84 protein-coding genes and 1 pseudogene (2 of these 85 running past the window's edge) are annotated in these 115,343 nt (G+C 72.6%); 35 read left to right on the forward strand and 50 right to left on the reverse strand.

Translation table 11 applies throughout. The annotated features are described in order from the left end of the window. Nucleotides 1-457, forward strand: partial view of a hypothetical protein gene (locus PZB77_RS05620; protein WP_275491436.1) — the 3' portion only. Its footprint begins 185 nt before the window's first position; the window shows 457 of its 642 coding nt (coding positions 186-642); its start codon lies beyond the left edge, outside the window; its stop codon occupies nt 455-457. A 23-nt stretch (nt 458-480) separates the two neighbouring features. Here the strand turns inward: PZB77_RS05620 and PZB77_RS05625 are convergent, their stop codons facing one another. After that, nucleotides 481-765 (reverse strand): nucleotide pyrophosphohydrolase, encoded by a 285-nt coding sequence (locus PZB77_RS05625; RefSeq protein WP_275491437.1) that lies wholly within the window; start codon nt 763-765, stop codon nt 481-483. Nucleotides 766-1,174: 409 nt separating this feature from the next. Between PZB77_RS05625 and PZB77_RS05630 the strand changes: the two genes are divergently transcribed. Beyond that, the gene (locus PZB77_RS05630; RefSeq protein ID WP_275491438.1) at nt 1,175-2,704 is read left to right on the forward strand and encodes a UDP-N-acetylglucosamine 1-carboxyvinyltransferase; all 1,530 of its coding nucleotides are present in this window, start codon (nt 1,175-1,177) and stop codon (nt 2,702-2,704) included. A 145-nt stretch (nt 2,705-2,849) separates the two neighbouring features. Here the strand turns inward: PZB77_RS05630 and PZB77_RS05635 are convergent, their stop codons facing one another. Then, a complete protein-coding gene (locus PZB77_RS05635) occupies nt 2,850-4,976 on the reverse strand; it encodes a cellulose binding domain-containing protein (RefSeq protein ID WP_275491439.1) in 2,127 nt (708 codons plus the stop codon). A gap of 1,058 nt (nt 4,977-6,034) precedes the next feature. Between PZB77_RS05635 and PZB77_RS05640 the strand changes: the two genes are divergently transcribed. Continuing rightward, nucleotides 6,035-8,452 (forward strand): glycoside hydrolase family 9 protein, encoded by a 2,418-nt coding sequence (locus PZB77_RS05640; protein WP_275491441.1) that lies wholly within the window; start codon nt 6,035-6,037, stop codon nt 8,450-8,452. A gap of 126 nt (nt 8,453-8,578) precedes the next feature. Here the strand turns inward: PZB77_RS05640 and PZB77_RS05645 are convergent, their stop codons facing one another. The 6 genes from PZB77_RS05645 to PZB77_RS05670 all read right to left on the reverse strand — a co-directional run bounded on the left by PZB77_RS05645 (nt 8,579) and on the right by PZB77_RS05670 (nt 14,733). Continuing rightward, nucleotides 8,579-9,256 (reverse strand): DNA methyltransferase, encoded by a 678-nt coding sequence (locus tag PZB77_RS05645; RefSeq protein WP_275491442.1) that lies wholly within the window; start codon nt 9,254-9,256, stop codon nt 8,579-8,581. Between the two features lie 111 nt (nt 9,257-9,367). After that, on the reverse strand, nt 9,368-10,618 hold the full coding sequence (locus PZB77_RS05650) for an MFS transporter (protein ID WP_275491444.1): 1,251 nt from the start codon (nt 10,616-10,618) through the stop codon (nt 9,368-9,370). Next, on the reverse strand, nt 10,615-11,889 hold the full coding sequence (locus PZB77_RS05655) for a hypothetical protein (RefSeq protein WP_275491445.1): 1,275 nt from the start codon (nt 11,887-11,889) through the stop codon (nt 10,615-10,617). Before PZB77_RS05655 ends, PZB77_RS05650 begins: the two co-directional genes overlap by 4 nt. Then, entirely contained in the window at nt 11,886-13,187 is a 1,302-nt protein-coding gene (locus PZB77_RS05660) for an ATP-grasp domain-containing protein (protein WP_275491446.1), read from the reverse strand. The genes PZB77_RS05655 and PZB77_RS05660 overlap by 4 nt, the downstream gene beginning before the upstream one ends. After that, nucleotides 13,184-13,783 carry a serine O-acetyltransferase EpsC gene (gene epsC / locus PZB77_RS05665; RefSeq protein WP_275491447.1) on the reverse strand — a complete coding sequence of 200 codons (600 nt, stop codon included), beginning with the start codon at nt 13,781-13,783 and terminating at the stop codon, nt 13,184-13,186. The genes PZB77_RS05660 and epsC overlap by 4 nt, the downstream gene beginning before the upstream one ends. Next, nucleotides 13,780-14,733: a cysteine synthase family protein gene (locus PZB77_RS05670; protein WP_275491448.1), complete on the reverse strand. Its 954-nt coding sequence runs from the start codon at nt 14,731-14,733 to the stop codon at nt 13,780-13,782. The genes epsC and PZB77_RS05670 overlap by 4 nt, the downstream gene beginning before the upstream one ends. 890 nt (nt 14,734-15,623) lie before the next feature. Here PZB77_RS05670 and PZB77_RS05675 point away from each other — a divergent pair. Beyond that, on the forward strand, nt 15,624-19,511 hold the full coding sequence (locus PZB77_RS05675; protein ID WP_275491449.1) for an amino acid adenylation domain-containing protein: 3,888 nt from the start codon (nt 15,624-15,626) through the stop codon (nt 19,509-19,511). After that, entirely contained in the window at nt 19,499-19,723 is a 225-nt protein-coding gene (locus PZB77_RS05680) for a tautomerase family protein (RefSeq protein ID WP_275491450.1), read from the forward strand. The genes PZB77_RS05675 and PZB77_RS05680 overlap by 13 nt, the downstream gene beginning before the upstream one ends. 105 nt (nt 19,724-19,828) lie before the next feature. On the opposite strand, the gene PZB77_RS05685 is transcribed toward PZB77_RS05680, so the two are convergent. The 6 genes from PZB77_RS05685 to PZB77_RS05710 form a co-directional block, all read right to left on the reverse strand. Next, nucleotides 19,829-21,187 carry a dihydrolipoamide acetyltransferase family protein gene (locus PZB77_RS05685; protein ID WP_275495927.1) on the reverse strand — a complete coding sequence of 453 codons (1,359 nt, stop codon included), beginning with the start codon at nt 21,185-21,187 and terminating at the stop codon, nt 19,829-19,831. Between the two features lie 114 nt (nt 21,188-21,301). Continuing rightward, nucleotides 21,302-22,288 (reverse strand): alpha-ketoacid dehydrogenase subunit beta, encoded by a 987-nt coding sequence (locus PZB77_RS05690; RefSeq protein ID WP_275491451.1) that lies wholly within the window; start codon nt 22,286-22,288, stop codon nt 21,302-21,304. Further along, complete coding sequence (gene pdhA, locus PZB77_RS05695; protein ID WP_275491452.1) at nt 22,285-23,703, reverse strand: pyruvate dehydrogenase (acetyl-transferring) E1 component subunit alpha; 1,419 nt, start codon at nt 23,701-23,703, stop codon at nt 22,285-22,287. Before pdhA ends, PZB77_RS05690 begins: the two co-directional genes overlap by 4 nt. Nucleotides 23,704-23,965: 262 nt before the next feature. Then, nucleotides 23,966-25,471, reverse strand: a complete 1,506-nt coding sequence (locus tag PZB77_RS05700; RefSeq protein WP_275491453.1) for an MFS transporter — start codon at nt 25,469-25,471, stop codon at nt 23,966-23,968. A gap of 18 nt (nt 25,472-25,489) precedes the next feature. Continuing rightward, nucleotides 25,490-25,714: a phosphopantetheine-binding protein gene (locus PZB77_RS05705; protein ID WP_275491454.1), complete on the reverse strand. Its 225-nt coding sequence runs from the start codon at nt 25,712-25,714 to the stop codon at nt 25,490-25,492. Next, nucleotides 25,711-27,654 (reverse strand): HAD-IIIC family phosphatase, encoded by a 1,944-nt coding sequence (locus PZB77_RS05710; RefSeq protein ID WP_275491455.1) that lies wholly within the window; start codon nt 27,652-27,654, stop codon nt 25,711-25,713. The genes PZB77_RS05705 and PZB77_RS05710 overlap by 4 nt, the downstream gene beginning before the upstream one ends. A 235-nt stretch (nt 27,655-27,889) precedes the next feature. On the opposite strand from PZB77_RS05710, the gene PZB77_RS05715 reads away from it, so the two are divergent. Together PZB77_RS05715 and PZB77_RS05720 are read left to right on the forward strand one after the other, a co-directional pair. Beyond that, nucleotides 27,890-28,696 (forward strand): AfsR/SARP family transcriptional regulator, encoded by an 807-nt coding sequence (locus tag PZB77_RS05715; protein WP_275491456.1) that lies wholly within the window; start codon nt 27,890-27,892, stop codon nt 28,694-28,696. Nucleotides 28,697-28,805: 109 nt separating this feature from the next. Further along, nucleotides 28,806-29,144, forward strand: a complete 339-nt coding sequence (locus tag PZB77_RS05720; RefSeq protein WP_275491458.1) for a YrdB family protein — start codon at nt 28,806-28,808, stop codon at nt 29,142-29,144. A gap of 81 nt (nt 29,145-29,225) precedes the next feature. On the opposite strand, the gene PZB77_RS05725 is transcribed toward PZB77_RS05720, so the two are convergent. The 14 genes from PZB77_RS05725 to PZB77_RS05790 form a co-directional block, all read right to left on the reverse strand. After that, the gene (locus PZB77_RS05725) at nt 29,226-30,263 is read right to left on the reverse strand and encodes a ketoacyl-ACP synthase III family protein (RefSeq protein WP_275491459.1); all 1,038 of its coding nucleotides are present in this window, start codon (nt 30,261-30,263) and stop codon (nt 29,226-29,228) included. A 15-nt stretch (nt 30,264-30,278) separates the two neighbouring features. Next, nucleotides 30,279-31,070, reverse strand: coding sequence for an alpha/beta fold hydrolase (locus PZB77_RS05730; RefSeq protein ID WP_275491461.1), 792 nt, complete (start codon nt 31,068-31,070; stop codon nt 30,279-30,281). Beyond that, a complete protein-coding gene (locus PZB77_RS05735; protein WP_275491462.1) occupies nt 31,067-33,460 on the reverse strand; it encodes a type I polyketide synthase in 2,394 nt (797 codons plus the stop codon). The genes PZB77_RS05730 and PZB77_RS05735 overlap by 4 nt, the downstream gene beginning before the upstream one ends. A gap of 1 nt (nt 33,461) precedes the next feature. Next, entirely contained in the window at nt 33,462-42,551 is a 9,090-nt protein-coding gene (locus PZB77_RS05740; protein WP_275491463.1) for a type I polyketide synthase, read from the reverse strand. 72 nt (nt 42,552-42,623) lie between these two features. Further along, a complete protein-coding gene (locus PZB77_RS05745; RefSeq protein WP_275491464.1) occupies nt 42,624-48,860 on the reverse strand; it encodes a type I polyketide synthase in 6,237 nt (2,078 codons plus the stop codon). Then, nucleotides 48,853-50,175, reverse strand: coding sequence for an FAD-dependent monooxygenase (locus tag PZB77_RS05750; RefSeq protein ID WP_275491465.1), 1,323 nt, complete (start codon nt 50,173-50,175; stop codon nt 48,853-48,855). The genes PZB77_RS05745 and PZB77_RS05750 overlap by 8 nt, the downstream gene beginning before the upstream one ends. Next, the gene (locus tag PZB77_RS05755; RefSeq protein ID WP_275491467.1) at nt 50,172-50,924 is read right to left on the reverse strand and encodes a 2-oxo acid dehydrogenase subunit E2; all 753 of its coding nucleotides are present in this window, start codon (nt 50,922-50,924) and stop codon (nt 50,172-50,174) included. Before PZB77_RS05755 ends, PZB77_RS05750 begins: the two co-directional genes overlap by 4 nt. Then, the gene (locus tag PZB77_RS05760; protein WP_275491468.1) at nt 50,921-51,208 is read right to left on the reverse strand and encodes an acyl carrier protein; all 288 of its coding nucleotides are present in this window, start codon (nt 51,206-51,208) and stop codon (nt 50,921-50,923) included. Before PZB77_RS05760 ends, PZB77_RS05755 begins: the two co-directional genes overlap by 4 nt. Further along, nucleotides 51,198-53,120 (reverse strand): HAD-IIIC family phosphatase, encoded by a 1,923-nt coding sequence (locus PZB77_RS05765; RefSeq protein ID WP_275491470.1) that lies wholly within the window; start codon nt 53,118-53,120, stop codon nt 51,198-51,200. The genes PZB77_RS05760 and PZB77_RS05765 overlap by 11 nt, the downstream gene beginning before the upstream one ends. Continuing rightward, on the reverse strand, nt 53,117-54,175 hold the full coding sequence (locus PZB77_RS05770; RefSeq protein WP_275491471.1) for a 3-oxoacyl-ACP synthase III family protein: 1,059 nt from the start codon (nt 54,173-54,175) through the stop codon (nt 53,117-53,119). Before PZB77_RS05770 ends, PZB77_RS05765 begins: the two co-directional genes overlap by 4 nt. Beyond that, a complete protein-coding gene (locus PZB77_RS05775) occupies nt 54,172-54,432 on the reverse strand; it encodes an acyl carrier protein (RefSeq protein ID WP_275491472.1) in 261 nt (86 codons plus the stop codon). The genes PZB77_RS05770 and PZB77_RS05775 overlap by 4 nt, the downstream gene beginning before the upstream one ends. A 171-nt stretch (nt 54,433-54,603) precedes the next feature. Then, nucleotides 54,604-55,464: a 4'-phosphopantetheinyl transferase superfamily protein gene (locus PZB77_RS05780; protein WP_275491473.1), complete on the reverse strand. Its 861-nt coding sequence runs from the start codon at nt 55,462-55,464 to the stop codon at nt 54,604-54,606. Beyond that, nucleotides 55,461-57,242: an acyl-CoA dehydrogenase gene (locus PZB77_RS05785; protein ID WP_275491474.1), complete on the reverse strand. Its 1,782-nt coding sequence runs from the start codon at nt 57,240-57,242 to the stop codon at nt 55,461-55,463. The genes PZB77_RS05780 and PZB77_RS05785 overlap by 4 nt, the downstream gene beginning before the upstream one ends. 105 nt (nt 57,243-57,347) lie before the next feature. After that, nucleotides 57,348-58,046, reverse strand: a complete 699-nt coding sequence (locus PZB77_RS05790) for a hypothetical protein (protein ID WP_275491475.1) — start codon at nt 58,044-58,046, stop codon at nt 57,348-57,350. Nucleotides 58,047-58,338: 292 nt separating this feature from the next. Here PZB77_RS05790 and PZB77_RS05795 point away from each other — a divergent pair, with 292 nt between their 5' ends. Further along, nucleotides 58,339-58,596: a DUF6059 family protein gene (locus PZB77_RS05795; protein ID WP_275491476.1), complete on the forward strand. Its 258-nt coding sequence runs from the start codon at nt 58,339-58,341 to the stop codon at nt 58,594-58,596. Between the two features lie 39 nt (nt 58,597-58,635). Here PZB77_RS05795 and PZB77_RS05800 read toward each other — a convergent pair whose 3' ends face one another. Further along, nucleotides 58,636-59,907, reverse strand: a complete 1,272-nt coding sequence (locus tag PZB77_RS05800; RefSeq protein WP_275491477.1) for a histidine kinase — start codon at nt 59,905-59,907, stop codon at nt 58,636-58,638. 379 nt (nt 59,908-60,286) lie between these two features. On the opposite strand from PZB77_RS05800, the gene PZB77_RS05805 reads away from it, so the two are divergent. The 12 genes and pseudogenes from PZB77_RS05805 (at nt 60,287) to PZB77_RS05860 (ending at nt 71,247) form a co-directional block, all read left to right on the forward strand. Then, on the forward strand, nt 60,287-60,598 hold the full coding sequence (locus PZB77_RS05805) for a hypothetical protein (protein ID WP_275491478.1): 312 nt from the start codon (nt 60,287-60,289) through the stop codon (nt 60,596-60,598). Between the two features lie 26 nt (nt 60,599-60,624). After that, nucleotides 60,625-62,823 (forward strand): TOMM precursor leader peptide-binding protein, encoded by a 2,199-nt coding sequence (locus PZB77_RS05810; protein WP_275491479.1) that lies wholly within the window; start codon nt 60,625-60,627, stop codon nt 62,821-62,823. 125 nt (nt 62,824-62,948) lie between these two features. Then, nucleotides 62,949-63,554: a response regulator transcription factor gene (locus PZB77_RS05815; protein ID WP_275491480.1), complete on the forward strand. Its 606-nt coding sequence runs from the start codon at nt 62,949-62,951 to the stop codon at nt 63,552-63,554. 205 nt (nt 63,555-63,759) lie between these two features. Then, nucleotides 63,760-64,530, forward strand: coding sequence for an AfsR/SARP family transcriptional regulator (locus PZB77_RS05820; RefSeq protein ID WP_275491481.1), 771 nt, complete (start codon nt 63,760-63,762; stop codon nt 64,528-64,530). Between the two features lie 754 nt (nt 64,531-65,284). Further along, complete coding sequence (locus PZB77_RS05825) at nt 65,285-65,539, forward strand: acyl-CoA carboxylase epsilon subunit (protein WP_275491482.1); 255 nt, start codon at nt 65,285-65,287, stop codon at nt 65,537-65,539. Between the two features lie 352 nt (nt 65,540-65,891). Then, nucleotides 65,892-67,448: a hypothetical protein gene (locus PZB77_RS05830; protein WP_275491483.1), complete on the forward strand. Its 1,557-nt coding sequence runs from the start codon at nt 65,892-65,894 to the stop codon at nt 67,446-67,448. A 151-nt stretch (nt 67,449-67,599) separates the two neighbouring features. Further along, nucleotides 67,600-68,109 (forward strand): DinB family protein, encoded by a 510-nt coding sequence (locus PZB77_RS05835; RefSeq protein ID WP_275491484.1) that lies wholly within the window; start codon nt 67,600-67,602, stop codon nt 68,107-68,109. An 85-nt stretch (nt 68,110-68,194) separates the two neighbouring features. After that, nucleotides 68,195-68,375 (forward strand): annotated as a pseudogene (locus tag PZB77_RS05840) (IS982 family transposase); the annotation flags it as partial. Nucleotides 68,376-68,641: 266 nt separating this feature from the next. After that, nucleotides 68,642-69,052, forward strand: coding sequence for an STAS domain-containing protein (locus tag PZB77_RS05845; protein ID WP_275491485.1), 411 nt, complete (start codon nt 68,642-68,644; stop codon nt 69,050-69,052). Between the two features lie 37 nt (nt 69,053-69,089). Further along, entirely contained in the window at nt 69,090-69,746 is a 657-nt protein-coding gene (locus PZB77_RS05850; protein ID WP_275491486.1) for a response regulator transcription factor, read from the forward strand. Next, a complete protein-coding gene (locus tag PZB77_RS05855; RefSeq protein WP_275491487.1) occupies nt 69,743-70,846 on the forward strand; it encodes a PAS domain S-box protein in 1,104 nt (367 codons plus the stop codon). The genes PZB77_RS05850 and PZB77_RS05855 overlap by 4 nt, the downstream gene beginning before the upstream one ends. Beyond that, nucleotides 70,843-71,247 carry a response regulator transcription factor gene (locus PZB77_RS05860; protein ID WP_275491488.1) on the forward strand — a complete coding sequence of 135 codons (405 nt, stop codon included), beginning with the start codon at nt 70,843-70,845 and terminating at the stop codon, nt 71,245-71,247. The genes PZB77_RS05855 and PZB77_RS05860 overlap by 4 nt, the downstream gene beginning before the upstream one ends. A 71-nt stretch (nt 71,248-71,318) precedes the next feature. Here PZB77_RS05860 and PZB77_RS05865 read toward each other — a convergent pair whose 3' ends face one another. From PZB77_RS05865 to PZB77_RS05880, 4 genes are all read right to left on the reverse strand, one after another. After that, nucleotides 71,319-72,272 (reverse strand): sensor histidine kinase, encoded by a 954-nt coding sequence (locus PZB77_RS05865; RefSeq protein WP_275491489.1) that lies wholly within the window; start codon nt 72,270-72,272, stop codon nt 71,319-71,321. After that, entirely contained in the window at nt 72,269-73,144 is an 876-nt protein-coding gene (locus PZB77_RS05870; RefSeq protein WP_275491491.1) for an MEDS domain-containing protein, read from the reverse strand. Before PZB77_RS05870 ends, PZB77_RS05865 begins: the two co-directional genes overlap by 4 nt. A gap of 427 nt (nt 73,145-73,571) precedes the next feature. After that, a complete protein-coding gene (locus PZB77_RS05875) occupies nt 73,572-74,630 on the reverse strand; it encodes a vWA domain-containing protein (protein ID WP_275491492.1) in 1,059 nt (352 codons plus the stop codon). A 160-nt stretch (nt 74,631-74,790) separates the two neighbouring features. After that, nucleotides 74,791-75,999, reverse strand: coding sequence for an SGNH/GDSL hydrolase family protein (locus PZB77_RS05880; RefSeq protein WP_275491493.1), 1,209 nt, complete (start codon nt 75,997-75,999; stop codon nt 74,791-74,793). 275 nt (nt 76,000-76,274) lie between these two features. On the opposite strand from PZB77_RS05880, the gene PZB77_RS05885 reads away from it, so the two are divergent. Beyond that, nucleotides 76,275-77,693, forward strand: a complete 1,419-nt coding sequence (locus tag PZB77_RS05885) for a cation:proton antiporter (protein WP_275491494.1) — start codon at nt 76,275-76,277, stop codon at nt 77,691-77,693. A gap of 180 nt (nt 77,694-77,873) precedes the next feature. Here the strand turns inward: PZB77_RS05885 and PZB77_RS05890 are convergent, their stop codons facing one another. Beyond that, entirely contained in the window at nt 77,874-78,146 is a 273-nt protein-coding gene (locus tag PZB77_RS05890) for a hypothetical protein (RefSeq protein WP_275491495.1), read from the reverse strand. Nucleotides 78,147-78,208: 62 nt separating this feature from the next. Further along, nucleotides 78,209-78,712 carry a GNAT family N-acetyltransferase gene (locus tag PZB77_RS05895; protein ID WP_275491496.1) on the reverse strand — a complete coding sequence of 168 codons (504 nt, stop codon included), beginning with the start codon at nt 78,710-78,712 and terminating at the stop codon, nt 78,209-78,211. 194 nt (nt 78,713-78,906) lie between these two features. On the opposite strand from PZB77_RS05895, the gene PZB77_RS05900 reads away from it, so the two are divergent. Then, nucleotides 78,907-79,284: a VOC family protein gene (locus tag PZB77_RS05900; protein ID WP_275491497.1), complete on the forward strand. Its 378-nt coding sequence runs from the start codon at nt 78,907-78,909 to the stop codon at nt 79,282-79,284. 142 nt (nt 79,285-79,426) lie between these two features. Here PZB77_RS05900 and PZB77_RS05905 read toward each other — a convergent pair whose 3' ends face one another. After that, on the reverse strand, nt 79,427-80,455 hold the full coding sequence (locus PZB77_RS05905) for a LacI family DNA-binding transcriptional regulator (protein ID WP_275491499.1): 1,029 nt from the start codon (nt 80,453-80,455) through the stop codon (nt 79,427-79,429). 141 nt (nt 80,456-80,596) lie between these two features. Between PZB77_RS05905 and PZB77_RS05910 the strand changes: the two genes are divergently transcribed. The 4 genes from PZB77_RS05910 to PZB77_RS05925 are packed head-to-tail and all read left to right on the forward strand — an operon-like array spanning nt 80,597 to nt 86,096. Further along, complete coding sequence (locus tag PZB77_RS05910) at nt 80,597-81,898, forward strand: extracellular solute-binding protein (protein ID WP_275491500.1); 1,302 nt, start codon at nt 80,597-80,599, stop codon at nt 81,896-81,898. A 33-nt stretch (nt 81,899-81,931) separates the two neighbouring features. Then, nucleotides 81,932-82,882 (forward strand): sugar ABC transporter permease, encoded by a 951-nt coding sequence (locus tag PZB77_RS05915; protein WP_275491501.1) that lies wholly within the window; start codon nt 81,932-81,934, stop codon nt 82,880-82,882. Then, nucleotides 82,879-83,700 (forward strand): carbohydrate ABC transporter permease, encoded by an 822-nt coding sequence (locus PZB77_RS05920; RefSeq protein ID WP_275491502.1) that lies wholly within the window; start codon nt 82,879-82,881, stop codon nt 83,698-83,700. Before PZB77_RS05915 ends, PZB77_RS05920 begins: the two co-directional genes overlap by 4 nt. Then, nucleotides 83,697-86,096 (forward strand): glycoside hydrolase family 3 N-terminal domain-containing protein, encoded by a 2,400-nt coding sequence (locus PZB77_RS05925; protein WP_275491503.1) that lies wholly within the window; start codon nt 83,697-83,699, stop codon nt 86,094-86,096. Before PZB77_RS05920 ends, PZB77_RS05925 begins: the two co-directional genes overlap by 4 nt. A gap of 726 nt (nt 86,097-86,822) precedes the next feature. Here the strand turns inward: PZB77_RS05925 and PZB77_RS05930 are convergent. Together PZB77_RS05930 and PZB77_RS05935 are read right to left on the reverse strand one after the other, a co-directional pair. After that, nucleotides 86,823-88,241: an endo-1,4-beta-xylanase gene (locus tag PZB77_RS05930; RefSeq protein ID WP_275491504.1), complete on the reverse strand. Its 1,419-nt coding sequence runs from the start codon at nt 88,239-88,241 to the stop codon at nt 86,823-86,825. Nucleotides 88,242-88,401: 160 nt separating this feature from the next. Next, nucleotides 88,402-89,493: an endo-1,4-beta-xylanase gene (locus PZB77_RS05935; protein ID WP_275491505.1), complete on the reverse strand. Its 1,092-nt coding sequence runs from the start codon at nt 89,491-89,493 to the stop codon at nt 88,402-88,404. A gap of 807 nt (nt 89,494-90,300) precedes the next feature. Between PZB77_RS05935 and PZB77_RS05940 the strand changes: the two genes are divergently transcribed. Then, nucleotides 90,301-91,812, forward strand: a complete 1,512-nt coding sequence (locus PZB77_RS05940; protein WP_275491506.1) for an exopolysaccharide biosynthesis polyprenyl glycosylphosphotransferase — start codon at nt 90,301-90,303, stop codon at nt 91,810-91,812. Nucleotides 91,813-91,881: 69 nt separating this feature from the next. Here the strand turns inward: PZB77_RS05940 and PZB77_RS05945 are convergent, their stop codons facing one another. Next, nucleotides 91,882-92,877, reverse strand: coding sequence for a GDP-L-fucose synthase (locus PZB77_RS05945; protein WP_275491507.1), 996 nt, complete (start codon nt 92,875-92,877; stop codon nt 91,882-91,884). A gap of 115 nt (nt 92,878-92,992) precedes the next feature. Here PZB77_RS05945 and gmd point away from each other — a divergent pair, with 115 nt between their 5' ends. The 5 genes from gmd to PZB77_RS05970 are packed head-to-tail and all read left to right on the forward strand — an operon-like array spanning nt 92,993 to nt 100,614. Further along, the gene (gmd, locus tag PZB77_RS05950; protein ID WP_275491508.1) at nt 92,993-94,006 is read left to right on the forward strand and encodes a GDP-mannose 4,6-dehydratase; all 1,014 of its coding nucleotides are present in this window, start codon (nt 92,993-92,995) and stop codon (nt 94,004-94,006) included. Beyond that, nucleotides 94,003-96,801, forward strand: a complete 2,799-nt coding sequence (locus PZB77_RS05955) for a LamG-like jellyroll fold domain-containing protein (protein WP_275491509.1) — start codon at nt 94,003-94,005, stop codon at nt 96,799-96,801. Before gmd ends, PZB77_RS05955 begins: the two co-directional genes overlap by 4 nt. Next, entirely contained in the window at nt 96,798-99,050 is a 2,253-nt protein-coding gene (locus PZB77_RS05960; protein ID WP_275491510.1) for a LamG domain-containing protein, read from the forward strand. The genes PZB77_RS05955 and PZB77_RS05960 overlap by 4 nt, the downstream gene beginning before the upstream one ends. After that, nucleotides 99,050-99,790, forward strand: coding sequence for a hypothetical protein (locus PZB77_RS05965; RefSeq protein WP_275491511.1), 741 nt, complete (start codon nt 99,050-99,052; stop codon nt 99,788-99,790). Before PZB77_RS05960 ends, PZB77_RS05965 begins: the two co-directional genes overlap by 1 nt. After that, nucleotides 99,787-100,614 (forward strand): glycosyltransferase family 2 protein, encoded by an 828-nt coding sequence (locus PZB77_RS05970; RefSeq protein WP_275491512.1) that lies wholly within the window; start codon nt 99,787-99,789, stop codon nt 100,612-100,614. Before PZB77_RS05965 ends, PZB77_RS05970 begins: the two co-directional genes overlap by 4 nt. A gap of 81 nt (nt 100,615-100,695) precedes the next feature. Here the strand turns inward: PZB77_RS05970 and PZB77_RS05975 are convergent, their stop codons facing one another. Beyond that, the gene (locus PZB77_RS05975) at nt 100,696-101,856 is read right to left on the reverse strand and encodes a glycosyltransferase (RefSeq protein ID WP_275491513.1); all 1,161 of its coding nucleotides are present in this window, start codon (nt 101,854-101,856) and stop codon (nt 100,696-100,698) included. A 429-nt stretch (nt 101,857-102,285) separates the two neighbouring features. Between PZB77_RS05975 and PZB77_RS05980 the strand changes: the two genes are divergently transcribed. Together PZB77_RS05980 and PZB77_RS05985 are read left to right on the forward strand one after the other, a co-directional pair. Continuing rightward, a complete protein-coding gene (locus tag PZB77_RS05980) occupies nt 102,286-102,792 on the forward strand; it encodes a hypothetical protein (protein WP_275491514.1) in 507 nt (168 codons plus the stop codon). A gap of 204 nt (nt 102,793-102,996) precedes the next feature. Beyond that, on the forward strand, nt 102,997-104,517 hold the full coding sequence (locus PZB77_RS05985) for a hypothetical protein (RefSeq protein ID WP_275491515.1): 1,521 nt from the start codon (nt 102,997-102,999) through the stop codon (nt 104,515-104,517). On the opposite strand, the gene PZB77_RS05990 is transcribed toward PZB77_RS05985, so the two are convergent. Genes PZB77_RS05990 through PZB77_RS06000 form a run of 3 tightly spaced genes read right to left on the reverse strand, consistent with a single transcriptional unit; the run spans nt 104,486 to nt 108,677 of the window. Beyond that, on the reverse strand, nt 104,486-105,727 hold the full coding sequence (locus PZB77_RS05990; RefSeq protein ID WP_275491516.1) for a hypothetical protein: 1,242 nt from the start codon (nt 105,725-105,727) through the stop codon (nt 104,486-104,488). The genes PZB77_RS05985 and PZB77_RS05990 overlap by 32 nt on opposite strands. Continuing rightward, entirely contained in the window at nt 105,724-107,418 is a 1,695-nt protein-coding gene (locus PZB77_RS05995; protein ID WP_275491517.1) for a lipopolysaccharide biosynthesis protein, read from the reverse strand. The genes PZB77_RS05990 and PZB77_RS05995 overlap by 4 nt, the downstream gene beginning before the upstream one ends. After that, complete coding sequence (locus PZB77_RS06000; protein ID WP_275491518.1) at nt 107,415-108,677, reverse strand: glycosyltransferase; 1,263 nt, start codon at nt 108,675-108,677, stop codon at nt 107,415-107,417. The genes PZB77_RS05995 and PZB77_RS06000 overlap by 4 nt, the downstream gene beginning before the upstream one ends. 150 nt (nt 108,678-108,827) lie before the next feature. Between PZB77_RS06000 and PZB77_RS06005 the strand changes: the two genes are divergently transcribed. Next, complete coding sequence (locus PZB77_RS06005; RefSeq protein ID WP_275491519.1) at nt 108,828-109,277, forward strand: adenylyltransferase/cytidyltransferase family protein; 450 nt, start codon at nt 108,828-108,830, stop codon at nt 109,275-109,277. Here PZB77_RS06005 and PZB77_RS06010 read toward each other — a convergent pair. The 7 genes from PZB77_RS06010 to PZB77_RS06040 all read right to left on the reverse strand — a co-directional run. Next, nucleotides 109,246-109,989, reverse strand: a complete 744-nt coding sequence (locus PZB77_RS06010; RefSeq protein WP_275491520.1) for a CDP-alcohol phosphatidyltransferase family protein — start codon at nt 109,987-109,989, stop codon at nt 109,246-109,248. The two genes, PZB77_RS06005 and PZB77_RS06010, sit on opposite strands and share 32 nt — an antisense overlap. Nucleotides 109,990-110,092: 103 nt before the next feature. After that, a complete protein-coding gene (gene mnhG, locus PZB77_RS06015; RefSeq protein ID WP_275491521.1) occupies nt 110,093-110,446 on the reverse strand; it encodes a monovalent cation/H(+) antiporter subunit G in 354 nt (117 codons plus the stop codon). After that, the gene (locus PZB77_RS06020) at nt 110,443-110,778 is read right to left on the reverse strand and encodes a monovalent cation/H+ antiporter complex subunit F (RefSeq protein WP_275491522.1); all 336 of its coding nucleotides are present in this window, start codon (nt 110,776-110,778) and stop codon (nt 110,443-110,445) included. The genes mnhG and PZB77_RS06020 overlap by 4 nt, the downstream gene beginning before the upstream one ends. After that, on the reverse strand, nt 110,775-111,344 hold the full coding sequence (locus tag PZB77_RS06025) for a Na+/H+ antiporter subunit E (RefSeq protein ID WP_275495928.1): 570 nt from the start codon (nt 111,342-111,344) through the stop codon (nt 110,775-110,777). Before PZB77_RS06025 ends, PZB77_RS06020 begins: the two co-directional genes overlap by 4 nt. 47 nt (nt 111,345-111,391) lie before the next feature. After that, complete coding sequence (locus PZB77_RS06030) at nt 111,392-113,047, reverse strand: Na+/H+ antiporter subunit D (RefSeq protein ID WP_275491523.1); 1,656 nt, start codon at nt 113,045-113,047, stop codon at nt 111,392-111,394. Next, complete coding sequence (locus tag PZB77_RS06035) at nt 113,044-113,667, reverse strand: Na(+)/H(+) antiporter subunit C (protein ID WP_275491524.1); 624 nt, start codon at nt 113,665-113,667, stop codon at nt 113,044-113,046. The genes PZB77_RS06030 and PZB77_RS06035 overlap by 4 nt, the downstream gene beginning before the upstream one ends. After that, a protein-coding gene (locus tag PZB77_RS06040; RefSeq protein ID WP_275491525.1) for a Na+/H+ antiporter subunit A crosses the window boundary here: on the reverse strand, nt 113,664-115,343 show its 3' portion. The gene runs 1,302 nt beyond the window's last position; 1,680 of the gene's 2,982 nt are visible here — the last part of the coding sequence; its start codon lies beyond the right edge, outside the window; its stop codon occupies nt 113,664-113,666. The genes PZB77_RS06035 and PZB77_RS06040 overlap by 4 nt, the downstream gene beginning before the upstream one ends.

The following is a 115,343-nucleotide window of genomic DNA, read 5'->3' on the forward strand; positions in this document are numbered from 1 at the left end:
GGGCGCGGCCACCGGTCTCCGGCGCGTCCAGGACCTGCTGGACTGCGATCTCGTCATCGCGCCGGGCGGCCTCCTCCTGCGGGACACCACGACCGGCGTCGCCCTCGCTCCCGGGTGCTGTTTCGGCCTGGAGAACTGGCGCGACTGGCTCGACCTCGCACACGGCGAAGAGATCTGGCTCGGCCACGACGGCGCCCCACGCCTGGAACACCGGGGGACGCTCATCAGGATGTGGCCCGGCACGGGCCCCCACGCACAACTCCCCGTCGAGTTCCATCGAGCCGAGCTGCTGGGCCTCCTCCGTACCGTGCACGAGAAGCTCAACGGCTTCCTCGTCCTGGCCGGACAGTGGGCTTCCCCCTACGCCCCCGCCCTGGCCACCGCGCTGATGACGCGGCTCGGGGAAGATCTGCACATCACCGCCCCGCTGGAGACCAGCCTCGTCGCCGACGCGTGAACAGCGGTCCCGACCGAGACCGTCTACTCTGATGTCCGGTCGTGGATCGCCGCCGCCCCCGCCGACGGGGCCGTCTCCGGCTCGGTCATCCTTCGGGCGCACGCCGGCCCGAGGTCGATGCCGTAGAGGCGGGCCCGGACGAGGACGGACCCCAGGCAGTCCGGGAGTTCGTGCGCGAGGGCACCGGGCGCGGCGCCGGAATACTGGCGGGCACCCTCCTCCGCCATGACGGTCCTGGTGAGGTCGCCCACGTCGCCGACGGACCCGAGCGTGAACTCCTCCTGGTTCCACGTGCGGCCGCGGGCCACCAGAGCGAGCCGGTCGTCAGCGTGAGGATTCGCATCACGCGCTCCGCGAGGGGCTCCGGTCCCTCAGGTTCCTGGTCCACGTACGGGTTCTACCCGAAGTGGGCGGCGCCGCAACTCGGCACGGGGCCCGCGAGTCCCCCAAGTGGGCACGCGCGGTGACGGGACACGGACCGCGGAACCGCCGGCATCCCCGCGCGGAGCGGGTTGCCATGCGTTCATGGAGCGATCGTGCAACCCTGACGCCGGGTCACTGTCGCTCCCGGGTGACCGTACGCAGGCGGCGGGGAGGCGGAATTCCCGGCGCGCCCGCCCCGGTGCCACGGACGGCCCTGCGGCGCCCCCGCCGGCTTTTCACCCGAACGCCCCGCCCGAACGCACGCACATCTCATATGTGAGATAGCCTGCCGGTATGTCAGACGACTACCTCGTACGCATCGGCAAGCTCATCCGTGACGCCCGTCAGCACCGGGGCTGGACACAGACACAGTTGGCCGAGGCACTCGCGACCAGCCAGAGCGCCGTCAACCGCATCGAGCGCGGCAACCAGAACATCAGCCTTGAGATGATCGCCCGCATCGGCGAGGCCCTCGACAGCGAGATCGTGTCGCTCGGGTACGCCGGCCCCATGCATCTGCGGGTCGTCGGCGGGCGGCGCCTCTCGGGCGCCATCGACGTCAAGACGAGCAAGAACGCCTGCGTCGCCCTGCTCTGCGGCTCGCTCCTCAACAAGGGCCGCACGGTACTGCGCCGCGTCGCCCGCATCGAAGAGGTCTTCCGCCTCCTGGAGGTCCTCAACTCCATCGGTGTACGCACCCGCTGGATCAACGAGGGTGTGGACCTTGAGATCGTGCCGCCGGCGCAGCTGGACATGGAGGCGATCGACGCCGACGCCGCGCGCCGCACCCGCTCGATCATCATGTTCCTGGGCCCGCTGCTGCATCGCATGGACCAGTTCAAGCTCCCGTACGCGGGCGGCTGCGACCTCGGTACACGGACGATCGAGCCGCACATGATCGCGCTGCGCCGCTTCGGCCTGGAGATCGCCGCGACGGACGGTCTCTACCACGCGCAGATCGACCACTCCGTCTCCCCCGGCCGGCCCATCGTGCTGACCGAACGCGGTGACACCGTGACCGAGAACGCGCTGCTCGCGGCCGCCCGGCACGACGGCACCACCGTCATCCGCAACGCCTCGTCCAACTACATGGTCCAGGACCTCTGCTTCTTCCTGGAGACCCTGGGCGTACGGGTGGACGGCGTCGGCACCACCACGCTGACCGTCCACGGCGTGCCGCAGATCGACGTGGATGTGGACTACTCCCCCTCCGAGGACCCGGTCGAGGCGATGAGCCTGCTGGCCGCGGCCGTGGTGACGGAGTCGGAACTCACGATCCGCCGGGTGCCGATCGAGTTCCTGGAGATCGAGCTCGCCGTGCTGGAGGAGATGGGCGTCGACTGCGCCCGTACCCCCGAGTACGCGGCGGACAACGGCCGTACCCGGCTGGTGGACCTCACCGTGCGCCCCTCCAAACTGGAGGCGCCGATCGACAAGATCCACCCGATGCCGTTCCCCGGTCTGAACATCGACAACGTGCCGTTCTTCGCGGCCATCGCCGCCTCCGCGCACGGCCAGACCCTGATCCACGACTGGGTCTACGACAACCGGGCGATCTACCTGACCGACCTCAACCGCCTCGGCGGCCGCCTCCAGTTGCTCGACCCGCACCGCGTCCTCGTCGAGGGCCCGACCCGCTGGCGCGCAGCCGAGATGATGTGCCCGCCGGCGCTCCGCCCGGCCGTCGTCGTGCTGCTCGCGATGATGGCGGCCGAGGGGACCTCCGTACTCCGCAACGTGTACGTGATCAACCGCGGTTACGAGGACCTCGCGGAGCGGCTCAACTCGGTGGGCGCGCAGATCGAGATCTTCCGGGACATCTGAGGAGGAGCCGGCCCGTCCGGGCGGCGGCGTCCTGTCGCCGCCCGGTCCGGGTGCCGCGCGTGGTAACGGAACCCCCGCCCACCCCTCCCGGGGGGTTCTCCCGGGAGGGCTGGGCCTGCGGTCCTGGTCCCGGAGGGACCGGGCGTCAGCCGCTCGAGCAGACGGTGCCGTTGAGGCGGAAGGCCGTCGGGTCCGGGTTGGGCCCGTCGTTGGCGCCGACGAATCCGAAGGAGGCCGTCGAGCCGCCGCCCGGAGCCAGCGGCCCCGCGCCGTCGGGGGCGGTCACCCGTACGTGTGAGCCGGTCTGGTGGAACGTGGCGTTCCAGCCGGAGGACACCGTCTGGGTCCCGGTCGGCCAGTCCCAGTCGACGGTCCAGCCGGTGATCGGCGTGTCGGAGAGGTTGCGGACCGTGACTGTGGATACGAAACCGTTGCCCCAGCTCGTGTCCCGGTGGTAGGTCACCGCGCAGGCCGCGTCCGACGGAATGCCGGTGGTGAAGGTCAGCGGGGAGGACGGGGCGGAGAGCCGCCCCGAGGCGTCGGCCGCCAGCACGTTGACCGTGTGGGTGCTGCCCGGAGGCAGGTTCCGCAGGGTGACGGACGTGCCGGTGGCCTCGCCGACCAAGCGGGTGTGCGTGCCGTCGCGCTCCTGGACGAGGTAGCGGGCCGCGCCCGTCGCGCCCGTCCAGGACAGGCGCGCGGTGGTGGCGCTCACCCCGTCCAGTTTCGGGGTGCCCGGGGTTCCGGCGGCCGAGGTGGCCGGTCCGGTGCCGGCTCGCGGTTCGAGGGTGAGGGTGAGCAGTGCGTACGGCGGCACGGTGACCCGGGAGGCGGACGCCTCCCCGGCGGCGAGCGCGGTGATGTCGCTGTCGCCCCGTGCGTAGCGGCTGGCCCCGGGCGCGGTGGCGGACGGCGTGAAGCCCGCGTACGCGAGGTCCACGGTCCGGGCGGCGTCCGGGTTCTTGTTGACGAGCATGACGCTCAGCCGCCCGTCGCGCCGGAGCACCGCGTGTGCCGAGACGTCCTGCGCGGAGGACGCGGCGGCGACCATGGTGTCGCCCTCCGTGCCCAGTTCGCTGGTCATCTTCATGCCGTAGTAGGGGTGGAACGGCGTGTTCGGCGCCGGCTCGCACACGTCACCGGCGCAAGCGCCGCTGGAGAGCATGCCCATGTCACCGTAGTCCGTCTCACCGTCGACGGTCGTGATCTTGTCGATGCCGTTGTGGGTGTTCCACCAGTCGACGTTGAACACGCCGTTCTCCAGAGCCGTCATGAACGCGTCGGCCGCGAAGAGTCCGTTGGGACGTGCGGTGAGCCGGGCGCCACCCGTGTTGGTGTTGATCTCGGTGAGGGCGATGCCGATGCGCGGTGAGTCGGCGCCCGCGTACCGGTCGAGCTGGCTGCGCACCTCCCGCAGTTCGCCGGGCAGCCGGGCCAGCCTGGCCGAGGCGTCCGCGGCGGTGGTGTCGGATCCGCCCGCGTACCAGTGGACGCTCACGAAGTCGACGACGTCGGCCACTTCGGGGAGCACGGTGTTGTTCCAGTCACCGGGATCTCCCTCGCCCACCACGCCGTCCGGCCATTCGCCCGGAGAGGTGAGGACTGCGCCGATCTTGACGGTCGGGTCGACGGCCTTCATGGCTGCGGCGTAGGCACGCACCTGGCGCGCGTACTCCCGAGGGCTCTTGTCCGGGTGGTCGTCGTGCTCCCACCCGCTGCCGTAGTGGCCGTTGCCGTAGATCTCGTTGCCGATCTCCCAGTACTTCGCGCCGTACTTCTTGGTGATGTTCGCGTACCTGACCCAGCCGGCCGCCTCCTCGGGCGTGCCCGATCCGTAGTTGGCGATCAGGATCGGCTGTGCGCCGGTGGCGCGGACGGTGCCCATGAAGGAGTCGAAGCCGGTACCCGGGGCGACATAGCCCCCGGGCGCCGTGTGCGTCTCCCAGTGGTAGATGTCCGCGTACGACCCACCGGGGTAGCGCATCGCACCCACGTCGGCCGCCCTCATCAGGCCGGCCACCTCGGGATCGTTCATGTGCGAGTCCCACACGGCGGCGTTGACACCGCGGGCGGTGTCGGACAGCCGGCCCAACGACGCCTGGGCGTTGACCTGCACATCCACGTCAGCGACGTCGGTCGTCGGGGTCGCGGCGGGCGCGACGCCGACCAGCGACGTCAGCAGGGCTGTGGCCACGGCCAGAACGGCCGCGCCCCGCGCGAGGGGGCGTAGGCCGGTGGTGGCCGGGCGGCCGGGTCCGTGCGGTGCTGGCATGGGAGTCCTCACTGGGTGGTCCGTCGTCACGAGCGGGTCGGTGGATGTCGGGCCGTGCCGCTGAGCAGGCGAATGACCGGAGTGGCAGGCGAAGCGCCGGCCGGGCAGCGGAACGTTCCGCGCGGGCCGGCGCGGAAGGCGAGACGTGAGCGCGTTTTCGCGGGCGAGGCACGAACGGGCCGGCGGTGGGGTCCGACATGTGGGAGCGCTCCCATAGTGGGAGCGGCGTGACGTGGTGTCAACGCCCGTGCACCAAAGCGATGTCGGACGCACTGCGACGACCCGGCCGGCGCCCACGAGCCCCGGTCCACACCTCCCCGGCCGCCCTCGCGCGCCCGCCTCGGGAGGCCGACGAATTCGGGCGGCCGGGCGCGACCGCCCCGGGGCGACCGCAGGGCGCCGGGGAGAGGAAGGGCACAGGCGGTACCGACCCGGCCCGCCGGCGTCCCGCCCGTGCGGCGCGTCCGGGGGGCCTACCCGGCGAGCGCACAGTTTCAGCCACCCGGCGCAGATGTGGCGCGTTCGCACATTGCCGCTTCGTTTCACAGCGCGGCAGTCTGAAGCGCGGGAGCGCTCCCATCACGTTGCACGCCGCCGCGCCCACGGCCGACGCTCCCCACGGAAAGAAGACATCATGGCTTGTCAGGTGCACGTAATGCTGCGGATCGCGCGCCCATGGCGCGGTCCCACGCTCGGCCGGAGCGCGGTCGGCCCCGTCCTGTTCAGCGCGGATCGCGCGCCCGCGGCGCGGTCCGGCGCCCGCCCTGAGCGCTGTCGTCGCCGTCCTGCCCGGCCCGGTCTCCCGGAGCGGTGCGGTTGCCGTGCCAGGACTCGCCCGGGGACCGGACGCGCCTCCTGCGCGGCGACGTGAGCTTCGGCTGACCCCGCTGCCCGACCGGCCGCCCCACCCGGCTCCGAAACCGTCCCGCGGGACACGCTCGCGTCCGCCCGCACGGTGCGGTTCCGCCGGAAAGCCCGCGCCGTCGGCCGCACCGCTCGTACACCGCTCCGCCACCAAGACCCCGCCGCACGCCGCCCACCCACGGAAAGACGATCCGTTGCGTCTGCCAGCCTTCTCGCACCTGCCCCGCACCCACCTCCCACCTTCTTCCCCCGGCCCTCTCCCCCGCGTCCGCCGTTCCCGCTGGGGCGTCGCCCTCGCCGGTGTGACCGCCCTGCTCGCCGTCACCCTCACACCGCTCGCCGCCACCCCGGCCGAGGCCGCCCCCGCGTTCGCCTACGGCGAGGCGCTGCAGAAGTCGCTCTTCTTCTACGAGGCCCAGCGCTCCGGCCGTCTGCCCGACGACAACCGGGTCTCCTGGCGCGGCGACTCGGGTCTGGACGACGGCAAGGACGTCGGTCTGGACCTGACCGGCGGCTGGTACGACGCCGGCGACCACGTGAAGTTCGGCCTCCCCATGGCGTACAGCGCCACTGTCCTGGCCTGGGGCGGCGTGGAGCAGAAGGCCGCGTACGCCGCGTCGGGGCAGCTGAAGTACCTCAAGGACAACCTGCGCTTCGTCAACGACTACTTCGTCAGGGCGCACCCGTCTCCCAACGTGCTGTACGGCCAGGTGGGCAACGGCGCCGACGACCACAAGTGGTGGGGTCCGGCCGAGGTGATGCCGATGGTCCGGCCCGCCTACCGGATCGACGCCTCCTGCCCCGGGACGGACCTCGCAGGGCAGACGGCCGCCGCGATGGCCGCCTCGTCGATGCTGTTCTCCGACGACGACCCGGCCTACGCGGCGAAGCTGGTCACCCACGCGAAGCAGTTGTACACGTTCGCCGACACCTACCGGGGCAAGTACAGCGACTGCATCACCGACGCGAAGGCGTACTACAACTCCTGGAGCGGGTACCAGGACGAGCTGGTGTGGGGCGCCGTCTGGCTCTACCGGGCCACCGGTGACGCCGCCTATCTCGCCAAGGCCGAGCAGTACTACGACGGCCTCTCCACCGAGCCGCAGACCACCACCCGCTCCTACCGGTGGACGCTCTCCTGGGACGACACCTCCTACGGCTCCTACGTGCTGCTCGCCAAGCTCACCGGAAAGCAGAAGTACATCGACGACACCAACCGATGGCTGGACTGGTGGACGTCCGGGGTGAACGGCGCGAAGGTCCGCTACTCCCCCGGCGGCGAGGCCGTGCTGGACTCGTGGGGCTCCCTGCGGTACGCGGCCAACACCGCGTTCGCCGCGCTCTCCTACAGCGACTGGCTGACGGGCGACGCGACCCGCAAGGCGCGTTACCACGACTTCGCGGTGCGCCAGATCGACTACGCGCTCGGCGACAACCCGCGCAAGGCGAGCTACGTGGTCGGCTTCGGCAACACGCCTCCCACCAAACCGCACCACCGCACCTCGCACGGCTCGTGGACCGACCAGATCACCAGCCCCGCCGAGAGCCGCCACACCCTCTACGGCGCCCTCGTCGGCGGTCCGAGCGCACCCGACGACGCCTACAGCGACGACCGGCAGAACTACACCAACAACGAGGTCGCCACCGACTACAACGCCGCGTTCACCGGCGCCCTCGCCCGCCTCTACGCCGAGTACGGGGGCGCCCCGCTCGCCGCCTTCCCGCCGACCGAGCAGCCGGACGGGCCGCAGGTGCTGGCGCAGGCGTCGGTGAACGCCTCCGGGAGCAACTTCACCGAGATCAAGGCGTACCTGGTGAACAAGTCGGCCTGGCCCGCCCGGTCGCTGACGAAGGCCTCCCTGCGGTACTACTTCACGCTGGAACCGGGAGTATCGCCGGCGGACATCACGGTCACCACCAACTACAACCAGTGCGGCACCGCGAGCGGCCCCACGCGGTACGCGGGCGACGTGTACTACGTGAGCGTGGACTGCTCGAACACGGTGATCGCCCCGGCCGGGCAGTCGGCGTACCGCAAGGAGGTCCAGTTCCGCATCAGCTCCGCGGGCGCCTGGGACCCGTCCGACGACTGGTCCGTCCAGGGCCTGCCCAGCACGCCGGGCGCCACCCCGGCGGACGCGCCGAACCTGGTGCTGCTGGACGGGGGCGTACGTCAGTGGGGAGCGCTGCCGGACGGATCAGGTCCGACACCCACCCCGACACCCACTCCCACCCCGACTCCTACGCCGACGCCCACCCCGACTCCTACGCCCACTCCGACCCCGACGCCCCTTCCGGGCGCCGCCTGCTCCGTCGCCTACAAGGTCGGCTCCTCCTGGGGCAGTGGCTTCACCGCCGACGTCACCGTCCGCAACACCGGTACCACCGCGGTGAACGGTTGGCGCCTGACCTGGAGCTTCTCCGGCGGCGAGAAGGTCACCAGCGCGTGGAACGCGACCGCCACCCAGACCGGCGCGGCCGTGACCGCCACCGACGGCGGCCACAACAAGGCGATCCCCCTGGGCGGTTCGACGTCCTTCGGATTCCAGGGTTCCGGCGTGCCCGGCGCAGCCCCCTCCGGCTTCGCCCTGAACGGCGTTCCCTGCACCTAGAGGAGAGGGACACCTCCAGGGGCACGCCCCCGCCCCCGGCTCGACAGAGCCGGGGGCGGGGGCGTGCCGGTGCGGGGGCTGCGCCCCGACGCCCGGCCGCACGGGTCCGTGCGGCCGGACATCGGGTCATGCGGTGGGCTTCACGGCCATCAGCAGGTACTCGTGCGAGCGGTTCGACAGCATCGGATCGTCGCCGCCCGCCGGCCGCTCGTAGAGGTGGATGCGCTCGTCGCCCAGCGTCAGATGGCGGCCGAGCACGCGTGAGGCGTCCCAGGCGAGCGGCACGAAGGATCCCGCCACCCGGCGGTTCTGCACGGCGATCACCGCGTACGCGCCCGGTCGCATCACGTCGGCGATGGCGGCGAAGGTCTCGTCGAGGGCGCTCAGGTAGTCGTCGTAGTCGCGCAGCGCGTACATCTGGCCGGTCCCCGCCGCGTCGACGTCCAGGTCGGTGCCGAAGTAGGGGAGATCGCACAGGACCAGGTCCGCCGAGCCGGGGTCCAGCGGCGGTTTGCGGGCGTCCCCGCACAGCATCCGTTGCCCGGGGTAGGGCTCCAGCCGTCGGCGGGCCTCCTCCGCACGGGACTCGTTGATCTCCAGCCCGACGCCCAGCCGGCCCTCGGCCGCGCAGGCAACCAGCGTCGTACCCCATCCGGCGAAGGGGTCGAACACCAGGTCACCGGGGTTGCTCAACTCGACGATCAACGGCCGCAACTGGCTGACCAGACCGCTCTGCCCGGCCGCCCCGGCGAGGGCGTACTCCGGGTCCTCGCCCCCCAGCACCAGCCAACTGGAAACCCCCATCAGGATCACGCAACCCTTCTGCGACGTCGCCGCCGGCGGCACGGTGCCGGGGCGGCCTTCGGAACTGGACACACGGAACGGGACACGTCTCGGTACGGGCCCCGGGCCGGTTCAGGAACCCACCGAGCGCGGTTCACCGGCCGGCTCGGTCTTCGGCCGCGGATGCACCGCCGCCTCGGGAAGGCGCCGTTCCAGGCGGAGCACGCCCAGCGCGGAACAGGTCACGCCGGCCGCGAGCAGCAGCCACATGCCGGTCGCGGACACCGACAGCAGGGCGGTCAGCACCGCCGGAGCCAGTGCGATGGGGACCGCCCAGGAGAGCTGGTAGACCGCCAGATGACGGCCGCGGGTCGCCTCCGGGGCCGCGTGCGCCACCAGGGCGGACGCCGTGGCCCCGTGGAACAGCTCCCCCACGGTGAAGGCCAGCGTGGCGGCGAAGACACCGATGACCACGGCGGTCCCCGCCGGGAAGGCGCCCAGCACCGCGAAGGCGACGAAGGAGGCGGCGAAGACCGCCGTTCCCAGCACCATGGCCCGCGTCCTGCGGTACGCGCCGAGCATCCGGGTGACCGGTATCTGCAGGAGCGCGATGCCCACCGTGTTCACCGCGTACAAGACCCCCACCAGGGAGTTGGGCGCGCCCAGCTCCTGGGTGAGATAGACCGGGAGGCTCACCGAGAGCACCATGTACCCGAAGGCGGTCGGCACGTTCAGCAGGGACAGGATCAGGAAGGGACGGTTGCGCGCCACCAGCCGGTAGCCGCCCTTGCGGGAGACCCGGCCGCCGGGCGGCGGGGCCGCCCGGTCGGTGGGGATCGTCCGGATGAGCGCGGCGGCCGCCAGGTAACCGACCGCCACGGAGATCACGATCAGGTGGTAGGCGGAGTCGTTGCCCAGCGCCAGCGCGGCACCCGCGACCAGTCCGCCCAGTCCCATGCCGGCGTTGCGCAGGCTGCGCTGCGCGGCGAGCAGTTTGTCCCGGTCGGTGCCGTGCACGATCTCGGCCACGAAGGACTGGATGGCCGGGGGGAAGGACATGTCTCCCAGCGCGACGGGCAGCACCACGGCGAACATGACCACCCCGTTGTCCACGAACGGGTAAGCGCAGAACCCCGCGGCGCGCAGCACGTAGCCGGCGACGACGACGGTGCGGGCGCCGAACCGGTCGATGAGCACACCGGCGACGGGGTTGCTCACCAGGCCGATCACCGCGGCGGTGGTCATGATGACGCCGATCCGGGTGATCGGCAGCCCGGTGACGTAGTGGAAGTACAGCAGGGAGAGCGGGAGGTACATGCCGCTGCCGGTGGCGTCGACCACCATCCCGGCCATGTACCTGACCTGGTTCGACGGCTTCTTCACGGTGCTCCCACGATCTCCGTCTGGGCCTGTACCCGCGCGCCGAGTTCGCGCAGTCTTCGCTCGCACTCGGCCCGGGTCGGGGCGGTGGCCACGGCCGCGGTGAGGAAGTCCGCCGATCCCGAGGCGGGGGCGATCACCTGGCCCGGCGCGGCGAAGAGCCAGAAGCCCTCCACCCAGGGGTCGTCGGGCACCTCGGGCAGCGAGCGCACCAGCCCCGGCCGCTTCATCGTCAGCACCTGACCGGACATGCACCGGGGCCGCAGCGGCGCCCGCTCGACCGCGCCGTCCTCGAAGCCGGGAAGCGGCAGACCCGCTTCCGCGCGGGTCGCGTACGCGCCGAGGTGGATGCCGAAGAGCGCCCGGAACACCTCCCGGATCTTCGCGCCGCCCGGCCGGCAGGCGATCTCGCACAGGACGAGCCGCCCGTCCGGCGTGTGGAAGACCTCGGCGTGGAAGGCGTGGGTCCGCAGCCGGGAGTCCTGCGGTTTCAGCGCCGCGAGCACCTGGTCGACCAGCTCCAGCAGTCGCGGGGTCAGCGGGTCGTCCGTGTCCAGCGTCAGGTCGACGCGCGGCCCCGGATCGGCGGCGAACGAGGAGAGGTCGTACTGGTACTGGGAGGGCCAGGCCGCCACGGTCCGGCCGTCGACCACCAGCCCGTCGACGTGGCACATGCGGCCGGGAACGAACGCCTCCAGCAGCACGTCGTCACGCGGCGGTCCGGGGAACGCGCTCTCGACGCAGCTCTCCAGTTCGTCCTCGTCCCGCAGGATCCGCAGGCCGACGGAGTTCCATCCGGCCCGCTCCTTGAACACCACCGGGAAGCCGTGCACTCCGGCGAACTCGCGTGCCTCGTCGGCGGTCCGCACCACGATCCCCGGGGCGACCTCGACGCCGGCCTGCCGCGCGAGCCGCTTCATCAGGGCCTTGTCCCGGAACGGCCGGACGTCGGCGGCCCAGGCCCCGTCGAGGCCGAGGCGCTGACGGAGCTCGGCGGCCCGGGCCACGTCCGCCTCGTGCAGGGCGACGACGTGGGTGACGCGGAACTCCTCGGCCAGCTCCAGCGCCCGGTCGATGACCGCCTCGTCGTCGAAGTCGTCGAATATCTCCAGGCGGGTGAACCCGAGCTCGTCCTCGCGGCCCTCGGGCACCTCCTCGCCGGCGAGTTCGATCTTGTCGCGGGCCGCGAGGACGACGACGTCGTCCCGGCCGGCCAGCCACTCCCCGTAGGGGAAGGGCTCGAACGGGTTGCGGTGCAGGACGAGGACGCTCATGCGGACTCCACCGTCCACTCCGTCACCGGGGCCGCTTCGGCGAGAAGCGGCCGGCCGTCGGCACCCAGCACCCGCACCTTGATCGTGTCGCGGATGACCTCCGCCCCCCGCCGGACGGCCGCCGTCGTGTCGGGGCCCGCCACGGCCACCAGGCCGAGCCGGTCCCAGTTGTCCCGCACGGCGCGGACGTCGTCACCGGGTTTGGCACTGATCCGTACGTCGAGCACGCCCTCCTGGCGCAGCGCCTCCGCCACGCCTTCGACGGACTCCACGCGGCCGCCGGGTTCGCCCACCAGGACCCGCACGCTCGCACCGGCGTGCGCCACGGGCCGGTCGGGCAATTCCTCGACCAGCCGGAACGGCCAGCCGAGGGCGAGGGTCATCAGGTCGATGCCGTACGCGCTGCGGACGAGTTCCGGAATGGCGTCGCCGGCGACCCGGTTGTGGCTCTCGATCACCCTCGGACCGTCCTTGCCGATCCGTATCTCGGTGTGGGAGACGCCGTCCCGGTAGCCGATCAGATCGAGGAAGCGGCCCACGCTCTGCCGTACCTGCTCCTGTGCACCGGACGGCAGCCGGGCGGGTACCGCGTGGCCCAGTTCGGCGCAGTGGGCGGGGTCGGTGAACTTCTCGGTGATCGCCGCGACGACGTGGCGGCCCGCGAAACTGAAGGCCTCCACGCTGTACTCGGGGCCGTCCAGGTACTCCTCCATCAGGAAGTCCTGGAGGATGAAGAGCGTCGAGATCCGGTCGGTCCGCGTGCCGACCAGCCGCTGTACCTCGTCCCACACCCCCTCGACGTCGGCGGGGCCGTCGACGCGGCGCACCCCGATGCTCGCGGTGGCGTCGGTCGGCTTGACGATGAACGGGTAGCCGTGGCGGCTGCCGAACGCGTCCAGGTCCGCCCGGGCGCGCAGCGGTGCGGCCTGGACCGCGTCGGGGTCGACCGCGGCGAAGTGACGGCGCATCACTCCCTTGTCCCGGAACCGCAGGGCGACCTCGTGGCCGGTGCCGCCGAGACCGAACAGGTCGTTGATGGACGCGGCCGCTTCGAGTCCCGGCTCGGTCAGCGAGAGCGCGGCGGCGAACCCGGGGACCTCGTGCAGTTCGCGGGCGATGGGCTCCACGGCGTCCCACCGCGTGAAGTCCACGACGCGGACGAGGTCGACGAGGCGCTCCTGCTCCGGGGTGATTTTAGTGGGGTGCTGGAGCAGCAGGACGTGCAGGCCGAGTGCCTCGGCCTTGATCAGGGTCTCGTCGGTGGCGCCGACGAGCAGCAGTGTGCGCTCGGGGTTCATCGGTCCGTTCCGTTCTCGGGGGTGGGCGTCGGGGGGTGCGTGACGGTGGAGGTCCGGGCCCCCGACATCCGTACGTGTGCCCCCTTGGGTACGTCGTCCAGGACGAGGGACATCGCACCGATCAGGGCGTCGTCACCTATGGTGATCGGGCCCAGCAGGGTGGCCCCGGCGCCCACCGTCACGCCGTTGCCGAGCCGCGGGTGCCGTCTGGCGTCGCCCGCCGGGTGTCGCTCGCGCTCCTGCCACCAGCCGGTGGAGCCGATCGTGACCTGGTGGAACAGGGAGACGTCGTCGCCGATGACGGCGGTCTCGCCGATCACGACGCCGCAGCCGTGGTCGATGAAGAACCGCCGGCCGATCTGCGCGCCCGGGTGGATGTCGACACCGCCGGTGAGCGCCTTGGTCACCAGGGAGACGATCCGTGCCGAACGGTGATGACGGTGCCGGTACAGGTAGTTGCCCGCACGGTGCCCGGCCAGCGACATCAGGGTGGGGTGGAGCAGCGCCTCGCTCCGGGAACGGATGGAGGGATCGCGGGCGACGACGACGTCCAGCGTCTCCCGCAACCGCCGGCGCACTCCTCGTCCGCCGCTCATCCGGCCGGCTCGGCCTCGGTGGGCCACCAGCTGAGGTAGCGCTCGCCGGTGTCGGGGAAGACGGTCACGACGGTGGCGCCCGACAGGTCGTGGCGACGGGCCAGTTCGACGCAGCCGTGTGCCGCGGCGCCCGAGGAGACGCCGACGAGCAGGCCGCTGGTGGTGGCGATGGCCCGTGTCGCGGCCGCCGCGTCCTTGTCGGAGACAGCGATCACCTCGTCGATGAGGGTGGTGTCGGTGACGGGGCTGATGAAGCCGCCGTTGAGTCCGGGTATGCGGTGCGGACCGGGCGGGCCGCCCGACAGCAGCGCGGAGCCCTCCGGTTCGACGGCGACGACGTGGAGGTCCGGGTTGCGCTCGCGCAGGAAGCGGGCGATGCCGGTGAGGGTGCCGCCGGTGCCCACCGTGCAGACGAGGTGGTCGACGCGGCCGCCGGTGTCCCGCCAGATCTCGGGTCCGGTGGACTCGTAGTGGGCCCGCACGTTGTCGGGGTTCTCGTGCTGGCGCGCGTACCAGGAGTCCGGTGTCCGCGCGTGCAGCTGTTCGGCCCGCTCCACACATCCGGCGAAGCCCAGGGTGTGGTCGGTGAACTCGACTTCGGCCCCCAGCATCCGCAGCGTCAGGACACGTTCGCGGGAGGCGTTGTCGGGCAGCACGATCCGGCACGGGTAGCCGCGCACGGTGGCCAGCGAAGCGAGCGCGATCCCGGTGTTGCCCGACGTCGACTCGATGACGGTCGCGCCGGGACGCAGTGCACCGGACTTCTCGGCAGCCCTCATCATGAAGAGGGCGGCCCGGTCCTTGATGCTGGAGAGGGGGTTGGCCGCCTCCAGCTTGGCCAGTACCCGCGTGGCGGCGGGCAGCCCGTCGAGGCGGAGCTTCAGCAGCGGGGTGTCGCCGATGAGGTCCTCGGACGAGTCGGCGACGTTGACGGCGATCGGGTTCGCCACGGTTCCTCCGGGTCGGTTCGGGGCGACGTGGATCAGCGGGTGTCGTGCACGGGCTGTCCCGCGATGCGTGGTGGATCGGTGCGCTGCGTCACATGCGGTGCGCCGCGTCACATGCGGTGCGCCGCGTCACATGCGGTGCGCCGCGTCACATGCGGTGCGCCGCGTCACATGCGGTGCGCCGCGCGGTGAAGGGGCGTCCGGGCGCGGGACGTGCGGGGGCGCTGCGACGACGCGGCGAGGGCCTTTGGCCGACGCCGCGCATCCACCGGGAAGTGCGGGACGGCGCGTACGGGTGCCACATGGTCCTCGGACAAGGGGGACAGGCCCCCGTTCCCCTTGCCGGCGGCCGGCCAAAAGCCGTGCTCGCGGCTGACGGGGGATTCCCGGCGGGCTGCGAGGGCCACGCGGCGCGGCCGCATCACGGGCACTTCGTTCTTTCGCTCGGGAGGGTTGAATTTCGCTTGCTTTCCGATCCGGTCCCGCGGCTCCCGGGAAAGCGGATCGCCGGTGACATCACGTCGTGCCCACGGACCTTCCCCGGTCATTTCTGATGCCGGTTCTCTTTCCAGCATGTTTCGGCCCTCCCCCCGATGCACCACTCCGCGGATTGTGCCGGGCGATCCCGCGACTCCGCCATGACGTCCATGCCTCGGGTCACCGCACTGCACACTTTCCAGGGGTTGATGCAGACTGACAAATCACCCTATGTAGGGGTAGCGAGCGCGCGGGGAGGGCTGATTGCGCCGCGCGCCGCCCCGGTTGCCCGAACGCGGTCGCCCATCCTGCGAAAGGCCGGGCCCGCACACCCCCACTTGCCAATCACAACGAGCCGATCGCATACTGCCCAGAATTCCGGCGACGGGACGACGCATGACAACGGGGGGGATACGATGGGAAGTCCTGGTGTCACCGATAAATGCCTGACGGACCTGCTGATCGAGCAGGCGAAGACGCGCCCCGACGACATCGCCGTCCGGCACGGGAGCGACACGCTGACCTACGGCGAACTGGTCGCCGACAGCCTTGACCTGGCCCGTCACCTTCGACACCTCGGGGTTTCGACGGACAGCCGGGTGGGCGTCCTGGTCGATCCCTCGCTCGATCTCATGGTCGGCACGTGGGGCGTGCTCTTCGCCGGCGGCGCTTATCTTCCCCTCTCGCCCGATTATCCGGACGAGCGTCTCCGCTACATGCTGGAGGACGCCCGGGTCACGGTCGCATTCTGCCAGGAATCACTGCGGAGCCGACTGGAGGAAATCGCGCCTCCGCATGTGGTGATCACCACATCAAAAGACGTGAAGGAATACCTGAAGTCGGCGTCCGGCGACATTCCGGGGGCCCTCGTCCAGAATCCCGATCCCCACAGTCTCGCGTACGTCATCTACACCTCGGGCAGCACGGGAAAACCCAAGGGCGTGATGATCGAGCACCGCAGCATCGTGCACCAGATGAACTGGCTGGGACAGCAGTACGGCCTCGACTCCACGCGCGTCGTGCTTCAGAAGACCCCGATGAGTTTCGACGCCGCACAATGGGAGATTCTGGCCCCCGCCTGTGGGAGCAGGGTCGTCGTCGGAGCATCAGGGATTCACCGGGATCCGAAGCTTCTCATCGATACCGTCGTGCGCGAAGGGGTCACCACGCTCCAGTGTGTTCCTACCTTGCTGCAGGCACTCGTCGACACCGACGAACTGGACCGGTGCACCTCGCTGACGCACATCTTCAGCGGCGGCGAAGTCCTTTCCCGGGGTCTCGCACGGCGCTGCACGGACCTCCTGCCCGGCTGCACCGTCGTCAACGTCTACGGACCGACCGAGTGCACCATCAACACCTCGGCCCACACCTTCGACCCGACGGCCCCTGACGACGGCACGCACTCCGTCCCGATCGGCACCCCCGTGGACGGGTTGCGCTGCCACGTCCTGGATGCCGGCCACCGGCCGCTGGGACCCGGCGAAACGGGCGAGCTGTACGTCAGCGGGATCCAGCTCGCCCGCGGTTACCTGCACAGACCCGGCCTGACGGCCGAACGATTCGTCGAGAGCCCCTCCGGGGCCCCCGCCCCCCACGACCGGCTCTACCGCACGGGCGACCTGGCGTCCTGGGATCCGGACGGAACCCTGCGGTTCGCGGGCCGGGTGGACAACCAGGTCAAACTGCGCGGTTTCCGCATCGAGCTGGACGAGATCCGTCTCGCCATCGAGGCCCACGACTGGGTCAGGAACGCGGCGGTCCTGGTACGCGACGACCCGCGCACCGGGTTCCAGAACCTCGTCGCTTTCGTCCAGCTCAGCGCCCGGGAAGCGGCGTTGATGGACCAGGGCAACCACGACGGGCACCACCTGTCGAAGGAGTCCAAGCTCCAGGTCAAGGCGCAGCTGTCGAGCAACGGCGTCCGGGACGCCGAGGATCTGGCCGGCCGGACAGTGGTGCCCCTGCCCGGTGCCACGGCGACCGGGCCGCAGCGCCGGCGTGCCTTCGCCCGCAAGACGTACCGCTTCTACGACGGTGGTTCCGTGGCCTCCGCGGACGTGCTGGCCGCACTGGCACGCCGGGCGGAGGGGGCCGCGCCGCGCTCACCCGCAGAGATCACGCTCGACGAACTCGGCGGACTGCTGCGCAACTTCGGCCAGTTCCGGAGCCAGGAGCGGTTGCTGGCGAAGTACGCCTACGCCTCCCCCGGTTCGCTGTACGCGACGCAGCTCTACCTGGAGGTCGCCGGGATCGGCGGTCTGGCACCGGGGTGCTACTACTACCACCCGCTCCGCCACGAGCTGTACCTGATCCGGGGAGCCGAGGCCGGGGCGGAGGCGACGCGGAGCGCGGCGCCCGGGATCCGCCTGCACTTCGTCGGCCGCAGGCGCGCGATCGAGCCCGTCTACAGGAACAACATCCTCGAGGTCCTGGAGATCGAGGCCGGCCACATGGTCGGCCTGTTCGACGAGCTCCTGCCGGCCTACGGCCTCGCCGTCGGCGACGCGCCGTACGAGCCCGGCGGACACGAGCGACTGGAGTGCGCGCCGGAGGACCACTACCTCGGCAGCTTCGCCCTGACCCCCTGGAGCCAGGAGCCCGGCCCCCGGGAGCGGGACGCTGCCGACGTCTACGTCCAGTTCCACCCGGGCAGCGGATCCGACCTTCCACCCGGCCAGTACCTGTACCGGGACGGACTGCTGGAGAGGGTCGCCGACGAGTTGGTCCTCAAGCGCCACGTCATCGCCATCAACCAGGCGGTGTACGAACGGGCCGGGTTCGGCATCACGATCGTGAGCCGGGCCGCCGAGGAGCGGCGCGGCTACCTGGACCTGGGCCGCAGACTCCAGCACCTGATGATGAACACGGGAAACCTCGGCTTCATGTCGGCCGGTTACAGCTCACGCACCGGCAAGGATCTGCCCGCCGCCCGGCGGATGGCCGGCATTCTGCGGGACGCCGGCCGGCCGGCCGGCCCGTCGTACTTCTTCGTCGGCGGCCGGGTCACCGACGAGCAGCTCGCCCACGAGGGCATGAACGAGGACAGCGTCCACATGAAGGGCCCGGCGGAGCTGATCAAAGAGGATCTGGTCGCCCTGCTCCCGGAGTTCATGCTGCCCAACAGGATCCTGGTCATGGACAGCCTGCCGCACACCCCCAACGGCAAGATCGACCACCGGGCCCTGGAAGCGCACGCCGACACGACCGCGGCCTCGGACGACGACCGGCCGGTGGTCCCTCCGCGTACGACGACCGAGACGAGGATCTGCGACCTGTGGAAGGCGGCGCTGAAGCGCGACGTCGTCTCCGTCCGGGACGACTTCTTCGCGTGCGGGGGCAACTCCCTCATCGCCGTCGCCCTGGTGAACCGGATCAACCGCGCGTTCTCGTGCTCGCTCCCGCTCCAGGTGATCTTCGAAGCCCCGACGGTGGAGCGGTTGGCCGAACGCGTCGACGCCCCCGGTTCCGCGACCTCGTCCCGGCTGATACCGCTCAGCACCGCGGACTCCGCCCCGCCGGTCTTCTGCTGGCCGGGTCTCGGGGGCTACACGATGAACCTCCGTCTGCTGGCGTCCCGCACCGCCGCGGACCGTCCGTTCTACGGCGTCCAGTCCTACGGCATCAACCGCGGCGAGACCCCGTTCCCCAGCATCGAGGAGATGGCCCGGACCGACATCGAGGTCCTGCGCCGCGTCCAGCCGGAGGGCCCGTACACCCTGTGGGGCTACTCCTTCGGTGCCCGCGTCGCCTTCGAGACGGCCCGGCAGCTGGAACGGGCGGGGGCCGAGGTGGAACGCCTGTTCCTGCTCTCCCCGGGCTCGCCCCGCGTACCCGGCGCGAAGGCGCCGGCCCGCGCCGCGGCGGACTTCACCGACCCGACCTTCGTCACCATCCTCTTCTCGGTCTTCGGCGCCCGGACCAGCGGCCCCCTCCTGGACGCCTGCCTGGAGGCGACCCGCGACGAGGAGACCTTCAGGGACTTCGTGATCAGCGGCTTCCCGGAGCTCGACGCGGAGCTGATCCGTCGGTTGATCGCGGTGGTGTGCCTCACCTACTCGTTCACGTACGACGTCACCGACCCGGACCGGCGCCCCGTGCGAGCACCGGTGACGGTCTTCACGGCCCGCGGCGACGCACCCTCCTTCATCGAGCGCGCTCCCGCCCTCACGTCCTCGCCCCCGGAACTCGTCCGCCTGGACGCGGACCACTACGGGGTGCTCCGGGACCCGGGCGTCGACGAGCTCGCCAAGGCCATCCACCGCGAAACCACCCGGCAGACAAGGAATCGGACATGCCTCACCTGACCATCAAGCACTTCCCGAAGACCCTCACACCCGAGGAACGGACCGAGCTGGTGTCCAGACTGACGGCAGCGGTCACGGAGGCGTTCGCGTGCGAGGAGGGCGTCATCTCCATCGCCCTCCACCCCGTCGAGCCCGCCCTCTGGGACGAACAGGTCTACCGGCCCGAGATCACGGCCCTCCGGGACACCCTGATCAAGACCCCGGCCTACTGAGCCCGTCGCGGCGCCACCCGTGAGTGACGGCCCGGACCCGGGGCGAGGGCCGTCACCACGCCCGCCGTCACCGCGTGACCGGCGACGGCCGTCCCGCGGGGGAGGTCATCCCCATGTGAGCAGGCGTTTGGGCCGTTCCAGGACGGCGGCGGTGTCCGCCAGCACCTTGGACCCGAGTTCCCCGTCGACCAGACGGTGGTCGAACGAGAGCGCCAGCGTGATCACCTGGCGGACCGCGACCCTGCCCCGGTGGACCCATGGCCGGGGCTTGATCGCGCCGACCGCGAGGATCGCGGACTCGCCGGGGTTGAGGATGGGGGTGCCGGTGTCGACGCCGAAGACGCCGATGTTGGTGAGGGTCACCGTGCCGCCGGCCATCGCAGCGGGCGAGGTCGTGCCCGCGCGGGCGGTGGTCACCAGCTCGCCCATCGATCGGGCGAGTTCGGGCAGGGTCTTGTCCTGTGCGTCCTTGATGTTCGGCACGATCAGGCCACGCGGGGTGGCGGCGGCGATGCCCAGGTTGACGTAGTGCTTCCGTACGATCTCCTGGTTCGCTTCGTCCCAGGCGGCGTTGACCCCGGGGTTCCGCCTGATCGCGACGAGGAGGGCCTTGGCGACGATCAGGAGCGGACCGATCCGCACCCCGGCCATCTCCTCGTCCTCCTTCAACTCCGCGACCAGCTTCATCGTGCGGGTCACGTCCACCGTCACGAACTCCGTGACGTGCGGCGCGGAGAAGGCGCTCTCCACCATCGCCCGAGCGACGGCCCTGCGGACTCCCTTGACCGGGGTGCGCGTCTCCCGGGCATCCGCGACGGCGACCGGGGCCGCGTGGCGGGCTGCGGCCGGAACGGAGGCGGGGGCCGGGTCCCCGGTCGGCGGAGGGACAGCCGGAAGCGCGGGCACCGGTGCCCGCGCCGCCGCCGCGTGTACGTCCTCCCGGGTGATGAGGCCGCCCTCACCCGTCGGCGTGACCGTGGCCAGGTCGATCCCCAGGTCCTTCGCCAGCTTCCGTACCGGTGGCTTCGCCATCGGGCGCGGGGAGACCGGGCCGCGCCGCTGGGCCGGCCGGCGCGGCCGGCGCCGGGTCGGGGAGGGCGCCACGCCGTAACCGACGAGGACGGGCTCCCGGGTGGGGGCCGGATCGGCCGGGGGCTCCTGCGGGAGCTCCGGCGAGTGGTCCGGCGCCGGCGCCGGGGTGTTCGCGTGGACGGTGATGATCACCTCGCCGACCGGCACCGTGGTGCCCCCGGGAAAGCGAATCTCGCCGACCACGCCGTCGTAGGGGATGGGGAGTTCGACGGCGGCCTTCGCGGTCTCGACCTCGCACACCACCTGGCCGTCGGTGACCCGGTCACCGGGCCGGACGTACCAGGTGAGGATCTCCGCCTCGGTCAGCCCCTCCCCCACGTCGGGCATCCTGAACTCGTGCGGCGCCGCGCGCGTGGCCGTCGTCGCCGTCATGGTCGTCACAGCGTTGTCCCTCGTCTGGTGTCGGGGCGGGAGATCGGTCGGTGCGGGGGTTCCGTCGGCACCGGGCTTCCGTCGTACGGGGCTTCCGTCGGTGCGCGGGCCGGCTCAGTACGCCAGGGAGCGGTCCACCGCGTCGAGCACGCGGTCCAGGCCCGGCAGGTACTCGTCCTCCAGCCGGGCCGGCGGGTAGGGCAGGTGGTAGCCGCCGACCCTCAGCACCGGGGCCTCCAGGCTGTGGAAGCTGCGTTCGGTGATCCGGGCGGCGATCTCCGCGCCCGCACCGAAGAAGACCGGCGCCTCGTGCACCACCACCAGCCGGCCGGTCCGCTCCACCGAGGCCTGGATCGTGTCGAAGTCGACCGGGGAGATCGACCGCAGGTCCACGACCTCGACCGACTTGCCCTCCTCCGCGGCGACCGCGGCGGCTTCCAGGCACACCTTCACCATCGGGCCGTACGCGGCCAGGGTGAGGTCGTGGCCGGGGCGGACGACCACGGCCTCGTGGAGCGAGGGGGCGGCTGGCTCGGTGTCCGTGTCCAGCTCGCCCTTGTCCCAGTAGCGGCGCTTGGGCTCGAAGAAGATGACCGGATCGTCGCTCCGGACGGCCTGCCGCATCATCCAGTACGCGTCCGAGGCGTGCGAAGGGGAGACCACCTTCAAGCCCGCGACGTGCGCGAACAGGGCCTCGGGCGACTCGCTGTGGTGCTCGACGGCGCCGATGCCGCCGCCGTACGGAATGCGGATGACGACGGGCAGCTTGATCCTGCCGCGCGAGCGCGCGTGCATCTTCGCGAGCTGCGTGACGATCTGGTCGTACGCCGGGAAGACGAAGCCGTCGAACTGGATCTCCACGATCGGGCGGTAGCCGCGCAGAGCCAGACCGATCGCCGTGCCGACGATGCCGGACTCGGCGAGCGGGGTGTCCATGACGCGGTCCTCGCCGAAGTCCTTCTGGAGGCCGTCGGTGATCCGGAAGACGCCGCCGAGCTTGCCGACGTCCTCGCCCATGATCAGGACCTTGGGGTCGGTGTCCAACGTCGCGCGCAGTGCCTCGGTGAGCGCTTTGGCCAGGGTGAGCGTCTGCGTGGTCATGGCTGGTCGGCCTCTCCTGCTGCGGAGGATGCGAATGCTTCCTGGTACGCGGTGAACCCGGCCCGCTCCTCCTCGACGAGGGCGTGCCCGTCCGCGTACACATGGCGGAACATCTCGGCGTGCGGCGGGTCGGGCATCGTCCGGACCAGGTCGCGCACCCGCTTGCCGAGCGCCTCGCTCTCGGTGGCGAGCGCCGCGAAGTACGCCTCGTCCGCGAGCCCTTCCGACCTCAGGTGCCGGCCGAGGCGCAGGATCGGGTCCTTCGCCTCCCACTCGGCGACCTCGGCGGAGTCCCGGTAGCGGGTCGGGTCGTCGGACGTGGTGTGGGCGCCCATCCGGTAGGTGTACGCCTCGATCAGCATCGGTCCCCGGCCGGACCGGGCGTGGTCGAGGGCGGCCCGGGTGACGGCGAGGCAGGCCAGCACGTCGTTGCCGTCCACCCGGACGCCCGGGAAGCCGAAGCCCCGGGCGCGTTGGTGGAGGGGGACGCGCGACTGCCTCTCGTTCGACTCGGAGATCGCCCACTGGTTGTTCTGGCAGAAGAAGACGACCGGGGCGTCGTAGACGGCGGCGAAGTTGAAGGCCTCGGCCACGTCGCCCTGGCTGGTGGCGCCGTCACCGAAGTACGCGATCACGGCCGCGTCCGCACCGTCCTTGGCGACGCCCATGGCGTAGCCGGTGGCGTGCAGCACCTGCGAGCCGATGACCAGGGTGTAGGTGTGGAAGTTGTGCTCCGCGGGGTCCCAGCTGCCGTGGCCGGCTCCCCGGAACAGGGTGAGCAGGTGGACGGGGTCGACGTCCCGGACGAAGGCGACGCCGTGCTCCCGGTAGCTGGGGAAGATCCGGTCGTCGTCCCGCGCGGCCCGTCCGGAGCCGATCTGGGCGGCCTCCTGGCCGAGCAGCGAGGGCCAGAGCGCCAGCTCGCCCTGGCGCTGGAGGGTGACGGCCTCGGCGTCGATGCGGCGCGTCAGGACCATGTCCCGGTACAGGGAGCGCAGTTGGTCCGGCCCGGGGTCGAAGGCGTAGCCGGGGTGGTCCACCCGCTTGCCCTCGGGGGTCAGCAACTGGATGAGCTCGGTGGTCATACGGGGTCTCCGGCTCTCGTGCGGATCAGTCGATGCCGCGGCATATGTGGGGCTCGGCCGAGGCGTCGTCGGGGTCGCCCGCGAGACGCAGGAGCGGCGCTCCCGGGAAGGCGGACCGCCGGGCGAACACGGACGCGGAGGCGAGCGGGGGCTCCGGCGCGCACCACGGGGCGTGCGGGGCGGTGCGCGGGCCCGGACGGGTGCCGGGCAGGCCCAGGGCGGCGGCCGCGCCGGCGGTGGACCAGTTCCAGTGGGCCGCGGGCCCGCTCCCCGGGCCGGCGCCGTCGGCCGCGGGGGCCACGTCGCCGAGGGTGAGGGCTTCGGGGTCACGGGCGGCGAGCAGCGTCGCGCGGTCCGGGAAGCGGGTGCGCGTTCCGCCCGGCCAGGCCTCGGGGCCGACGGGGTTCGCGGTGGTCCCGTCCGGTCCCCCGTCGGTTCCGGCGCCGCCCGGCAGGGGGGCGACGGGGGAGACGGAGGGCGGGGGGAGGGCGACGGACCGGGAGCGCTGTCGGATCATCTGTCTGCCTCTCGAGGGATGGGAGAGTGCATGGAGGCGGTCGCGGGGCCCGGGGCGCGGGCCCCGCGACCGCTGTCAGAGCTTCGCTTCGTCGGCCGCGGGGCGGCCGCCGAATCCGAAGATCCCGACGAGGAGGTTGAGCGCGACCCAGCCGAAGAGGACCAGGAAGCCGCTCTGGAGCGCTTCGTTGAGCGCCTCGTCGGGGGCGACGCCGTCGCCGGTGAGGGAGGCGAGCCGGCTGCCGACGACGGTGGCGGTGACGGCGAGCGCCAGGGCGCCGCCGATCTCGGTGGCGGCGTTGAGGACGGCGGAGGTGGTGCCCGCGTCCTCCTCGGAGGCGTCCCGGGTGCCCACGACCGGGGCGGTCATCATGCACAGGACCAGGCCGACGCCCAGGAGCGCGGTGACGGGCAGCAGCAGCGACCAGTAGCCGCTGCCGGTACCGGAGTTGAGCATCAGGCCGAGGACGCCGGCGAGCAGGACGCTGCCGAGGACGTACGGCGTGCGCGGACCGAACCTGGCGATCATGACGGGCACCGCGCCCGACACCAGGAGCATCGCGAGGCTGGTCGGGATGTAGGCGAGGCCCACCTCCATCGGGCTGTAGCCGAGCACCAGCTGCATGTACTGCGGCAGCATGAAGAAGGCGGGCAGCATCAGGCCGGCCGTGATCAGCTGGGCGAGGGTGCCGGTGGCGACGGAGCGCCGGCGCAGCAGGTGCAGCGGGAGGAGCGGGGCCTTCGCGGTGCGCTCGACGCGGACGAAGACCGCGAGCAGGACGACGGCGGCGGCGAGTGCGGCCAGCGCGGTCGGGTCGGTCCAGCCCTCGCCGCCCGCGGTGACGACACCGAAGACCAGGGAGAGCAGGCCGAGGGTGCCGGTGACCGCGCCGGGAACGTCGGCGGGCGGGCGGGGGCCCTTGGGGGCCATGCGCGGGATGCGGGTGAGGACGCCGCCGAGCAGCAGGGCGCCGATGGGCACGTTGATCAGGAACGCCCACCGCCAGTCGATGTCGGTGACGGCCCCGCCGAGCAGGGTGCCCAGGCTGGCGCCGACCCCCATGACGGTGCCCCAGATGCCGAGTGCCTTGGCGCGGGCCGCGGGCTCGGGGAAGGTGGTGACCAGGATGGACAGGGCGGCCGGCGAGAGGGCGGCGGCGCCGATGCCCTGGAGCCCGCGGCCGGTCAGCATGGTGCCGCCGCCCTGGGCGAGGGCGGCCACGAGGGAGCCCGCCGTGAACAGCAGGAGCCCCGCGACCAGCACCGTGCGGCGTGAGAAGACGTCGGTGAGCCGGCCGCCGAGGAGCATCAGGCCGCCGAAGAGCAGCACGTAGATGTTCATCACCCACTGCAGGCCCGCGGTGCCGAGGCCGAGGTCGCCGCGGAGCTGCGGGAGCATCACGTTGGCGATCGTGGCGTCCAGGACGCAGATCAGCTGGGCGGTGGCGACCAGGAAGAGGACCAGTCCGCGCTTGACGGGCGCGGAGCCGGCCGGAGTGTCCGCGGTGGGTGTGGCGGCGGTCGCCGTGCCGACGGAGGTGAGGGCCTCGGTGCGGGCGGTGTCCCGGGAGTCGATGCTCATGTGTCTCTTCTCCGGAGGTCAGGCGGCGCTGATGCGCTCGTAGATGGCGGAGAGGCTGCGGTCGGCGAGGAGCTTGCCGACCGGCACCCGGTTGCCGGTCTTGCGCTCGACGGCGCCGACCAGGCGGATCATATGCATCGAGTCCCAGCTCACCACGTGGTCGAAGTCGGCGGAGAGGTCGTCGACGCCCAGCGGCAGGTCGAGCTCGTCGCGGACCAGGTGGATGAAGTCCTCTTTGGTCATGTCGTGGAACCTTCCAGGGTGGAGGTGAGAGTGACGTGGGAGGGCACGGCCACGAGGTCGTCCAGGTCATGCCGGAACCGGAGTTCGCCGTCGGTGGCTTCGGTGGGTGCGAAGCCCACGGACGGCCAGAAGCCCCGGACGTTCTTGTTCTTGGCGGTCGGCCGGTAGCTCGCGAGGACCGCGCGCGCACCGGTGGCGCCGGCGTGGGCGAGGAGGGCGGCGACGGTCGTCCGCTCGATGCCGCGGGCGAAGACCCGGCAGGACAGGATCATGTTGTCGACGACGAGGGTGTCCTCGTCGCGGTGGGCGAAGACCGCGCCGACGACTCCGTTGTCGCCGAATCGGTCACCCGTACGGACGGCGAGGACCAGGTGGTCCGGGTCCTGCTCCCGCTCCGTGACGTCGGCCGGCTGGAGCCGGAGGGTGGTGAGGTTGAACTGGTTGGTGCGCAGGCTGAGCTGGGCCACCCGGTCGACGTCGCCGGGGCCCGCCTCGCCGAGGGTGACGCGGACGCCGAGCCCGGCGAGGTACTCCTCCTGGGAGCCCGCGCTGTCCAGCAGGTCGGCGCGCTCCGCCTCGGTGCGGTACAGGGCGGCACGCGCCCGGTCCTCCGCCGTCAGCCGGGCGGTGTCGAACCAGCCGTCGGCGAGGAGCTTGCCGACGTGCAGGGCCGGTTCGTCGTCGAGCCGGACGACGGCGACCTGCGGGAGGCCGCCGGCGACCATGCCGCATTCGAACGCCGAGTCGTCCGCGAAGACGAAGCTGTCGACACCCAGGTTGAGTTTGCCGGCGATGTCCCGGAGATTGGCGTCCTTCGGCTGCCAGTTCGCGTTGATGCGCGCGAAGTCGGCCTCCCGAAGCACCATGTCCGGGTGTTCCCGGAGTACCTGGACGAGCGGCTCGTGGTCGTTCTTGCTGCTGACCGCGAGCAGGATCCCCTGCGAGCCGATCTGCTGGATGAGCCGCTGGAAATTGCCGAAGGCCTCACCGCGGAAGGTGGTCGCCGCGGCGATCCGGTCCATTCCGTCGTCGCCGAGGATGCCGTCCCAGAGGGTGTTGTCCGCGTCGACGACGAGGACCTTCTTCGTCCGGCCGCGGAGCATGCGCGCCAGGTGGGCGACCTCTCGCGCGTATCCGGCGAGGAGCTCGTCCCCCAGGTGCGCCTTGGCGTACGCGGACATCCGGGGTTCGTTGAGCGCGGCACCGCCGGCGACCAGCGGGTCCAGGTCGATGACGTGCACGCCCGGGTGGTCGAGCGCGAGGCGCAGCAGGCCGTTGTTGAACTCCCGCCAGGCGATCGACGCCCGGTTGCGGGAGGCGTGGTCGATCAGCTGGTGGGTGACCGTACGGGAGAGGGGCACGGTGTTGAGGACGAGTGCGGCCGTCGCCCTCTCGGTGAAGGCCGCCGCGAGCGCCGTCAGTTGGGCGAGTTTCCGCTCGGCGGTCTGCACCAGGTCGTCGGCCTGCCACGGCGTGCCCATCTCGTCGAGCAGGGTGTGCGGGTCGATGACGCACAGGGCGAGATCGACGTCGGGGGCGTGCAGCGGGCTCTCCGGGTCCCGCAGGTCGCGCAGGTAGGCGTCGAAGTCGCCGAGCCGGTCCTCCAGCAGGATGCCGTGCCGGGCGAACTCCGCGGTCAGCGGGGCGCGGACGCTGCCGAGCGTGGAGTGGCCGGTGAGGGCGACCACGGCCGTCTCGGTGTCCGGCAGGGCCGCCTTCACCGCGTCCCGGTCGAGCTGGGTGAGGATGTTGCCGGCCCGCTGGAAGTCGTCCTCGTCGCCGGCGGACACCATCTCCGCGAGGAGCGGGGCGACTTCGGCGTACCGCTCCACGAGCTCGCCCGCGGAGCGCAGGGCCCGCAGCGCCACCAGGGGGGTCGGGCGTGGTGCGGCCGGGGGCGGGGGGGTTTCCCGGGCCGCCGGGCTGGATACCGTGGTCAATGATCTCTCCTCGCCTCGCCACCGTCGGCCGTGCCGGGCCGTTCGTCGGCCTCGATGGTCCGCGAAGGCGCTAGAGCCGCACTCGTGCTGGTCTCCAACGGGCGTGTGTGTTTCTCATGCTCTCGACAGGTGCCGATTCACAGCGGGCCGGTGACCTGTGCACTCCCGCCCGCACCCCCCGGCCGGTCATCGTGGTGGCAACAGTCCGAGCCACCGAGTGGAGGGGGAATCGACCATGGACGTCAGAATCCTGGGGTCCTTCGAGGCGACGGAGAACGGGGTGGCGCTGCTGCCGACGGCGGGCAAGCCACGGCAGATCCTCGCTTTGCTTGCTCTGCAGGCAGGACAGGTCGTCCCCGTTCCCACGCTGATGGAGGAGTTGTGGGGCATGGAGCCGCCCCGCAGCGCCCAGACCACGCTGCAGACGTACATCCTGCAGCTCCGCAAGCGCATCGCGGCGGCCCTTCCCGCCGACGGCCCGCGCCGTGCCAAGGACGTACTGGCGACCCGCTACGGCGGTTACCTGCTCGCCATCACGCCGGAGGAGGTCGACGTCCACTCCTTCGAGCGGCTGGCGTCGGCGGGGCGGCGGGCGCTCGATCTCGGTGACCGGGAGACCGCGTCGCGGATGCTCCGGGCGGCGCTGGCGGTCTGGCGCGGACGGGCCCTGGTGGACGTGTACACCGGGACGCGGCTCGCCGTGGAGGTGACCCGCCTGGAGGAGAGCCGGCTCTGCGCCGTGGAGTCCCGGGTCGAGGCCGATCTGGGTCTGGGGCGCCACCACGGACTGCTGAGCGAGCTGTCGGTGCTCACCGCCCGCCATCCGATGCACGAGAACCTCTGCGGCCAGTACATGACCGCGCTCTACCGGTCGGGGCAGCAGTGGCGGGCGCTGGAGGCGTTCACCACGCTGCGCGACTGCCTGGTGGACGAGCTCGCCGTCGAGCCGTCCCCCCGCCTCCAGGAACTCCAGCGGGCGATCCTCAGCTCCGATCCCCAACTGGACCGCTTCGGTGCCGTACGGGCCGGTCTCACGGTCTGACGGTCCGGACGTCCACGTCCCCGCGGCTACCCGGCCGCGGGGACACGTCCGCGCGCCGGTCCCCGTCCGGACGCGCCCTTCCCCCCTTCGCACGCGCTAGGAGTCAGCGATGCTCTCTGCCCTCAAGGCCTTCAACCTGCTCGTCATGTTCCTGCTGGAACTCGCCGTGTACGCGGCCGCCCTGCTGTGGGGGTTCACCTCCAGCGACAAGTGGCTCGCGAAACTGGCACTCGGCATCGGTGTCCCGGTCGCCCTCATGGTCACCTGGGCCCTGTTCGGCGCGCCGCGCGCCTCGCACCCGGCGCACGGGGGTGCCCGGGTGCTCCTGGAGGTGGTGTGGTTCGGCACCGGCGCGGCGGCGCTCGCGGCGACGGGCCGGTACGCCTGGGCCGCGGGCTTCGCGGGCATCTTCCTGGTCAACGCGGCGCTGCGGCTGCTGTGGAACTAGTGACCGTCGGGTAGGACGGTGAAGAGGCGGCCGGCCCGGGAGGACTTCCCGGGCCGGCCGCCTCTCGTGTGCGGGCTCAGCTCACCACTGCGGCGTCTCGGTGAACTCCAGTACGGCGACGGTCCACATGAAGCCGACGCCGACGCCCATGGTGACCAGCAGGTCGCCCGGCTCCGGCCGGCGCGCCTCGACGACGTGGTTCATGCCGATGAGCTGGTCGCCGGCCCCCATGTGGCCGAAGTCCTGGCCCCAGTCGTACGTGGTGGTGGCGCGGTCGACGCCGAGCAGCGAGTAGAAGGAGAACTCGGCGATCGTCTCGGCGATGTTGGCGTGCACGAAGAACCGCACGTCGGACAGGCTCGCGTCGGCGTCGTCCAGCGCCTCCTGGAGGACCTGCGAGGCGTTCTTCGTCATCTGCTGGATGACGTGGTCGTACGCGTCCTCCTCCTGCAGCAGGTAGTCCGACTTGCGGGAGCGCAGGTCGACGGGCTTGCCGTCGAGGAACGGGCCGTCGTTCCACCCGGCGGTGCCCCGGTAGATGGGCTCCAGTGAGGAGTCGGAGTAGCTGGCGGTGGAGCGCAGCCGGGCGAATCCGCCCTGGTTGGAGAGGACGACGGCGCCCGCGCCGTCGCCGTACGCCTGCTGGCTGTCGGAGCCCCAGCGGTCGAAGTACGGCATGCGGAACGCGTCCCCGGTGGTGACGAGGGCGGCGCCCGGCGTGGGGCGGGCCGCCAGGTGCGACGCTGCCAGCTCCAGTCCGGCCAGGCCGCCGTTGGAGCCCTGGCGTATCTCGACGGTCAGGCCGGTGCCGCCGACGGTCTCGGACTGCACGTAGTTGACCGGGGTCCAGAAGTCCTGGCCCTGGTGGCCGACGCAGGCGTGCAGGACCAGGCCGTACGCCTCGGGCGGCAGCCCGGCGCGTTCGGCGGCCTGGCGGCCGGCGGCCGCGGCCATCACCGGGCCCGGCTCGTCGGGACCCGCGACCCGGACCTGGCGGATGCCGTTGGCCTGGGCCTCCTCGGCGTCGTAGCGGCCCTCGGCCACGGCCTGCTCGGCGGTCTCGATCTGCTCGGGCACGTAGGAACCGAGTCCGGCGACGTACACGTTCTCCCAGCGCATGGGGATTCTCCTGTTCTACGCCGCTTGCGGCGTGGACGCGTGACGGCAGAGGTCGATCTGCCGGACCAGCTGGCGGGTGAAGGCGGGGAAACCGGAGCCGAGGAAGTAGAAGTGGCCGCCGGGGAAGAAGGTCTGGGCGAAACGGGAGCGGCTCTCGCGGCTCCACTGGTGCATGGAGGCGGCGGGGGCCCAGGCGTCCTGGGTGCCGCCGAAGACGGTCAGCGGGGTACGCATGGGGGAACGCCCCTGCGCCGGGCGGTAGTTGTCCACGGCGCGCAGGTCGGCGCGGACCGTGCGCAGGAAGCGTTCGAGGAACGCGGTCGCTCCGGTGACCCCCTCGGGCATGCCGCCGAGCTCCATCATGACGTCGAGGAGCGCCGCGTCGTCGAGGGTGTGCAGCGGGACCGCGCCGGCCCGTCGGTGCAGGGGGGCGACACGGCCGGAGACGCCGGTCCACACCGGGTGGCGGCCGAGGTTCTCCAGCGCCCGCGCCGTCTCCAGGGCCACGATGGCACCCATGCTGTGGCCGAAGAGCGCGACGGGGGCGTCGTCCGTCCAGGGCAGCACGTCGGCGACGGTCCGGGCCACCACCGCGTCCATGTCGTCGAGGAGGGGCTCGGCCGCCCGCCGGCCCCGCCCGGGCAGGTCGAGCAGGAGCAGGTCCCAGTCGTCGGGGAGCTGGCGCACGAGCGGGTAGTAGACCGCGGCCGAGCCTCCCGCGTGGTGGAAGCCGATCAGGCGTATCGCCGGGTCGTCGACGGGCCGGGGGCGGAGAAAGGCGCTTCTCCGGGTGTCCGTGGCGATCATTCGTCCCATCCCATGGCGGTGCGGACCTGGGTCCCCAGGTGCACGAGCAGGTCACCGACCGGCATTTCCACCGGGCAGTCGAGTGTGGGGAGTTCCACCCCGTAGCGCTGCTCCACGCTCTTGGTGAGCAGCATCGCCGTGAACGAGTCGCCGCCGACCTCGCAGAAGGGCACGTCGGGGGCGAGCCGTCCGTCGGCCTTGAGCACGGCGGCGAGTTCGTCGGCCAGATAGCTCCCGATCTCCGCGGCGTCGCGGGGCGGCGCGGCGTGGGGCGACGGGGCGCCGACGGTCTCCGCCCGGGCCCCCGTCGGCTCGTCGATCCAGAAGCGCTTGCGCTGGAACGGGTAGGTGGGTGCGTCGCCGAACTCCGCGCCGGGCGCCGCGAGGGCGGCGAGCCGGAGGTCGGCGCCGCCCCGGTAGAGGGCGGCCAGGGCGTCGATCAGCAGCGCGGGCGCGTTCCCGGGATCGCCGGTGACCAGGGGCAGGGCCTCCCCCGCCACCCGCAGCCGGGCCACCGGCCCCGGCCGGCCGTCGTCGTCGGCGGGGACCAGTGAGGTCCGGACGCCGAGTGCGGTGAGCACGGCCCGCAGCCGGACGCCGGCCTCCCGGGTGCCGTCCCCCTCCGCGGCGGAGCGCAGGCCGGGGAAGTGCCGCACCAGTGCGGCCAGCGCCTCCTCGACGGCTCCGCCGTCCGAGCCGACGATGAGGGCGGCCCGGTCGGCGAACGGGGCCGCGGGAGCGGTCCGTTGCGCGGCGAGGGCGTCGGCGAGCGCGGCGGCCCCGGTGCCGGTCACCGCGATGCGGTGGCCGAAGTGGACGCGCCCGGCCCGCAGGGTGTGGCAGAACGAGGCGACGGCGTCGTCGCCGAGTCCGGCCAGCCGGGTCCGGACCTGCTCGACGAGGGCGGCCAGGGCGCGGGGGTCCTTCGCCGACAGGGTGAGCAGCTCGGGGTGCCGGTCCGGCACCGGTACGCGCGGCGCCGGGGCCGGGCGGTGGGCTGCGACGACGGCGTGCGCGTTGGTCCCGGAGAGGCCGAAGGCGCTGATCCCGGCGACCGGGAGGGCGGTGGGCCAGGCGACCCGGCGGTCCGGCACCGTGAGGGAGATCCGGTCCCACGGGATGAGGGAGTTGAGCTTGCCGTCGCCGGGTTCGACGCCCGCCGGGACGGTGTCCTCGCCCAGCAGGGCGACGAGCTTCAGCAGCCCGGCGATGCCGGCGGCGGCTTCCAGGTGGCCGATCCGCGACTTGACGCTGCCGAGGGCCACCGGTGCGTCCCGCGGGCCCGCGCCGGTCCCGATGACGGAGTCCAGCGCGCCGACCTCGATGGGGTCGCCGAGGGCGGTGCCGGTGCCGTGCGCCTCGATGTAGCCGACGTCGGCGGGGGCCACCCGGGCGTCGGCGAGCGCGGCCCGGATCACCTCCTGCTGGGCGGGGCCGCTGGGGACGGTGAATCCGGAGGAGGCCCCGTCGTGGTTGACGGCGCTGCCGCGCAGCACCGCGTGGACGGGACGGCCCTGGGCGAGCGCGTCGTCGAGCCGCATCAGCGCGACCATGCCGATGCCCTCGCCGCGGCCGTAGCCGTCGGCGTCCGCCAGGAAGGTGCGGGAGCGGCCACCGGGCGACAGCGCCTCCCCCTGGCAGAGGGAGACCATGAGCTCGCTGCCGAGCACCAGGTTGGAGCCCCCGGCCAGGGCGATCTCGCACTCACCGCCGCGCAGCGCCCTGATCGCCTGGTGCACGGCGACGAGGGAGGACGAGCAGGCGGTGTCGACGCTGAGCGCCGGGCCGGAGAGGCCGAGCGCGTAGCTGACCCGGCCGGCGACGAAGCAGTGGCCGCTGCTGGTGGTGAAGTAGGGGTCGATGCGGCTGAGGTCTCCGTCGCTGACGAAGCGGCGCCCGTACTCGGAGGCCATGATCCCGACGAAGACGCCGACGGGCAGCCGGTCCTGGCGGCGCGGTGCGATGCCGGCCCGTTCCAGTGCCTCCCAGGACACCTCCAGGAGCATCCGCTGCTGGGGGTCCATCATCTCGGCCTCGCGCTGGGAGATCCCGAAGAACGAGGCGTCGAAGGAGGCGATGTCGTCGAGGAAGCCGGCCCGGTCGACGTAACTGCGGCCCTCCGTGCCCCGCTCGGGGTGGTAGACGTCCCGCAGACCGGTGCGGTCCTCGGGGATGGTGCTCAGGGCGCGGTTGTCGGGGTCGGCGGCGTACAGGAAGTCCCGGTAGGCCTGCGGGGTGGTGATGCCGCCGGGCAGGCGCATGGCCGTGCCGACCACGGCCACGGGGGCGTGTGCTCGGTTCTCCAACTCGGCCACCTGCGCCTTGAGGCGGCGCGACAGCTGGAGCTGGTCCTCGATCACCTGCCGGAGTGCTTCGGGATTAAGGGCCATCTCACTGCTCCTGGGCGAGGTCGTCGTGAACGGCCCGGAGCAGCTCGTCGAGGGAGAGTTCCCCGAGAGCGGCTCCGGCCCGGTGGTCGTCGGAGGGGCGGGCGGCGGGCGTGGTCGCCGGGACCCGGACGGGCTGCGGTGCGGGCGCGGCGCGGTCGGCGAGGAAACCGCTCATCGCGAGGACGCTGGGGTGGTCGATGGCGACGGTGGCCGGCAGGTCGCCGCCCACGGCGTGGGCCAGGGCGGTGCGCAGGTCGATCGCCATGATGGAGTCGAGGCCGAGTTCGGAGAATCCCTCGGCGTCGGCCGATCCGTCGGCGGGCAGTTGGTCGTCGGAGCCCAGCATCCGGGCGACGAGGGAGCGGACGGCGTCACGCAGGAGGTGCTCCCGCTCCTCCTCGTCCCGGGTGTCCTCGCCGTTCAGCCGCTCGGTGAGCCAGCCGGCGGGCTCGTCCGTCTCGGCGGGCCGCTCCGGGGCGGGTGCCGCCTCGGCGAGCGCGGCGACCAGGGCGGCCCTGGGGTGGCCCGCGGCGGCGGCTGCGTAGCGGGTGGCGTCCAGGGCGACGACGACGAGCCGGGAGAGTGCGGTGTCGGTGGCCAGCGCCAGCGGGGCGGCGGCCTCGGCGTCGGACAGGGCCCGGATGCCGATCCGGCCCGCGGCCCGTTCGACCGCGGCGGCGGCCGCCATGCCTCCCTTGGCCTCGGGCACCCACGGTCCCCAGCTGACGCTGGTGGCGGGGAGGCCCTCGGCCCGCAGGCGTTCGGCGAGTCCGTCGAGGTAGCCGTTGGCCGCCGCGTAGTTGGTCTGTCCGGCGGAGCCGAGGGCCGCGGAGACCGACGAGAAGAGGACGACGGCCCGCGGGTCGTGGCCGGCGACGGCGTCGGTCAGGACGTCGGCGCCGAGCGCCTTGGCGTGGAAGACCTTCTCGTACGAGGCGGGGGTGAGGGAGTCGAAGGCGGCGTCGGCGTTGACGCCCGCCAGGTGGTACACGGTGCCGAGCGGTCCGTCCGCGGTGGCGGCGGCCACGGCCCGGGCGCAGTCGTCGGGGTCGGTGACGTCGCCGGCGACCACGGTGACCCGTACCCCGGAGGCGGTGAGGTCGTCGATGACCCCCTGTTCGGTGGCGCCGGGCGCGGAGCGTGCCATCAGGGTCAGCCGGTCCCCGCCGCGTGCCGCGTGCGCCGTGGCGACGGCGAGGCCCAGGGCCCCGAGTCCGCCGGTGACGAGGGCGCCGCCCGCGGCACCGGGGGCGGGGTGGTCGGCGGCGGTGCGGACGAGCCGGGCGGCCCGGACCTCGTCGCCGTCCAGTGCCAGCCGCCTCTCCTCGGGGAGGGCGCCCAGGAGCCCGGCGAGGTGCTCGGGGTTCCAGCCGCCGTCGAGCCGCAGCCGGATGAGCCCGCGGTCGGTCTGCTCGGCCTCCAGGGCGTTGAGGAGGCCGAACAGCGACTCCCGCAGGGGTGCCCGGCCGGTGGAACCGTCCACCGGCAGGACGTACGGCAGGGTGCGGGGCAGGGCCCGCAGGGTCGCGGCCAGGGTGGCGGCCGCCTGGAGGGCGCCGGGCGCGCCGGCGGGGGCGCCGGGCGCGGCCCACCGGGTGTCGACGACGAGGTCGGCGGTGTCCGGTCCGGGCAGGGTGCCCAGGAAGCGCTGTACGGCGTGGCCCGCGTCGGCGAGGGCGTCCGCCAGGGTGTCGGCGGTCTCGCCGTCCGTGCCGTCCTCGGCTTCGAGGAGCGCGATCCGCAGGGTGCCGTGGGCCGGGGCCGCGGCGGTGAGCGGGACCCACTCCAGGGTGTGGACGAGGCCGTCGCCGCGCAGGCTGGACTCCAGGACGGCGCGGGAGGCGTGCCGGACGCGGAACTCGTCGGCGCGGAAGACGCTGTGTTCGGCGCCGCCGACCGGGTCCGTGGCGTAGAGGTGGAGGTCGGCGGTCTCGACCCGGAGCCGGTCGTGGGGAAGGGGTTCGGCGCGCACCACGCGTACCTGGCCCCAGAGTTCAGCGCCTGCCGGCGGGCGCCCGTGGAAGGAGAGTTCCTTCGCGGCGAACGGGATGGCCAGTGAGGCGGCCTCGACCGCGCCGTCGTCGACGAGGAAGACGGCGATGCTCTGGAAGCAGGAGTCGATGAGCCCGGGGTAGAGCTCGTACCCGGCCGGCTCGTCGGGGAGTCGCGGCATCGTGTAGCGGATCAGGGCCTCGTCGCCGCGGATCCACGCCTCGTCGATCCACTGGAACGACGGGCCGAGGGTGTACCCCAGCTCGCGGAAGTAGTCGTAGAAGTCGGCGCGGGTCAGGTGCCGTTCGCTCGAGGCCATGAACGCGGCGCGGTCCTCGGTGGCCGGCCGGTGCGCGGCGGCCGCCGGCGGGCTGGAGAAGCGGCCGCCGATGTGCTTCTGCCAGATCCCGCGCTCCTCGTCCAGGAGGCTCTGTACGGAGAGTTCGGCGGTGCCGTCGGAGGCCGGGGGGTCGAGGAGGATCTGCGCCTCGAAGCGCTCGCCGTCCTTGATGACGAGGGCCCGGGGGCAGATCAGGTCCTGGACGACGACGGGGTCGCCGTTGCCGCCGAGGGCGGAGAGGACGGTCGCCAGGTGCGAGGCGGCCGGGGTGACGACGGTGCCGTACAGCCGGTGGTCGGTGAGGTAGGCGGGGAAGCCGGCGCTGCGCTCGAAGGAGAAGGCCCGTCCGCGCAGCCCCGGGGAGCGCAGTTCGCTCCCCCAGTGGCGGCCGGCCCCCGGCCGGGGGGCGTCGTGCCCGGTGGCCGCCGGGGCGGTGGCGCGGGTCCAGTACGCGGTGTCGGCGAAGGGGTAGCGGGGGGCGTCGGCCCGGGTGGTGCGGCCGCCGGAGATCCGGTTCCAGTCCAGGTCCCGGCCCCGCTCGTAGAGGGCCTTCGCGGCGCCGAGCAGGACGGTCCGGTCCTTTCCGCCGCGGCGCAGCGACGGCACGCCGCCGCCCTCGGGGGTGAGGCCCGCCGCCCGGACGAGGCTGACGAGGGTGCGGTCGGGGCCGAGTTCGAGGAGTACGTCGACGCCCTGGGCGAGGAGTTCGCGGGCGCCGTCGAGGAACTGGACGGGGCGCCGGATGTGCTGGGCGAAGTGGTCGGGGGTGAAGGTGCCGGGGCCGGCCTCGGTGCCGGTGACGTTCGTGATCAGCGGGATGCGCGGCTCGTGGAAGGTGAAGCCGGCGAGCTCGGCCGCGAAGGTGTCGAGCACCGGGTCCATCAGCCGGGAGTGGAAGGCGTGGGACACGGTCAGCGCCCGGGTCCGTACGCCCTGCTCCGCAAGGCGGGCGGCAAGGGCGTCCAGGCGGTCGCGGGGGCCGGCGACGACCACCGACTCGGGGCCGTTGACGGCGGCGACGTCGACGCCCGCCTCCTCGGCCCAGGCCGCGACGGTTCCGGGGGCGGCCGGGACGGAGAGCATGCCGCCGGGCTCGGTGGACTGCATGAGCCGGGCGCGGGTGGCGATCAGGGCGAGACCGTCCTCGCGGCTGAGCACCCCGGTGTGGATGGCGGCGGCGATCTCACCGACGCTGTGCCCCATGACGGCGTGGGCCTTGACGCCCCAGGACTCCCAGAGGGCGGCGAGGGCCAGCTCGAGGGCGACGAGGGCCGGCTGGGTGACCCGGGTCTGGTTGACCGCCTCGGGGTCCTCGCCGTAGAAGACCAGGTTGAGCAGGGAGTCGCCCAGGTGCGGGGCGAGGATGCGGTCGCAGTCGTCGATGACCGCGCTGAACACCGGCTCGCTCTCGTACAGTTGACGCCCCATGCCGAAGTACTGGGCGCCCTGGCCGGAGAAGAGGAAGCCGATCTTCGGCGTCTTGGCCGGGGTGCCGGGCCCGGCGGCCTGGCCCAGCGCGGCGAGCAGCTGGTCGCGGTCGCGGCCCAGTACGGCCCGGCGCACCGGCAGGTGGGCGCGGCCCGCTCCGGCCGTGGCGACGAGGTCGGGCAGCAGGGTGTCGGGGGTGTCCTGGAGGGTCTGGCGCCAGGAGGCGGTCAGCCGGTCCAGGGCGGCCCCGTCCCGCGCCGACAGGGGCAGCAGCAGCGGCGCCCCGTCATCGGTGCGCGGGGTCTCCCGCGGGGCGGGTGCCTCACCGATGACCAGGTGGGCGTTGGTGCCGGAGAAGCCGAAGGCGGAGACGCCGGCCAGGCGCGGGACGTCGCTCCGGGCCCAGGACGTACGGGAGTCGACGACCCGGACGTTCATGTCGCGCCAGGGCACGTGCGGGTTCGGGGTCTCGAAGTGCAGCCCGCCGGGGATGCGGCCGTGCCGCAGCGCGAGGACGGTCTTGAAGACGGAGGCCATCCCGGACGCGGACTCGCAGTGGCCGATATTGCTCTTCACCGAGCCGATCAGGAGCGGTTCGCCGGCGCGCCGGCCGGGGCCGAACACGCCCCAGGCGGCGTCGAGTTCGATCGGGTCGCCGAGTGAGGTGCCGGTGCCGTGCGCCTCCAGGTAGCCGATCTCGGCGCCGTCGACGCGGGCGTCGGCGAGCGCGGCCCGGATGACCTGGCGCTGGGCGGTGCCGTTGGGGGCGGTGAAGCCGGAGGAGGCGCCGTCCTGGTTGACGGCGCTGCCGTGGATCACGGCCAGCACCTGCTCGCCGTCGCGCAGGGCGTCGGAGAGGCGGCGCAGGACGAGGACTCCGCAGCCCTCGGCCCGGACGAAACCGTCGGCCGAGGCGTCGAAGGTCTTGCACCGGCCGTCGGCGGAGAGCATGTGCGCCCGGCTGACGGCGACGGAGCAGGACGGCGAGGTGATGACGTTGACCCCGCCCGCCAGCGCCCGGTCGCTCTCGCCGGACCGCAGGGAGCCGACGGCGAGGTGCAGGGCGACGAGCGAGGAGGAGCAGGCGGTGTCGACCGCGAGGGCGGGGCCGTGCGTGCCCAGGTAGTAGGCGATGCGTCCGGCGGCGGCGTTCAGCGCGGTGCCGGTGGCGAAGTAGGCGTCCAGCGGTTCGAGGCCGCCGCCCTCCATGACCCGGGCGTAGTCGGAGTTGGAGATGCCGACGAAGACGCCGGTGCGGCTGCCGGCCAGGGAGGCCGGGTCGGTGGCCGAGTCCTCCAGGGCGTGCCAGGCGGCTTCCAGGAGCAGGCGCTGCTGCGGGTCCAGGCTCTCCGCCTCGCGGGCGGGGATGTCGAAGAAGGAGGCGTCGAAGCGGCGGATGTCGCTGAGGAAACCGCCCTGGTCGGTGGAGATGCTGCCGGGGCGGGCCCCGGCCGGGTCGTGCAGTGCGGCGGTGTCCCAGCGGTCGGCGGGAACGGGCCCCACACCGTCGCGGCCCTCGTCGAGCAGCGACCAGAACTCCTCCGCGGAGTCGGCACCGGGGAAGCGCCCGGCCATGCCGACGATGGCGATGGGTTCCGGGGCACGGGGCTCACCGCCGGGAGCGGTGGTCCCCGGCGCGGTCCCGGTCCCGGTCCCGGCCGCGAGGGCGGCGGCGGGGCGGCGCGGGGTGGCGCGGCGGACGGCGGGCCGTTCGCCGCCGGCGGCGCGGGCGGTCAGTTCGGCGGAGAGGCGGCTGAGCGAGGGGTGTCCGAAGATGTCGCCGATCCCGACCTCCAGGCCGAGGACACCGGTGAGGTGCGCCGCGACGTCCACGGCCATGATCGAGTCGAGGCCGAGGTCGAGGAAGCCGGTGTCCTCCGGGACGGCGGAGCCGTCCTCGTGGCCGAGCACCGCCGCGAGGACGTCGCGGACCCGCTCGGTGACCAGGGCGGCGCGCCGGTGCTCGGGAGCCTCCAGCAGCTCCCGCAGCGGGTCAACGCCGAGGACGGCGTCGACGGCCGGTGCGTCGTCGGTGGGGTGCAGCGCGTCGAGGAGCGGGCGGTGGCGCACCGCCTTCATCACGGTGGTGAACCGCTCGGTGTCCAGGCGGCAGGCGATGAGCTGGGCGCCGGCCGGACCCGGCCGGGTGAGCGCGGCGCACCCCTCGGCGGCGGTGACGGGGCTGACACCCATGCGGGCCAGGAGGGTACGGGCCTCGGTGCCGGCCATGCCGTCCAGCTCCCACGGCCCGAAGGCGATGGTGGAGACGGGGCGGTCCGCGGTGTGGTGGATGTCGGCGAGCGCGTCCAGCGCCCCGTTGGCGGCGGCGTAGGCACCGTATCCGTCCGTGCCCCAGACCCCGGAGACGGAGGACAGGTGGACGAAGAAGTCCGGCGACCACTCCCGGGCGAGCAGGTGCAGCCAGTGCGCGCCGGTGAACTTGGCGTGCAGGGCGGCGGCGAAGGCGTCGTCTCCCGCGTCGGTGAGCGCCAGCCGGTCGATGGTCCCGGCCGCGTGCACCACTCCGCGGACCGGCGGCAGGCCGGCCAGGACGTGGAGTGCTTCGGCGAGTGCGGGGCCGTCGCCGACGTCGGCGGCGACGTACACGGCTTCGGCGCCCTCGGCCGCGAGTGCGGTGAGCGACGCCTCGGCGGGCCCGGACAGTTCGCTCCGGGGGCGGCGGCCGAGCAGGACGAGGTGGCGGGCGCCCCGGGCCACGAGGTCCCGGGCCAGCTCGCGGCCGATCGCGCCCAGCCCACCGGTGATCAGGTAGGTGCCCTCCGCGCTTACGGGCAGGGGGTCCGGCGTGGTGTCTGCGGGCCGGATCCGGGCGACACGGCACCGGCCGTCCCGTACGGCGACCAGGTCCTCGTCGCCGCCCGCGTCGAGTGCGGCGACGGCCGCGCGGGCGTCGGCGGCGACGGGTACGGCGGGCAGGTCGAGGACGCCGCCCCAGACGGCCGGGAACTCCAGGGCCAGGACGGGGGCGATGCCGTGCAGCGCTCCGTGGTCGGCGGCGGCGAGCTGCTCGTCGCCGGTGACCCGGCGCACCCCGGCCGTGACCAGGTGGACCCGGCCGGTGCCCGGGGACTTGGTGCGCACCGCGAGGGTGGCGGCGAGGCAGAGGGCGGCCGCGTGGCCGGTCGGCGCGGGCGCGTCGAGCGCGGTGGGCAGCAAGGCGGCCGCGGGTACGAGCACCAGGTCGGCGTCGGGGTGGGCCTCCCCGACGCGCCGCCAGCCCTCGTCGTCGCCGGGGACCGCGGGCAGCACGGTGACGGCGGGGCGGTTTCCGGCGGTCCGGGCCGCGTCGGCGAGGAGCCGCACGGTGGCGGTGTCGTCGCCCGCGAGGACGAGGGGGCGGAGGGGGCCGGCGGGCGCGGCCGGGGTGTGGGCGTCCCAGTGCACGGTGTGCACGGGCAGCGGGGTGGCGGTGTCTGCCGGTGCTGCGGTGTCGGCCGGTGCGGTGTCTGCCGGTGAGGTGTCGGCGCCGGTGCCCGCGGTGAGCGCGGCGGGCCGGGCCAGGGGGGCGTGACGGGTGCGTTCCCACGGGTAGGCCGGGAGGTCGGCGATCCGGCGGGGCAGGGCCTCGGCGGTGGGGTCGGTGGCCGCGTGGGCGGCCGTGCCGGTGGCGCCGTCGGTGGCGCCGGAGTCGAGCCGGACGCCCGGCGGGGTGCCGCCGTCGGCGAGGGCGCGCAGGGCGGTGGCGGCCTCGGCCGGGCCGGCCGCGGTGACGGCGGCGCGTACGGCGTGCCGGGCGCGGCCGTGGGTGACGGTGTAGGCGAACGCCGGGTAGGCGTCGGCGGGCAGGGTGTCGAGCGTGTCGGCGAGCCGGCCGGCCCAGGTGCGCAGGGCGGCCTCGCTGCGGGCGGAGATCTCGAAGCCGGCCGGGGCACCGGTGTCGGCGGCGGGGGCGGTGGCCGCCTCCTCGGCCGTGAGCGGACCGAGGACGACGTGCGCGTTGGTCCCGCTCATGCCGAACGAGCTGACGCCGAGGCAGCTGCCGCTGCCGTCCCCGGTGTTCCACGGGAGGGTCTCGCGGGGTATCTCGATCCCGGTGCCCTCGATGTCGATCCGCGGGTTGAGGGTCCGCAGGTGGACGACCGGCGGTACGGCACGGTGCTTCACGGAGAGGACGCCGCGGATCAGTCCGGCGATGCCGGAGGCGGCCTCCAGGTGGCCGATGCCGGTCTTGACGGAGCCGATGCGCAGCGGGGCGCCGCCCGCGGTGCGCTCCAGGGCGGTGACGATCGCCTCGACCTCGATGGGGTCGCCGAGCGCCGTGCCGGTGCCGTGGGCCTCGACGGCGCCGATCGCGTCGGGGGTCAGCCCGGCGTCGTCGAGCGCGGCCTTGATCAGGGCGATCTGGGCGCGGACGTTGGGGGCGGTGAAGCCGGAGGAGCGGCCGTCCTGGTTGACGGCGCTGCCCCGGACCACCGCGTGCACCCGGTCGCCGTCGCGCAGCGCGTCCTCCAGCCGTTTCAGGACGACGACTCCGCAGCCCTCGCCGCGGGTGAAGCCGTTGGCGCGGGCGTCGAAGGTCTTGCAGAGGCCGTCCGGGGAGAGGGAGTTGGTCTGGCGGATGAGGCGGGTGGAGCGGGGGGAGAGGATCAGGTTGACGCCGCCCGCGAGGGCCACGTCGCACTCGCCGCCGCGCAGTGCCTGGCCGGCGAGGTGGACGGCGGTGAGCGACGAGGAGCAGGCGGTGTCGACGGAGACGGCGGGGCCCATCAGCCCCATCGTGTAGGCGAGCCGGCCGGCCGCGAAGCAGTGGCCGTTGCCGGTCAGCCAGTAGGCGTCCTCCTGGCCGGCGGGCTGCCAGTCGCGGTAGTCCTGGCCGGTCACGCCGACGTACAGGCCGGTACGCAGGCCGGTCAGCGACTGCGGCGGCAGTCCGGCGTCCTCCAGTGCCTCCCACGCCACTTCGAGCAGCAGCCGGTGCTGCGGGTCGAGGCTGCGGGCCTCGCGGGGGCTGATGCCGAAGAAGGCGGCGTCGAAGCCGAGGACGTCGTCGAGGAAGCCGCCCCGGTGCGGGAGGGTCTCCCACTCCTCGGTGAAGGGCTCCTTGCGGTGCTCCGGCATGGGGTGGACCAGGTCGCGGCCCTCGGAGAGGGCGGCCCAGTAGCCGTCGAGGTCGACGATGCCGCCGGGGAGGCGGACGCCGACGCCGACGACGGCGAGCGGGCCGCTCTGCCCGGGGCCGCTCTGCGCCGCGGCCAGTTCGCCGCGGAGCTTCTTGATGGTGTCCATGGCCCGGGTGAGCGGGGTGGTGGCGCTTCGCCCGGCGCCGGACTGCCGGTCGGCCGGCTCCTCGTGGGTCGGTGTGATCGTCACAAGACTTTCCTTCGCGATCGGCAGTCGAGTCGTCGTTCTGGGTCGGAGCCGGGCGGTGCGCGGTTCAGCCGGTCACGGATTCACGTCGGCGGCCATCCTGTCGGTGAGCATTCCCGAGAGGGCGGCGGTGCTTCCGTAGGTCCACAGGAGCGTCGGGGAGAGCTTCGTCCCGAACGCGTTCTCCAGCCGGTTGCGCAGTTCCAGGCTCATGAGTGAGTCCAGCCCAAGCGACTTGAAGGGGGCTTCACGGTCGATGGAGTCGGCCTTGAGCCGGAGTACCCGGCCCGCGAGTTCGCGGACCTTCTCCTCCACCAGGGCGGGGCGCGCGGACTCGGCCGCACCCCGCAGCCGGCCGAGGAACTCCTCGCCGCCGCCCGTCCCGCTGCCGCCGTCCCTGGCCAGCTCCGCGATGACGCGCCAGCTGGGCTGGGCGGCCGTCTCGGGGTAGGCGTCGAACCAGTGGCGGGCGTCCAGGGGTACGTAGCCCACGACCTGTCCGGGCCCGTCCAGGAGGTGGGTGAGGGCCTGCCACGCCTCGGCGGCGGTGAACCCGGTCATGCCGTGGTCGGCGAGGCGTTCGCCGCGGATGGCCTCGTCGGCGGCGAGGCCGATGTCGGCGAACGGGCCCCACTGGACGGCGAGGGCGGGGCGGCCGCGGCCGCGTCGGGCCCGGGCGAGCGTGTCGAGGTAGACGTTGCCCGCCGCGTAGCCGGCCTGGCCGGGGTTGCCGACGAGTCCGGCGACCGAGGAGAACATCACGAACAGGTCGAGCGGATCGTCGGCGGTCAGCTCGTCGAGATGGGTCGCGCCGTCGACCTTGGGGGCGAGGACGCGGTCGAGCCCCTCGGCGGTGAGGTTGGTCACGACGGCGTCGTCGAGCACCCCGGCCGCGTGGAACACCCCGCGCAGCGGCGGCAGTTCGGCACGGACCCGGTCGAGTACGGCGGCCAGGGCCGGGCGGTCGGCGACGTCCACCGCGAAGGTGGTGACGGTGGTGCCGCGGGCGCGGAGCGCCTCCACCCGGCGGGCCGCGTCCCGGCCCGGTTCCGACCGGCCCAGCAGCACCAGCGAACGGGCGCCGAGGTCGGCGAGGTGTTCGGCGAGGGAGAGTCCGAGGGCGCCGAGGCCGCCGGTGAGCAGGTAGCTGGCGTCGGGGCGCGGCTGCCCGGCGGGCAGCGGTTCGGGAGCGATGGCGGTGACGTCCCCGGGGCCGGTCAGGACCAGCTTGCCGGTGTGCTCGCCGAGGGCCATGGAGCGCAGGACGTCGGCGGCCCGGGCGAAGGGGTGGGTGGTGACGGGCAGCGGCGGCAGGGTGCCGTCGGTGACCCGCTGCCACACGGCGTCCAGCAGCCGGGCGAACCGGGCGGGCCGGCGGGTGATGAGGCCCGCCACGTCGACGGCGGAGAAGCTGATGCCCTTGGCGAAGGTGCGCAGGCTGATGGTGCGGGAGGCGTAGATGTCGCGCTTGCCGACCTCGACGAACCGGCCGTCCTCGGCGAGCGCCGCGAGGCCCAGGTCGATGGCGGCCCCCGAGAGCGAGTTGAGGACGACGTCGACGCCCCGGCCCCCGGTGATCCGGTCGACGTCCTCGGCCCAGGACAGGTCCCGGGAGTTCAGGACGTGGTCGATGCCGAGGGCGCGCAGCGACGCGCGCTTCTCCTCGGTGCCCGCGGTGGCGATGACGGTGGCGCCCAGCGCGTGGGCGACGCCGACGGCGGCGAGGCCGAGGCCGCCCGCGGCGGAGTGGATGAGGACGCTCTCGCCCTCCTCCAGGCCCGCCTGTTCGGCCAGCGCGTACCAGGCCGTCGCGGTGACCAGCGGGAGGGCGGCCGCCTCGCTGTCGGACAGCGTGGCGGGGATCGGCCTGGTGTGGGCGGCGGGGACGGTGAGGTGGGAGGCGACGGCGCCGAAGCCGCAGGCGACAACCCGGTCGCCGACGGCGACGCCGTGGACGTCCGGGCCCACCGCGCTGACGATGCCCGCGCACTCGGCGCCGATGAGGTCGGCGCCGGCGGAGTCGTCGGGGTAGGTGCCCATGGACTTCATCACGTCGATGAAGTTGAGCGCGGCGGCGGTGACTTCGACCTCCACCTGCCCGGCGGCCGGTGCGGTCCTGGGCCGGGGCCGGAACTCCAGTCCCTCCCAGAGCCCGCTGCCGTCGGGCCGCAGCCGGAACGGCTGGGCCGGTCCGTCCCACGGCGCCTTCGGCTCGTCGCCGCTCTCCTCGCCGCGCACGATACGGCCGGTGTGGAGGCCGTCGGCCCGCAGCACGCTCTGGTCCTCGCCGTCGGCGCCACCGGCGATCAGCCGCCGGGCGGTGCGGTCGGCCCAGCCGTCCTCGTCGGTGCGGATGTCGAGGAGTGCGGAGGCGAGTTCGGGGTGCTCGCGGCGCAGGACGCGGCCGAACCCCCAGTACAGGGCGGAGCCCGGGTCGGGGATCTCGTCGGCGCGGACGGCCTGGGCGCCGTCGGTGACGACGACGGTCCTGGGCGGTACGGGCAGGCCGGTGGCTTTCCTGACGGCTGCGGCGAGGCCGAGCAGTCCGGTGCGCTGGGCGGCGAGGCCGAGTCCGGCGCCGGGGGCGAGGAAGACCAGTGCGTCGCCGGCCGGGGTGCCGGTGCCGTCGGCGGGCAGGACGGTCGCGGTGGCGCCGAGCCGGATCAGGGCGGCGGCGAGCGCCTCGCCGGTGCCGGCGGCGTCGTGGATCGCCCAGTGGCCGGGCAGCGCCGGGGCGGCTGCGTCCTGGCCGTTCTCGCCGTTCTCGCCGTTCTGGCCGTCCGGGACCCGCCGGAACTCGAAGCGGTGCAGCCGGGCCGGGTCGACGGCTCGGGCGGAGGTGCCGTCGATGGTCTGGAAGGCGAGGCCCGCCATCCGCAGGACGGGGCGCCGCTCGTCGTCGTAGAGGACCAGGTCGAAGGTGCCGTCGGCCGAGCGGACCGCGTGCGAGTGCACCGAGGTGAGGGTGGCCCCGGCGTCCAGGCGGTAGTCGACGCGGTCGACGGCGGTCGGTACGACGGTGGCGTCGCCGGGCAGCAGGGCCAGGGTGACCTGGAGCGCCGCGTCCCAGAGCGCCGGGTGCAGTTCGCCGGGGCGCACCCCGGCGGTGCATCCGGCCGGCAGCTCGATCGTGCCGAGCGCCTCGTCACCCTGGATCCGCAGGGTGCGCAGCCCTTGGAAGGCCGGTCCGTAGCGCAGTCCCCGGGCGGCGCAGGAGGCGTAGAACGCCTCGGCGTCCAGGGTGTCCGCACCGTCGAGCCCGGCCGGGTAGGGCGGGATCACGCCGGGGGCGGGGGCGGCGACGCGGGCGGTGGCGTGGCGGCTCCAGCCGTCCGCGCCCGCGGGCAGGGAGTTGAGGCTGAAGCTCGCCGACGCGGTGCCGTCCTCGCGCCACAGGGCGCCGAGGCGGACGGGCTCGTCGGTCAGGGTGAGGTCGCTGAGGAACCGTACGGCGTGCAGGGAACCGGGGTTCTCGCCGGTGCGGGTGCGGGCGGCGGACACCGCGAGCGCCAGCATCGCGGCACCGGGCAGCACGACGGCGTCGTACACCTGGTGGTCGCGGAGCCAGGGCAGGTCGTGCAGGGCCAGTTCGGTGCGGCCCTCGTGGAGGTCGCCCTCGGTGGTGGCCGGGGTGAAGTCGAAGGCGAGGCCGCCGGGTCCCGCGGTCCGGCGGGCCGCGTCGGGCAGCCAGTACCGGGAGCGCTGCCAGGGGTAGGGGGGGACGGGGGCGCCGGGGCGGGCCGGGAGCGCGCCGAACGGGGCCAGCCCGCTCGTCCAGGCGCGGGCGAGCGAGAGGGTGAAGTCGGTGAGCGCGCCGTGGTGGCGCCGCAGGCTGGTCAGGACCGCGGCCCGGTCGTCGGCGAGCTGCTCGACGGCGGGGGCGAGGACGGGGTGCGGGCTGATCTCGACGACGTGGGTGACCCCGGCGTCGAGCAGGGCGCCCATCGCGTCGGCGAACATCACCGGGCGGCGCAGGTTCTCGGCCCAGTAGCGCGGGTCCAGCTCCGTGCCGCCGACCTCCCGGCCCAGCACGGTCGACATGAGCGGGACGGAGCCCTCGCGCGGGGTGATCGGGGCGAGGACCTCGATGAGTTCGTCGGTCAGCTCGTCCATGTGGTGGCTGTGCGAGGCGTAGTCGACGTTGACCAGCCGGCAGTACGTGCCGTCCGCTTCGAGGAGCTCCTTGAGGACGAGCACGGAGTCGCCGTCGCCGGACAGCACGCTGGAGGAGGGGCCGTTGTTGACGGCGAGCGAGACGGTGTCCTCGAAGCCGTCGAGCGCCTTGCGGGCGTCCTCGGGGCCGAGGTCGACGGCGAGCATCCGGCCGCGTCCGGCGGTCCGCTTGGCGAGCGCGCTGCGCAGCGCGATGACGCGGGCGCCGTCCTCGTAGCTGAGGTGGCCCGCGATCGTCGCGGCGGTGACCTCGCCCTGGCTGTGCCCGATGACGACGTCGGGCTCGACACCCGCGTCGCGCCACAGGGCGGCGATGCCGAGGGACATGGCCCACAGGGTGGGCTGGACGACCTCGACGCGCTCCAGCCAGGCATCGCCGGCCTCGCCGGAGACGATCGGGAGCAGTTCCCAGTCGGTGTGCGGGGCCAGTGCCTCGGCGCAGCGCCGGACGGTGGCGGCGAAGAGCGGCGACTCGGCGTACAGCCGGCGGCCCATGCCGGCCCACTGGGAGCCCTGTCCCGGCAGGACGAACGCCACCCGGTCGCGTGTCCGGGCCCGGCCGGTGGTGACGCCGGGTATCTCCGCGGCGGGATCCTCGGTGTACTGACGCAGCCGGTCGGCGAGTTCCCCGACGGAGCCGGCGGTGACGGCGGCGCGGGCCGGGAAGTGGTCGCGTTCGCGGCCCAGCGTGCCGGCGAGGCGTACGACGCCGGCGGCGTCGGCGGGGAGCGCGGCCAGCAGGTCGGCGGCGCGCTGTGCGAGGGCCGCGTCCGAGTGCGCGGTGAGCGGCAGCAGCAGGGCGGAGGTCCCGGTGACGGCGGGCGGCTCGTGTGCGGGGGGTGTGCGCAGGATGACGTGGGCGTTGGTGCCGCCCCAGCCGAAGGAGTTGACGCCCGCGTAGAGGACCTCGTCGGCGGGGAGTTCGGTCCGCCGCGTCGCGACGTCGAGGTTCAGGTCGGCGAAGGGGATCTTGGGGTTGAGCTCCTCGGCGTGGAGGCTGGCCGGGATGGTGCGGTTGCGCAGGGTCAGGACGGTCTTGACGAGGCCGGCGAGCCCGGCCGCCGCCTCCAGGTGGCCGATGTTCGTCTTCGCGGAACCGATGAGCAGCGGGCCGGCGCCGGGGCTGCGGCGGGTGCCGAGCGCGGTGCCGAGCGCCTCGGCCTCGATCGGGTCGCCGCGCAGCGTGCCGGTGCCGTGCGCCTCGACGTAGGCGAGCTTGTCCAGGGGTACGCCGGCCCGCTCGTAGACGCCGGTGAGCAGGGCGGTCTGGGCCTCGACGTTGGGAGAGACGATGGAGTGGCCGCCGCCGTCGTTGTTGACGGCGGAGGCGACGATGACGCCGTGCACGCGGTCGCCGTCGGCGAGCGCCCTGTCGAGCCGCTTGAGGTAGACGCCGATGGCGCCCTCACCGCGGACGAAGCCGTTGGCCCGGGCGGAGAACGCCCGGCAGTGCCCGTCCGGGGAGAGGCCGCCGAAGTGGGTCAGTCCGACGGACATGTCGGGGACCAGGATGAGGTTGACGCCGCCGACGAAGGCGCCGTCGAGGTCCCCGGCGCGCAGGGCGCCGGCCGCGAGGTCGAGGGCGACGAGGCCGGAGGAGCAGCCGGTCTCCACGACGAGGCTCGGCCCGCGCAGTCCGAAGAAGTACGAGAGCCGGGCGGCGACGATGTCCAGCGCCCCGCCGACGGCGGTGTGCTGGGTGGTGGGGACGCCGCGCTCCTTGCGGGAGAGCATGTAGTCCTGCCACAGCGCGCCGATGTACACGCCGGTGCGGCTGTCGCGTACGGCGGCGGCGGGGATCCCGGCGTGTTCCAGGGTCTGCCAGCCGATCTCGAGCATCAGCCGCTGTTGCGGGTCGATGTCCTCGGCCTCACGGGGCGAGATGCCGAAGAAGCCGGGGTCGAACTGGTCGATCCCGTCGAGCATTCCGGCGACGCCGGGGATCTTCTTCACCGGGTCCAGCTGTGCCGAGGCGTCCCAGCGCTCCGGCGGCACCGGGCGCACGCTCTCCTCGCCGTCGGCGAGGAGCTGCCAGTAGCGCTCGATGTCGGGGGCGCCGGGGAAACGGCCCGCCATGCCGACCACGGCGATGAGGTCTCCGGTGTCGTCACCGGATACGTACGCGGGCTGTTCAGTCATGGCTCACCTCGTGGCGGATCGGGTCGGCTGCGTCCTCGGTGCGGGGTCCGCCGAAGCGGGCGAGGGCGAGATCGACCTCGTCGATGGGGTGCTGGGCGTTGATGACCTTGTTGAAGAGGCGGTACTTGCCCGGCAGGGCGTTCAGCACCCGGAAGCGCGCCCGGCGCAGCAGGACCCTGCGCGGGTCGCCGGCGGCGAGCTGGGCTTCCTGCATCCGCTGGAAGCGGGTGACGAAGGTCTTGTGGGTACGGCGCTTCTCGACGAACGCGGTGAGTTCGGCGGCGGTCACCACGCGGTCCGGTGCGCCGGCGGCGAGCGCCTCGGCGAGGACCGGCACGATCATGATGGCGTCCTGCATGGCGAGGTTGACGCCCTGGCCGAGGATGGGGGTCGCGGTGTGCGAGGCGTCCCCGATGAGCAGCAGCCCGTCGCGGGCCCACTGCTCCATCTCCGCGGTGAAGATCTCCAGGAAGCTGGTGTCGTCCCAGGACCGCAGGTGCTCGTCGACGAGGGGGGCGAGCTGCGCGGAGATGGACATGATGCCCCGCTTGAAGGCCTCGAAGCCGGCCGCGCGGAGCTCTCCGAGGCCGCGCTTGGGCAGGTTGTGGCCGATGCGCAGCGAGTCGGGGAACGTCGGCAGGATGACCAGGTGCTTGTCCCGCTCGATGACGAGCTGCGCCTCGTCGCCCCACTCCGGGGGCCGGGGCAGTTTGAAGGAGAGGAAGTCGCGGGCCATCGGCTGGACGTCGGCGACCAGCCCGGAGGCCTTGCGGACCTTGGAGAAGCGTCCGTCGGCGCCGATCACGATCCGGGCGCGCACGGGGACGCGTTCGCCGCGGCCCTTGGCGAGCACCGCGCCGCGTACGACGCCGTCCTCCTCGATGAGGGAGGTGAAGCTCCAGCCGGAGAGGTAGACGTGGCCCTGGAGCCCGGCGGCCTCGCGGTTGAAGATGCGGATGAGGGCGGGCTGCGGGATGTCGATGGGCAGCGGCAGGTCCTTGAACCTGCGGTAGTCGATCCGCAGGATGCGCCGCTGCTCCGCGATGGTGGTGATCGCGGTGGTCTCCAGGAAGCCGTGGTCGCGCAGGGCGGGGCCGAAGCCGAGCCGGTTGAGGGAGGTGACCGAGGGGGCCGCGATGGTCTCGCCGCGGAAGCTGCGCTCCAGGCTGGTCTGCTTCTCGACCAGGACGGTGCGGATGCCCCGGCGGGCCAGCAGACAGGCCAGCAGGGATCCGGCGGGACCGCCGCCGACGATCAGGACATCGGTTTCGGCCGGGACGTCGGGGCGCGTCGGGTCGTTCGTGCTGTCGGTCATGCCAACTCCCATTTCTCCAGGCGGTCCTTGACCCCGGCGAGGATCTCGGCGGCCATCGCGCCGTCCAGCACGCGGTGGTCGAAGACGAGCGAAAGGGTGAACAGGGGTGCGACGACCACGCGGCCGTCCCGCACCAGGGGGCCGTCGGCGATGTGGCCCACGCCCAGGCCGAGCGTCCCGGCGATCAGCGGCAAGATCGTGCCGACGCGTTCGTGGCCGATGGAGGTCACGGCGAAGGTGCCCTGGAGGGCGGCCCGGCGCTGCGGGTCGCGCATCATGACCCGGTAGACCAGCCGCATCAGCGGCAGCGGCAGCCGCTGGAGCTTGCGGATCGCGGCGAACGGGCCCAGGTCGTCGACCTCGGCCCGCTTGTACACGTCGATCGCCTCCTGGACGGCCCGTACGTCGGCCGTCTCGACGTGCTCGACGGTGCCGGAGACCACACAGCGCTGGCCGTCGACGGTCTTGTCGAAGAGGACCTTGGCGTGGACGGCGGGAGAGACGGTGAGGCGAGGGCTGCGGCCGGTCAGGACGGCCCGCGCGTCGGGGTAGCCGGCCAGCGTGTCGGCGACGGCCTTCACCACGTAGCTGACGTAGCTGACCTCTCCGGACGTACGGGCCCGTGCTCCGCGCATGGCCGTGGCGTCGACCTCCGCCATCAGGTAGACGTGCGAGGTGCGGCGCGCGTCCTCCAGGAAGATGTACGTCTGCTTGCGGGCGGTGGGCAGCGGTGAGGTCACGGCGCTCATGGTCGGACGCCCTGTCCGGCGCCGGCCGCGGTGTCCGCGACGAGGAGGGCGAGGTCGGCGATCCGCTCGGCGGCGGCGAAGCGCTCGTAGTCCACCGGGGCGCCGAGGCCGCGCTCCAGGTTCACCAGCAGCCTGAGTGCGTTGACCGAGTCCCAGCCCTCGATCTCCGGCAGCGCGGTGTCGCCGCGGAGCTCGTCCTCGTCCACGTCGAGCAGTCGCGCGACGGCCTCCGTCACGGTCTGCTCGGCCGCGATCAGATCGTCGGGGGTTTCCTCAAGGGGCATGGAACTTCCCTTCGCCGGTGCCGATGCGCACCCAGTCGGGCAGCTCGGCGAGTTGTGTGAGGTCGTGCCGGAACTCGCCGTCGTGGCCGGCGAATCCGAGAGCGGGGTAGAAGCCGGCGAAGCGGCCGTTCTTGGCGGTGGGCACGTGACGGCCGTGCACGGCGGGGGCGCCGGCCGCGCGCGCGGCGCGCAGCAGGGTCCCGACGACGGCGTCCTCGACGGACCGGGAGAAGACCCGGCAGGAGAGGACGAAGTTCTCGACGAGCCAGCCGCCGTCCGGGGCCGCGGTGACGGCGAGCGCCCCGACGAGGCCGTTGTCGCCGAAGGCGTCGGTGACGCGGATCCCGAAGAACGCGGCCGTCCCCTCCGCGCTGCGGCGGGCCAGCTCGTCGGTCCCGTACCGGATGCCGGTGAGGTTGAACTGGTTGGTCTTGCCGAAGAGCTGCGCGATGCGGGTGGCGTTGAGCGGCCGGTACTCCTCCACCGTCAGCTCGGTGGCGAGTTCGCGCAGGTACGCCTCGATGTCGCCGGTCGACTCGCGCAGTTCGTCGCGGCGGGCCCGCGCCCGGTAGAGGGCGGCGCGGGTGCGGTCCTCCTCGGTCAGGGCCAGCTGGTTGAACCAGCCCGCCTCCGCGAGGGCCCGCGCGTAGCCGGCCGGGTCGGCGTCGAGTTCGACGACGGCGACCTCGGGCCGGGTACGGGCCATCAGGCCGCGTTCGGCGGGGTTGTCGTCGACGAAGACCATCGCGTCGGTGCCGAGGTTCAGCTCGGCGGCGATGCTCGCCACGTTGCCGGGCTTGGGCTCCCAGTTCGCGCGGAACGCGGAGAAGTCGCCGGGGCGCAGCACCATCTCCGGGTGGGTCGCGACGGCCTCGCGGGCGACCGCGTCGTCGTTCTTCGAGCAGACGGCGAGCACGACACCCTGCCGGGACAGGTCCTTGGCCAGGGACTGGAGTTCGACGTGGGCGGAGCCGGGGAAGCCGCCGCCGATCTTCAGCGAACCGATCCCGTCGTCGCCGACGATGCCGCCCCACAGGGTGTGGTCGAGGTCGAGGACCAGGACCTTCTTGGCCCGGCCGAGGCGGGCCAGTACGATCCGGCCCAGCTCCCGGGCGTACGCGTCGAGGAACTCGGTGCTCCAGGCGTGTGCGGCGAGGTGCCGCATCCGGTCGTCGGCCCGGCCGGATCCGGCCCGGTCGGCGAGTCCGTCGGCGGAGAGCACCACGGCCCCCGGGCGGGCGGACAGGTCCAGGATCCCGGCGTTCATCCGGTGCCAGGCGGACTCGACGCGCGCCTTGGTGGGGTAGTCGATGTACCGGTCGCGCAGCAGAGCGGGCATCGGCACGGTGTTGAGGACCGCGAGGGTGCCCAGGGCCTTGTCGTACGCGGCCAGCCAGGCGTCGAGTTCGGCGGGGAAGGCGGCGCAACGGGCTTCGACCTCGTCCGCGTCCAGCGGGTCGGTGACCTTCTCCAGCACCGCGGCGCCGTCCAGCAGGCAGGCGGTGACCAGGGGGGCCGCGTCCTTGAGGGTGGGGGCGCCGGCCAGGACCTCGAAGCGCCACTGGTTGTAGCCGGTGGTGACGGTCTCGGGCCGGACGCCCTCGGTCATCAGGGCGGCGGTCAGCAGCGGGGGCAGCGCGTCGACGGTGGAACCGGCCAGCAGCCCCACGGTCACCGGGGTGAACGCCCCCGAGCCGTCGAGCGCCGCCCGGGCGGCGCGTCCGCCGAGCAGCATTCCGGCGGCCTCCCGGTCGGCGGCGTCGGCGAGCTTGCCGAGCAGTTCCCGGACCCGGGCGACGGCGGTGCCGAGTCCCTGGCGGCGCAGCGCCCGCAGTTCGTCCAGCGCGTCCCGGTACACGGGCGGCGCCGCGGCACGGGCCGGGGCGCCGGTCTCGGCGGCCGTGGCGGTCATCGGGCGGCCGCCCGCGTCTGGTGGCGGAGCGCGAGGCCGGAAGTGATCCACTTCGACGACTCGATGTTGGCGACGAGCAGCCGTCCGCCGACGCCGACACCCGAACGGATGCGGCGCATCGCCCGGTTGAGCTGGATGAAGGGGACGGCGTTGCCGTTGTTCCCGGTGTCGGCGACGCAGTTCACGGCCTGGTCGGGCCGGACTCCGAGTCGCTTGCCGATGGCGTTGGTCATGACCCCGTTGAGCTGGGGCAGCAGGACGTGCTCGACCTCGTCGAGCGCCCAGCCGGTCTCCGCGACGAGCTCCTTGTAGATCGATTCGGCGTGCTCGGGCACGTGGTGCTCGATGGCCTTGTAGTCCTCCTCGCCCCAGGGCTCGCGCACCGGGCCCGAGGGGCCGTCGACGAGCGGGGCGCCGGAGGTGCCGAACCAGCGGATCGTCTGGGCCGGCTTGCGGCCCATGCCGGTGGTGCGCAGGAAGAGGTGTTCCACGAGCAGTCCCGGACCGTCCGGGTCGGCGTCCACGACGGCGGCGCCCGCCCCGTCACCGAAGAGCGCGAAGTTGATCAGCTCGGCGGGGGACATCGTCGCGATCTCGCCGGTGGAGGGGAAGAGCTTCATGCAGGTGTCGGCGCCGATGACGAGGCCGCGGCGCAGCCCCGAGGAGAGCAGGGCGCGGGCGGTGTACAGGCCGGTGAGCGCGCCGGCGCATCCCGAGGTGAGCTGGAAGGTGGGGACGTCGTTGAGCCCGATCCGGTCGGCGACCAGGTTGACGGTGGCCGGCATCAGGTGGTCGGGCGACGCCGTCGTCAGGACGAGGAAGTCGAGGGAGGCCACGTCGGCCCCGGCGTCGTCGAGGGCCGCGAGAGCTGCGGCGACGGCGAGGTCTCCGGTGCTCTTGGGGACCGCGGGCGGCGAGTCGGGGGTGCAGAAGTACCGGGTCCTGTTCCCGGTCATCATGTCCAGCCACTTCTCGTGCAGGCCGAACCGCTCGGCCATGTCGCGGTTGGTGACCGGCTCGCCCGGCAGTACTTCGCTGAATCCGCTGAGTCTCATGCCGCCGCCCCCGCGAGTGTGTGGTTGACCAGGCTCAGCAGCGAGCGCGGGGTTCCGGCCTCGGCGATCCGGTCACGGTCGAGCTGGACCCCGTACTCCCGCTGGATGCGACCGGTGGTCATGAAGACCGACAACGAGTCGTAGCCCAGGTCCTGGAAACCGACGTCGAGGCCGGATGTGTCGAGGGCGCCGGGAACCTCGCGTCCCTGGAACTCCCGCATGATGTCGCCGAGTTCTTGGAGAGTGATCTGTGGCATCGTCAGTTTTCCCTTCAACACGGCAGTTGCATCCGCTCCGGCGGCCAGGGGCCGGGACAGGTGGCTCGTGACCCGCTGTCCCGGCCCGGGCGCCTCCGATGCGATGCCGCTCCAGGTCCCGAAGCGGTCTCACCGGCACGGACCACACTGGTCCCGGCTCCTCGACATGACCTAGAGCCGGGGTGGACCCGGCCGGGCGAGGCGGGCGCCTTCGATGGCGGCGAGGATCTGCCGGTTGAGGGCGGTGCCGGCCCGGGTGTCGGGCCGGGTGGAGGCACGGTCGTCCTGGAGCGCGACGGCCGCGGTGTGCCCCCCGGGTACGTCGCAGGTCGCGAAGCGCCAGCTGGTGTCCTCCACCAGCCTGCCGTCGGCCCGCTCCAGCCGGGCCGTGCCGTCGGCGAGCCGGAAGCCGAACTGGGTGAACGGGAAGCGCAGACCCTGCCCGAGCGCTTTGCTGTACGCCTCCTTCAGCGTCCACAGCCGCAGCAGCAGGGCGTTGCGCTCCTCGGGCGGGGTACGGGAGAGCCGCAGCCGCTCCGGTTCGGTGCACATGAAGAGTTCGACGTCCTGTCCGCTGAGCCGCCGCTCGGAGGGTTCGGCGTCGATGCCGATCACTCCGAGGGAGGTGATGCCGCAGAGGAGGAGGTCGGCGGTGTGGCTGAGGCTCACGTCGATCTGGTCGTAACCCCGCAGGTGGACGCGGCCGTTGAGGCCGTAGCGCAGTTCCAGGGAGTACGGCTCCGTGCCGAGGGCGACGGCCGCGGTGTGCCGGATCAGCATCCGGGTCGCCATGAACCGTTCGCGCAACTGGTCGTTGCCGAGCCTGCTGTAGCGCGGCCAGTCCCGCCCGAGCAGCTCCTGACGGCGCGGCTCGGGCGGCAGCTGGGTGCGCCACTCCGCCAGTGAGGCGTGGACCAGGCCGACGCCGGAGGAGTCCAGATCGCGCAGCAGCTGCGACCAGGGTCCGGCGGGGCCGTGGACCAGGCCGGGGACGGGAGGGAAGCCGTCCGCCGGGTGGCGCGTGAGGGTCATCCCGCGAGTCCGGTGCGCAACAGGTCCAGACTGTGGGGCACCCGGACCCGGTCGAGCACCTCGTCGCTGAGCCGCCCTTCGATCGCCCGGGGCAGTGGCGGTACGGAGGCACCGACCCGGCGCAGGAGCCGGTGGAGGGCGAGGGTGAGCCAGGTCGGGTCGGCGAGGAACTCGTCGGGGCCCGCTCCGGCGTTCAGCCAGACGCCCGTGCAGGCGGAGGCGGCGAGGACGAGGGCGTACCGCTCGCTGAGCGGGAAGCTGTGGTTGTCCAGCAGCATTCCCCCCTCGGACACGGAGAGCCGGCCGGCCTCCCGGCGGATCTCGGCGACCTCTGCGCACAGCCCGTCGACGAGGACGGTGAGAAGGTCCGCGTAGGGCTGCCCGGTGAGTGCTTCCGGCAGCCGGGCGGCGGCGTGGCCGAGGTAGTCGAGCAGTCCGTCGCCGCCGCCGAAGGTGGCGAGCCGGTCGCCGTCCATCGCCGGCAGGGGCACCTCCAGGCGGAACAGGTCGGCGGGCGTGGCGGCCGGGGGTGCGGCGCCGGCCGCCAGGGAGGGCAGGTACGGGGCGATGACCGACTGGCAGATGGCGCTGCTGACGTGCCCGAACGTGAGGGTCGACAGATCGCGCAACTGCTTGCGGAAGACCGCGTCGTGGCCGCTCTCCGCGTGGAAGGCGTCACCCATCACGGCCGAGAGGTCGTACAGCGCCTCGCTGACGATCTTCGGCACGATGTACTTGGTGACGGCGGTCAGCACGTCGCACCGGTCGGGCATCAGATGCACCGACCGGCCCGCCGTGAGGGAGAGGCAGTCGGCGATCAGCAGGTCGGCGAAGGTGCCGGCGAGCGCGGACCGCGCGGAGGCGTCGACGGCCGACCCGGCCAGCGCCGGTTCGCGTTCCTGCTCCGCCCGGACGGCGGCCCGCAGAGCGGTGTCGGCGAGCCCGATGATCATGGACGGGAAGGTGGCGTGCGCGGCGGGGAAGGCCCGCAGGCTCAGGGCCACCCCGTCGCCCCAGGTCCCGACGAGGGACTCGCCGGGCAGCGGGCAGTCGACGAACTCGAGTCCGGCGGCCTGGACGCTGCGCGCCCCCGTCGTACGGTGCCGGGGCAGCGCCCGCACCCTGGCCGGAGGCACGGTCGCGGGGTCGAACATCAGGATCGAGTACTCGGCGGCACCGTCGCCGGTCGAGACGAATCCGACGATGAGTTCGGCGGTGTGCGCGTTGTTGATGGCGCTCTTGCGGCCGTTGAGCCGCAGCATTCCGTCGTCGCCCCAGGCCGCGCTGTACTCCTGGGCGTGGAACTCGCTCTCGTGCTCGAAGCGCTGGCAGGCGACCCCGACCGTGCCGCCCCGCAGGACGACGTTGGCCATCTTGGAGCGCTGGTGGGAGTCGCCGTTGAGCCAGACCATCTGCGCGCCCAGGAACGGGGTGAAGCCGTGGCTGAAGGCGAGGGCCGGGTCGCGGCGGAAGAACGGGCGCATCAGGAAGCCGAGGAGGTCGGCCCCGGCCATGCGCCCGCCCAGGTGCTCGGGTACCAGTTCGGCGGGCATGCCGAGGCTCTGGAAGCGCCGTATGCCGACGGCCGAGGAATCCCCCGACTCGTCGTTGGCCAGTACCGCCCGCAGACCCACGGGGTTGTCGTGGCTCCATGGGTCGCCGAGACCGTCTTCGATCTCGGCCACCCGGGCTCGTGCACGGGTCAGCCGGTCGGGCTGCCACTGCGGGTCGCGGCCGGTGACGGCCGCGAGTATGTCGTTGTGTTCGAACATGGTCACCCCAAAGCATCAGAGGGGGCATCAGAGGACAATCCCCCGGACCGTGCAGGGTGTGACTGGAGACAGCCTCGACCAGGGGTCGAGGCGGGTCCCGCCGGACAGCCCTCAGCGCCCCGCGCGGGTGCCCGAGGCGAGCCACCGGTGGACCGGCCGACCGGCCGGGGTGGCACCGCCCCGGCTCCGGAAGGCCCGGAACTCCGCGTCCTTCAGGGTGAGTCTGAGCAGAGCCAGGTCCTGCGGCGGGGTCAGCGGGTCGTCCACCGTGTACCCGACGCGGACCCGGGCCCGGACGTCGTAGAGCTCCTCGGGGCGGAGTTCGAGTCCGCCGAGCAGTGCGGGCAGCCGGGCCCGGCGGTCGGCGCCGACGGAGCGGGCGAGCCTGCCGGTCGTGGCGGGCGGCAGGGCGAACGGGCGGTCCGCCTCGGCGAAGAGCCGGGCCACCGGGGCGCCGACGAGGTGCACGGCGGCGATCCGGGTGTCGGTGGCGGCGGCGCCCAGCGCCAGCCTGCCGCCGAGGTCGAGGCCGATGACCTGGGTACGGGCGGTGGCGGCGGTGCGTACGTACGCGTCGACGAGCCGGCTGACGAGCCCGGCGGACCGGGCCACGTACCCGGCCGGATCGGCCGGCACCGCCGCGACGACCGCGTGGCCGCGGCGCACGAGCCGGGCGAACAGGGGAAGGTACTCCTCGCGCCGGACGAAGGCCCCGCCGACCACGAGGACGAGGGGGCGCGGCCTGCACTCGTCGAGCCCGCCGCTCCACCACACCGTCTCCCGCGGGCCGCCGGGCGTCCCGTGTCTCATCCGTCCGCCTCGGCTCTGCGGACTTCGCGCCTCGTCATGTCCCACTCCTTCGACGGCGCGGGTGCGGACGCACGGTGCCGGAGACAGGACGATTCTCCGCGCAGCCGCTCGGGCGTCGCTGAAGCCGGGGGCCCACCGGGTCGAGCCGGGTTCGAGCCGGGCGGGAGCACACCGCGGGAAAGTGGGTGGTCCGGGCCCTTCCGGCGGGGTCATGTGGACGGGTCACGGGGCCCGGCGCGGCCTGCCATCAGGCAGCGGGCGCTGATCCGGGCGCGCGCGGAAGGGCGTAGCGATGGCCAGGTGGCGACAGGACGACGGGCCCGGCCCGGTGGGGCGGGGCGTCAGGGCCGTGTACCGGGCGCTGGTGACCTACGGGGCGTGCTGGGTCCCGATGCCGGAGGACCAGGTGGCGCGGATCGTACGGGACGCGGCCGGCCGGCCGTCCCCGGCCCTCACCGGACCGCCTTCCGGGCATCCCGAACGTCTCTGTTCGGAAAGGGAGTTCAGTGAGCTGGAGCGGCGACTGATGCGGGAGCTCGGCGTGCGGTGAGCCGCACCCGGGCCGACGGGCCGGCGCCGGGCCCGGGGGTCACACCGGGACCCGGGCCGCCGGGGCGGGCATCGGGTCGCCGGAGGGGGCGGGCTCCGCGTCGACGGGCACGCGCACGGAGAGCTGGAAGACGCCCTCCTCCACCGTGCCGGCCTTGAGCCGGCCGCCGACGGCGGAGACCCGGACCGCGAGGTTCCCGAGCCCGGTGCCGGTGGGCGCGGAGCCCGCGGAGACGAAACTCCCGGTACCGACACCGTCGTTGACGAGGGTGAGGACCACCTGCGCCGGTTGTCCGCGTCCGGCCTGCTCCTCGGTCTTCGTGGTGATCGAACAGGTGCGGGGCTGACTGTGCCGCAGCAGGTTGGTGACGCCCTCGCGCAGCACGGTCGCCAGGATGGTGTGGGCGGTGGCGGAGAGCTTTCCGCAGGCGATGTCGACCCGGGCGTCGATACCCGCCGCCTTCAGCACCGAGCGGGCCGACTCCACCTCGACCAGCAACGACATGTCGCGGTATCCGCGCGCGACCTCCCGCACGTCGGCGAGCGCCTGCCGTGAGATCAGCAGGACCTCGGCGACTTCCTCGCGTGCCCGTTCGGGGTTGTGATCGATGAGACGGCTGATCAGCTCGTTCTTCAGGGTGATCGAGGAGAGGCTGTAGCCGAGGAGGTCGTGCAGGTCCCGGGCGAAGCGCAGCCGTTCCCTGGCGACCGCCATCCGGGCGAGCTCGTCCCGCGACTCGTGGATGGCCGCGGAGAGCGCGGCGAGCCGGGCCAGGGAGAAGAGCACCAGTCCGGTCAGTGCCGTGGAGACACCCATGTACACGACGTTGACGAAGCCGAGGTCCTGCCGGGCCGACACCAGGACGACCGCCGCCACGGTGAGGCCGTACATCGTCCAGCCGGTGCGCGGCGTCAGCGACAGCAGCAGCGAACCGGCGAGGAATCCGGCCATGCCGCCCCAGTGCCAGCCGAACGCCGTGAGCGGGACGAAGGTCAGCACGGCCTGGGCGATCAGGCTCCACGGTGCCACCCGGCGACGCAGCGCCTGCGCCCTCGGCGCCGAGTGCACGTACTGCAGGGTCACCAGCAGCGGCGGGACGGCCAGACTGCACACCAGTTCCCCGTTGCCGGGCGAGACTTCGAAGATGTTCACCATCTGCATGAGCAGGTAGCCGAGGAAGACGACTCCGAGCAGGACGGAGGCGATCGCCGGACTGGGTGCGGCGGAGCTGACGGCCGCCCACTGCTGTGTACCGGTCGCGGCCGTTCTGCGCGCCTGCGGCCTTCGGCCGCGTACATCACCCTGGGTCACACGCCCCACCCCCGTGGCATCGGTTCACACCGAGGGTGAGCATAGCGTTGCGGAGATCGCATGAAAGGCAATATGAACACTTCTTCGATCCGGAGGGGTGAACAGCCGGCGCGACAGGCTCTCGCCCGCCACCGCGATCCGTCGTCGCGACGACGTCCGTGCACGGAAATGCGGGAAATGCCGGGAAGACCGGTACCCGGTCGTGTCCGTCCCCAGGCGCTCGATCCGTCCCGTCGGAACGGTGAAGAACTCACAGAGGCAGTTGTGAAGTGATCACTTGTGGAGATATCGCTCGATTGCGTTTACTCCTGGTCAGCACCACGACAGACGGAAGTCACGAAGAACCACCGAGACCAGTGGAGTGACCATGATCCAGTCCATGTTCCCCAGCCTTGAGTCCACGTCGGTGTTTTCCGCCCCGGAGCACGAAATGAAGTTCGCCGAGCTGATGATGCGCGCCCTGCTCGACCCGTCGACGGCCGACCTGTACTCGGCCCGCCCCGAGGACGTCCTCGGTGAGTTCGGCATCTCCCTCGCCGAGGGCGTGAGTGCCCCCGCCCTTCCCGTCGCCACCGGACAGCACACCGTCCGCGAGGAGTTCTCCGGTCTCGGACCGGCCGGCGCCGTCCTGCTGACGCTCTGCATCAACACCGACCCCACCGGCGCCGAACTGGCCAGAGTCGGCTGCTGAACAGCGGATCCGGGGGGGGAGACCGCATGACACGCATGGCTTTCAAGAGGCATCTGCGCGCCGAGGTGGTGCCGGGTGAAGCGACCTACGTCATCTCCGAAAGAGGCATCTGCGCCTTCGAGGACGCGGGGGTGGCCGCCGTGGCCCCCCTGTTGGACGGCACCAGGGACTTCCGGTCCCTGGTCGCCGACGCCGCGGGGCAGTGCACCCCGGTCGACGTGGCCCTGGCCATCGGCCGGCTCCACGCGGCGGACCTGCTGAGCCTCGCCCCGCAGTCGGCCGGCCAGGCCGACGCGGCGGCCGCCGCCTACTGGGAACTGGCCGGCGCACCAGGTCCGTTGGGGGCCGACACCGTGCGGATCAGGTCGGTCGGCGGCGCGGACCCGGCCGCCGCGGCCCGCGCCTGCACCGCCTCCGGACTCACGGTGGTGACGGATCACGACGGCGCGCGGGCCGACGCCACCCTGGTGGTCTGCGACTCCTACCTCGACCCGGCGCTCAGGGAGATCGAGGCGGACCAGCGCGGCCTCGGGCTCCCCTGGCTGCTGGCGAAGCCGCACGGCACGACCCCGTGGGTGGGCCCGGTGTTCCAGCCGGGCGAGGGGGCGTGCTGGCAGTGTCTGGCGCACCGGATGTCCGGGCACCGGGGCACGGAGACCCATCTGCGGCAGGCCCTGGGCCGCCCGGTGGCCCATCCGCCGGCCGAGACCCCGGCCAGCCTGCTGCTCGGCCACCAACTGGCGGCCGCGGAGTGCGTGAAGTGGCTGGCCGGCCACCGCCACCCGGGCCAGAACGGCATCCTCACCTTCGACACCTTCACCCTCTCCACCCGGCTGCACCGGCTCGACGCCCGGCCGCAGTGCCGCGGCTGCGGTGATCCGTCCCTGGTCGCCCGCCAGGTCAACAGCCCGGTGACGCTGCGCTCCCGCACCAAGTCCGACCTCACGGGCTCCGGCCACCGGGCCGTGTCCGCCGAGCAGACCCTGCACACCTACGAACACCTGATCAGCCCCTTCACCGGAGTCGTCAAGGCCGTCCAGCGCGACGCCCGGGGCCCGGCCGGGCTCAACTCCTTCCGCGCCGGCCACAACCACGCGACCGGGGCCCGCGGGCTGACCGGCCCCGCTTCCCGGCTGCGCAGCGAGAGCGGCGGCAAGGGGATGACCGAACTCGACGCCCGGGTCAGCGCGCTGTGCGAGTCGCTGGAGCGCCACTCGGGCACCTACCAGGGCGACGAGCCGACCGAACGGGCGAGCTGGCGCCAGGTCCGGGACCGGGCCGTCCACCCCTCCGACTGCCTGCTCTTCGACCCCCGGCAAGGTGTCGAGGCCCTCGGCGAGGACACCCCGCTCGACTGGACGCCCGTCTGGTCCCTCACCCGCCGGGAGCACCGGCTCCTGCCCACCGCGCTGCTGTACTTCGACGCGCCGGAGCAGCCGGGCCTGGGCCGCCACGTCCGGGCCGACTCCAACGGCAACGCGGGCGGGAGCAGCCTGGAGGACGCCGTCGTCCAGGGATTCCTGGAGCTGGTGGAGCGCGACGCGGTCGCGCTGTGGTGGTACAACCGCACCCGGCACGCCGCCGTCGACCTGGACGCGTTCGACGAGCCGTGGATCGGCAGGACCCGGGCGCTGCACGCCTCGCTCGGCCGCGAGGTGTGGGTCCTCGACGTGACCTCGGACTTCGGCATCCCGACGTTCGCCGCGCTCACCCGCCGTACCGACAAGCCGGCCGAGGACATCCTGTTCGGCTTCGGCGCCCACTTCGACCCCGCGATCGCCCTGTGCCGGGCGCTCGCCGAGATGAACCAGATGATGCCGGCGGTGGTGGACGCGGCGGCCGACGGCACCGGTTACGGCTGCCCCGACGAGCGCCTGCTGCACTGGTGGCGCACGGCCACCGTGTCCCGGCACCCCTATCTGCTGCCCGACTCCGACGCGCCGGCGCGGGGGCCCGCCGGCTTCGGCTACACGCCCCGCACCGATCTGCGCGACGACATCGACGCCATCACGGAGGCGGTGCGCGAGCGCGGCATGGAGTTGCTCGTCCTCGACCAGACCCGGCCCGACGTCGGTCTCCCCGTCGTCAAGGTGATCGTGCCCGGGATGCGCCACTTCTGGGCCCGGTTCGCCCCGGGACGCCTCTACGACGTACCGGTACGGCTCTCCCGGGTCGCCGCGCCGACCCCCTACGAGGAGCTCAATCCCACGCCGATGTTCCTCTGACCGCTGACGGCGCTCCGGTGACGGCACGTCGGGCGAGCGGCTCCCCCCGGTTACCGCCCGCACGTAGAGTACGCTCCGGCATCCACCGTACGGGGGGTACGGTGGATGGAGGGGAGCGTTCGCTGATGATCAGGATCTTGATCGCCGAGGACATGCGCATGCTGCGCCGCGCACTGGTCGAGCTGATCTCCATGCAGCCCGACATCGAGGTGGTCGCCGAGCTCGACTCGGGGGCCGACATCGTGGCCCGCACCGAAGAGCTCCAACCGGACGTGGCCGTCCTGGACATCGAACTGCCCGTCCTGGACGGCATCTCGGCGGCCCGCGAGCTCCACCGGCGCGGCATCGGCGCCAAGGTTCTGATCATCACCAGCCTGGACCAGCCGAACAACCTGCGCCGGGCCCTGGAAGCACATGTGCGCGGCTTCATGCTGAAGGACACCGAGCCCGAACGGCTCGCCGACGCGATCCGCGCCGTGGCCCGCGGCGAGCAGGTATTCGATCCCCAACTGGCCCTGGCCGCACTGAACACGGCCGAGTGCCCGCTGACCCCGCGCGAGGTCGACGTACTGCGCCTGGCCGCGTCGGGCGACGACGTCGAGGAGATCGCGGCGAGCCTGCACCTGTCGCTCGGCACCGTCCGCAACTACCTGACCACCGTCGTCTACAAACTGGACGCCCGGAACCGGGTCGACGCGATCCGCATCGCCCGCACCTCCGGCTGGCTCTGACCCCGGCCCCACCGCCGCCGGCCCGCGCCCGCGCCCGCCACGAAAGTCACCCCTGACCGACCATGAATCCGTCATATGCCGGACGGGTCGGACTCACATCGCACCGGTGTCCTCCTCACTGTCACCGGGCCCGGCGGCCGTGCGACGGTCGTCCTGACGGGTCCGGACCGTGCGGAGCCCGGACACCGCCCGGGAGGAGCAACCGATGAAGATCGCCATGCTGGGGCCGTTCTCCGCGCACGTGGACGGTGTACGGTTCGCCCCCACCGCGCACAAACCCCGCCAACTCCTCGCACTGCTCGCCGTGCACGCCGGCCAGGTCGTGCCGGTGGACACGGTGGTGGAGCAGCTCTGGGGCGCCGACGCGACCCCGAAGGCACACATGACGGTCCAGACGTACGTCCTCCAGCTGCGCAACCACCTCGCCTGCGCGGTCGGCACCGCCGCCCGGGCCCGGGAACTGCTCGTCACCCGCCCCAGTGGTTACGCCCTGCTGGCCGGCGACGAGGCCGTCGACGCGCACGCCCATGACCGGCTGTGCGCCGCCGCCCAACTCGCCCTGGAGGAGGGCGACGACGCCCGGGCGGCCGCCCTCTTCCGCGAGGCGCTCGCCCTCTGGCGCGGACCCGCGCTGGCCGGTCTGTCCGCCGGCTCCGTACTCGGCATCGAGGCCATGCGCCTGGAGCAGAGCCGTACGGCCGCGAGGGAACGCTGCCTCGCCGCCGAACTGCGGCTGGGGGCGCACGAGCGACTCCTGCCGGAACTCCACGAGCTGACCGCCCGCGACCCGCACAACGAGGAGTTGCACGGGCTGCTCATGACGGCACTGGACCGCTCCGGCCAGCGCGCGCGGGCCCTTGCCGTGTACGCCGGGGTACGCACCCGCCTGGACGAGACGTACGGCCTGTTGCCGTCCCCGCGGCTGCGCCGGCTCGAACAGGAGGTGTGGGGCCGGATTCCCGCGCATCAGGGCTGACCGCGCGCCCCTCCCTCCCCGAGCGCCGGGCCTCTGCCCCCGCCCACCCTCTCACCCTCTCCCCCTCCCGTGCGCGGGCCGCGCGGCCCGCGCCCCCGTGCGCCGGACACGCGGCCCGCCGCCTTCGCCCGCACGGCCGTTGCGCCCCGGGGTGCCGGGTACGGCGCGCCGTACCCCCGCGCTCCACCGCGACCCCGACACGGCTCCAGCGCCGAGGGGTCCTCTGGTGTGCCAGGCGGCCTCGACGAGCGGCCGGCCCGGCCCGGAAGGGGGAGAGAAGCGTGTCCGACCCTCACCGCCGCACCGACGCGAAGAGCCGATCGGTGCCGTAACGCGCTGAGCAGCGCCGCCGCGACCAGTAAGGCGGAACGCCGGCCGCCGTCGGGACAGCCTCGGACCCTCCCGGCGAGCGTGGTCCCGGCGCAGCCGCTCCCGGCCACCCCTCACACATCCCGCTCACCGGACGGCGCCCCGCCAGGACACCCCGCCCGCAGCCCCGTCGGCGCCTCGCGGACCTGCCGTACGGGCGACCGCGCCGGTCGGCCGCACCCCGAATCCGTACGTCACCGTCCCGGATCACCACCTGCCGTCACCCGGCAGTCCTGTCCCGGCCGGTTCGGGGCCCTGACGGCACCCCGCCCGGGCCCTGTCGCCCCACGCTCCCGGCCGCCGCCCGCCCACCCCTCCCGGGCGGCGGCCGGGGCCCCTCCCTCCCCCGCGAGTCGTCCACCCACACCTCAGGGAGTCGAACGCCATGAGTCCACTCACCCCTTTCCCGCTGCCCGCCCGCGCCGAGGACCCCTCGGCCCCGGCCGCTCAGGTCCCCGCGCTGCGCATCCTGCGCGGCGACCCGACCCCGGAGGAGGTGGCAGCCGTCACCGCGGCCCTGCTCGCCGCACTCCCCCGCCCGAGCAGCGGCCCCGCGATCCGGGTCCGGCAGGCCGCCCGCTGGAGCCGCCCCCACAGCACACGTGTCACCGGATCCTGGCGGGCCGCGGGCCCGCGCTGAACGGGGCCCGGAACGCGGCAGGGGCGGCGGCGCATCGGCTCCGGGGTGCGCTCCGGACCCGCCCGTCTCCGGCCGTCCCGGGAGGCCGCGCCCCGGCCCCGGTCCGGCCTGACCGGCCAGAGGGGAACGCGGAGGTTTCGGCCGCCGGGCACGGGGTGCCAAGAAGCGGAAGCCCCACCTGTCCCGCGGACCAGTGGGAGGAGAGAGCGGTCACGGAGCGGAAGGCGAGGGCCGTGCCACGGAGCCGGGAGCCGCTCCCGTGCGCGACCTCGCCGGGGTTGACGCCGTGGCGCTCTCTCCCGGGACCGAATTCCATCGACCGTTCGACCGCAGTCGGGCAGGGTGTCTTCCTGTGAACCACGTACTGTGCGGCCTCGCCGTCAACGAGGCTCTGCCCTTCGAGTTGGTCGGGCACCTGATCGCGGCCGCGGACGCGGACATCGCCGACGGCCTGGCCGGCCGCGCCGACCTCAGCCGCGAGCAGGCGGCCGACCTGGCCGCGCGGGTCGAGGAGAGCATGGTGCGGCTCGTGTACGAGGGCCGGTTGACCGCTGCCGACGTCAACCCCCTCACGCAGCCGCAGGCCGCGCTCGCCCTGCTCGACAAGCGTTCCGGTGACCCGGAGTGGGCACGGCTTTTCGCCCACGACCCCGACGCCGAGCGCCGCCTGAAGCTGGCCGCCTGTCCCGATCTTCCGGCCGATGTGAGCGAGGTGCTCGCCTCCGACCCGGACGTACGGGTCGTCGCGGAACTCGCGCTGTGGACCACGGCGGACCTGGCGGCCCGTCTGGCGCGGCACCCGCATGCGGAGGTCCGCCGCGCGGTGGCGGCCAACGAGGCGACGCCACCCCGGGTCCTGACCATGCTGATCACCGGCGAAGGGCTGCCACCGGCAGAGCAGTGCCTGGTCTGCGACGGTGAGGAGACGCCCTACGCCCACGATCCGCACTGCCCGAGGCTTGACTGCGACCTTCGGTCCGGCATCTCCTGCGACGGCTCGCGCCAGTCAGCCTTCCACGAGTTGGCCGAGCAGGCGCTGTGGAACCCGGCCGCACCGATCGAGGCTCTGCTCCGGTTCGCCGGCCACCCTTCGATGCTGCTGCGCTCCCAGCTCGCTGCCCGCCCCGACCTGCCGCAGGAGGTAGCGGTGCGACTCTCCGGCGATCCCGTTCCCGGCGTTCGAGCGGAACTGGCGGAGAACCCGGCGATCGACGACACCCTGATCCGTCTGCTGGCCGCCGACCGCGGACACGACGTACAGCGCAGGCTGGCGCGCAACCCCCGGGTGCCGCTCGACGTTCTGTCCGATCTGGCAGCGGCCACCAAGATCGGCCCGTCCCTGCTGCCGCGGATCGCCTCCGCTTCCCCCGCCGAGATCGAGGGCTTGGCCAGGTCGTCGAATCCGGTGGTACGCATGCTCCTGGCCGAACGGCGCGATCTGCCGGCCGAGATCCGGAACGTGCTGGCCGACGACCCCGACGCGAAGGTGGTCAAGTCCATCGCGCGGCATCCCGGCCTCTCGGAGGCCCAGTTGCGGTCCATTGTCGAGCGCCACGGAGTCCGGGTCGTCGCCAAGGTGGCGGCCAATCCGGAGACCCCGCCCGCCCTGCTGGAGGACCTGACCAGACACGTACCGCCTGTTCGGAAGGCACTGCGTGAGATCGCCCGGAACCCCGCCGCGACCGGCCCGGCCCTGCTCGCCTGTCTGACGGACAGGGAGGCACGGCGGGTGGCTGCCGGGCACCCGGCACTGCCGCCAGAGGTCATCGTCGAACTACTCGCCGATCACGACTGGCACGTAGTGGAAGCAGCTGCCGCCAACCCGTCCCTGCCACCGGCCGTGATGGCGGAGCTGGTGGGCGCAAGCACATCCGGGAGTCGACCCGGGATGGTCGATTCCAAGGGGTAGGTGCGGCTGCGGGGTCCACTGAGTCTTTCCGATTCCCGTGTTCGGCGACCCCTGTGGGAACAAGCAGGTCCGGCTGACAGCCCTCGTACGGGGACAGTCGACGGGATCAGATACTGGCCTTCGATGCAGGCACGGATGAGGAGCAGGACCAATGACCACCGACCATCGCACAGGACCGCCCAGCTTCGGCAGCGAACGCGACATGCTGCGGGCTTTCCTCGACTACCACCGCGCGACCCTCGCCATGAAGTGCGAAGGGCTCACCGACGAGGAGCTGCGGCAGCAGTCGATGCCGCCGTCCACGCTTTCACTGCTCGGTCTGGTGCGGCACATGGCGGAGGTGGAGCGTGCGTGGTTCCGTCGGGTGTTCGAGGACAACGACGCGCCCATGGTCTGGTCCGACAAGATCGACTTTCAGGCGGCGTACGACGCGAGTGCGTCAACCAGGGACGAGGCGTTCGTGGCCTGGGATGCCGAGGTGGAGAACTCGCGCCGTGTCGAGCGGGAGGCTGAGTCCCTGGAGCAGGCCGGGTACCAGCCACGATGGGGCGAGGAGGTGTCGCTGCGGATGGTGATGGTGCACGTGCTTCTGGAGTACGGCCGCCACAACGGGCACGCGGACCTGCTGCGCGAAGGTGTCGACGGGACCGTGGGCGCCTGAGTCCGCGGAAGCCTTCCATCGCCACATGCTGACTTGTTCGGAGAAACACCCGCGGGGTCGGAAGGAGGAAGTCCAACGTCAGTGTGTGGGAACGGACTTGGACTCCCTCGCCACCGCACTCCCTGTGAAGACCGACGACCCGCTGAAGGACTCACCGCACCTGGCGTCCGGCGGTCGGTATCGCCCCCCAACTGACCGATGCCGAGTTGGTCACACTCGCGATGATGCAGGCCAGGCCGGGCTTCACCTCCGAGGCCAAGTGGCTCCCCCCGCCCGGGCCCGGCAGACGCTGATCGGCGACAAGAACTGCTTCGGCCGCGACTTCGAGCGCCAGTGGGCCGAGCAGGACCAACCGGTGTTGACTTCCGCGTCTAGTGTGGATTCACTAGACGAGAGCTGATGCTCCCGCACTATGGCGAGTCTCGGCAGCTGTCGACGGAGGGCCCGCGGAGAGCTCATGGAATCCCACGCAGAGGCAGACTCCACACGCACCCAGGGGACGGTCCGGGATGCTGTGGCCGTTCCACCGTTCATGGCGCGTACGGCAGTTCACGCGGGCGTCGCCCGTGTGGTCCTCGTCGGCGACCTCGACATGGACACCGCACCCCACGTCGGGAGCGTGGTCGCGGCATGCCTGGCGGAAGGCTCCACGTGTCTGCGCCTCGACATGACGGGCGTCTCCTTCTGCGACTGCGCGGGTCTGAGCGCCTTACTCGGGGCGCGCGCCGCCGCACTGCGAGCGGGCGTGGACGTCGCCGTGGAAGGGATCGGTGCCGGAACACAGGTGGCGCGACTGCTCTCCCTGATCGGGGTCGACACGTTCCTCGCCGAGCGGAAGGCGCCGGTGGACGCGGACCCGGTCAGCCGTCGCTCCGCGGGCGCCGTCCCGCCTCCTCACAAGCCGCGGCGACTGCCGCCGAGCCACGGTCCCAGCGCCTTCTGACATGATGTCGGCCCCCGCCACCTGCAAGGACGTACCGATGCCCGCCCCGCGCCCAGACAGCCGACCGGTCAGGATCCTGTTGGTCGAGGACCACGACATGGTGGCCGAGGCGATCTGCCTCGCGTGGGAGCGATCACCCGATCTGGAGGTCGTGGCGCGCGCGGCGTCGGTGTCGTCGGCGCTGGCCGACGCGGCGCGGTACGAGCCGGACGTCGTGCTGATGGACCGACGCCTGCCCGACGGTGACGGGGTCACCGCCATCGCCGATCTGCTGGCTCTCCTCCCGGACGTGCGTGTGCTCATCCTGGCGGCGGAGGGAAGCGGTTCCGTCGCCGCGCGGGTCGCGGAGCGGGGCGGGGCCGGAATGATCCTGAAGGCCAACGGTCTGCGGGAGCTGGAGGACGCCGTCCGGCGGGTGGCGGCGGGCGAGATGGTCTTCGGCCCGGACGTCCTGGGTGATGTGCTGCGGCGGCTCACCGGCAGGGCGCCGGCGGTCGGTGGCGACCTGACGCCCCGGGAGCGGGAGGCTCTCGGTCTGCTGGCCGAAGGCCGTACGACCGCGGAGATCAGCGTCCACCTCGGGGTCGCCCTGAACACGGGGCGCAACCACGTCCAGCGGGTGCTGCACAAGCTGGGGGCCCGTTCCCAGCTGGAAGCGGTGGCGATCGCCCGGCGCGAGGGCCTCCTCGCATGACGCCGGAGCCGGGACCGCACCGGTGGGAGCGGAAGCAGGCGGCTCCGCTGTCGGAGGAGGCGTTCACCCTGCTGGTGCAGGGGGTGCTGGACTACGGCATCTTCATGCTCGACCCGCAGGGCTACATCATCAGCTGGAACGCGGGCGCGGAGCGGATCAAGGGGTATCAGGCCGCCGACATCCTCGGGCAGCACTTCTCCGTCTTCTACCCGCCCGAGGACCAGTCCTCGGGGAAACCGCAGTGGGAGCTGGAGACCGCCGTCGCCGAGGGCCGGCTCGAGGACGAGGGCTGGCGCGTCCGTCAGGACGGTTCCCGGTTCTGGGCGAACGTGGTCATCACCGCCCTGTGGGACGAGAACGGCGTACTGCAGGGCTTCGGCAAGGTCACCCGTGACATGTCCGAACGGCGGGCGGCGCAGCATGCCCTCGTCGAGAGACGGCGGTTGTTCGATCATCTGGTCCAGGCGCAGGAGGTGGAACGGCGTCGCATCGCGTGGGACGTCCATGACGACTCCATCCAGGCCATGGTCGCGGTGGGGATGCGACTCGAACTGCTGGCGGACCAGGTCGCGGAGCCGCACTCCGCGGAGCTGCTCCGTCTCGACGCGTCGGTGCGGGAGGCGATCGGTCGCCTCCGCAGTCTGACCTTCCGGCTACATCCTCCGGGGATCGACCGGCACGGTTTGGTCGAAGGGCTCTCCAGCCACCTGGACGACGTGGTGGGCATCTCGTGGGGAATGGAGTACTCCTTCGACCACGCGCTGGAGCACGAGCCCGCACCGGAGACGGCCATCACCATCTTCCGCATCGTCCAGGAAGCGCTGCTCAACGTGCGCAAGCACGCGCGGGCGAGCAGGGTCGACGTCCGTCTCACCTCGGTCGACGGGGGCATTCTGACGCGGGTCGTGGACGACGGCACCGGCTCTCCGATGTCCCAGGACGGCACCCGCGAGCATTTCGGGGTCATCGAGATGCGGGAGCGGGCCGAGACGGCCGGGGGCTGGTGGTCCTTGCACAGTCGCCCGGGTGCGGGGACGACGGTCGAGTTCTGGGTGCCGAATCCCCTGCCGCTTCCGACGCCGACGGACGGCAAGCCGTGACCGCGGGGGCACCGGGCGGTCTCCCCGGTCCGTCTCCGCTCAGCGTCCTTCTGTGCGACGACAACCCGATGATCCTGGAGTCCCTGGGCGACGTCGTGCGGGCCCAGTCCGACATGGAGATCGTGGGTACCGCGCGCGACGGCGCCCGGGCGCTCGAACTCGCGCAGCGGCTCCGGCCCGACATCGTGGTCCTGGACGTCCGCTTCCCCGGTGGAGGCCCCTCGGTGGCCCGGGAGATCGCACGCTGTTCACCGGACAGCCGGATCGTGGCGTTCTCCGCCTACGACTACAAGGGCTCCGCCGAGCAGATGCTGAGCGTCGGCGTCCTGGAGTACGTGCTCAAGGGCGTGAGCAATCGGGACTTCCTCGCGGCTCTCCGCCGGGCGGCGGGACCCCGGTGAGGGCCGGATGCGGCGGCGGCCGACGCGGACCTGGTGGTGGGGCGGCGGGCCGTCCTGGGGGACGGCCCGGCTCACTCCAGACCCATGTGGAGCCGCAGGACGAGTCCCTCGGCGCCCGCGCGGATCTCGACCAGATCGCACAGCTGATGCATGATCCACACACCTCGGCCACCGGTCGCCGCCCGGGGATCGGGCCGGCGGCGGCCCGTGAGGGGGTCGGTCAGGAGCCCCTGGTCGCGGATCTCCGCGACCAGTTCACCCCTCTCGCGCCACATGCGCAGGATTCCGTGGCCGCCGCCGTGCCGCACCGAGTTGCCGGTCGCCTCGCTGATGGCGAGGAGCCAGTCCGTACGGCGGACCGGTGGCAGACCGACGGCGTCCGCCCAGCGCTCGGCCTCGTCACGGACGAGCGCGAGACCCTCCTCGCCGAAGGGGACGACGACGGCGTCCGACGGTTCGGGCAGCGGGGCGTCGCAGTCGCGGCAGACCTCGTGCGGATCGGCGTAGCCGGAGCTGGCGCGGTACGCCCCCGGTTCACCGACCACCGGGTGGGTGCGGTACGCCTGCGCCAGCACGTCTTCGGGCAAGGCGGTGTCGTAGGGGCACAGGATGCTGACGGGACGCCCGGTGAACGCGAGGTTGATCAGCGCTTCGTGGCGCGTGGCCTCCAGCGACTCCGCCGGCGTGCGCCCGACCCAGATCGGCTCTCCCACGATCGATGCCTGGGTGCACGTGTTCCGCCCCTTGTCCGCGAACTCCTGGAGCATCGAGAGGATGCGCCCCGGATTGCGTCCCGCCTGGCGCATGTCCACCCAGGTGACGCCGTCCCCCTCGACGTGGTCCCGCAGCAAGGCGAGCTGGGGACCGGGCACGGCCACCAGCACGGAGTGGCGGCGGTCCACGGCGTCCTGGACGAACGACCCGACTCCGTCGAGGTACTCGTCCCTGGTGCCGTAGAACAGTGCCGGATGGTAGAAGGCCGCCTGGGGGCCGGGTTCGGTCGAAAGCGTTCCGTATGTCGTCATCGGTCCACGACCTCCACCATGGAATCAAGCTCCGGGAACAGTCGCAGTAGTCGTCGCACGGCAGGAGGGGCCTGCCGCATCCTCAGTCGGGTCCCTCCCGGCCGCACGGCCGCGGCCTCGGCCAGCACGGCCAGCGACGCCGAGTCGAGGTGACGCAGGCCGGCCAGGTCGAGTTCCATCGGCTGGACCTTCGAGCCGGAGACGGCGGCGGCCGCGGACGCGACGGCGTCCCGGGTGTCGTATCCGGCCGACCCGGACAGCGCCAGGCCCGGCCGGTCCGCCAGGGGCGCCACCCGAAGGGCCGGCTCGGCGTACGGTTCCCCCTCGTGTGTCAGGTGGGCGCCCGCGAGCATCCCCACGTACGCGTCGGTGAGCAGGCGGCGGTCGTAGAAGCACCACGCCTTCAACGGCAGTCGCGCGAACACCTCGTGGTGCATGCGCAGTTCGTACTCCAGCAACCGGTCGGCGCCGGTGACGTCCCGCGCTCCCCAGGACATCTCACCGATCGCCCGCAGCCCCGGGTAGCCCGAGGCGCGGGCCGCCTCCGCCACGTCGAACCAGAGCCCGATCATCGCGTCGGGATCGAAGCGCGAGCCCGCCAGGTACGTCTGTGCGGCGACCGACACGGACAACTGCCCGCGCGACACGGCTCCCGCCGCGTCGATCCCCGCGTCGGTGAGGGCGCGCAGGACCCGTTCGGGGGCGGTGGTGTCCGCGAAGTACTGCACCTGTTCGCCCTTTTCCAGCCCGCCGCGGACGACGGCGGCGAGGTGTTCGGCCCACTGCCGGTCGTCGGAGAAGACCACACTGTGGTGGCATCCCTGCACCGGCTCCGTCTCCCCGGGCACCGGCACCCCTCCACCCTTCGGCACGCCACTCCTCGTCGTCCTGTCCGCCCTTGCGGCTCCTCGCCCGGATCCCGCCGGGCCCGCGCGGACCGGCACCACTCCCCCGTCCGGCCCGGTCCGGCCGGAAGGCCCTCACTCTCCCGACCATGGAAACACGGATGGGGCGCGTCCGACGCGCCGGTGCCCGCTCCCGGGCCGGGACGCGTCGGGCGGAAGGACTCCCGGGGCGAACGCTTCGACCCTGGTGGGAGCTGCCCGGAGCAGGGCACGGGTGTTCCGGCCTCGCCGGACGATCTTCCGGTCGTCCGCTCCCGCATGTGGCCGGGATCTCGGCGACCCGCCCGTGCGCACCGCGCGACGGGACCGGCACCGGTGGGCTGTCAGGAGGTCCGTCCCGCCGGGGCGGCCGGCCGCGCGGCCCCTCCCGCCGCGCCTCGCCACCCGCCGGGGCTCACAACATGATGAGCAGACGGGTACCCGCCTTGAGCTTGCGGTTCACCGAGCGGCTCTGCACGTACACCTCCAGCCGGGGGTTGTTGCCCGCCTTCACGGAGACGGTGCCGCGGACACCTGAGCCGAAGAGCAGGCTGCGGGCCGCGTCCCCCGTGTAGGCGCGGTCGGTGTCCTTCTCGACCACGATGACCTCCTTGTCCGGCTGGACGGTGACGCGGGCGCCCAACTGGTAGTAACAGGAACCGCGTCGGTAGGAGACGCCGGGGTGCGAGTCGACGAAGGGCCTGATCTCGGTCTCTTTGTCGACCTTGAGGAGCCGGTACTTGTCGGCCGCGATCGGCTCCAGCTTCGCCCGCACCTCGTCGACCGATATGTCCTGACCCACCGCGAAGAGGTTCTTCGTACCGCGCACGCCCTGCTCGCGGCCCCGGAGGAAGCTGGTGGCGGCGGCACGCACGGTGCCGATCGCCTCTTCGACGCCTTCGGTGGAATCGGCGTCCCAGATGGCGATGTTGCCGGCCGGGAAGCCGTAGTTCTGGGCGGTGCGCTTGGCCAGGGAGTTCGGCACGAGGATGGCGGAGGTCCAGTGGCCCGGAAGGCCGCCCATCGTCGACGAGATGCGCTTCAGCCAGGGGCCGAGGATGGTCATGTCGCCGTCGTGCCGCCGGTCACCACCGGAGGCGTTCTCCTCGCCGTCCGTCACCACGATCTGCAGGAAGCTGTGCTCGCCGTACTCCTCCCAGATGTGCCCGAGGTCGTCCAGGGACTTCAGTGAGGCTTCGATGAGGGCGGTGGCGCCGTTGTTGACCTTGTACAGCCCGCGCATGGACGGCAGGTGCTTCACGTCCATGTCCCAGACCAGGTTCTCCACCCTGTGGTCGAAGGAGTAGAGGCTGATCCGGGTCTCGTGGCCGAGGCTGTCCGACTCGGCCTTCAGACCCGCCACGAACTCGTCCACGACACGGATGAGCTGCCCCTCGTGCGGGCGCATGGAGCCCGAACTGTCCACGACCAGCGCGACGTGGTTCACCTTGTGCCGGATCTTGTTGGCGGACACGCTGCCACTCCCCCTTCGGAACTCCCCGAGTGATGTCTCCAACCTAGGGGGAGGGTCTGACAACGGGGAGCGGCCCGCTGACGGGTCATCACCCCTCGGACGGCCGCCTCTCGGCGCACGGTCACCCGCCCGCGGACGGGGTCGGGTCGGGCCGGGCCGGTCAGTCCAGTGCTGCGCGGATCGCTGCTTCGACCAGGCGGGCGGTGCGGGCGTGGCCGGCGGCGTTGGGGTGCACGAGCGTGGCCCGCGCTCCGACGGGACACGTCAGGGTGTAAGTGCCGAGGGCGAGCCGGCGGGGCCAGTACGGGGCCGCCTCGCCGCAGATGCCTTCCACCCATTTCTCGGCCCGGGGGCTGCACGCGTCGTGGCCCTCGCCCCCGGCGGCGCTGTCCACGAAGGTGTCACCGCTCAGCTCCGTGACGGTCCGGATGACGGCGTTGAGGCCGACGTTCACCTCGTGCAGCCAGGCGATGTCCTCATGGGTGACCGAGACCGTGCCGAGAGGGTCGATCCGGGCGGCCAGCTCGGAGGGGTCCCGACGGTCGCAGGGGCCGGGGTCGGCGGGGAAGATCAGGGGGTAGCCGACGGTGATGACCTCGGCGCCGGGTGCTTGCCGGTGCACGTCGGCCAGCATGGCGGCGTACTCCTGGGCGATCCGCTCGTACGTGTCGGCGATCGGTTCCTGGCCGCCGGTCGTGACGGGGCCGCCGGTCGTCACCGGGCCGCCGCTCGGCTCCGTCGGTTCCCCCGCGGGGACCGGTGCACGGTGCCGGTGGGCGTCGCGGCACGGGGCGGCGACGTCCGGCAGGCCGGCTCCGCCGACCAGGCAGGTGACGAGCATCGGACTGAAGGGCACGCTGTTGCCGCCCACCCCGATCGTGACGACGTCGGTGTCCGCGTCCAGCCCGGCGCGTACGGTCTGGGCGGCGACGCTCGGCCAGCCTCCGGCGGGTGCCCGCACCGGGCCGGTGGGGATCTGTCGGGTGGTGGTGATGTCCTGGACGGTGGCGCCCCCGCAGCTGACGTCGGTCAGTTCCACCGGCCGGCCGTGCGGCGGGCGGGTGGTCAGCCCGGCCCGTACGAGGGCCGGGTACGCCCCGGTGGTGCGGTCGCAGCCGTCCCGGTCCGGGCTGCCGAGCGCCGGGGTGGGCTCGCCGACGATGAGGCCGGCCGTGGTCGAGTCGCCGAGGGCCGCCCACCGCACGGGCTCGGGCGCGGGAGAAGCCGGCACCGGCACGGCGGCCGCGAGCGTCAGGGCGGCCAGCGCACCGAGTGCCGCACGGCGGGAGCGGACGAGGACACGCCCGCGTCCGCCGACGGGGCCCTCCTGTTCCCGCGGGGCGGACGGCGTCGTCGTGGTGTGGAACACGTGGCTCTCCCGGGACGGTGATCGGCGACCTTCCGCACTCAAACAGCCGAGTCACCCGCACGTCTCCGGGAGCGGTGGTCATTCACTCCCCCGTGTCCGCCGTTCGCCCCGCTCATCCGGCCGGCGGGTGAGCGGACTTCACCGCGTGGGCCGCCCGCCCGCCACGCCCGCCCCGACGACCGGGTTCGCGGTCGCTCCGCCGCACATCCGCTACACGCTCCGCGCCGGGGTAGACGGCGCAGACCAGCACGATCGACAGGACGGAGCAGCCGGACGTGGCCATCACCACCACCGGAGCGGTGTACGGATGTCTCGGGTTGGGGGCGCTCCTCGCGGCGGTGCTTCCCCGGCTGTTGTCACGCCGGCCCGTCTCCCCACCCATGGTCTTCCTCGCGTCCGGGCTGCTCGTGTACGCGCTGCCGCTTCCCCTCCCCCTGCCCGAGGTGAACCCGACGGAGCACCGGGCGTGGGCGGAGCACCTCACCGAACTCTGCGTGATCGCGTCCCTGATGGGTGCGGGACTCGCGATCAACCGCCCGTTCGGATGGCGGACGTGGCGCACCACCTGGCGGCTGCTCGGCGTGGCGATGCCGCTCGCCATCGGTGCCACCGCACTGGTGGCGTACCTGCTGCTGGACTGGCCGCCGTACGTGGCGCTCCTGCTGGCGGCGGTGCTGGCGCCCACCGACCCCGTCCTCGCCTCCGAGGTGCGTGTGGGTGAGCCGACCGACGACGAGGACGACGAGGACGAGGTGCGTTTCGCGCTCACCAGTGAGGCGGGGCTCAACGACGGGCTCGCGTTCCCGTTCGTCCTCGGCGCTCTCGCACTCGGCGCGACGGGCGAGGCGTGGTCGACGGAGTGGCTCGCGCACTGGGCGTGGAGCGACGTGCTCGTCCGGCTCGCGGTCGGGGTGGCGGTGGGTGTGGGGACGGGGCTGCTGCTCGGGCGTGTGCTCTTCCACGCCGGCGCGAAGCCGCTGCGTCTCGCGGAACACGGCGAGGGTTTCGTCGCGCTGGCGGTGACCCTCACCTCGTACGGTCTGGCCGAATCCCTGCACGGGTACGGGTTCCTTGCGGTCTTCGCGGCGGCCTGCACCCTGCGCAGCCGTGAGCGGGGCCACCAGTACCACCAGGTGCTGCACGAGTTCATCGAGCAGATAGAACGGCTGCTGATGGCGGTGCTCCTCTTCGCGACGGGCGCCTTCATCGCGACGGGCGCCCTCTCCCACCTGACCTGGCGGGGGGCCGCCACGGGGCTGCTGCTCCACCTGTTGATACGGCCGCTGACCTCCTGGCTCGCGCTGGTGCGGGGGCCGGCCGCCCGCAAGGAGCGACTGGTCACCTCGTTCCTCGGCATCCGGGGCATCGGCTCGTTCTTCTATCTCGCCTATGCCTGTGGGCGGGGCGAGTTCGGCCCGTACGAGGACGAGTTGTGGGCGATCGTGGTCTTCACCGTCCTCGTCTCCGTCGTCCTGCACGGAGCCTCGGCCGCACCGATCACCGCACATCTCGACCGGGAGAACGGGACGGACCCGGACGCCCCGGAGTCCGGGGACGGTCTTCACCGCAACGACAGCGACAGCGACAGCGACAGCGACAGCTCCAACGGCACCGGCACCCGCACCCGTACCGACAGCTCCCACGACGACAGCGACACCGACACCGACGACGGCGTGGCCCGGGAACGCGTCTGAGTCCCGGCGGGCGTGCGGGGCCCTCACGGCCCCGCACGTGCGAAGGGGCGGGGGCCCCGCGCGGGGGCGTGGCCCACGTACGGGGGCGCGCGAAGACCTCGTACGGGCCGGGGGCCTCGGCCCGTACGAGGCCGGCTCTTCGGCGGAGCGCGCCGGTGTCCCGGCGGAGCGGTCGCCGGCTCAGAAGGAGCGCGTCAGCTTCCGTGCGGTGCTGCAGTGCGCGGTGCGCCCGTGGCGCCAGAGCTGCACGACGGTCACGCCGAGCAGCACGGTGAACACCCCCAGGAGCACCACCGCGATCGCCGCTTGCCGGCCGTCCGCCGTCGCGCGGCCCGGCTCCTGGGTGAGCAGGCCGAGCAGCGACAGCAGCGCGCCGACCAGGTAGACGGAGCGAACTCGTCGCAACTGCCTCAACGCACGGGGAGCAAGAGCCACACGCCTCATCGATGCCATACGCGGATCCTTCCCAGAACGCGTCCCCGCAGACGCCTGGTCGGGTCCGAAAATGTCGCGCCCTACGGAGTGCCCAGCCGGATCTGCAGGGCGGGGAAGCGGGGTGCCCGGAATCCGAGGGTTTCGTAGAGGTGCGTGCCGTCCGCAGTCGCGTGGAGGTCCACCGCGGACACCTCCGTCTCCTCGGCGAACCAGCGCAGCAGCGCTTCGGTGCAGGCGCGCGCATACCCCTGGTGGCGGGCGGCGTGTTCGGTCGCGACGTTCGAGACGTGTCCGCGCAGGCCGCTGGGGCTGGTGGGCCCGGGGGCGTGGTGGTCGCAGGTGCCGACCGCGCAGCTGACGACGCCGCGCCCCGGTTCCTCCACGACGAAGGCGGCGAAGTCGGCTTCTCCCGCAAGGCGTTCGGCGAACCACCGCCCTGCCGCCTCCCGCCAGGGTGCGTCCTCGGGCCCGGCCGGGATCCCCATGTCGGCCAGCATCAGGGCCCGGAGCCGTACGAGGGCGGGAACGTCGGCGGCCGTGGCGCGGCGGACCTCGGGGGTGGGGGTGCGCGATGTCTTCTCCATGGAGCACAGGGTGGGGAAGGGGCGGCGGGCCCGGCAATCGGATTGTCCCGCCCGTGCGGGGGAACACGGTGTCCTGTGACCCGTGTCGCGGACCCGTCGGCGGGACGGACGAGGGACCGGGAGTCGCTCCCGCGCCCCGTACGTGTCCGTTCCCCGCTCGTCCTGCGGCGCAACCCCACGGAAGGGTTCCTCGTATGGCAGTGCACAAGTCCCTCGTGCTCGTACTCGACAGCGCCGAACCGATGGAACTGGCCGACTTCTACGCCGGGTTGCTGGGCGCCGAGGTCAGGCCGGGGCAGGGCGGCGACTACGTGGAGGTCGTCGGGGAGGCCGGGGTCCATCTGGCGATCCGGCGGGACCACGGTTACGCGCCCCCGAGTTGGCCCCGTCCCGACGACGCGCAGCAGGCCCACGTGCTCGTACGGGTCGCCCGCGAGGACATGGACGAGGCCGAGCGGGAGGCGATCGGGCTCGGAGCCACTCCGGTGGAAGCACGCGACAACGGCGGCCGCAACGACACGCGCCACTACGCCGATCCGGCGGGGCACGGTTTCGCGATGACCGCCGTGTGACGCCCGGTCCGGGCCCACCGCGGGCCCGGACGGCGCTGTCGGATCAGCGTCTCGGAGCGGGCCGGCGGATGCACGAAGGACGATCACCGGTCCCGGCGCCCCGGCCCTCCATCGCCGGCCCCCACCTCGGCACGGCCGTTCCTCACCCCCGAGGAGCGGCCGTGCTGTTGCGTACGACCAGGCTGGTGGCCAGCTCCAGGCGCGTGGTCATCGGGGCCTCGTCGCGCAGTCGCACCAGCATCTGCACCGCTTCCTCGGCCATCTGCCGCAGCGGCTGGTGGACGGTGGTCAGGGCGGGGCTGGACCAGCGGGCGATCGGTACGTCGTCGTAGCCGACCACGGAGAGGTCGTGCGGGACGCGCAGCCCGCTGACCCGCGCCGCTTCGAGCACGCCGAGGGCCTGCAGGTCGCTGCCGGCGAAGATCGCGGTGGGCGGGTCGGGCAGGGCGAGGAGCTCCATCGTCCGGTCGTAGCCCCCCTCGACGTGGAAGTCGCCGTAGAGCACCAGGTCGGGGGAGGTCTCCAGTCCGGCCATGCTCATCGCGGAGCGGTAGCCGTCCAGCCGGGCGAGGGAGCAGATCATGTCCTCGGGGCCGGTGATGATGCCGATCCGGCGGTGCCCCAGCTCGATGAGGTGACGCGTCGCGGCGAGGCCGCCGCTCCAGTTCGCCGAGCCGACCGAGGGCACGTCCGGTTCGGGGTCGCCGGCCGGGTCGATGATCACGAAGGGGATCGACCGGGACCGCAGCTGCTGCTTGAACTCGACCGGCAGAGCCGAGAAGACCAGCACCACACCGAGCGGGCGTCGCTGGAGCACTCCCTCGATCCACTCGGGGCTGGGCGAGTGGCGGGTGCCGCTCTCGGTGAGAACCACGCCCGCCCCGTGGAGCTTGGCGACGTTCTCCACGCCCCTGATCAGCTCCATCGCCCAGATGCTGTCGAGCTCGTGGAAGACCAGCTCGATCAGCGGTGCCTCCCGGGCGGACCGGGTCGTCCGCCGGTAGGAGTGCGTCTCCAACAGACGTTCCACCTTGACCCGCGTCGGCGCGGCAACGTCCTGTCTGCCGTTCAGCACCTTCGAAACTGTCGAAATGGAGACGCCGGCCTGCTGGGCCACCTGGGCGAGGGTGATGCGGCCCACGTTCTCGTCATCGCGCATGGTGAGAAGCATAGGGCACGAACAATTGGCCAACAGAGATAACAAATCAGCAACTTGAGCCCCGAGGGTTGACCCCTCCCGTCGCCGAGCCCTAGCGTCCCGACGCATGAAGTTTCGGTAATGAAGCCGAAACATTTTCGAGAGGGCGAGACCATGACGCGACGCACACGGCTCCCACGCACCGCTCTTGTCGGCGGGGCCGTCCTGGCCATGGCGCTGTCCATGTCGGCGTGCGGAGGGGACGATTCCGCGTCCGGCGACGACAAGATCCACGTACTGGTCTACGGGGACGCCACCAACAAGGTGGAGAAGCAGCTCATCGCCACCTTCAACAAGACGTCCAAGGTCAAGGCCGTCCTGGACACGATCCCGGGCGCCGACTACCAGGCCAAGCTCCAGACGATCATCAACAGCAAGCAGGCCCCCGACGTCTTCTTCAACTGGGGCGGCGGCAGCATCAAGCCCTTCGTGGACGCCGGGCTGCTCCTCCCGCTGGACGACTTCATCGCGAAGGACCCGGGACTCAAGGACAACTTCCTGCCGTCGGTGTTCAACAGCACCGTGGTGGACGGCAAGGCGTACGGCATCCCGATGCGCGGGACGCAGCCGGTGCTGATGTTCAACAACAGCAAGGTGCTCAAGGACAACGGCCTCACCGCTCCCAAGACCTGGGACGAGCTGGTGAACGCGGCGAAGGTCCTCAAGTCGAAGGGCGTCACCCCGATCGCCCTCGGCGGCGGCGACAAGTGGCCGACACTGATGTGGTTCGAGTACCTCTACGACCGCGTCGCGGGCCCCGAGCTCTTCCAGAGCGCGCTCAAGGGCGACAAGGACGTCTGGGCGAGTGACGACAGCAAGGCCGCGCTCAACAAGCTCAAGGAACTCATCGACGCCGGTGCCTTCGGCACCAACTTCGACTCGGTGAAGTTCACCGACGGCGGCTCGCCCACCCTGCTCGCCACCGGCAAGGCCGCCTTCGAGCTGATGGGCTCGTGGGAGTACTCGACGCTGCAGGACTCGCAGCCGGACTTCGCCAAGTCCGACCTCGACTACAGCGCCTTCCCGGCCGTCGACGGTGGCAAGGGCGCCCCGACCGACATCGTCGGCAACACGAACAACTTCTACTCGGTGCTGAAGAAGACCAAGCACCCGGAGGCGGTCGCGGAGTTCCTGAAGCTCCAGTACTCCGACCAGTTCGTGAAGTCGCAGCTCTCCATCGGCAACCTGCCGACCACGACCAACACCGAAGCGCAGCTGGACGGCGCCGCGAGCCCCGACTACGCGCGCTTCCAGTACGACCTCGTCAAGAACGCGCCCTCCTTCCAGCTCTCCTGGGACCAGGCCTACCCGCAGACCGCCGGCACGGCCCTGACGACCGCGGTGCAGCAGTTCTTCAACGGCGGGATCGACGTGGACGGCTTCATCAAGGCGATGCAGGCACTGCCCACCTCCTGACCGCGCCCCACCATCCGACTGGGAACACCTCTCATGACCACAACTGCCACCGCGGTCTCCGCGGACAGCAAAGGGGTCGAGCGGAGCGGCCGTCGACCCGGCCGCTCCCGTGAAGGCGCCGGCCGCCCCGGTTTCGCCTGGGCGGCTCCGGCCGCCGTCTTCTTCGGCCTCTTCGCCATCGTCCCGCTCGCCCTGGTCGTCGCCCTCTCCTTCGCGAGCTGGAACGGACTCTCCGACCCCGAGTTCGCCGGTCTCGACAACTGGAAGAAGCTGTTCGACGACCCGATCATGATCAAGAGCCTCTGGCTCAGCCTGCTGCTCACCCTCCTGGGTGTCGTCGTGCAGACCCCGCTCTCCATCCTGCTGGGGGTGTGGGCGGCCGGCCATCAGCGCAACCGGGCGGTGCTGTCCGCGATCTACTTCGTCCCGCTGCTGCTCTCGGCCACGGCCGTCTCCGTGCTCTGGCGCGCGGTGCTCGACCCCAACTTCGGTGTACCCGCGCACGCCAAGTGGCTGTTCGGCGACGGGAACCTGTTCGGCATGCAGAGCAGTGCGATCGGGGTGCTCATCTTCGTCAGCACCTGGCAGTTCACCCCGCTGCACACGCTGATCTACCAGGGCGCCGCGCGCTCGGTGCCCCGCGTGCTCTACCAGGCGGCGGAGATCGACGGGGCGGGCCGGTACCGGCAGTTCTTCCACATCACCCTGCCGCAGCTGCGCAACAGCGTCGTCACCTCGATGATCCTCATGGTCGTCGGCGGCCTGACGACCTTCGACACCGTGCTGATCCTCACCCAGGGCGGACCGGGCACGGACACCACCATCAGCGCCTACTACATGTACCAGAAGGCCTTCAAGAGCTTTGACTACGGGGCGGCCTCGGCGATCGGCGTGATGCTGATCCTGGTCGCCACGATCATCTCGCTGGTGATGGTGCGCCTCACCGGCTACGACAAGATGAACAGCACCATGGAGGGCATGTGAGCAGGCGCCGTCCCAACATCCTCGCCGGCTTCGGCTCCACCGTCTGGCTCCTCGTGGTGGGTCTCCCCCTCTACGTGATGCTGGTCGCGACCTTCCAGAACCGCGCCGACTACGGGTCGAACGGGCCGTTCGCACTGCCCGAGCACTTCACCCTCGACAACTACGTCGACGACTTCAACAGCGGGTTCGGTCAGTACTTCCTGAACACGGTGATCGTCACCCTCTCCGTGGTGGCGATCGTCGTGCTGCTCGTGGCGCCGCTGTCGTACGCGATCGTCCGCAGCCGCAGCCGCATGACCGGACTGGTGTTCCGTCTCTTCCTGCTGGGGCTCGCCATTCCGTCGCAGGCCGTCATCGTGCCGATGTTCTTCGCGATGAGCGAGGTGGGGCTCTACGACAACCTCATCGGCATCATCCTGCCGACGGCCGCCTTCGCGATGCCCGTGTGCGCCCTCATCCTCACCGGCGTGATGCGCGACATCACCCCGGAGCTGTACGAGGCCATGACGATGGACGGCGCCACTCACCGCCGGGTCTTCTTCCAGCTGGTGCTGCCGCTCTCCAAGAGCGGTCTCTCCACGATCGTCGTCTTCTCCGCCCTCCAGGCGTGGAACGGCTTCCTCTTCCCGCTCGTCCTGACGCAGTCGGCCGGCTCCAAGGTCATCACCATGGGGCTCTACGACTTCCAGACCGAGCACGGGGTCGACATGCCGGGGATGCTCGCGGCTGTCGTGCTGTCCATGCTTCCCATCCTGCTCGTATATCTGTTCGCCCGCCGTGCCCTGGTCCAAGGGCTGATGGGAGTCGGAGGAAAGTGACCGACCACGTGTCCGTACAGACCGAAACGGCCGAAGAAGTGACGCTCCCGCTGTGGCGGGACCCGTCCCGCACCCCGGGCGAGCGCGCCGACGCGCTGCTCCTGGAGATGACGCTGGAGGAGAAGATCGCCCAGCTCTTCGGAGTGTGGGTGGGTGCCTCCGACCAGGGTGACGAAGTCGCCCCGCACCAGCACGACATGGAGGAGCCGCCGCCCCTGGCCGACCTGCTGCCCGAGGGCCTGGGACAGCTCACCCGGCCGTTCGGCACGGTCCCGGTCGACCCCGCTCTGGGCGCCCTCTCGCTGTTGCGCACCCAGAGCATGATCACCGCCGCCAACCGATTCGGGATCCCGGCCGTGGCCCACGAGGAGTGCCTGGCGGGATTCGCCGCCTGGGGCGCGACCGCGTACCCGGTGCCGCTCTCCTGGGGCGCGACCTTCGATCCGGCGGTCATCGGTGAGATGGCCGGGGCCATCGGACGCGACATGCGCTCGGTCGGGGTCCACCAAGGGCTCGCCCCGGTACTCGACGTGGTGCGCGACGCCCGCTGGGGCCGCGTGGAGGAGACCATCGGCGAGGACCCCTACCTCGTCGGCACGATCGCCACGGCCTACATCAAGGGCCTGGAACGGGCCGGTGTCGTCGCCACCCTCAAGCACTTCGCCGGTTACTCCGCCTCCCGGGCGGGACGCAACCTCGCCCCGGTCGGCATGGGGCCGCGCGAGCGCGCCGACGTCGTCCTGCCGCCGTTCGAGATGGCCGTGCGCGAGAGCGGCGTGCGCTCGGTGATGCACGCCTACACCGACACGGACGGCATCCCGTCCGCCGCCGACGGGGAGCTGCTCACCGGACTGCTCCGCGACACCTGGGGCTTCGAGGGCACGGTGGTCGCCGACTACTTCGGCATCGCCTTCCTCAAGACCCTGCACGGTGTGGCCGGGACCTTCGGGGAAGCGGCCGTCGCGGCCCTCCTGGCCGGCGTCGACGTGGAGCTGCCGACCGTCAAGACGTTCGGCGAGCCGCTCCGGGCCGCCGTCGCCGAGGGGCAGGTGTCCGAGGCCGTCATCGACCGCGCCGCCCGCCGGGTCCTGGTGCAGAAGGCACAGCTCGGTCTGCTGGACGCCGACTGGAACCCGGTTCCTGCTGCGCTCACCGGCGCCGAACTCCTCCCGCAGACACTGCGCGGCACCGTGGACCTGGACAGCGGCGCGAACCGCGCCCTGGCCCGCCGGATCGCCGAGCAGGCCGTCGTCCTGCTCCGCAACGACGGCACCCTGCCGCTCGGGGGCGGGAACGCTCCGGCGCGCATCGCGCTGATCGGCCCCAACGCCGACCTGCCCACCGCCGTGCTCGGCTGCTACTCCTTCCCCGTGCACGTCGGCGGCCAGCACCCGCACCTTCCCGCGGGAGTGGAACTGCCCACACTGCGCGAGGCGTTGGTGGCGGAGTTCCCCGGCAGCGAGATCGTCACCGCGGCCGGCTGCGGCATCGACGACCCGGGCACCGGGGGGTTCCGTGAGGCGCTCGCGGCCGCCCGCGACGCGGACGTGGTGATCACTGCCCTGGGTGACCGGGCGGGTCTCTTCGGCCGCGGTACCAGCGGCGAGGGCTGCGACGCCGGCTCCCTCACCCTGCCGGGCGTTCAGCAGCAGCTGCTGGACGCGCTCCTGGACACCGGTACGCCCGTCGTCGTCACCCTGCTGGCGGGCCGTCCCTACGCGCTCGGCCGCGCGGTCGACGAGGCCGCGGCCGTCGTGCAGACCTTCTTCCCCGGCGAGGAGGGCACCCACGCCCTCGCCTCCGTGCTGAGCGGGCGGGTCGCGCCGTCCGGGCGGCTTCCCGTCAGCGTCCCGAAGAAGCCGGACGCGCAGCCGTCGACCTATCTGGCGGCCCGGTTGGGTCAGGCGAACGAGGTCTCCAACATCGACCCGACGCCCGCGTTCGGTTTCGGCCATGGGCTCGCGTACACGACGTTCGCGTGGTCGGACCTCACCGTCGCCTCGACGGAGATCGCCACCGACGGCACGGCCGAACTGGCCTGCACGGTACGGAACACGGGTGACCGCGACGGTGTCGAGGTGGTCCAGCTCTACCTGCACGACCCGGTCGCCTCGGTCGTCCAGCCGGTGCAGCGCCTGACCGGATACGTACGGGTCGAGCTGGCCGCGGGCGAGGCGGCGAGGGTGCGCGTCAGCGTCCCGGCCGACCTCGCCTCCTTCACGGGCCGCGACGGCGTGCGCGTCGTGGAGCCGGGCGCACTGGAGCTGCGGCTCAGCGCCTCCACCACGGACCCGCGCCTCACCGCCGAGGTGACGCTCACCGGCCCCGCGCGGAAGGTGGACCACACCCGCCGGCTGCACGCGGCGTTCGAGGTGGAGACACTCACGGACCGGTGAACCGCCCCGCCCCGGAGCACGGTTGCCCGGCCCCCCGACACGCCGGGTGGCCGGGCACCGGCATGTACGGAAGGTGCACGGACACCGTTCGTCCATGATCGGTCCACTGGTGGACGACCACCCCGCGGCAGTGCGCTGCCGCACGTTCCCGCACTGACGGCGGGCGGGGCAGCGAGCCAGGGGGCCACCATGAGCGGTACGAGCGACGGAAGCACCGGGAGCCCGCCTGCCGCGCCGGAGCCGGGAGGCCGTGCGCCGGGTGCCGGCTTCCGGCCGGCCCGGAAGGCGGCGAGGGCCGCGCAGGCGCTGATCCCGCGGGGCGGACCGCGCCGCAGCTCGTCTGGCCGCGGCCGGCGGCACCGACTCGGCCGTCCGCACGACCGTCCCGGTGCAGACGCTGCTGCCGGTCGGCTCGGTGGTCACGTTCCTCCTCTGGTACGCGCCTGTGGTGGACGGTACGGAACCGGCGCACGGCGGGTTCTCCCCGTACGGCCTGGTGGCCGGCGTGCTCGCGACCGCGGCCGCGGTCCTCGTGATCCGGCGGCTCACGGCCGATGGCCGCCGTGACCGGCACCGGTCCGGCCGGCCGTCAGCCGGCCGCGTTCCCGGCCGGCTGACGGCCGGGGCGCCCACGCGAAGATGCCCGGCCACCCCCCTCTGGAAAGGGCGACCGGGCATCCGTCTCGGGGCCTCAAGGCCGGTGCGGGGACGAGCGTGCGGCGGTGATCAGGACGCGGTGCAGGCGCTCACGGCGGGGGCCGCGGCGTTGCCGTTCGCCTGCACGGTGAACCCGAAGCTGGTCGAGGCTCCGGCCGCGAGGGCGCCGTTGTAGCTCGGGGTGATCGTCATGACCTTGCCGGTGCTGTCCCAGCTGGTCGTACCGTTCCAGACCCCGGTGGTCGTCTGGCCGGCTCCGAGGGTGACCTTGACGCTCCAGCCGGTGATCGCGGCGGAGCCCGCCTTGATGGTCACCTGGCCGTTGAAGCCGCCCTGCCAGGTCTGCGTCGCCGCGTAGGTGGCGGTGCAGCTCTTCGTCCCCGTGCCGGGGTCGGTTCCCCCGCCGTTCCCGGGGTCGGTCCCCCCGCCGGACGTACCGCCGAGGGCCGCCAGGACCGCGGTGTAGGCCGCCTTCTTGCCGTAGTTGTCGTCGAAGAGCAGCGGGGTGCCACTGGCGCGCCACGAGTACTTGTCCGGGATGCCCCAGACCGTGATCCCGGTGCAGCGGGTCACGGCGAGGCATGCCTTGACGACGTTGCCGTAGTTGGTGGCCTGGGCCGAACCGGAGCCCTCGATGTCCAGCTCGGTGATCTGCACGTCGACGCCGAGATCGGCGAAGCGCTGGAGGTTGGCCTGGTAGTCGGAGGGGACGGGCGAGTTGCTGTTGAAGTGGCTCTGGAAGCCCACGCAGTCGATCGGGACGCCGCGCGTCTTGAAGTCCTTGACCATGTTGTAGACGGCGTTGGACTTCGCGTTCACGCCGTCGGTGTTGTAGTCGTTGTAGCAGAGCTTCGCGGCCGGATCGACGCTCCGGGCGGTCGTGAACGCCTCCTCGATGAAGCCGTTGCCCAGCTTGTCCTGGAAGGGCGAGGAGCGCCGCGCGCCGCTGCCGCCGTCCTGGAAGGCCTCGTTGACCACGTCCCAGGCGTAGATCTTGCCCTTGTAGTGGGTCATCACCTGGGTGATGTGGTTGTTCATGGCGGTGCGCAGGTCGGCGGCGGCGAGGCCGCCCACCCAGCTCGGCAGCTGGGAGTGCCAGACCAGCGTGTGGCCACGGACCTTCATGTTCTTGCTCTGGGCGTGGCTGACGATCTGGTCGGCGTTGGAGAAGTTGAAGGTGTTGCGGGTGCCCTCGACGGCGTCCCACTTCATCTCGTTCTCCGGCGTCACCGCGTTGAACTCGGTGTCGAGCGTGGTCGCGTAGCCGGATTCGCCGAGGTGGTTGGCGGCGACGGCCGCACCGAAGTAGCGGCCCTGGCCGGCGGCCGCGGCGCCGAGGGGGGTTCCGGCGGCCTGCGCGGTGCCGGAGAGGGCGACGACTCCGGTGACGGAGACGAGGCCCGCGCCGCCGAGGGCGAGAGCCCTTCGGGCGAAGGCGCGGAGCGGGGAGCGGTGTCGCCCGCCCGGGTCGGACACGTTGATGCTCATCGTTGCTTCTCTCTTCCGTGGTCGGACGGGGAGGAACGAAACCGCCGTGGGGACGGTCACGGTCGCACGGCACGGCACTTGCCATGCACATGCCAAGCAAGGGGGCGCCGGCGCGGCGGGCCGGGACGACGTACGGCCGCCCCGGCCCGGGCCCGGCGGGTCAGTGCCGTCCGGCGCGGCGCGCGGCGGCCCGCAGACCGTCGGCGAGCGCCGTGTACGCGGGCTTGCGCACGAAGTTCTCGTCCGTGATGTTCGCGGCACCCTGGCCGGAGAAGGTGTCCGGCACCCAGGAGTACTTGTCGCTGAAGCCCCAGACGGTGAAGGAGGTGCAGCCGCGGACGGCGACGCAGGCGTCGAGCAGCCTGCGGTAGTCCTGGGCCTGGCGCGCCAGCTTCGCCTCGTCCGCCGGCAGCGTCATCCGCACGTCGATCTCGGTGAACGCGGTCTGCATGCCGAGGGCGTCGAAGCGGGCCAGGTTGTCGCCGACGTCGCCCGGGAAGCCGTACTGGATGTCCAGGTGTCCCTGGATGCCGAGCCCCTGGACCGGGACGCCCTGGGCGCGGAGCTTCTTCGCCAGCTCGTAGTAGGCGGTGGACTTGGCGTTCACGCCCTCGACGTTGTAGTCGTTCAGGAAGAGCTTCGCCTTCGGATCGGCCTCGTGGGCCCACCTGAAGGCGTCGGAGATGTAGGACGGGCCGAGCTCCCGCAGCCACAGGGAGTCCCGGTAGGTGCCGTCCTCGTCGAAGACCTCGTTGACGACGTCCCACTGGTAGATCTCGCCCTTGAAGTGGCGGACCTCGTCGGTGATGTGCTTGCGCAGGACGGCGCGGAGTCCGGCCGCGTCGATCGAGCCGTCCGCGACACCCGAGGTGAGCCAGGCCGGGAGCTGGTTGTGCCAGACCAGAGTGTGACCGCGCACCTCCTGGTGGTGCCGGTGGGCGAACTCGACCAGTCGGTCGGCCTGCGACCAGTCGTAGCTGCCGCGGGCCGGCTCGACGACCTCCCACTTCATGGCGTTCTCCGCCGTCACCGAACTGAACTCGGAGGACACGCCGGCCCGGTAGGGAGCGTCGGCGGCCAGCGCGCTCGCGTCGACGGCCGTGCCGATGAGCAGGTCCGGACGCTCGGCGAGGGTACGCAGCGTCGCCCCGTGCCCACCGTGACGGGCGGGCGCGGCCTGGGCGGCCGTACCGAGGGCCAGGGCGGCCACGGCACCCGTGGCGACGGCGAGGGCGAGTCGTCTGGACAGCATGGTGCAACTCCTCATCAGGGTGGAACCGGGGTGCGCCGCGCCGGCCGGCGTTCGCGCCCGACCCCGGCCGAAACTCTCTCGGCAACAGACAGGGGAGACTCCGCCTCTCGGCCGGTCCGCGAGAGAGGTGTGGTCGGGACGTATCTGGCGATGCGGGCACATAACACCCTCACGGGTGGGGTGCCGAGTGGTTCGTCGGCGCTGAGACAGATCCTGGGGCATGTATTGCCGTCGAAACAATGGCGCGTCACGAACGAAACAATTTCGTTCGGTGTTCGACTGTCGAAAAGAGGATTTCGACGACTCCGCGCCCCGGAATCCGGACACCCGCCGACCGGGGCCCCCGACCGAGACCGCTCGCGAAATCGTCTCCGGGCGGATCCACTCCTCCGCCGACGACGGCGAGTCACCGGTCGGGACCTCGGTGTGACGTGAATAACTTTTGTCGTTCCGGGCGGACTTGACCCGTACGGATGCGCACACACTGTACGAGGCACGGCAGTTCGGTTCATCCGTCTCAGGCCTGGTCGATCCGGTGCCGGCTCCGCCCGATCCGGCGCGACCGGTCCGACGACCCGCGGCGGGGGGAGGGATCGCCGATCCGCCGGGATCGCCAGGGAAGCCTCCGTTCTGTCTGAACTTCACGGGAACTCCAGCGAAATAGCACGTGTGTGGATATCGTGCACCGAGCGATGGCGCATCCGCCGGTCCCCGGGATCGACGGATGCGTCGCGTTGTGGGGATGCAACTGTGACTGGGGGGTTCATGGGGCATGTCGAAACACCTGAATCTGACATAACCGGGCCCGTGGGACTGCGGCGTCACTCACGCCCCCGCTCCACGGCGTCCCGGTACCGCACGGCGGCCCTGGAACAGCTCTGGAGGGCCCCTACCGCACAGCGCGACCTGACCGATCACGCTCTTCCCGTACGGCGCGACGCCCACCGGACACCGCCGCTCGTGGTCCTGACCGAGGCCATGGGCATGGCGGTTCCCGCGTGGGCCGTGCTGGCCGCGCGGGAGCAGCCGGTGGCCCTGCCCACCGCGGTGCTCGCGGCGCTGGTCTGGGCCGGTGTCCGGACCGTGCGCGGACGCTGGGCCTCCGGACCACCGCGGACCGCGGCGGGGGCGGCGGAGGTCCTCGGGGACTGGCTCGTCTTCGTGGGCCTGCTCGCGGTCGCGTGGGCCGCCGCGGGCCATGCGGTCGATCCGACCGCCGCACTGGTGTCCGCCGCGCCCGGCGCGGTCGTGGCGGCCGCGATGACCTCGCTCTTACTTCGGCGGGCCCGCGCCACGCACCGCCGCCCGGCCCTGCGGGTCCTCGTGGTCGGTGACGCCTCGGGCGTGGACACCGTGACGCGTGCGCTCGACTCCCGTACGCAGAGGGAGGGTTACGCCGTCGTGGCGGCCGTGTCCGTGGGTGCGGCGGAACCGGAGCACGAGCTGCCGGTGACCGGGCGGCTCGGGGCCGACGGCGCGGACGACGACGTTTCCACCGTGCTCTCGGGGGCGTACGCGTACGACGTGGACCTGGTTCTCGTCGCGCCCGGGCCCCTGCTCAGCGGCGACCGGTTGCGCCGGCTCGGGTGGGGAGTGCACGACGGGGGGATGGCGCTCTGCGTGCTGTCCGCGCTGACCGGGATCGCCGCCGCCCGGGTCCGGCCCGAGTCGGTCGCCGGGATGACCCTCCTGCACGTCGCCCCGCCGCTGCGGCGGGGGCCCGAGACGGCGCTGAAGACGGTGCTGGACCGGTCCGGCGCGGTCTGCGGACTCCTGCTGCTGGCACCGCTGCTGCTGGCGGTGGCCCTGGGTGTGCGGCTCTCCTCGCGCGGCCCCGTCTTCCACCGGCAGATCAGGCACGGTCGGCACGACCGGCCGTTCACCATGTGGAAGTTCCGGACGATGGTGGTCGACGCCGAGTCCCGCAAGGCGGAACTGACCGTGTTCAACGAAGGGGCCGGTCCGCTGTTCAAGATCCGTCGCGATCCGCGGGTGACCGCGATCGGCCGGATGCTGCGACGCACCTCGATCGACGAACTCCCCCAGCTCTTCAACGTGTTGCGAGGTGACATGTCCCTGGTGGGCCCGCGACCTCCGCTGCCCGAGGAAGCGGCCGACTACGACGACCGCGAGCGCAGACGGCTCGCGGTGAGACCCGGGCTGACCGGCCTCTGGCAGGTCAGCGGCCGGTCGGACCTCTCCTGGAAGGAGTCGGTCTCGCTCGACCTCTGGTACGTCGACAACTGGTCGCTCGCCACGGACATGAGCCTGCTGGCCCGTACGGTGCGCGCCGTCACCGACGGCCGCGGGGCCTACTGAGGGGGCGGGGTGCGAGCGACACGAGCACGTCCGGCGCCCCGCGCGGGGCGGGACACCGGACCATCCGGCTCATCCGGCGGCGGAACTCCGCTCGCGCCACCAGGCGTAGGTTCCGGCGATGCCGTCCCGCAACGAGATCTTCGGTGCGAAGCCGAGGGCCGTCAGGCGCTCCACGTCGAGCAGTTTGCGGGGGGTCCCGTCGGGCTTGGAGGTGTCCCACCGGATCTCACCCCGATAACCGGTCACCTCGCGCACGGTTTCGGCGAGTTCGCGGATGGTCAGGTCCTCCCCGCAGCCGACGTTGACCGGGTCGTCGCCGTCGTAGGAGGTCAGCAGCAGGGAACAGGCCGAGGCGAGGTCGTCGACGTGGAGGAACTCGCGGCGGGGGGTGCCGGAGCCCCACAGGGTGACGGAGGGCGCGGCGTCCCGCTTCGCCTCGTGGAAGCGGCGGACGAGGGCGGGCAGCACGTGCGAGGTCGCCAGGTCGAAGTTGTCGCCCGGGCCGTAGAGATTGGTCGGCATGGCGCTGATGTAGGAGGCGCCGTACTGCCTGCGGTACGACTGCGTCTGCACGATGCCGGCGATCTTGGCCAGTGCGTAGGCCTCGTTGGTCGGCTCCAGCGGGCCGGTGAGCAGCGCGTCCTCGCTGATCGGCTGGGGGGCGTGCTTCGGGTAGATGCACGACGAGCCGAGGAAGAGCAGGCGCTGGGTGCCCGCCGCGTGGGCACCGGCGATCACGCTCAGCTGGATGCGGAGGTTGTCCTCCAGGAACTGCACCGGCCAGGTGCTGTTCGCCATGATCCCGCCGACCTTGGCGGCGGCCAGGACGACGGCGTCCGGGCGGACGTCCCGCAGATACGCCTCGGTCCGCGCACCGTCGCGCAGGTCGAGGAGGTCGCGGCCGCGGGTGAGTACCTCGTGGCCGTCCTCGGTCAGTCGGCGGACCACCGCCGAACCGACCAGTCCGCGGTGACCCGCCACGAATATGCGGGCGCCGGGGCGCAGTAGGGGGAGATCGGATTCCTGGGGGGGTCCTGCGGACCGAGGGCTTCGATCAGTCGTCATGGCCCGGATTCTGCCAGCCGGCACACACCGCGGTGACCTTTTCACCGCAAATCACTCATCAGATGAACATCCGGGGTATCGAACGCCGTTCAGGCGACCAGAGAAGGGGGGAGTCATGGCCAAGACCGCACTCATCACCGGCGTGACCGGGCAGGACGGCTCGTACCTGTCCGAGCTGCTGCTCGACAAGGGCTACACGGTCCACGGGCTCATACGACGTTCGTCCAGCTTCAACACCGAACGCATCGACCACATCTACCAGGGTCCCGAGGAGGCGGAGCGCTCCTTCGTGCTGCACCACGCGGACCTCTCCGACGGCGTCGCCCTGGTGAACCTGCTGCGCGAGGTCCAGCCCGACGAGGTCTACAACCTCGGTGCCCAGTCGCACGTCCGGGTCTCCTTCGACGCGCCCCTGTACACGGGCGACGTCACCGGTCTCGGCGCGATCAGGCTGCTGGAGGCGGTGCGCGCCAGCGGCATCGACACCCGCGTCTACCAGGCCTCGTCCTCCGAGATGTTCGGCTCCACCCCGCCCCCGCAGAACGAGACGACACCGTTCCACCCGCGCAGCCCGTACAGCGTGGCGAAGGTGTACGCGTACTGGGCCACGGTCAACTACCGTGAGGCGTACGACATGTTCGCGGTGAACGGCATTCTCTTCAACCACGAGTCCCCGCGCCGGGGCGAGACCTTCGTGACCCGCAAGATCACCCGGGGCGTGGCCCGCATCAAGGCCGGGCTCCAGGACCGGCTGCACCTCGGGAACCTCGACGCGGTGCGCGACTGGGGGTACGCCCCGGAGTACGTGGACGCGATGTGGCGGATGCTCCAGCGCGACACCCCGGACGACTACGTGGTGGCGACCGGCGAGGGGGTCAGCGTCCGCCAGTTCCTGGAGCACTCCTTCGCCCACGCGGGCCTGGACTGGCGCGAGCACGTCCGGTACGACCCGAAGTACGAACGCCCGAGCGAAGTCGACGCGTTGATCGGTGACGCCTCGAAGGCGGAGGATCTGCTCGGCTGGAAGCCGGAGGTGCGGTCCATGGAGCTGGCGCGCATCATGGTCGACGCCGACGTCCGGTCGCTGGAGGCGCAGCTCAGCGGAGCGGCCGTGCGGGTGGACCGATGAGCGCGCCACGCCGCCCCGGCCGGAGCCGGGGCGGCGTGGGCGCGACGGTCCTGGCGCTGGCGGCGGGGGTGCTCTCCGCCTCCGCGGCCGGCGCCCCTGCGGCCGACGCGCTGACTTCCCCGGTCGGCTTCACCGCCGACAGCCTGTCCACCTACCAGACCAACGGCATCGTGTGGGCGCTGGCGGAGGCGAACGGGGTCGTCTATGCGGGCGGCACCTTCTCGCAGGTCCGGCCCGCCGGAGTGGCCGCGGGCGGCGCCGGGTCGGCGGCGGCGGTGAACTTCGCGGCGTTCAACGCCGCGACCGGGGCGCCTGCCGGCTGCTCGCTCTCCTTCACCCGCGGCAGCGGCACGGCCACCGTGCGGGCGCTGGCGCTCTCCCCCGACAAGTCGACGCTCTACGCGGGCGGTTACTTCCAGGCGGTGAACGGCACCTCCGTGAACGGCCTGGTCGCCATCAACACCGCCACCTGCACGGTGCGCCCGGGCTTCGCCCCGAACTTCAGCGCCACGGTGCGGGCGTTGGACGTCTCGGCCAACGGGACGGTGTACGCGGGCGGCGACTTCCAGACGGTGAACGGCGCCGCGCGGCGCTTCTTCGGCGCGGTGACTCCGGCGGGTGCGCTGACGGCGTGGAACCCGGACGCGGACGACCCGGGGCGGGCCCTGAAGGTCGTGCCGGACGGTTCCTCCGTGCTGATCGGGGGCGACTTCACCACGGTGGGCGGTACCGCGACGCACGCCCTCGCGGTGACGGACGTGTCCTCCGGGGCGCTCACCCACACCTACCCGAACGGCTTCGTCCCGGCGTCCGCCGTCATCAAGGACATCGTGACCGACGAGGCCTCCGACGGCTGGTACGTCGCGGGCGAGGGCATGGGCGGCAACTCCTTCGACGGGCGCCTCGCCATGGAACTGGACGGCTTCGGCCAGCGCTGGCGCGACACCTGCCAGGGCGCCACCCAGGCGCTCCGGGTCCACCGGGGCGTGCTGTACGCGGGCAGCCACGTGCACGACTGCTCCAGCATGGGCGGGTTCCCGAACCAGGTCCGCAAGCACCTCACCGCCCAGTCGGTGGACGACCCGGCGATGCTGGGGTGGCTGCCGGACACCAACGACGGCATCGGCGAGCCGGTCGGGCCGCGCGCGCTGGCGGTGTCGGGCCGGGACGGGCGCGACTTCCTCTGGGTCGGCGGCGAGTTCACCACCGTCAACGGATCCCCGCAGCAGGCGCTGACCAGGTTCGCCGACTCCCCGGACACGGGGGCGCCCGCCGTACCGGTGGTGAGCGTCTCCGCGCCGAGGGCCGGGCAGGTGAGGGTCGCCTGGCGCTCCTCGCTGGATCTGGACGACTCTTCGCTGACCTACCGGGTCTACCGCGACGGGGCGTCGACGCCGGTGTACACCACCACGGGTTCCTCGCTCTTCTTCAGCCGCCCGCAGCTGACCTTCACCGACACCGGTGTGGTGGCCGGGCAGACGTACACCTACCGGGTCAGTGCGAGCGACGGGACCAACACCAGCGACCGGTCCGCCGCCGTCACGGTCACCGCCGCCCCGTCCGCCTCCCCGTACCAGGAGCGGGTCCTCGCCGACGGCGCCCAGCTGTACTGGCGCTACGACGAGGCGGGCGGCGCATTCGCGGCGGACGCCTCGGACCGGCTCGACGGAGGCGTGTACGCCAACGCCCCGACGTACCGCGCCGCCGGGGCGGTGGCCGGTTCGGCCGCTCTGGGCCTCAACGGTACGGACGAGTACGTCTACAGCGACCGGCGCCACCACTACGCCTCGCCCTCGCCCTACTCGGTCGAGACCTGGTTCCGCACGACCTCGACGACCGGGGGCCGGATCATCGGTTACGGGAACAACATCGGTACCGCCCAGGGGCACACCAGCGGCATCTCCGACAAGATCGTCTACCTCACCGACGACGGCCGGCTCGCCTTCGGGGTCCAGTCCGGAGCCAGCCGGCCGACGATCACCACCACCGGCAGCTACGACGACGGCGTCTGGCACCACGTGGTCGCCACCCAGGGCTCCGGAGGGATGGTGCTGTACGTGGACGGCGAGGCCGCCGGCGCCGATCCGGCGACCGGCAGCCGCTCGTACGACGGCTACTGGCGGGTCGGCGGAGACGCGATGAACAACGCCTGGCCCAACCGTCCGACCAGCACCTACCTCGCCGGGCAGGTCGACGAGACCGCCGTCTACCCGACGGCCCTCACCGCGTCGCAGGTCGCCGGGCACTACGACCTCGCGGACGCGCCGCCCGCTCCCGGCGGCGGGGGCGGCGAGGAGACCACGCTCACCCTCACCCCGGTGGAGGACGCGTACGTCAACGGCGTCGCTCCGAACACGACGTACGACGACACCCAGATCGCCTCGCGCGGCACCACCGCGTACGTGGGCTATCTCCGCTACGACCTGCCGGCGGCCCCCGCCGGTCAGGTGCTCAAGGGCGCCCGGATCGACTTCCGCACCTCCTCCGACTCCACGGCGGGTTCCGTCGAGAGCCATCAGGTGGTGCCGGTGACCGGGGCCTGGACCGAATCGACGGTCACCTACAACACCCGGCCGGCGCTCGGTGCGACCGCGCTGGGGACCATCACCGGCGCGAGCGCCGTCTCCACCGACTACTCGGTGGAGCTGGACGCGCCGGCCCTGGGCGGGGCCCTCGGCTCCGCCACTTCACTCGCCCTGACCAACACGGGTACGGACAGCCTCCGTATCTGGTCGAGCGAGGTCTCCACCGCGGCCTACCGGCCGCAGCTGGTCCTCACCTTCGGAGCTGAATGATGAACGGACGTACGGGGCGGAGATCCGTCGGACGTGGCCGCAAGCGCGCCGCATCCGCCGCCTTCTGCCTGCTGGCCGGAGCCCTGACCGCGACCGCGGCCGGGACTTCCCCGGCGGCCTCGCTGACGCCGCCGGTGTCGGTCACCGCCGACGACCTCTCCACCTGGCAGACCAACGGCATCGTCTGGTCGATGGCCGCGACCGACGGCGTGGTCTACGCCGGCGGCACCTTCTCCACCGTGCGTCCGCCGGACGCCACCCCGGGAACCTCGGAGTCGCCCGCGGTGAACTTCGCCGCCTTCGACGCGGCGACCGGCGCGCCGACCGACTGCTCGCTCTCGTTCACGCTCTCCTCCGGCACCGCGACCGTGCGCGCCCTCACCCTCTCTCCGGACGGCGCGACGCTCTACGCGGGCGGGCAGTTCGGCTCGGTGAACGGCGTCGGCGTCGCCAACGTCGCGGCGATCGACACGGCGACCTGCACCCCGCGCGCCGACTTCAAGATCGCCGTCTCGGCGACCGTCCGGGCCATCGCCGCCACCGGCGACACGGTCTACCTGGGCGGCGACTTCAACAGCGTGGGCGGCCAGACCCGCAACAAGTTCGCCGCCGTCACCACCGGCGCCGACCTGCTGCCGTTCACCGCCAACGCCGACGAGGTCGCCCGGGCGGTCGAGGTGACGCCGGACGGGCAGCACGTGGTGCTCGGCGGCGACTTCTTCACCGTCAACGGGACCACCTCGCACGCGCTGGCCGTGGTGGACGCCACCACCGGAGCCGTGACGACCGCCTACCCCGGCTTCGTACCCAACACCTCCACCGTGCAGGACCTCACCTCGGACGCCACCGGGTTCTACACGGCCAACGAGGGCACCGGCGGCGGGGTGTTCGACGGACGCATCGCGGTCGACCTGGACGACTTCCAGCAGCGATGGCGCGACACCTGCCTGGGCGCCACCCAGGCCGTGCTGGTCCACTCCGGCGTGCTCTACAGCGGGAGCCACGCCCACGACTGCTCCAGCATGGGCGAGTTCCCCGACCAGCCGCGCAAGCACCTGCTGGCACAGTCGGTGGACGACCCGCAACTGCTTCCGTGGTTCCCGGACACCAACGACGGCATCGGCGAGCCGGTCGGGCCCCGGGTGATGGCGCAGACGGACAGCGGCGGTCGCCACTACCTCTGGGTCGGCGGCGAGTTCACCACCGTCAACTCCGCCGCCCAGCAGGGACTGACCAGGTTCGCCGACGGGCCCGACACGGGGGCCCCGTGGGTGCCCAATGTCCAGCTCTCCACCGTGGAGCCGGGGCAGATCGACATCAACTGGCAGACCAGCTCGGACACCGACGACGGGGTGCTGACCTACCGGATCTACAAGGACGGCGCCCCCACCCCGGTCCACACCACGACGGGCACCTCGCTCTTCTGGGACCGGCCGCAACTGCGCTGGACCGACACCGCCGTCGCGGCGGGTGAGACGCACTCGTACCGGATCACCGCGAGCGACGGCACCAACACCAGCGTCAAGTCGCCCGCCCTGTCGGCCACGGTGGCCGCGGCGGCGGAGGCGTACCCGGCGAAGGTGCTCGCCGACGGCGCCTCGCTCTACTGGCGGTACGACGAGGGCACCTCCACCTTCGCCGCCGACACCGGGGCGGGCCTGGACAACGGGTTCCTGCGCAACGCCCCGTCCTACCGGCAGACCCCGGCGGCCGTCGCGGGCGCGTCCACGGCCATCGGGTTCAACGGCACCGACGAGTACGCGTACAGCAACCGCCGGCACGCCAAGCCGGGCGCCTTCTCCGTCGAGACCTGGTTCAAGACGACGACGGCCAAGGGCGGCAAGCTCATCGGTTACGGCAACCTGACGATGCAGAACAGCACCTCCTACGACAAGCACGTCTACATGACCAACGACGGGCGGCTGGTCTTCGGCGTCCACGACGGCTCCACCCGCACCATCACCACGCCGGCCGCCTACAACAACGGTGCCTGGCACCACGTCGTCGCCACCCAGGGCAGCGGGGGCATCGCGATCTACGTGGACGGCGTGCTGCGCGCCTCCAACTTCCTCTACAGGGCCAACCAGAACTTCCAGGGGTACTGGCGGGTCGGCGGCGACACCCTCAGCGGCTGGCCGAACGCGCCGACCAGCGCCTTCTTCGCCGGGCAGATCGACGAGACGGCCGTCTACCCGACCGCGCTGAGCGGCACGCAGATCGCCGCGCACTACGCCCTCAGGACGGGCTGATGAGGAAACCGTTCCTGGCCGGCGCCGCCGTCGTCATCCTGACGGCGGCGCTGGCCGCGTGCGGCTCGTCCGGCGAGCAGCACGGCCCGGCGGCCGCGGACGCACCCCGTTCCGCGGCCTCAGGGCCCTCCGTCGCGGGTCCGGCCACCGCACCGGCCGGGGGCGCACCGGCCGAGGGCGCTCGGTCCGGGGCGGACGCGTCCGGCACCGACGCCGCCCCGGCCACGCCGGCCCCCCGGGGACCCAAGGTCCCCGGCGCCGAACTCACGCCCGCCACCGGCACGTTCACCGAGAAGGAGAAGGAGTACCTCACCGACCGGGTGCCCCGGGGGATGGACCCGGCCGCCGTCCTCCAGACGGGGCAGGAGACCTGCGACAAGCTCGACTTCCTCGTCAAGGCCGACCGCCGCATCGCCGTGGGCGCGATCGTCACCGACGAGGTGCCCGACGCGGCCCCCGCGGTGGCCCACCTGTGCGCGGCCCACCAGGACCTCGTCGACGAGGCCGCGCTCGGCTACGCCGACGGCACCACCACCGGCAAGGAGCTGCGGTCCGGTACCTACCGGTCGGTCTCCCCCACCACCTCCTGCACCTGGCGGACCGAAGGGGCCGCCGGCAAGGTGCTCGACCAGGGTTCCTCCACCAGCGGGCAGCCGGTACGCATCACCCTCCCGGCGGGCGCCCGCACCTTCACCTCCACAGGCTGCTACGCCTGGCTGCCCGAAGGAGACACGAGTTGAGCAAGCTGCCCATCGCCGTCGCGATCCCCACCAAGAACGAGGGCCTCAACATCGCCGAGGCGGTGAACTCGGTGCTCGACCACTTCGAGGCGGTGGTCGTGGTGGACTCGCACAGCACCGACGACACCGCGAAGATCGCCGCCGCGTGCGGCGCCGAGGTCGTCGACTACACCTGGGACGGCGGCCACCCCCGCAAGAAGCAGTGGTGCCTGGAGAACGTGCGGCCGGACATCGACTGGATCCTCGTGCTGGACGGCGACGAACGGCTCAGCCCCGGGCTGCTCGCCGAGCTCCGCGCGATCTTCGCCGATCCCGCCGCCCCGAAGCCCGCCGCGTACGACATCCCGCTCGGCTACTGGTTCTCCGGCAAGCGGCTGCGGCACGGCTACACCATCCGCAAGCGCTCCCTGACCGACCGCACCCGCTGCGCCTATCCGGAGGTCGGCGACCTCGCGGCCCCCGGCATCGGTGAGGTGGAGGGCCACTACCAGCCCGTCGCCGACTCCGCCCAGGCGCTGCGCAACCCGATCGAGCACCAAGACCTGGACCCGGTGACCGCGTGGTTCGAGCGGCACAACCGGTACTCCGACTGGGAGGCGTGGCTGGAGCACCACCCCGACGTCAAGGAACAGGTGCGGCGGGTCAAGTCCCGCCAGGGGCAGCTGTTCCACAAGGCGCCGTTCAAGCCGCTGGTGTCGTTCGCGTACATGTACGTCTACCGGCGGGGATTCCTGGACGGCCGGGCAGGGCTCGACTTCGCCCTGGCGATGAGCTTCTACCGGTGGCAGATCGCCCTCAAGTCGCGGGAGAAGCAGACGGGTTGATCCCGCGCTCGTCGAGCGGGGGACCCGGGGGCCGCGCCGGAGGTGCGCGCGGCCCCCGGCCGGCCGTCGCCCGGGGGTCCGTCACCGGCGGCGGCCGACCACGTCCTCGTAGGTCCGGCGCAGGGTGGCGGTGACCACGTCGATGGTGAAGTCGGCGTTGACCAGGTCCCAGGCGGCCTTGCCCGCATCGGCGGCCACACCGGGCTCCAGCAGTTCGAGGACGGCCGCGGCGACCTTGGCGGCGTTGGCCGCGTCCTCGCCGACCCGGCTGTCGATCACCCGGCCCGCCCCGGCTCTCGCCACGTCGGGGGCGAGGCCGCAGGTGCGGGTGATGACGACCGGGGTGCCGACCGACATCGCCTCCAGGACGGAGACCCCGAGCGGCTCCTCGATCGACGGGAGGACGTACACGTCGGCCGCGCGCCCCGCCGCCAGCACCTCCTCGTGCCCGAGCGGACCCACGTGGTCGAGCGAGCCGGTGACACCGAGCTTCTCCGCCAGCGCCAGGGTGCCCGCCAGAGCGCCGGTGTCCGGTCCCGCCAGCACGAAGCGGGCGTCCGGGTGCTCGGCGAGTACGGCGGGCATCGCCGCGACGAAGTCCTCGGGGCGCTTGCGCTCCTGGACGCGGGCGAGGAAGAGGACGGTGGGCGGCCGGCCGGGCCGGCGGGCCGGCTTGAGCTCCTGCGGGCGTACCCCGTTCACCAGCCGGACCGTGCGGGTCAGGGCGACCGGCGCCGCCACCGCGTTGACGTCGAGGCGCTCGGTCTCGGTCAGGTGCAGGACCGCGTCCGCCTCGCGCAGCACCTTCCGTACCCCGAGCAGGTCGGTCAGCTTCGCCACGGGCTTCTCGGTCGGGTCGATCATGCCGTGGGTCTGCACCACCAGGGGGGTACGGGTCGCGAGCGCGAGGAGCGCCACCGGCAGGGTCACCAGGTCCCGCATGAGGTGGACGTGGACGAGGTCGGCGCCGCGCATGGCGCGGCGGGCGGCGCGCAGCAGCGCGAGGGAGGTGATCCCGCTGACCTCGAACATCGGCAGCACGTGCCGGGCGCGATGGAGGAGGGCCGGAACTCCCTCCACTTCACCGGGGAGTCCGCCCGGACCGAAGCCGTCCCCGAGCGCCATGACACGCGCGTCGTCCCCGGCCGCCCGCTGGACCTTGGAGAGGTTGAGCGCCACCCGGGTGGGCCCGCCGAACGCGTGGTCCGGGGTGTGCAGCGTGACGACGTGCAGGATTCTCACCAGGGTGCCCCTCAACCTCGGCCGACTGTTCACAGCGTAGTCATCGGCTCCACCCGCGCGGGTGGGTTTCCCGCCGGAGGCACGTGCGGTGATCCCGCCGCCGTCCGTGGAGGACGCCGGGGAGGGGCCCGGCCCGGGTGGTGGGCAGACAGCGGGCAGACCGCCACATCGATCCGAAAGGGACGTATCTGATCAATTATTTGCACTTGTTGCCGTTTTGCCGACAACGGAGAGGAATGAATGCGTCCGCCGACCCGCGGTGCGTAGATTCCTGATCGACCCGGACGCCGCTCTCCGTCCCTGGCTGTCGCACTCCCTGTCACCGGGAGGGGATGCCTCTTGCCGGCATCCACCACGTCCGGGTCGAGCTGGTACGGAACCGCACCTGATCTCGTCCGGGTATGCCCGGACAGAAGGAGTAGGGTCACCATGCCTTTATCGGCAACTGATCTCGCAAAGGCCGACGGCACGTCGGTCACGGTCCGTTCGACGTTCTTCCCCGACATCCATCTCCGCATGGACGGGAGCGGCGTGACCGCGGCCGCCGACGGCGGAGGCGGAAAGGTCAACTGCCAGTACGGTACGGGCCCCTGGACGGCGTACAAGCTCCACGCGCAGACCGACGGCACGTACGCCTTCGAGTCGAAGGCCTTCCCGGGCGTGTACCTGCGCATGGACGGAAACGGGGTCCCCGCCACCCTGGCCGGGGGCGGGACGGTCAACTGTCAGTTCGGCCTCGGTCCCTGGGAGAAGTTCCTCGCCCGCCCCCAGACCGACGGATCGTTCTCCTTCGAGTCGGCGGCCTTCCCGGGAGTCTTCCTGCGCCTGGTGACCGGCAGCGGGGTGACCTCCGCCACCGGGCCCGGTGGAACGGTGAACTGCCAGATCAAGGCCAACGGCGGCGAGCACGAGAAGTTCTTCCTCGACGTGGCCTGAGGCCTGCTCCGACCGCCCGGACGGTTCCCCGTCCGGCCGTCACCGGAGCCGCGGGGGTGGCGCCCCTCCTCACTCCGGCCCTGCCGCTGAGCGGCGGGGCCGGACCCGTCCCGTGGCGCCGTGCCTCCGAGCGCTCCCGGCTTCACGGTGTTCGAACGGACCTGATTCGTTAGGGTGTTGCCAGGTCCACGGAACGGGGGGCGCATGACGTCCGTGTACGAGACGGCTCCGGCCGCGAAGGCCCGTACGGCGGCCGTCCGCCGGCCCCTGGAGCCCGTGGCGAGGCCGCTGGCCTGGGCGATGCTCTCCCGTGCGCTGGCGGTGCCGCTGATCCTGGGGCTGGTCTGCTTCCTGCCCGCGGTGATCGCGGCCCAGCCGGGGACGGGCAGCCGGGACGTCGTCTTCTGGCTGCAGCTGGTCCTGACCTGTTACGCGGGCGCCCGGCTGGCGACGATGATCCTCTCCACCCGGCGCCGGCTGCTCCAAGGCGTCTTCTGGATGTTCGTCTACATCGCGATGGGCGTCGCGCCGCTGGCACAGGCGGTCATCGGGCAGACCCCGACGCCGCTGGTGGGGCCGCGTTCGGACCTGGTGACGGCCACCGCGATGATCCTGGTCGGGTGCACGGCGTTCGACCTGGGGGCGCTGCTGGCCTCGCGCCGTCCGCTCCGGCGGCGGCCCCCCGCCTCGCGGTCGCGGCGCGGCCGGCCCGCGGTCGCGAGCCGTACGCGGCTGCGGCTGCTGGTGGTGCTGGCGTTCGCGGCGAGCGGCTACTACGTGCTGAAGCTCGGCGGCCCCGCCATCTTCTTCAGCAGCAGGCAGGAGATCAGCGCGTCCGTGGCGTCGAGCGGTGTCGCCTCGACGGAGTCGAACGTCGGCTCGGCGTTCCTCAAGGGTTTCGGCACGGTGCCCGCGCTGCTCGCCCTGCTGTTCTGGACGCGCCGGCTGGTGACCAGCCGCAGGGCCCGCCGCTCTCCGTCCACGGTGCTGGTGTGGAGTGCGCTGGCACTGCTCAACCTGATCGTCAACAACCCCATCAGCAATGCGCGTTACTGGTTCCTGACGGTGCTCGTCTCGTTGCTCTTCACGGCGTTTCCCAGCAGCGCGGCGGTGTACCGCACCGTGCTGGCGATGGGCGTGGTGGGGGCGCTGGTGCTCTTCCCGTACGCGGACCGGTTCCGGTACGACGACGAGGGGTACCGGCCGGTGCAGTCGGCGTCGGCGTTCGAACCGCTGGCGACCAAGGACTACGACCAGACGGTCATGTTCGCCAACACCATCGCCTGGGTGGACACCCGCGGCCACACCTGGGGCCGCCAACTGGCGGGCTCCACGCTGTTCTTCGTGCCGCGCGCGGTCTGGAGCGGCAAGCCCGAGGACACCGGCGTCCGGGTGGGCCAGTGGATGGGGATGAACATGACCAACCTCTCCGCCCCCCTCTGGACCGAGTTCTGGGTGGACTTCGGTCCGGCGGGGATGGTGGCGGGTCTCGCGCTGATCGGGTACGTCGCCGCGCGCACCGACCGCAGGTACGCCCTGGCGGTCACCCGCGCCGGACCGGGCCCGGGCAGTGTCCTGGCCATCGCGGCGCCGCTGGTGGCGGGGTACACCTTCATCCTGCTGCGCGGCCCGCTCCTCCAGTCGGTGGGGAAGCTCGCCATCGCGGCGCTCTGCCTGGCGTTCGTCACCACGTTCACGGAGCGGAGGGCACGGCGGGCGGGGTGACGCCCGTCCTGCCGGTCCCGCCGGCACGCCGCAGCCGCGCGACCCGGGTCCAGGTGGCGACGGCCTTGCAGACGGAGCCGAGGCAGAGCCCCCAGGCCGCGCCGGTGACACCGGCGACCGCGTAGCCGGTGATCAGGAAGGCGACGGCGGCGAGCGAGAAGACCACCTGGATGGAGAGGGTGGTCCGGGGGTCGAGCATCCGCAGGGCGAGGAGCCCACAGGTTCCGACGGCCATCGCCGCGTACTGGCTGCCGGTCGCGGGCAGCAGTGCGGCCGCCGACGACCAGGTGTCGCCGAGGAGTTGCCTGCCCGCCCCGTCGGGCAGGAGGGCGAGGACGGTGGCCCAGAGCACGGCGGTGGCGGCGAGCGTCCCGGCGAGCGCGGCGGTGGCCCGCACCCGGCGGCGCTCGTCGCCGATCCGGGCCAGGAGGGGCGGCCCGAAGCTGGTGGCCGAGGTGAACAACACGTTGAGCGGCCCGAAGAGTGTGGTCGCGCCGCGCAGCGCGCCCACCACCAGTGGACTGCCGACCGCGCCGAGGCCGAGCACCGAGAGCTGACTGGTGGCGTTGCCGACCCCGAACTCCACGACGAACCGCTGTCCCAGGTGGCCGCGGCGCAGGTGGGGCCGCAGTTCGGTCCGTGCTCCGGCGGTACGGGCACGCAGCAGGACGGCGGAGAGGAGCAGCGCCGGCAGCGCGGAGAGACCCCACACGGCGACCAGCCGCGCCGCCCCGGTTCCGCGGCTCTGCGCTCCGAGGGCGCCCAGGACGCAGGCGAGGCGGAGCAGGTCGGCGACGAGGGCGAGGTGCGGCAGCCGGAGGGTGGAGAAGGCGTACCGCATGGCGTCCTGGCCGAGGACGACCGGCAGCACGAGTCCGAGCGCCAGCAGGGCGCGGGCGGTCTCCCCGGGTACCAGCAGGGCACCGCCGGCCAGGAGCGCTCCGAGCGCGGCCGCGGCGAGCAGGGCGAAGGCGACGGCGGACCGGCAGGCGCTGCGGGCCGCCTCCCCCGGCCGGGTCAGGACGAGCGGCTGGCCGGTGTAGGCGCCGAAGACGCCGAGCAGCACGGTGAAGACCAGGTAGACCGCGGAGAACCGGGCGAAGCCGGAGACGGTGGAGAGCCGTGCGGCGGCGACCAGCACCAGGATGTTGGTGAGGGCGGCGACCCCCTGGTCCGCGACGGAGCTGAGAACGGCGCCGCGGGCCCTCACCGGCGGGCGGGCGGCACGGTGAAGGTGCGCAGCCCCATCGTCTCCGCCGGATCGCCGGTGACCTCGGGCCGGTCGGCGCCGTCGGGCTCCGGGCCCTGGCCGCCCCCGCCCCGCCGCCCGGCGGACTTCTGGAGCTTCCGGTGCTCCGCGCGCGCCCGGCGGCTGCGTCCGGGGTGGAGAAGGACTCCGAGCAGGTGCCCACCGGCCGCGCCGACGACCTCGCGGATGCGCTCCAGGTCGCTGCGGTGCACCTCGCGCGGGTCGCAGACGACCATGACGCCGCCCACCCGGTCGACGAGGGCCACGGCGTCGGCGTACGAGAGGACGGGCGGAGCGAGCACGATGACGACGGCTCCGGGTGCGTCCGCCTCGGCGACGATCCGTCCGACGGGCGCCGAGGTGAGGGCGCGGGGGACGTTGTCCACCTGGGCCCCGGCCACCAGGGCGAAGGCGCCGGAGCCCGGCACGTCGACGTTGGTCCGGCTGCCGGCGGGCCAGCCGCGCTTGTCGTCCGAGGCCCACCGGGGCCGGGGCTCGCTGACCGCGGGGCCCAGGTCGCGGGCGAGGGAGGGGGTCCGCAGGTCCGCCTCGACGAGGAGGACGTCGCGCCCCATCTCGGCGAAGGCGGCGGCGACGTTGGCCGCTGCCGCGGCGGCCGCCGAGTTGTCTCCGCGCGGCGCGGTGACCAGGAGTCGGCGGTGGTCGGCGAAGGCGGGGTCGTAGGCCAGCCGGAAGGCCACCGCCCGGTACTCCTCGGCGAGTCTGCTGCCGCCGCGCCCGATGGCGAGCAGGGCCGTGGAGGCGGCGGCGCCGCGCTCCCTGGGGAGGGTGCCGAGCAGCGGGGCGCCGAGCGAGCGGACCAGCTCGTGGGTGGAGCGGACGGTCGGGTCGAAGACGAGGCGGACCCAGGAGAGCAGCAGGCCGAGGGCGAGCCCGACGACCGAGCCGAGGCCGAGGAGGAGGACGAGGCCCGCGCCGGTGGGCTTGGTGGGTGCCACCGGCTTCTTGTTGAGGTAGCCGGGGGTGGCGTCCAGGGCCTTCAACTCGGATATCTTCCGGCTGAGTTCGGAGATGGAGACGATGAGGCTCGCGCGGGCGCTGGTGATGTCGTCGGCGGTGCTGACGCCGATCTGCTCCTCCAGCTGGTCGCGCTTCTCCTCCAGCGGTTTGAGCTGGGCGCGGTAGCCGTTCGCCATGTTCTCGATGCTGTTCTCGGTGAGCTGCTTGCGGTTGGCCAGATAGGCGTCGGCGAGGGCCTCGGCGCGCGCCCGCGCCTCCTGCGGGGTGCTCCCGGTGTAGGTGAAACGGAGGGTGAGGGTGTTCGGCGGGTTGGTGACCTGGAGCCCGGCGAGCAGGTCGCGGGAGGAGACCTGGTCACCGTGGGTCGCGAGGGCGCGGGAGGCGAGGGTGCCGACGGTGTCGCTGACGGCGGTCTGGCGTTCCGAGCCGATGTTGATGCCCTTGTCGGCCGAGGCCCCGGTGGCGAAGGGGTCGGCGGTCGCCGAGCGGACCAGTACCTCGCCGGTGGCCGCGTAGGTCTCCTCCCCCGCGACGGCGAGGTAGCCGCCGCCGAGGAGCCCGATGAGCACTCCGGTGGCGAGCAGGCCGCGGTAGCGCAGGAGTTGGCGGAACTGGTCGCGCAGGAGCGCCGGCTCGTCCTGGTCGTCCAGGGCCCGGATGGGATGGGTCATCGGCGTGCGCTCCCTTGTGCGTTCCCGAGTGCTTCGGCGAGCAGGTCGTCGAAGCGGGCGAGCCCCGCCTCGCGGCTCAGGTGCTGTGCGACGTACGTGGTGCCCCGGGCGCCGAGCAGGTCGGCGCCCGCGCGGTCGGCGGCCAGCGCGCGTACGGCGGTGAGCAGTGCGGCCGGGTCCTCGGGCCGCACCAGCACGCCGGCGCCGGAGCGGCGTACCTCGTCGGCGGTGCCGCCTTCACCGGCCACGGAGGCGACGACGGGGCGCCCGGAGACGAAGTAGGAGGTGAGTTTGGAGGGGACGCTCATGTCGAGGACGGAGGCGCGCTGGGTGACGGCGAGGACGTCGGCGGCGGCGAGCACGTCGGTGAACTCGTCGGCTCCGGCGGGCGGCAGGAAGTCGAGGTTGGCCAGGCCCGCCGCGCGTGCGCGCAACGCCTCGCGCTGGTTGCCGTCGCCCATCAGGACGACCCGGACGTCGGGCGCCAGCCGGGCCAGGTCGACGAGGACGTCGAGCCCCTGCTTGAGCCCCATGTTGCCGGAGTGGAGCAGGACGGGGGTGCCGGGCTGCCAGCCGAGGCGGGCGCGGGTGGCCTCGCGGTCGGCCGTGGGCTCCCGCACATGGGTCCAGTTGGGCACGATCCGGATGCGGGCGGGATCGACGCCGAGTGCGGTGACGCCCGGGACGAAGCTCTCGTGGATGACGCCGACCAGGGCGGCGTCGCGCAGGGCGTACCGCTCGGCCGCCGCCGCGACGGACGCGGCCCTGCCCCCACCGCGGATGCCGCTCTGCGCGGCGGCGGCCCCCATCAGGTCCTGGACCACGGGGACGTACGGCACGCGGTGGCGGCGGGCGATCCGGGCACCGATGACGCCGCCCGCGAGGCTCGGCATCTGCGAGACGACGGCGTCCGGGCGGCCCTTCGGGGGGGCGAGCAGCCCGTGGCCGAGGACGGTCAGCTCGAAGAGGCCCCGCCGCAGCGCGGTCTGCCGGGGCGGCACGTAGTGGCGTCGCCGGTGGACGTGGACCCCCGCGCGGGTCTCGGTGGTGCGCCAGACACCCCGGTAGCGGTCGTCGGTCCGCCACGCCGGGTAGTGCGGCATCCCGGTGAGCACGTCGGTGCGCGCCGACGAGGCCGCCCAGTGTTCGGCGAGCTGGGTGGCGTACGGGCCGATGCCGGTCAGCTCGGGCGCGTAGTTGGTCGAGACCACGAGAATTCTGCGGCCCCGCGACGGCGTGTGTGGTGCGGCAGCGGACATCGGACGATCGCCTTCCCCCCGGAACGGCCCCTGTTCCCCGAGGAACAGCCCCGCGTCGAGCTTATCCGTTCACGGGTTGCACAAGTGTTCTTCACAGTAAGGTCGTTGGAATCATCAGCACATATCGTTCACCGTGGGGGGAGAGAACGGATGGTGCAGCACAGGGTGGGTTACGCGCCGGGCGTGTACGACCTGTTCCACGTGGGTCATCTCAACATCCTTCGTCATGCCCGCAGTCAGTGCGACTACCTGGTGGCGGGGGTCGTCTCCGACGAGATGGCAGCCCTGGCCAAGGGCCACCGTCCGGTGATCCCGCTGCCGGAGCGGCTGGAGATCGTCCGGAGCATCCGCCACGTGGACGCCGCCTTCGTGGAGACCGTGCCGGAGAAGATCGACACCTGGCAGCAGGTCCGCTTCGACGTGATCTTCAAGGGTGACGACTGGCGGGGTACGGAGAAGGGGAGGAAGCTCGAGCGCGACTTCGCCGAAGTCGGCGTCGAGGTCGTCTACTTCCCGTACACCGTGCACACCTCCAGCACCCAGTTGCGCAAGGCGCTGGACGTGCTCGTCACCCGGCCCGGAGCGCTCTCAGCTCCCTGAACCACTTGGCCAGGAAAGCCACCAGGAACAGCGCGTGCACCACGGCGAGCGCCGCGTACCCCGCCAGGAAGGCCGCGGGCTCGCCGAGCAGCAGGAAGACGAGGCAGAAGACCCCGTAGTCGGCGGGGAGCAGGGCCACGGCACGTACCCGGGAGACGGGGCCCGCGGGCGCGGCCGGGGCGTCCGCGCGCTGCGCCGCCCTGCCGAGCTGCTCGCGCAGGAGTCCGGCACAGAAGGTCAGGACGGCGACGAAGAGGAAGCCGAGCGGCAGCAACAGCCACGTCTCACCGCGCTGTTCACCGATGCGGTAGGCGTCGGCGCGGTAGAGGGAGATCAGTACCGCCGTGTGCACCAGGACCATCTTGGCGCAGTCCACCACGTGGTCGAGCCACTCGCCGTCGGGGCCGCCGCGTCCGGTGAGCCGGGCCAGCTGGCCGTCGGCGGAGTCGAAGGCGAAGCCCACCACGAGCCCGGCCCAGACGAGGACTCCCAGCGCCCACGTCGGCCCGGCGAGGGCGATGGCGGTGATGGACGCGAAGGTGAACGCCGCACTGACGAGCGTGACCTGATTGGGCGTCATGCGCGCCCGGTGGGCCACCGCCGCCAGTACCCGGCCGGCGGGCCGGTTCACGTACCGCGAGTAGAGCGAGACACCCTTGGCCGTCTTCTGTGCCCCGCGCAACTCGCGCAGCACCGTACCCGTGCTTCCCATACGCCCCCCAGCATGCGGCAGTTGACCCGCATCATGGCACGCTTCCGTTACCGGGCATACCGCGCCGAACGCCACCGGCACGGCAGCGGCCCCGTGGCGGGGGTCATCGCTCCCGCGTGAGCTGGTCGTCGAGGTCGTCGAAGAGCAGGTCGCGGCGGTCGATCTGGCCCGTCCGGTACGCGGACCTGGCCACCAGGTGCGCGGCGACCGGACCCGTCATCATCTGGAAGAAGAGGATCAGGGCGAGGGTCGCGAGGTCCATTCCGCTGCGCAGCCGCATCGCGACCCCGACGAGGACCAGCAGGATGCCGAGCGCCTGCGGCTTGGTCGCCGCGTGGCTGCGGGAGAGGACGTCGGGCAGTCGGAGCATGCCGAGGGCACCGAGCAGGCAGGTGGCCGCGCCGAGCAGGATGGCGACGGCGCCGGCGGTGTCGACGACGGTGAGCCAGGTGGTCATGTCCGGCTCTCCCCGGTGCCGGTGGGCGCGCCCGGTCGGCGGCGCGGGCGCGGCCGGTCGCGCACCGCGATGAAGCGGGCGATGCCGACGGAGCCGGTGAATCCGAGGAAGGCGAGTACCAGCATGATCGGGAAGTAGAAGGTGTCACGCACCAGCGCGGCGCGGGCCCCGAGACCGGCGATGATCAGCGCCGCGCACACGTCGAGCGACAGGGCCCGGTCCAGCATCGAGGGTCCGCGCCGGATGCGCGCCAGCAGGAGGGCTCCGGCCAGGACGATCATCCCCACCGCCGCGTACAGCAGCCAGCGGTCGACGGTCTGCATGGTGCTCATGAGGAGGTCCTCCCGGTCGGGTGGGGCGGTGACGGCGGCGGTTGGGCGACCCGGGTGATCTCGTCCCGGGTGCCGAAGGCCCGTACGGTCAGGGCCTCCATCCGCCAGACCGAGCGCCGGGCGGCTTCGAGCTCGGCGGGCCGGTCGGCGTCGAGGACGTGCAGGAAGACGGTCGCGGTGGAGCGGCGCACTTCGACGATGGCGCCGCCGGGCACGTTGGAGACGGCGACCGCGGTCGCCGTGAGCATGAGGTCGCTGCGGCAGCGCAGCGGCACCGCGATGACGGCTGCCCGGTGCGGCCGTCCGGCGAGGATCTGCCCGGAGACCCTCACCCCGGAGGTGAACATGTCGTACAGCAGGTAGCCGGCCAGTCGCAGGATGCCCCAGGGGTGCAGCCGCAGCCCGAGGTCGACCCGGGGCAGCGGGAAGGCCAGGCAGACGGTGACCGCGACGACCACGCCGGTGAGGACGTTGGCCCAGGTCAGGGTGGACCAGAGCATCACCCAGATCACGGTGAGCCAGGCGATGAGCGGCAGGTCGATCACTCGGCGTCCGCTGCGGCCCAGGGTGAAGCTGAGCGGGGGCGCTCCGGGCCCGCGCGGGAATCGGCGGCTCACCGGCCGAGCACCTCCTCGATGTAGGGGGTGCGTCGCACGAGTTCGGCGGCGGCCCGGTCGGTGTAGGTGGTCAGCGGGCCGGCGAAGACGGTGAAGGCGAGGCTGATGACGACGCCGGCGGCGGTGGCCGCGACCATGGTCCGGGGCAGCCGGGACGTCGTGGTGATGGCGCGGCCGTGCAGGGTGGCGGCGACCGCCCGGCCGGCGGGCCCGGGCCGGGAGTGCACCGGCTCGTCCCCGGTACCGGGCACGCGGTCCGGGCCCTCGTCCGGATCGTCGTCGTCCTCGTCGGAGCCGACCTCCAGGACGGTCCCGTCGAGCGCCTGCCCGGGCGGCGCGTCGCGCCAGAAGGCCAGGTTCCAGACCTTGGCCATCACGTACAGCGTGAGCAGGCTGGTCGCGGTGGAGCCGGCCACCAGGAGCCAGGCCCAGACGCTGCCGTCCGCCACACCGGCGCGCATCAGTCCTAGCTTCCCGATGAAGCCGGAGAACGGCGGGATGCCCGCCATGTTGAGGGCCGGCACGAGGTAGAGCACGGCGAGCAGCGGGGCGGCCCGGGCGAGACCGCCGGTGCGGGTGAGCTCGGTGGTGCCGCCGCGGCGTTCCACCAGCCCCGCGACGAGGAAGAGGGTGGTCTGCACGGTGATGTGGTGCGTGACGTAGACGATCGCGCCGCCGTACGACTGGCGGGTGGCGAGACCGATCCCGAAGATCATGTAGCCGATGTGGCTGATCAGGGTGAACGAGAAGAGCCGCTTCAGGTCCGTCTGGGCGACCGCGCCGAGGATGCCGACGATCATCGAGGCGAGGGCGACCGCCATCAGCAGGTCGCCGACCCGGTTGCCGGGGAAGAGCAGCGTCTCGGTGCGCAGCATGCTGTAGACGCCGACCTTGGTGAGCAGCCCGGCGAAGACGGCCGTGACGGGCGCGGGTGCGGTGGGGTAGGAGTCCGGGAGCCAGGCGCCGAGCGGGAAGACGGCGGCCTTGACGGCGAAGACCGTCAGCAGCATGGCCTGGATCAACGTCTGTACCCCGAGGGGAAGTCCGGGAAGCCGCTGGGCGAGCTGGGCGAAGTTGGCGGTGCCGGTCGCCGCGTACGCCATCGCGATGGCGGTGAGGAAGAGCATCGAGGAGAACAGCGAGATGATCACGTACGTGGAGCCGGCCCGTACCCGGGGGCCGGTGCCGCCGAGGGTGAGCAGGACGAAGCTCGCGACCAGCATGATCTCGAAGCCCACGTAGAGGTTGACGAGGTCTCCGGCGAGGAACGTGCAGGAGACCCCGGCGACCAGGATGAGGTAGGCGGGGTGGAAGACGGCGACGGGGGTCTCCTCGTCCCGGTCCGCCATGCCCTGTCCGAGGGAGTAGACGAGCACGCAGAGGGTGACCGCCGAGGAGACGGTCAGCATCAGGGCCGAGAGGCGGTCGGCGACCAGGGTGATGCCGAGCGGCGGGGCGAAGTCCCCGAGGTGGACGGAGATCGGGCCGTCCACCTGGGTGGCGGCCATCAGTCCCGCGGAGAGTCCGAGGACGAGCGTGAGCACCGCGACGCTGATGAAGCGCTGGAAGCGCTTGAGGCGGGTGCCGAAGGCGAGGCTGAGCCCGGTGGCGCAGAGCGGCAGCAGCACCGGCAGCGGGACGAGGGCTTTCATCCGGCGTCTCCAGGGTGGGGGCGGTGCGCGGGGTCGTCCGGGCTCCGGGGGGCGGCGGGCCGCGCGTAGTCCTCGGGGTCGGCGCCGAGTACGTCGTGCCAGAGGTCACCGGTGGCGTCGCGGCCCCGGGCCTGGAGGGCGCGGTCCGCGCGCAGCCGGTGGCGCAGCCGGCGGCGCTCCTCCCGGTAGCGGGCGCGTTCCGCGCTGGTGGGTGCCTCCCCCGTCCGGTACTCCTCGATGAGCTGGGCGCGTTCGCCGCGCACCTCGGCGCGCAGCGCGATGCGCCGGTCCTCCAGGTCGTCGTGGACCTCGTCGCTGCCGGTCAGCTGGTGGCTGCGGTAGGCCATGGCGAGCAGGAAGGCCGTGGTGGCGAGGGTGATGACGATCGCGGTGAGGGCGATGGCCTGCGGCAGCGGGTCGGTGACCTCGCGCAGCGGTACGCCGTACAGCAGCGGGGCGGCGCCCGCCGAGCCGGTGCCGGAGAGGACGAGGAGGTTGATGCCGTTGCCGATGATCACCGCGCCCAGCAGGATGCGGGTCAGCGGCCGGGTGAGCATGAGGATTCCGCCGACCGCGCAGAGCACGACGGCGGTGGCGAGCAGGGAGGCGCTGACGGTCATCGGGCCCCACCCCCGGTCTCGGGGGAGACCGGGCGCCCCAGGGCGGCGGCCCGTTCGATCTGCCGGTCGATCTTCGCGCCCAGCGCGCGGACGATGTCGAGGACCACGCCGAGTACAAGCAGGTAGACGCCGCAGTCGAAGAGGACCGACGTGCCGAGGTGGTAGTCGCCGAAGACCGGCAGGTGCCCGTGGTAGGTCCAGGCGTGCAGCACCGTGCCGTCGAAGAGCCCGAGCAGGGCGACACCGGTGGAGAGGAAGAGGCCCATCCCGGTGACGAGTCCGGGGGGCAGCGGCGCGGCTTCCGCGAGCTCGAACCGGCCGCCGGCGAGGTAGCGGGTGATGAGGGCGACGGAGCCCACGAGTCCGGCGACGAATCCGCCGCCCGGCATGTTCTCCGCGCAGAAGAGGAGGTACAGGGAGAGCACCAGGACGGGGTGGAAGAGCAGCCGGGCCACCACCTCGAAGACGAGCGAGCGGTGTTCGGGCGCGAGGGTGGAGGTCGCCGCGAGCCAGTCGCGTTCGGGGGCTCCCTCGTCGCCCTGCGGAAGCCCGGTGAGCCGGGCCGGGTCGCGGGAGAGCGCCCAGGCGGTACCGCCGGGCGGCGGGGTCCGGGTGAGCGTGGGGAGATCGGCGGTTCCGGCCGGTGCCGGGGCGACGGGCGTGGTCCGGCCCGGTGGTTCCTCGCCGGAGACGGGCCGTTCGCTCCTGCGGTGGAGGTAGATCAGGCTCGTCACGCCCACCGCGGCGGCGGCCAGCACCGCCGACTCGCCCATGGTGTCCCAGGCCCGCAGGTCGACCAGGATGGTGGCGACGACGTCCTTGAGTCCGTGGCTCGCGGCCTCCCGCACCATGGCGGCCCCGGCCGGTTCGGCGGTGCGGGCGGCGGCGGAGACCCAGACGGCGACCCCGAAGATGGCGGCAGCGGCGAGGGCGACAGGGACGCGCCCGGCCCGCCGCCAGGAGCTGACGCTCTCCTGGAAGTGGACCGGCATCCGGCGCAGCACCAGCACGAACACGATCATCGAGACGGTCTCGACGCCGAACTGCGTCAGCGCGAGGTCCGGGGCGCCCTGGACGACGAAGAGCAGCGCGGTGCCGTAACCGGTGAGTCCGGCGAGCACCACGGCCTTCATCCGGCGGCTCACGGTGAGGCAGAGCAGGGCGGCGGCGCTGGTGAGTACCGCCAGCGCGCCCTGGAGCGGGGAGTCCCAGAGCCGCGGGGCGACGGCGTCGTCCCACGGGCGGTCGGTCACCAGGACCGCGACCTGTCCGGTGATCAGGACGAGCAGGGTGGTGGCCAGGTAGACGGAGAGCGAACCGCGCTGCACCAGGCCGGTGATCTGCAGGGCGAGGCGTTCCAGTCCGAGCAGGAGGTGGCCGAAGGCGCCGTCGGCGGTCGGCCAGGCGACGCGGCGGGCGAACGCGCGGACGGGGGCGCGGGCGGCGAAGAGGAGGGCGCCGCCGGCCCACGCGACGGCCGAGAGGAGCAGCGCAGTGCCGAAGCCGTGCCAGAGCGCGAGGTGGTAGGGGGGCGTTGTGGCCGGGAAGACGTCGGCGTACCGGCTGAACAGGTGGTCCGTCCAGCCGACGCCGGGGCCGAGCACGAGCCCCGCGACGGCGAGCAGGGCCGGCGGGGCGAGGAAGGCCGCGGAGACCCGGTGGACAGGGGTGTCCGG

This window comes from Streptomyces sp. AM 2-1-1 (assembly GCF_029167645.1).
Classification (GTDB): domain Bacteria; phylum Actinomycetota; class Actinomycetes; order Streptomycetales; family Streptomycetaceae; genus Streptomyces.

What these genes read in the sequence shown, in the direction of transcription:
- PZB77_RS05655 (WP_275491445.1), bottom strand. Translation starts at nt 11,889, where the DNA reads ATGAGCGTCCTCGTCCTGCACCGCAACCCGTTCGAGCCCTTCCCCTAC.
- PZB77_RS05855 (WP_275491487.1), top strand. Translation starts at nt 69,743, where the DNA reads ATGACGCCGGAGCCGGGACCGCACCGGTGGGAGCGGAAGCAGGCGGCT.
- PZB77_RS05685 (WP_275495927.1), bottom strand. Translation starts at nt 21,187, where the DNA reads ATGACGGCGACGACGGCCACGCGCGCGGCGCCGCACGAGTTCAGGATG.
- PZB77_RS05680 (WP_275491450.1), top strand. Translation starts at nt 19,499, where the DNA reads ATGCCTCACCTGACCATCAAGCACTTCCCGAAGACCCTCACACCCGAG.
- PZB77_RS05900 (WP_275491497.1), top strand. Translation starts at nt 78,907, where the DNA reads ATGGCAGTGCACAAGTCCCTCGTGCTCGTACTCGACAGCGCCGAACCG.
- PZB77_RS05635 (WP_275491439.1), bottom strand. Translation starts at nt 4,976, where the DNA reads ATGCCAGCACCGCACGGACCCGGCCGCCCGGCCACCACCGGCCTACGC.
- PZB77_RS05660 (WP_275491446.1), bottom strand. Translation starts at nt 13,187, where the DNA reads ATGAACCCCGAGCGCACACTGCTGCTCGTCGGCGCCACCGACGAGACC.
- PZB77_RS06020 (WP_275491522.1), bottom strand. Translation starts at nt 110,778, where the DNA reads ATGAGCACCATGCAGACCGTCGACCGCTGGCTGCTGTACGCGGCGGTG.
- PZB77_RS05910 (WP_275491500.1), top strand. Translation starts at nt 80,597, where the DNA reads ATGACGCGACGCACACGGCTCCCACGCACCGCTCTTGTCGGCGGGGCC.
- PZB77_RS05645 (WP_275491442.1), bottom strand. Translation starts at nt 9,256, where the DNA reads ATGGGGGTTTCCAGTTGGCTGGTGCTGGGGGGCGAGGACCCGGAGTAC.
- PZB77_RS05675 (WP_275491449.1), top strand. Translation starts at nt 15,624, where the DNA reads ATGGGAAGTCCTGGTGTCACCGATAAATGCCTGACGGACCTGCTGATC.
- PZB77_RS05850 (WP_275491486.1), top strand. Translation starts at nt 69,090, where the DNA reads ATGCCCGCCCCGCGCCCAGACAGCCGACCGGTCAGGATCCTGTTGGTC.
- PZB77_RS05815 (WP_275491480.1), top strand. Translation starts at nt 62,949, where the DNA reads ATGATCAGGATCTTGATCGCCGAGGACATGCGCATGCTGCGCCGCGCA.
- PZB77_RS05780 (WP_275491473.1), bottom strand. Translation starts at nt 55,464, where the DNA reads ATGACCCTCACGCGCCACCCGGCGGACGGCTTCCCTCCCGTCCCCGGC.
- PZB77_RS05705 (WP_275491454.1), bottom strand. Translation starts at nt 25,714, where the DNA reads ATGACCAAAGAGGACTTCATCCACCTGGTCCGCGACGAGCTCGACCTG.
- PZB77_RS05795 (WP_275491476.1), top strand. Translation starts at nt 58,339, where the DNA reads ATGGCCAGGTGGCGACAGGACGACGGGCCCGGCCCGGTGGGGCGGGGC.
- PZB77_RS05755 (WP_275491467.1), bottom strand. Translation starts at nt 50,924, where the DNA reads ATGAGCGCCGTGACCTCACCGCTGCCCACCGCCCGCAAGCAGACGTAC.
- PZB77_RS06000 (WP_275491518.1), bottom strand. Translation starts at nt 108,677, where the DNA reads ATGTCCGCTGCCGCACCACACACGCCGTCGCGGGGCCGCAGAATTCTC.
- PZB77_RS05765 (WP_275491470.1), bottom strand. Translation starts at nt 53,120, where the DNA reads ATGACCGCCACGGCCGCCGAGACCGGCGCCCCGGCCCGTGCCGCGGCG.
- PZB77_RS05700 (WP_275491453.1), bottom strand. Translation starts at nt 25,471, where the DNA reads ATGAGCATCGACTCCCGGGACACCGCCCGCACCGAGGCCCTCACCTCC.
- PZB77_RS05745 (WP_275491464.1), bottom strand. Translation starts at nt 48,860, where the DNA reads ATGACTGAACAGCCCGCGTACGTATCCGGTGACGACACCGGAGACCTC.
- PZB77_RS06035 (WP_275491524.1), bottom strand. Translation starts at nt 113,667, where the DNA reads ATGACCGTCAGCGCCTCCCTGCTCGCCACCGCCGTCGTGCTCTGCGCG.
- PZB77_RS05995 (WP_275491517.1), bottom strand. Translation starts at nt 107,418, where the DNA reads ATGACCCATCCCATCCGGGCCCTGGACGACCAGGACGAGCCGGCGCTC.
- PZB77_RS06005 (WP_275491519.1), top strand. Translation starts at nt 108,828, where the DNA reads ATGGTGCAGCACAGGGTGGGTTACGCGCCGGGCGTGTACGACCTGTTC.
- PZB77_RS05730 (WP_275491461.1), bottom strand. Translation starts at nt 31,070, where the DNA reads ATGATCGCCACGGACACCCGGAGAAGCGCCTTTCTCCGCCCCCGGCCC.
- PZB77_RS05985 (WP_275491515.1), top strand. Translation starts at nt 102,997, where the DNA reads ATGACGTCCGTGTACGAGACGGCTCCGGCCGCGAAGGCCCGTACGGCG.
- PZB77_RS05790 (WP_275491475.1), bottom strand. Translation starts at nt 58,046, where the DNA reads ATGAGACACGGGACGCCCGGCGGCCCGCGGGAGACGGTGTGGTGGAGC.
- PZB77_RS05980 (WP_275491514.1), top strand. Translation starts at nt 102,286, where the DNA reads ATGCCTTTATCGGCAACTGATCTCGCAAAGGCCGACGGCACGTCGGTC.
- PZB77_RS05690 (WP_275491451.1), bottom strand. Translation starts at nt 22,288, where the DNA reads ATGACCACGCAGACGCTCACCCTGGCCAAAGCGCTCACCGAGGCACTG.
- PZB77_RS05895 (WP_275491496.1), bottom strand. Translation starts at nt 78,712, where the DNA reads ATGGAGAAGACATCGCGCACCCCCACCCCCGAGGTCCGCCGCGCCACG.
- PZB77_RS05760 (WP_275491468.1), bottom strand. Translation starts at nt 51,208, where the DNA reads ATGCCCCTTGAGGAAACCCCCGACGATCTGATCGCGGCCGAGCAGACC.
- PZB77_RS05750 (WP_275491465.1), bottom strand. Translation starts at nt 50,175, where the DNA reads ATGACCGACAGCACGAACGACCCGACGCGCCCCGACGTCCCGGCCGAA.
- gmd (WP_275491508.1), top strand. Translation starts at nt 92,993, where the DNA reads ATGGCCAAGACCGCACTCATCACCGGCGTGACCGGGCAGGACGGCTCG.
- PZB77_RS05770 (WP_275491471.1), bottom strand. Translation starts at nt 54,175, where the DNA reads ATGAGACTCAGCGGATTCAGCGAAGTACTGCCGGGCGAGCCGGTCACC.
- PZB77_RS05715 (WP_275491456.1), top strand. Translation starts at nt 27,890, where the DNA reads ATGGACGTCAGAATCCTGGGGTCCTTCGAGGCGACGGAGAACGGGGTG.
- PZB77_RS05955 (WP_275491509.1), top strand. Translation starts at nt 94,003, where the DNA reads ATGAGCGCGCCACGCCGCCCCGGCCGGAGCCGGGGCGGCGTGGGCGCG.
- PZB77_RS05965 (WP_275491511.1), top strand. Translation starts at nt 99,050, where the DNA reads ATGAGGAAACCGTTCCTGGCCGGCGCCGCCGTCGTCATCCTGACGGCG.
- PZB77_RS05775 (WP_275491472.1), bottom strand. Translation starts at nt 54,432, where the DNA reads ATGCCACAGATCACTCTCCAAGAACTCGGCGACATCATGCGGGAGTTC.
- mnhG (WP_275491521.1), bottom strand. Translation starts at nt 110,446, where the DNA reads ATGACCACCTGGCTCACCGTCGTCGACACCGCCGGCGCCGTCGCCATC.
- PZB77_RS05865 (WP_275491489.1), bottom strand. Translation starts at nt 72,272, where the DNA reads ATGACGACATACGGAACGCTTTCGACCGAACCCGGCCCCCAGGCGGCC.
- PZB77_RS05835 (WP_275491484.1), top strand. Translation starts at nt 67,600, where the DNA reads ATGACCACCGACCATCGCACAGGACCGCCCAGCTTCGGCAGCGAACGC.
- PZB77_RS05630 (WP_275491438.1), top strand. Translation starts at nt 1,175, where the DNA reads ATGTCAGACGACTACCTCGTACGCATCGGCAAGCTCATCCGTGACGCC.
- PZB77_RS05915 (WP_275491501.1), top strand. Translation starts at nt 81,932, where the DNA reads ATGACCACAACTGCCACCGCGGTCTCCGCGGACAGCAAAGGGGTCGAG.
- PZB77_RS05845 (WP_275491485.1), top strand. Translation starts at nt 68,642, where the DNA reads ATGGCGCGTACGGCAGTTCACGCGGGCGTCGCCCGTGTGGTCCTCGTC.
- PZB77_RS05735 (WP_275491462.1), bottom strand. Translation starts at nt 33,460, where the DNA reads ATGGCCCTTAATCCCGAAGCACTCCGGCAGGTGATCGAGGACCAGCTC.
- PZB77_RS06010 (WP_275491520.1), bottom strand. Translation starts at nt 109,989, where the DNA reads ATGGGAAGCACGGGTACGGTGCTGCGCGAGTTGCGCGGGGCACAGAAG.
- PZB77_RS05820 (WP_275491481.1), top strand. Translation starts at nt 63,760, where the DNA reads ATGAAGATCGCCATGCTGGGGCCGTTCTCCGCGCACGTGGACGGTGTA.
- PZB77_RS05805 (WP_275491478.1), top strand. Translation starts at nt 60,287, where the DNA reads ATGTTCCCCAGCCTTGAGTCCACGTCGGTGTTTTCCGCCCCGGAGCAC.
- PZB77_RS05945 (WP_275491507.1), bottom strand. Translation starts at nt 92,877, where the DNA reads ATGACGACTGATCGAAGCCCTCGGTCCGCAGGACCCCCCCAGGAATCC.
- PZB77_RS06030 (WP_275491523.1), bottom strand. Translation starts at nt 113,047, where the DNA reads ATGAAAGCCCTCGTCCCGCTGCCGGTGCTGCTGCCGCTCTGCGCCACC.
- epsC (WP_275491447.1), bottom strand. Translation starts at nt 13,783, where the DNA reads ATGAGCGGCGGACGAGGAGTGCGCCGGCGGTTGCGGGAGACGCTGGAC.
- PZB77_RS05905 (WP_275491499.1), bottom strand. Translation starts at nt 80,455, where the DNA reads ATGCTTCTCACCATGCGCGATGACGAGAACGTGGGCCGCATCACCCTC.
- PZB77_RS05810 (WP_275491479.1), top strand. Translation starts at nt 60,625, where the DNA reads ATGACACGCATGGCTTTCAAGAGGCATCTGCGCGCCGAGGTGGTGCCG.
- PZB77_RS05930 (WP_275491504.1), bottom strand. Translation starts at nt 88,241, where the DNA reads ATGAGCATCAACGTGTCCGACCCGGGCGGGCGACACCGCTCCCCGCTC.
- PZB77_RS05720 (WP_275491458.1), top strand. Translation starts at nt 28,806, where the DNA reads ATGCTCTCTGCCCTCAAGGCCTTCAACCTGCTCGTCATGTTCCTGCTG.
- PZB77_RS05935 (WP_275491505.1), bottom strand. Translation starts at nt 89,493, where the DNA reads ATGCTGTCCAGACGACTCGCCCTCGCCGTCGCCACGGGTGCCGTGGCC.
- PZB77_RS05960 (WP_275491510.1), top strand. Translation starts at nt 96,798, where the DNA reads ATGATGAACGGACGTACGGGGCGGAGATCCGTCGGACGTGGCCGCAAG.
- PZB77_RS05725 (WP_275491459.1), bottom strand. Translation starts at nt 30,263, where the DNA reads ATGCGCTGGGAGAACGTGTACGTCGCCGGACTCGGTTCCTACGTGCCC.
- PZB77_RS05825 (WP_275491482.1), top strand. Translation starts at nt 65,285, where the DNA reads ATGAGTCCACTCACCCCTTTCCCGCTGCCCGCCCGCGCCGAGGACCCC.
- PZB77_RS05890 (WP_275491495.1), bottom strand. Translation starts at nt 78,146, where the DNA reads ATGGCATCGATGAGGCGTGTGGCTCTTGCTCCCCGTGCGTTGAGGCAG.